108 protein-coding genes and 2 pseudogenes (1 of these 110 only partly in view) are annotated in these 110,911 nt (G+C 70.3%); 52 read left to right on the forward strand and 58 right to left on the reverse strand.

Features of this window, described 5'->3' with window-relative positions:
• The 3 genes from murJ to Q1B08_RS06840 all read right to left on the reverse strand — a co-directional run.
• Positions 1-167 carry the start of a murein biosynthesis integral membrane protein MurJ gene (gene murJ, locus Q1B08_RS06830; protein WP_299816494.1) on the reverse strand. The gene continues 1,414 nt to the left of window position 1, outside the view, so 167 of the gene's 1,581 nt are visible here — the first part of the coding sequence; its start codon is at positions 165-167; the stop codon falls past the left edge of the window.
• A gap of 215 nt (positions 168-382) precedes the next feature.
• Positions 383-3,112 carry a [protein-PII] uridylyltransferase gene (locus Q1B08_RS06835; protein ID WP_299816913.1) on the reverse strand — a complete coding sequence of 910 codons (2,730 nt, stop codon included), beginning with the start codon at positions 3,110-3,112 and terminating at the stop codon, positions 383-385.
• 58 nt (positions 3,113-3,170) lie between these two features.
• Positions 3,171-4,367: a penicillin-binding protein activator gene (locus Q1B08_RS06840; RefSeq protein ID WP_299816496.1), complete on the reverse strand. Its 1,197-nt coding sequence runs from the start codon at positions 4,365-4,367 to the stop codon at positions 3,171-3,173.
• A 103-nt stretch (positions 4,368-4,470) separates the two neighbouring features.
• Between Q1B08_RS06840 and rsmI the strand changes: the two genes are divergently transcribed.
• The 3 genes from rsmI to gshB all read left to right on the forward strand — a co-directional run bounded on the left by rsmI (position 4,471) and on the right by gshB (position 6,684).
• Positions 4,471-5,325 (forward strand): 16S rRNA (cytidine(1402)-2'-O)-methyltransferase, encoded by an 855-nt coding sequence (rsmI, locus tag Q1B08_RS06845; RefSeq protein ID WP_299816498.1) that lies wholly within the window; start codon positions 4,471-4,473, stop codon positions 5,323-5,325.
• Positions 5,322-5,675: a YraN family protein gene (locus Q1B08_RS06850; protein ID WP_299816500.1), complete on the forward strand. Its 354-nt coding sequence runs from the start codon at positions 5,322-5,324 to the stop codon at positions 5,673-5,675. Before rsmI ends, Q1B08_RS06850 begins: the two co-directional genes overlap by 4 nt.
• 61 nt (positions 5,676-5,736) lie before the next feature.
• Positions 5,737-6,684 carry a glutathione synthase gene (gshB, locus tag Q1B08_RS06855; RefSeq protein ID WP_299816502.1) on the forward strand — a complete coding sequence of 316 codons (948 nt, stop codon included), beginning with the start codon at positions 5,737-5,739 and terminating at the stop codon, positions 6,682-6,684.
• Between the two features lie 405 nt (positions 6,685-7,089).
• Here the strand turns inward: gshB and Q1B08_RS06860 are convergent, their stop codons facing one another.
• The 3 genes from Q1B08_RS06860 to Q1B08_RS06870 form a co-directional block, all read right to left on the reverse strand.
• On the reverse strand, positions 7,090-8,595 hold the full coding sequence (locus Q1B08_RS06860; RefSeq protein ID WP_299816504.1) for a YifB family Mg chelatase-like AAA ATPase: 1,506 nt from the start codon (positions 8,593-8,595) through the stop codon (positions 7,090-7,092).
• A gap of 262 nt (positions 8,596-8,857) precedes the next feature.
• Positions 8,858-9,415, reverse strand: coding sequence for a histidine phosphatase family protein (locus Q1B08_RS06865; RefSeq protein WP_299816506.1), 558 nt, complete (start codon positions 9,413-9,415; stop codon positions 8,858-8,860).
• Positions 9,412-9,924, reverse strand: coding sequence for a bifunctional adenosylcobinamide kinase/adenosylcobinamide-phosphate guanylyltransferase (locus Q1B08_RS06870; RefSeq protein ID WP_299816508.1), 513 nt, complete (start codon positions 9,922-9,924; stop codon positions 9,412-9,414). The genes Q1B08_RS06865 and Q1B08_RS06870 overlap by 4 nt, the downstream gene beginning before the upstream one ends.
• A 104-nt stretch (positions 9,925-10,028) precedes the next feature.
• On the opposite strand from Q1B08_RS06870, the gene Q1B08_RS06875 reads away from it, so the two are divergent.
• The 7 genes and pseudogenes from Q1B08_RS06875 to Q1B08_RS06910 form a co-directional block, all read left to right on the forward strand.
• Positions 10,029-10,907, forward strand: a complete 879-nt coding sequence (locus Q1B08_RS06875; protein ID WP_299816510.1) for an RNA polymerase factor sigma-32 — start codon at positions 10,029-10,031, stop codon at positions 10,905-10,907.
• Positions 10,904-11,623, forward strand: a complete 720-nt coding sequence (locus Q1B08_RS06880) for a ChaN family lipoprotein (protein ID WP_299816512.1) — start codon at positions 10,904-10,906, stop codon at positions 11,621-11,623. Before Q1B08_RS06875 ends, Q1B08_RS06880 begins: the two co-directional genes overlap by 4 nt.
• Before the next feature lie 51 nt (positions 11,624-11,674).
• Positions 11,675-12,865 (forward strand): bifunctional phosphopantothenoylcysteine decarboxylase/phosphopantothenate--cysteine ligase CoaBC, encoded by a 1,191-nt coding sequence (gene coaBC, locus Q1B08_RS06885; RefSeq protein ID WP_299816514.1) that lies wholly within the window; start codon positions 11,675-11,677, stop codon positions 12,863-12,865.
• The gene (gene dut / locus Q1B08_RS06890) at positions 12,862-13,317 is read left to right on the forward strand and encodes a dUTP diphosphatase (protein WP_299816516.1); all 456 of its coding nucleotides are present in this window, start codon (positions 12,862-12,864) and stop codon (positions 13,315-13,317) included. Before coaBC ends, dut begins: the two co-directional genes overlap by 4 nt.
• Entirely contained in the window at positions 13,314-14,375 is a 1,062-nt protein-coding gene (locus Q1B08_RS06895; protein WP_299816518.1) for a HesA/MoeB/ThiF family protein, read from the forward strand. Before dut ends, Q1B08_RS06895 begins: the two co-directional genes overlap by 4 nt.
• Positions 14,368-14,919: an HD domain-containing protein gene (locus Q1B08_RS06900; RefSeq protein ID WP_299816519.1), complete on the forward strand. Its 552-nt coding sequence runs from the start codon at positions 14,368-14,370 to the stop codon at positions 14,917-14,919. Before Q1B08_RS06895 ends, Q1B08_RS06900 begins: the two co-directional genes overlap by 8 nt.
• Positions 14,920-15,162: 243 nt before the next feature.
• Positions 15,163-15,333 (forward strand): annotated as a pseudogene (locus Q1B08_RS06910) (amino acid ABC transporter permease); the annotation flags it as partial.
• Positions 15,334-15,373: 40 nt separating this feature from the next.
• Here Q1B08_RS06910 and Q1B08_RS06915 read toward each other — a convergent pair.
• From Q1B08_RS06915 to Q1B08_RS06960, 10 genes are all read right to left on the reverse strand, one after another.
• The gene (locus tag Q1B08_RS06915; RefSeq protein ID WP_299816521.1) at positions 15,374-16,432 is read right to left on the reverse strand and encodes an ATP-binding cassette domain-containing protein; all 1,059 of its coding nucleotides are present in this window, start codon (positions 16,430-16,432) and stop codon (positions 15,374-15,376) included.
• Complete coding sequence (locus tag Q1B08_RS06920) at positions 16,429-17,478, reverse strand: ABC transporter permease subunit (RefSeq protein WP_299816523.1); 1,050 nt, start codon at positions 17,476-17,478, stop codon at positions 16,429-16,431. The genes Q1B08_RS06915 and Q1B08_RS06920 overlap by 4 nt, the downstream gene beginning before the upstream one ends.
• 80 nt (positions 17,479-17,558) lie before the next feature.
• Positions 17,559-18,530 carry an ABC transporter substrate-binding protein gene (locus Q1B08_RS06925; RefSeq protein WP_299816525.1) on the reverse strand — a complete coding sequence of 324 codons (972 nt, stop codon included), beginning with the start codon at positions 18,528-18,530 and terminating at the stop codon, positions 17,559-17,561.
• A 162-nt stretch (positions 18,531-18,692) separates the two neighbouring features.
• Positions 18,693-19,502 carry a division plane positioning ATPase MipZ gene (locus Q1B08_RS06930; protein ID WP_299816527.1) on the reverse strand — a complete coding sequence of 270 codons (810 nt, stop codon included), beginning with the start codon at positions 19,500-19,502 and terminating at the stop codon, positions 18,693-18,695.
• 176 nt (positions 19,503-19,678) lie between these two features.
• Entirely contained in the window at positions 19,679-19,900 is a 222-nt protein-coding gene (rpmE, locus tag Q1B08_RS06935; RefSeq protein WP_299816529.1) for a 50S ribosomal protein L31, read from the reverse strand.
• Positions 19,897-20,286 (reverse strand): 50S ribosomal protein L19, encoded by a 390-nt coding sequence (rplS, locus tag Q1B08_RS06940; RefSeq protein WP_299816531.1) that lies wholly within the window; start codon positions 20,284-20,286, stop codon positions 19,897-19,899. Before rplS ends, rpmE begins: the two co-directional genes overlap by 4 nt.
• Before the next feature lie 121 nt (positions 20,287-20,407).
• Complete coding sequence (gene trmD / locus Q1B08_RS06945; RefSeq protein ID WP_299816533.1) at positions 20,408-21,214, reverse strand: tRNA (guanosine(37)-N1)-methyltransferase TrmD; 807 nt, start codon at positions 21,212-21,214, stop codon at positions 20,408-20,410.
• A 38-nt stretch (positions 21,215-21,252) separates the two neighbouring features.
• A complete protein-coding gene (locus Q1B08_RS06950) occupies positions 21,253-21,414 on the reverse strand; it encodes a DUF1328 family protein (protein ID WP_299650521.1) in 162 nt (53 codons plus the stop codon).
• A 63-nt stretch (positions 21,415-21,477) separates the two neighbouring features.
• Positions 21,478-22,653 carry an FAD-binding oxidoreductase gene (locus Q1B08_RS06955; RefSeq protein ID WP_299816535.1) on the reverse strand — a complete coding sequence of 392 codons (1,176 nt, stop codon included), beginning with the start codon at positions 22,651-22,653 and terminating at the stop codon, positions 21,478-21,480.
• 64 nt (positions 22,654-22,717) lie between these two features.
• Complete coding sequence (locus Q1B08_RS06960; RefSeq protein ID WP_299816537.1) at positions 22,718-23,647, reverse strand: ABC transporter ATP-binding protein; 930 nt, start codon at positions 23,645-23,647, stop codon at positions 22,718-22,720.
• Between the two features lie 110 nt (positions 23,648-23,757).
• Between Q1B08_RS06960 and Q1B08_RS06965 the strand changes: the two genes are divergently transcribed.
• The 7 genes and pseudogenes from Q1B08_RS06965 to Q1B08_RS06995 all read left to right on the forward strand — a co-directional run bounded on the left by Q1B08_RS06965 (position 23,758) and on the right by Q1B08_RS06995 (position 30,120).
• Positions 23,758-23,970, forward strand: a complete 213-nt coding sequence (locus Q1B08_RS06965; RefSeq protein ID WP_299816539.1) for a zinc-finger domain-containing protein — start codon at positions 23,758-23,760, stop codon at positions 23,968-23,970.
• 137 nt (positions 23,971-24,107) lie between these two features.
• Positions 24,108-24,782, forward strand: coding sequence for a hemolysin III family protein (locus Q1B08_RS06970; RefSeq protein ID WP_299816541.1), 675 nt, complete (start codon positions 24,108-24,110; stop codon positions 24,780-24,782).
• Between the two features lie 76 nt (positions 24,783-24,858).
• Positions 24,859-27,666, forward strand: coding sequence for a DNA polymerase I (polA, locus tag Q1B08_RS06975; protein ID WP_299816543.1), 2,808 nt, complete (start codon positions 24,859-24,861; stop codon positions 27,664-27,666).
• A gap of 74 nt (positions 27,667-27,740) precedes the next feature.
• On the forward strand, positions 27,741-28,568 hold the full coding sequence (locus Q1B08_RS06980; protein WP_299816545.1) for a manganese catalase family protein: 828 nt from the start codon (positions 27,741-27,743) through the stop codon (positions 28,566-28,568).
• A gap of 76 nt (positions 28,569-28,644) precedes the next feature.
• Positions 28,645-28,902: pseudogene (locus Q1B08_RS06985) on the forward strand (cation transporter); the annotation flags it as partial.
• A 103-nt stretch (positions 28,903-29,005) separates the two neighbouring features.
• Positions 29,006-29,539 carry a pseudouridine synthase gene (locus Q1B08_RS06990; protein ID WP_299816547.1) on the forward strand — a complete coding sequence of 178 codons (534 nt, stop codon included), beginning with the start codon at positions 29,006-29,008 and terminating at the stop codon, positions 29,537-29,539.
• A 53-nt stretch (positions 29,540-29,592) separates the two neighbouring features.
• Positions 29,593-30,120: a redoxin domain-containing protein gene (locus Q1B08_RS06995; RefSeq protein ID WP_299816549.1), complete on the forward strand. Its 528-nt coding sequence runs from the start codon at positions 29,593-29,595 to the stop codon at positions 30,118-30,120.
• A 54-nt stretch (positions 30,121-30,174) separates the two neighbouring features.
• Here Q1B08_RS06995 and Q1B08_RS07000 read toward each other — a convergent pair whose 3' ends face one another.
• Positions 30,175-30,741 (reverse strand): DUF1285 domain-containing protein, encoded by a 567-nt coding sequence (locus Q1B08_RS07000; RefSeq protein WP_299816550.1) that lies wholly within the window; start codon positions 30,739-30,741, stop codon positions 30,175-30,177.
• 69 nt (positions 30,742-30,810) lie between these two features.
• Between Q1B08_RS07000 and Q1B08_RS07005 the strand changes: the two genes are divergently transcribed.
• The 7 genes from Q1B08_RS07005 (at position 30,811) to Q1B08_RS07035 (ending at position 40,482) form a co-directional block, all read left to right on the forward strand.
• Complete coding sequence (locus Q1B08_RS07005; RefSeq protein WP_299816552.1) at positions 30,811-31,812, forward strand: MoxR family ATPase; 1,002 nt, start codon at positions 30,811-30,813, stop codon at positions 31,810-31,812.
• Positions 31,809-32,693 (forward strand): DUF58 domain-containing protein, encoded by an 885-nt coding sequence (locus Q1B08_RS07010; protein WP_299816554.1) that lies wholly within the window; start codon positions 31,809-31,811, stop codon positions 32,691-32,693. Before Q1B08_RS07005 ends, Q1B08_RS07010 begins: the two co-directional genes overlap by 4 nt.
• Positions 32,690-35,386, forward strand: coding sequence for a DUF4159 domain-containing protein (locus Q1B08_RS07015; protein WP_299816556.1), 2,697 nt, complete (start codon positions 32,690-32,692; stop codon positions 35,384-35,386). The genes Q1B08_RS07010 and Q1B08_RS07015 overlap by 4 nt, the downstream gene beginning before the upstream one ends.
• Before the next feature lie 9 nt (positions 35,387-35,395).
• Positions 35,396-37,456, forward strand: a complete 2,061-nt coding sequence (locus Q1B08_RS07020) for a hypothetical protein (RefSeq protein WP_299816558.1) — start codon at positions 35,396-35,398, stop codon at positions 37,454-37,456.
• Positions 37,457-37,539: 83 nt separating this feature from the next.
• The gene (locus tag Q1B08_RS07025) at positions 37,540-38,565 is read left to right on the forward strand and encodes a TRAP transporter substrate-binding protein (RefSeq protein WP_299816560.1); all 1,026 of its coding nucleotides are present in this window, start codon (positions 37,540-37,542) and stop codon (positions 38,563-38,565) included.
• A 28-nt stretch (positions 38,566-38,593) separates the two neighbouring features.
• A complete protein-coding gene (locus tag Q1B08_RS07030) occupies positions 38,594-39,172 on the forward strand; it encodes a TRAP transporter small permease (RefSeq protein ID WP_299816562.1) in 579 nt (192 codons plus the stop codon).
• Positions 39,169-40,482, forward strand: coding sequence for a TRAP transporter large permease (locus Q1B08_RS07035; protein WP_299816563.1), 1,314 nt, complete (start codon positions 39,169-39,171; stop codon positions 40,480-40,482). The genes Q1B08_RS07030 and Q1B08_RS07035 overlap by 4 nt, the downstream gene beginning before the upstream one ends.
• A gap of 132 nt (positions 40,483-40,614) precedes the next feature.
• Here the strand turns inward: Q1B08_RS07035 and gyrB are convergent, their stop codons facing one another.
• The 9 genes from gyrB to mutM all read right to left on the reverse strand — a co-directional run bounded on the left by gyrB (position 40,615) and on the right by mutM (position 50,249).
• Entirely contained in the window at positions 40,615-43,029 is a 2,415-nt protein-coding gene (gene gyrB, locus Q1B08_RS07040; RefSeq protein ID WP_299816565.1) for a DNA topoisomerase (ATP-hydrolyzing) subunit B, read from the reverse strand.
• An 82-nt stretch (positions 43,030-43,111) separates the two neighbouring features.
• Positions 43,112-43,534: a VOC family protein gene (locus Q1B08_RS07045; RefSeq protein WP_299816566.1), complete on the reverse strand. Its 423-nt coding sequence runs from the start codon at positions 43,532-43,534 to the stop codon at positions 43,112-43,114.
• Positions 43,531-44,631, reverse strand: a complete 1,101-nt coding sequence (gene recF, locus Q1B08_RS07050) for a DNA replication/repair protein RecF (protein WP_299816567.1) — start codon at positions 44,629-44,631, stop codon at positions 43,531-43,533. Before recF ends, Q1B08_RS07045 begins: the two co-directional genes overlap by 4 nt.
• Positions 44,624-45,742, reverse strand: a complete 1,119-nt coding sequence (dnaN, locus tag Q1B08_RS07055) for a DNA polymerase III subunit beta (RefSeq protein WP_299816568.1) — start codon at positions 45,740-45,742, stop codon at positions 44,624-44,626. The genes recF and dnaN overlap by 8 nt, the downstream gene beginning before the upstream one ends.
• A gap of 324 nt (positions 45,743-46,066) precedes the next feature.
• Positions 46,067-47,410: a chromosomal replication initiator protein DnaA gene (gene dnaA, locus Q1B08_RS07060; protein ID WP_299816915.1), complete on the reverse strand. Its 1,344-nt coding sequence runs from the start codon at positions 47,408-47,410 to the stop codon at positions 46,067-46,069.
• A gap of 38 nt (positions 47,411-47,448) precedes the next feature.
• Entirely contained in the window at positions 47,449-47,835 is a 387-nt protein-coding gene (locus Q1B08_RS07065) for a rhodanese-like domain-containing protein (RefSeq protein ID WP_299816569.1), read from the reverse strand.
• A 274-nt stretch (positions 47,836-48,109) separates the two neighbouring features.
• Positions 48,110-48,376, reverse strand: coding sequence for a 30S ribosomal protein S20 (gene rpsT / locus Q1B08_RS07070; RefSeq protein ID WP_299816570.1), 267 nt, complete (start codon positions 48,374-48,376; stop codon positions 48,110-48,112).
• 165 nt (positions 48,377-48,541) lie between these two features.
• A complete protein-coding gene (locus tag Q1B08_RS07075) occupies positions 48,542-49,318 on the reverse strand; it encodes an enoyl-CoA hydratase-related protein (RefSeq protein ID WP_299816571.1) in 777 nt (258 codons plus the stop codon).
• A gap of 67 nt (positions 49,319-49,385) precedes the next feature.
• The gene (gene mutM, locus Q1B08_RS07080) at positions 49,386-50,249 is read right to left on the reverse strand and encodes a bifunctional DNA-formamidopyrimidine glycosylase/DNA-(apurinic or apyrimidinic site) lyase (RefSeq protein WP_299816572.1); all 864 of its coding nucleotides are present in this window, start codon (positions 50,247-50,249) and stop codon (positions 49,386-49,388) included.
• Between the two features lie 68 nt (positions 50,250-50,317).
• Here mutM and ubiE point away from each other — a divergent pair, with 68 nt between their 5' ends.
• Together ubiE and ubiB are read left to right on the forward strand one after the other, a co-directional pair.
• Positions 50,318-51,082, forward strand: a complete 765-nt coding sequence (ubiE, locus tag Q1B08_RS07085) for a bifunctional demethylmenaquinone methyltransferase/2-methoxy-6-polyprenyl-1,4-benzoquinol methylase UbiE (RefSeq protein ID WP_299816573.1) — start codon at positions 50,318-50,320, stop codon at positions 51,080-51,082.
• Entirely contained in the window at positions 51,083-52,606 is a 1,524-nt protein-coding gene (gene ubiB / locus Q1B08_RS07090; protein ID WP_299816575.1) for a 2-polyprenylphenol 6-hydroxylase, read from the forward strand.
• 18 nt (positions 52,607-52,624) lie between these two features.
• On the opposite strand, the gene Q1B08_RS07095 is transcribed toward ubiB, so the two are convergent.
• Both Q1B08_RS07095 and Q1B08_RS07100 read right to left on the reverse strand, forming a co-directional pair.
• Positions 52,625-53,293: a flagellar hook capping FlgD N-terminal domain-containing protein gene (locus Q1B08_RS07095; RefSeq protein ID WP_299816577.1), complete on the reverse strand. Its 669-nt coding sequence runs from the start codon at positions 53,291-53,293 to the stop codon at positions 52,625-52,627.
• Positions 53,294-53,302: 9 nt separating this feature from the next.
• A complete protein-coding gene (locus Q1B08_RS07100) occupies positions 53,303-54,742 on the reverse strand; it encodes a flagellar hook-length control protein FliK (RefSeq protein WP_299816579.1) in 1,440 nt (479 codons plus the stop codon).
• 114 nt (positions 54,743-54,856) lie between these two features.
• On the opposite strand from Q1B08_RS07100, the gene Q1B08_RS07105 reads away from it, so the two are divergent.
• Positions 54,857-55,138 carry a rod-binding protein gene (locus Q1B08_RS07105; RefSeq protein ID WP_299816581.1) on the forward strand — a complete coding sequence of 94 codons (282 nt, stop codon included), beginning with the start codon at positions 54,857-54,859 and terminating at the stop codon, positions 55,136-55,138.
• A 27-nt stretch (positions 55,139-55,165) separates the two neighbouring features.
• Here the strand turns inward: Q1B08_RS07105 and rimM are convergent, their stop codons facing one another.
• The 8 genes from rimM to Q1B08_RS07145 form a co-directional block, all read right to left on the reverse strand.
• On the reverse strand, positions 55,166-55,693 hold the full coding sequence (gene rimM / locus Q1B08_RS07110; protein ID WP_299816583.1) for a ribosome maturation factor RimM: 528 nt from the start codon (positions 55,691-55,693) through the stop codon (positions 55,166-55,168).
• A 106-nt stretch (positions 55,694-55,799) separates the two neighbouring features.
• A complete protein-coding gene (gene rpsP, locus Q1B08_RS07115) occupies positions 55,800-56,213 on the reverse strand; it encodes a 30S ribosomal protein S16 (RefSeq protein WP_299816585.1) in 414 nt (137 codons plus the stop codon).
• A gap of 25 nt (positions 56,214-56,238) precedes the next feature.
• A complete protein-coding gene (locus Q1B08_RS07120; RefSeq protein WP_299816587.1) occupies positions 56,239-56,535 on the reverse strand; it encodes a chorismate mutase in 297 nt (98 codons plus the stop codon).
• Positions 56,532-57,095, reverse strand: coding sequence for a GNAT family N-acetyltransferase (locus tag Q1B08_RS07125; protein WP_299816589.1), 564 nt, complete (start codon positions 57,093-57,095; stop codon positions 56,532-56,534). The genes Q1B08_RS07120 and Q1B08_RS07125 overlap by 4 nt, the downstream gene beginning before the upstream one ends.
• Positions 57,092-57,598, reverse strand: coding sequence for a GNAT family N-acetyltransferase (locus Q1B08_RS07130; RefSeq protein ID WP_299816591.1), 507 nt, complete (start codon positions 57,596-57,598; stop codon positions 57,092-57,094). Before Q1B08_RS07130 ends, Q1B08_RS07125 begins: the two co-directional genes overlap by 4 nt.
• A gap of 23 nt (positions 57,599-57,621) precedes the next feature.
• Complete coding sequence (gene ffh / locus Q1B08_RS07135) at positions 57,622-59,121, reverse strand: signal recognition particle protein (protein ID WP_299816593.1); 1,500 nt, start codon at positions 59,119-59,121, stop codon at positions 57,622-57,624.
• Positions 59,122-59,328: 207 nt separating this feature from the next.
• Complete coding sequence (locus Q1B08_RS07140) at positions 59,329-59,568, reverse strand: hypothetical protein (protein WP_299816595.1); 240 nt, start codon at positions 59,566-59,568, stop codon at positions 59,329-59,331.
• A 116-nt stretch (positions 59,569-59,684) separates the two neighbouring features.
• Positions 59,685-60,266, reverse strand: coding sequence for an NAD(P)H-dependent oxidoreductase (locus Q1B08_RS07145; protein WP_299816597.1), 582 nt, complete (start codon positions 60,264-60,266; stop codon positions 59,685-59,687).
• A 169-nt stretch (positions 60,267-60,435) separates the two neighbouring features.
• Here Q1B08_RS07145 and Q1B08_RS07150 point away from each other — a divergent pair, with 169 nt between their 5' ends.
• Positions 60,436-61,338 carry a LysR family transcriptional regulator gene (locus Q1B08_RS07150; RefSeq protein ID WP_299816599.1) on the forward strand — a complete coding sequence of 301 codons (903 nt, stop codon included), beginning with the start codon at positions 60,436-60,438 and terminating at the stop codon, positions 61,336-61,338.
• A gap of 18 nt (positions 61,339-61,356) precedes the next feature.
• On the opposite strand, the gene Q1B08_RS07155 is transcribed toward Q1B08_RS07150, so the two are convergent.
• Complete coding sequence (locus Q1B08_RS07155) at positions 61,357-63,606, reverse strand: adenosylcobalamin-dependent ribonucleoside-diphosphate reductase (protein ID WP_299816601.1); 2,250 nt, start codon at positions 63,604-63,606, stop codon at positions 61,357-61,359.
• A gap of 77 nt (positions 63,607-63,683) precedes the next feature.
• Between Q1B08_RS07155 and Q1B08_RS07160 the strand changes: the two genes are divergently transcribed.
• The 3 genes from Q1B08_RS07160 to Q1B08_RS07170 all read left to right on the forward strand — a co-directional run bounded on the left by Q1B08_RS07160 (position 63,684) and on the right by Q1B08_RS07170 (position 67,380).
• Positions 63,684-64,109, forward strand: coding sequence for a DUF1489 domain-containing protein (locus tag Q1B08_RS07160; RefSeq protein ID WP_299816603.1), 426 nt, complete (start codon positions 63,684-63,686; stop codon positions 64,107-64,109).
• Positions 64,110-64,436: 327 nt separating this feature from the next.
• Entirely contained in the window at positions 64,437-66,935 is a 2,499-nt protein-coding gene (locus Q1B08_RS07165; protein ID WP_299816605.1) for an FAD-dependent oxidoreductase, read from the forward strand.
• Positions 66,910-67,380: a hypothetical protein gene (locus Q1B08_RS07170; protein WP_299816606.1), complete on the forward strand. Its 471-nt coding sequence runs from the start codon at positions 66,910-66,912 to the stop codon at positions 67,378-67,380. Before Q1B08_RS07165 ends, Q1B08_RS07170 begins: the two co-directional genes overlap by 26 nt.
• 134 nt (positions 67,381-67,514) lie before the next feature.
• Here Q1B08_RS07170 and Q1B08_RS07175 read toward each other — a convergent pair whose 3' ends face one another.
• Positions 67,515-68,483, reverse strand: a complete 969-nt coding sequence (locus Q1B08_RS07175; protein WP_299816608.1) for a DUF2125 domain-containing protein — start codon at positions 68,481-68,483, stop codon at positions 67,515-67,517.
• A gap of 65 nt (positions 68,484-68,548) precedes the next feature.
• On the opposite strand from Q1B08_RS07175, the gene Q1B08_RS07180 reads away from it, so the two are divergent.
• From Q1B08_RS07180 to Q1B08_RS07190, 3 genes are all read left to right on the forward strand, one after another.
• Complete coding sequence (locus Q1B08_RS07180) at positions 68,549-69,091, forward strand: gamma-glutamylcyclotransferase (RefSeq protein ID WP_299816611.1); 543 nt, start codon at positions 68,549-68,551, stop codon at positions 69,089-69,091.
• 86 nt (positions 69,092-69,177) lie between these two features.
• A complete protein-coding gene (locus Q1B08_RS07185) occupies positions 69,178-70,380 on the forward strand; it encodes a biopolymer transporter ExbB (RefSeq protein WP_299816613.1) in 1,203 nt (400 codons plus the stop codon).
• On the forward strand, positions 70,381-72,612 hold the full coding sequence (locus tag Q1B08_RS07190; protein ID WP_299816615.1) for a peptidoglycan -binding protein: 2,232 nt from the start codon (positions 70,381-70,383) through the stop codon (positions 72,610-72,612).
• Positions 72,613-72,680: 68 nt separating this feature from the next.
• On the opposite strand, the gene Q1B08_RS07195 is transcribed toward Q1B08_RS07190, so the two are convergent.
• The 4 genes from Q1B08_RS07195 to Q1B08_RS07210 form a co-directional block, all read right to left on the reverse strand.
• Positions 72,681-73,532 (reverse strand): extensin family protein, encoded by an 852-nt coding sequence (locus Q1B08_RS07195; RefSeq protein ID WP_299816617.1) that lies wholly within the window; start codon positions 73,530-73,532, stop codon positions 72,681-72,683.
• Positions 73,529-74,458: a prephenate/arogenate dehydrogenase family protein gene (locus Q1B08_RS07200; protein WP_299816619.1), complete on the reverse strand. Its 930-nt coding sequence runs from the start codon at positions 74,456-74,458 to the stop codon at positions 73,529-73,531. The genes Q1B08_RS07195 and Q1B08_RS07200 overlap by 4 nt, the downstream gene beginning before the upstream one ends.
• Complete coding sequence (gene hisC, locus Q1B08_RS07205; protein ID WP_299816621.1) at positions 74,455-75,540, reverse strand: histidinol-phosphate transaminase; 1,086 nt, start codon at positions 75,538-75,540, stop codon at positions 74,455-74,457. The genes Q1B08_RS07200 and hisC overlap by 4 nt, the downstream gene beginning before the upstream one ends.
• Positions 75,541-75,665: 125 nt before the next feature.
• Positions 75,666-77,855 (reverse strand): primosomal protein N', encoded by a 2,190-nt coding sequence (locus tag Q1B08_RS07210; protein ID WP_299816623.1) that lies wholly within the window; start codon positions 77,853-77,855, stop codon positions 75,666-75,668.
• Between the two features lie 140 nt (positions 77,856-77,995).
• Between Q1B08_RS07210 and fsa the strand changes: the two genes are divergently transcribed.
• The 4 genes from fsa (at position 77,996) to Q1B08_RS07230 (ending at position 80,929) form a co-directional block, all read left to right on the forward strand.
• Positions 77,996-78,649, forward strand: a complete 654-nt coding sequence (fsa, locus tag Q1B08_RS07215) for a fructose-6-phosphate aldolase (protein WP_299816625.1) — start codon at positions 77,996-77,998, stop codon at positions 78,647-78,649.
• 177 nt (positions 78,650-78,826) lie between these two features.
• Entirely contained in the window at positions 78,827-79,558 is a 732-nt protein-coding gene (locus tag Q1B08_RS07220) for a DUF484 family protein (protein WP_299816627.1), read from the forward strand.
• Positions 79,555-80,496, forward strand: coding sequence for a tyrosine recombinase XerC (locus Q1B08_RS07225; protein ID WP_299816629.1), 942 nt, complete (start codon positions 79,555-79,557; stop codon positions 80,494-80,496). The genes Q1B08_RS07220 and Q1B08_RS07225 overlap by 4 nt, the downstream gene beginning before the upstream one ends.
• Before the next feature lie 55 nt (positions 80,497-80,551).
• Entirely contained in the window at positions 80,552-80,929 is a 378-nt protein-coding gene (locus Q1B08_RS07230; RefSeq protein WP_299816631.1) for a rhodanese-like domain-containing protein, read from the forward strand.
• Between the two features lie 111 nt (positions 80,930-81,040).
• Here Q1B08_RS07230 and Q1B08_RS07235 read toward each other — a convergent pair whose 3' ends face one another.
• The gene (locus Q1B08_RS07235; RefSeq protein WP_299816633.1) at positions 81,041-81,901 is read right to left on the reverse strand and encodes an LOG family protein; all 861 of its coding nucleotides are present in this window, start codon (positions 81,899-81,901) and stop codon (positions 81,041-81,043) included.
• A 73-nt stretch (positions 81,902-81,974) separates the two neighbouring features.
• Between Q1B08_RS07235 and Q1B08_RS07240 the strand changes: the two genes are divergently transcribed.
• A complete protein-coding gene (locus Q1B08_RS07240; RefSeq protein ID WP_299816917.1) occupies positions 81,975-82,883 on the forward strand; it encodes a threonine/serine dehydratase in 909 nt (302 codons plus the stop codon).
• Between the two features lie 67 nt (positions 82,884-82,950).
• Positions 82,951-83,463 carry a thioredoxin family protein gene (locus tag Q1B08_RS07245; RefSeq protein ID WP_299816635.1) on the forward strand — a complete coding sequence of 171 codons (513 nt, stop codon included), beginning with the start codon at positions 82,951-82,953 and terminating at the stop codon, positions 83,461-83,463.
• 4 nt (positions 83,464-83,467) lie between these two features.
• Here the strand turns inward: Q1B08_RS07245 and Q1B08_RS07250 are convergent, their stop codons facing one another.
• Positions 83,468-83,914, reverse strand: a complete 447-nt coding sequence (locus tag Q1B08_RS07250) for a DMT family transporter (RefSeq protein ID WP_299816637.1) — start codon at positions 83,912-83,914, stop codon at positions 83,468-83,470.
• A gap of 93 nt (positions 83,915-84,007) precedes the next feature.
• Here Q1B08_RS07250 and dapD point away from each other — a divergent pair, with 93 nt between their 5' ends.
• Positions 84,008-84,856 (forward strand): 2,3,4,5-tetrahydropyridine-2,6-dicarboxylate N-succinyltransferase, encoded by an 849-nt coding sequence (gene dapD, locus Q1B08_RS07255; protein WP_299816639.1) that lies wholly within the window; start codon positions 84,008-84,010, stop codon positions 84,854-84,856.
• A gap of 16 nt (positions 84,857-84,872) precedes the next feature.
• On the opposite strand, the gene Q1B08_RS07260 is transcribed toward dapD, so the two are convergent.
• Positions 84,873-85,154 carry a DUF6525 family protein gene (locus Q1B08_RS07260; protein WP_299816641.1) on the reverse strand — a complete coding sequence of 94 codons (282 nt, stop codon included), beginning with the start codon at positions 85,152-85,154 and terminating at the stop codon, positions 84,873-84,875.
• A gap of 126 nt (positions 85,155-85,280) precedes the next feature.
• Here Q1B08_RS07260 and Q1B08_RS07265 point away from each other — a divergent pair, with 126 nt between their 5' ends.
• The 3 genes from Q1B08_RS07265 to dapE all read left to right on the forward strand — a co-directional run bounded on the left by Q1B08_RS07265 (position 85,281) and on the right by dapE (position 87,139).
• A complete protein-coding gene (locus tag Q1B08_RS07265) occupies positions 85,281-85,541 on the forward strand; it encodes a GlsB/YeaQ/YmgE family stress response membrane protein (RefSeq protein WP_299816643.1) in 261 nt (86 codons plus the stop codon).
• Positions 85,542-85,652: 111 nt separating this feature from the next.
• Complete coding sequence (locus Q1B08_RS07270; RefSeq protein ID WP_299816645.1) at positions 85,653-85,988, forward strand: hypothetical protein; 336 nt, start codon at positions 85,653-85,655, stop codon at positions 85,986-85,988.
• Positions 85,985-87,139, forward strand: a complete 1,155-nt coding sequence (dapE, locus tag Q1B08_RS07275) for a succinyl-diaminopimelate desuccinylase (RefSeq protein ID WP_299816647.1) — start codon at positions 85,985-85,987, stop codon at positions 87,137-87,139. The genes Q1B08_RS07270 and dapE overlap by 4 nt, the downstream gene beginning before the upstream one ends.
• A gap of 13 nt (positions 87,140-87,152) precedes the next feature.
• Here dapE and yaaA read toward each other — a convergent pair whose 3' ends face one another.
• Both yaaA and recQ read right to left on the reverse strand, forming a co-directional pair.
• The gene (gene yaaA, locus Q1B08_RS07280) at positions 87,153-87,923 is read right to left on the reverse strand and encodes a peroxide stress protein YaaA (protein WP_299816649.1); all 771 of its coding nucleotides are present in this window, start codon (positions 87,921-87,923) and stop codon (positions 87,153-87,155) included.
• Between the two features lie 4 nt (positions 87,924-87,927).
• Positions 87,928-89,985 (reverse strand): DNA helicase RecQ, encoded by a 2,058-nt coding sequence (gene recQ / locus Q1B08_RS07285; RefSeq protein WP_299816651.1) that lies wholly within the window; start codon positions 89,983-89,985, stop codon positions 87,928-87,930.
• Positions 89,986-90,116: 131 nt separating this feature from the next.
• On the opposite strand from recQ, the gene Q1B08_RS07290 reads away from it, so the two are divergent.
• Positions 90,117-91,136 carry a TRAP transporter substrate-binding protein gene (locus Q1B08_RS07290; protein WP_299816653.1) on the forward strand — a complete coding sequence of 340 codons (1,020 nt, stop codon included), beginning with the start codon at positions 90,117-90,119 and terminating at the stop codon, positions 91,134-91,136.
• A gap of 94 nt (positions 91,137-91,230) precedes the next feature.
• On the opposite strand, the gene rsmD is transcribed toward Q1B08_RS07290, so the two are convergent.
• On the reverse strand, positions 91,231-91,773 hold the full coding sequence (rsmD, locus tag Q1B08_RS07295) for a 16S rRNA (guanine(966)-N(2))-methyltransferase RsmD (protein ID WP_299816919.1): 543 nt from the start codon (positions 91,771-91,773) through the stop codon (positions 91,231-91,233).
• 163 nt (positions 91,774-91,936) lie between these two features.
• Between rsmD and Q1B08_RS07300 the strand changes: the two genes are divergently transcribed.
• Both Q1B08_RS07300 and rocF read left to right on the forward strand, forming a co-directional pair.
• Positions 91,937-92,425, forward strand: a complete 489-nt coding sequence (locus Q1B08_RS07300) for a peroxiredoxin (RefSeq protein ID WP_299816655.1) — start codon at positions 91,937-91,939, stop codon at positions 92,423-92,425.
• A 65-nt stretch (positions 92,426-92,490) separates the two neighbouring features.
• On the forward strand, positions 92,491-93,420 hold the full coding sequence (gene rocF / locus Q1B08_RS07305) for an arginase (protein WP_299816657.1): 930 nt from the start codon (positions 92,491-92,493) through the stop codon (positions 93,418-93,420).
• Positions 93,421-93,455: 35 nt separating this feature from the next.
• On the opposite strand, the gene Q1B08_RS07310 is transcribed toward rocF, so the two are convergent.
• From Q1B08_RS07310 to typA, 7 genes are all read right to left on the reverse strand, one after another.
• Positions 93,456-94,412, reverse strand: a complete 957-nt coding sequence (locus Q1B08_RS07310) for a carbohydrate ABC transporter permease (protein WP_299816658.1) — start codon at positions 94,410-94,412, stop codon at positions 93,456-93,458.
• A complete protein-coding gene (locus Q1B08_RS07315) occupies positions 94,409-95,302 on the reverse strand; it encodes a sugar ABC transporter permease (protein WP_299816660.1) in 894 nt (297 codons plus the stop codon). Before Q1B08_RS07315 ends, Q1B08_RS07310 begins: the two co-directional genes overlap by 4 nt.
• Before the next feature lie 4 nt (positions 95,303-95,306).
• Positions 95,307-96,560, reverse strand: coding sequence for an extracellular solute-binding protein (locus tag Q1B08_RS07320; RefSeq protein ID WP_299816662.1), 1,254 nt, complete (start codon positions 96,558-96,560; stop codon positions 95,307-95,309).
• Positions 96,561-97,020: 460 nt separating this feature from the next.
• Positions 97,021-97,860 carry an ABC transporter permease gene (locus tag Q1B08_RS07325; RefSeq protein ID WP_299816664.1) on the reverse strand — a complete coding sequence of 280 codons (840 nt, stop codon included), beginning with the start codon at positions 97,858-97,860 and terminating at the stop codon, positions 97,021-97,023.
• A 262-nt stretch (positions 97,861-98,122) separates the two neighbouring features.
• Complete coding sequence (locus tag Q1B08_RS07330; RefSeq protein WP_299816666.1) at positions 98,123-98,869, reverse strand: ABC transporter ATP-binding protein; 747 nt, start codon at positions 98,867-98,869, stop codon at positions 98,123-98,125.
• Positions 98,869-99,879: an ABC transporter substrate-binding protein gene (locus tag Q1B08_RS07335; protein ID WP_299816668.1), complete on the reverse strand. Its 1,011-nt coding sequence runs from the start codon at positions 99,877-99,879 to the stop codon at positions 98,869-98,871. Before Q1B08_RS07335 ends, Q1B08_RS07330 begins: the two co-directional genes overlap by 1 nt.
• Positions 99,880-100,039: 160 nt before the next feature.
• Positions 100,040-101,860 (reverse strand): translational GTPase TypA, encoded by a 1,821-nt coding sequence (typA, locus tag Q1B08_RS07340; protein ID WP_299816670.1) that lies wholly within the window; start codon positions 101,858-101,860, stop codon positions 100,040-100,042.
• 116 nt (positions 101,861-101,976) lie between these two features.
• On the opposite strand from typA, the gene Q1B08_RS07345 reads away from it, so the two are divergent.
• Positions 101,977-103,278, forward strand: a complete 1,302-nt coding sequence (locus Q1B08_RS07345; RefSeq protein ID WP_299816672.1) for a cytochrome c peroxidase — start codon at positions 101,977-101,979, stop codon at positions 103,276-103,278.
• 76 nt (positions 103,279-103,354) lie between these two features.
• Here the strand turns inward: Q1B08_RS07345 and Q1B08_RS07350 are convergent, their stop codons facing one another.
• A complete protein-coding gene (locus tag Q1B08_RS07350) occupies positions 103,355-103,936 on the reverse strand; it encodes a transglycosylase SLT domain-containing protein (RefSeq protein WP_299816673.1) in 582 nt (193 codons plus the stop codon).
• 287 nt (positions 103,937-104,223) lie between these two features.
• Between Q1B08_RS07350 and hspQ the strand changes: the two genes are divergently transcribed.
• The gene (gene hspQ, locus Q1B08_RS07355; protein ID WP_299816675.1) at positions 104,224-104,550 is read left to right on the forward strand and encodes a heat shock protein HspQ; all 327 of its coding nucleotides are present in this window, start codon (positions 104,224-104,226) and stop codon (positions 104,548-104,550) included.
• A gap of 132 nt (positions 104,551-104,682) precedes the next feature.
• Positions 104,683-106,722, forward strand: a complete 2,040-nt coding sequence (locus tag Q1B08_RS07360) for a response regulator (protein ID WP_299816677.1) — start codon at positions 104,683-104,685, stop codon at positions 106,720-106,722.
• Here Q1B08_RS07360 and Q1B08_RS07365 read toward each other — a convergent pair.
• Positions 106,709-107,695: an asparaginase gene (locus tag Q1B08_RS07365; RefSeq protein WP_299816921.1), complete on the reverse strand. Its 987-nt coding sequence runs from the start codon at positions 107,693-107,695 to the stop codon at positions 106,709-106,711. The two genes, Q1B08_RS07360 and Q1B08_RS07365, sit on opposite strands and share 14 nt — an antisense overlap.
• 207 nt (positions 107,696-107,902) lie before the next feature.
• Between Q1B08_RS07365 and Q1B08_RS07370 the strand changes: the two genes are divergently transcribed.
• Together Q1B08_RS07370 and rlmN are read left to right on the forward strand one after the other, a co-directional pair.
• Complete coding sequence (locus Q1B08_RS07370) at positions 107,903-108,400, forward strand: invasion associated locus B family protein (RefSeq protein ID WP_299816923.1); 498 nt, start codon at positions 107,903-107,905, stop codon at positions 108,398-108,400.
• An 88-nt stretch (positions 108,401-108,488) separates the two neighbouring features.
• Entirely contained in the window at positions 108,489-109,664 is a 1,176-nt protein-coding gene (gene rlmN, locus Q1B08_RS07375; protein WP_299816679.1) for a 23S rRNA (adenine(2503)-C(2))-methyltransferase RlmN, read from the forward strand.
• A 281-nt stretch (positions 109,665-109,945) separates the two neighbouring features.
• Here rlmN and serB read toward each other — a convergent pair whose 3' ends face one another.
• On the reverse strand, positions 109,946-110,821 hold the full coding sequence (serB, locus tag Q1B08_RS07380; protein ID WP_299816681.1) for a phosphoserine phosphatase SerB: 876 nt from the start codon (positions 110,819-110,821) through the stop codon (positions 109,946-109,948).
• Positions 110,822-110,911: the final 90 nt, after the last annotated feature.

The following is a 110,911-nucleotide window of genomic DNA, read 5'->3' on the forward strand; positions in this document are numbered from 1 at the left end:
AAGCGGCGGAACATGTTCGGGAGCGAGAAGGCGACAAAGAACGCCTCCGCCGCGGCACCGGTGCCGAGGAAGCGCGCGATCAGGATGTCGCGCGCGAAGCCGAGGATGCGCGACAGGAGCGTCCAGCCTCCCACGGTGAGGAAGCCCTTGACGAGGCGTGGGGCCATGATTGCGGTCCGGGTTGGGGCGGCGTTGCGGCGCGGGATAGCGCGGGCGGGACGCGGGCGGTAGGGGCCAAGTCGCCCTCCGGTGGCGGGTCCGGCCCCTCACGGGGCGGAAGGCCCTCTCGCCGTTCCGGCGGCGATCTGTTTCCCGCAGGCACGCCCGCCGGCGCCAGTCCCCGATGGCGGCGGCGCGGGCGCGATGCGGGCGGTCGGCCGCCTCAGGCGCCCGCGCGTTCGGCCGCGCGGTCGATGGCGGCGTGGATCTTGCGGGTCAGCGCGTCCTGCTTGGACTTCGACACGATCTTCAGGCCGAACAGGTCCTTCACGTAGAAGCTGTCGACGACCTGCACGCCGTAGGTCGCGATCACGGCCTGCGCGATGGAGATGTTGGCGTTCGCGAGCGCCTGCGTCAGGTCGTAGAGCAGGCCGGGCCGGTCGCGGGTATCGACCTCGATGATCGTGTAGATGTCCGATCCCTCGTTGTCGAAGCTGATGTTGGTGGCGACGCGGAAGCGGCGTTCGCGCTTCTTGATCTCGCGGCCTTCGAGCTCGCGCCGCGTGGCGACCTCGCCATGGAGGATGCGCTGGATCATCGAGCGCAGGCGCGGCAGGCGGAAAGATTCGTAGGGGTGCCCGTCGGCATCCTGAAGCCAGAACACGCTCGTCGCGTAGCCGTCCCGCGAGGTGTAGGTCCGCGCGTCGACGATGTCGGCGCCCACGAGGCTGAGCGCGCCGGCCAGCCGCGAGAAGATGCCGGGATGGTCCTGGCAGGCCATGAGCACGCGGGTCGCGTCGCGCTCCTCGTCGGCCTCGAGGTCGAAGCGGATCTCGCCCGCGCCCAGCCCGTCGAGGAGCGAGGCGAACTTGACCTGCGCGGCGGTCGGGATGCCCTGCCAGTAGGGGCCGTAATGGCGGGCGATCTCCGCGCGCTTCTGGCCCTCGGTCCAGTTCGCCATCGCCTCCCGGAAAAGTTGCTTGGCGCGCTTCTCGCGGGTCTCTCGGTTGACGTCCTCCAGCCCGTTCTCCAGCGCGGCCGCGGTGGCGCGGTGCAGCGCGCGCAGCATCTGCGCCTTCCAGTTGTTCCACACGTTCGGACCGACCCCGCGGATGTCGCAGACGGTGAGGACGGTCAGCAGGTCGAGCCGCTCGCGCGTCTTCACGGCCTTGGCGAAGTCGCGGATCGTCCGCGGGTCGGAGATGTCGCGTTTCTGCGACATGTCGGACATCAGCAGGTGGTGGCGCACCAGCCATTCCACCGTCTCCGCCTCGCGCGGGCGCAGGCCGAGGCGCGGCCCGACGCTGCGCGCGATGCGGGCACCGAGGATGGAATGATCCTCGGGCCGGCCCTTGCCGATGTCGTGCAGCAGCAGCGCGGTATAAAGGATGCGGCGGCTGATCCCCGCATCGAGGATCGAGGTGACCAGCGGCAGGGATTCGGAAAGCTCGCCCCGCTCGATCTGCGCGAGGTTGGAGATCACCTGGATCGTGTGCTCGTCCACCGTGTAGGCGTGATACATGTTGAACTGCATCATCGCGACGATGGGCGCGAATTCGGGAATAAAGGCGGACAGCACCTCAAGCTCGTTCATGCGGCGCAGGGCGCGCTCGGGATTGCCGTGCTTCAGCAGCAGGTTCATGAACATCCGCGCCGCCGCCGGCGACTCCCGGAGGTTGCGGTCGATCAGGTGCAGGTTCGCCGCCACCAGCCGCATCGCGTGCGGATGCAGGAACATGCCGATGCGCAGCGCCTCGTCGAAGATGCCCAGCATGTTGAGCGGCTGCGCGAGGAACGCCGCCTCGTCGGCCGCGTCGAGCCGGCCCTGACGCTCCACGAAGGGCTCGCGGATCCGGCGGCGGCGCTTGAGCAGGCCGAGCAGCGCCGGCTCCCGCTTCACGTTGTCGGCCTCCAGCGCGACCAGAAGGATCCGCGTCAGCTCGCCGACGCGGGTGGCGTGGCGGAAGTAATCCTGCATGAAATGCTCGACGGCGCGGCGGCCGGCATGGTCGCGGTAGCCCATCGCGCCGGCCACATCGACCTGCATGTCGAAGGTCAGCACGTCGGCGGCGCGGTTGGCGATCAGGTGCATGTGACAGCGCACGCACCACAGGAACCGTTCCGCCCGCTCGAAGGCGTCGAACTCCTCGGCGGTGAACACGTCGAGCCGCACGAGTTCCGAGGTTTGCCGCACGTTGTAGCGGTACTTCGCGATCCAGTAGAGCGTCTGCAGATCGCGCAGCCCGCCCTTCGCCTCCTTCACGTTCGGCTCGAGGATGTAGCGCTGGCCACCGTGTCTTTGCAGGCGCTGCTCGCGCTCGGCGAGCTTGGCCTCGATGAAGTCGGCGGTGGTCCCGCGGAACAGATCCCGCCAAAGGCGCACCGTGAGCGTGCCGGGCAACGCCGCGTCGCCGCAGATCTGCCGCCGTTCGAGGAGCGCGGTGCGGATCGTGTAATCCTCGGTGGCGAGGCGGACGCAATCCTTCACCGTCCGGGTGGAATGGCCGACCTTCAGCTTCAGGTCCCACAGGATGTAGAGCATCGACTCGACGACGCTCTCCACCCAGGGGGTCCGCTTCCAGGGTGTCAGGAACAGGAGGTCCACGTCCGAATGGGGCGCCATTTCGCCCCGGCCGTAGCCGCCGACGGCGAGCACCGCGAAGCGCTCGCCTTCCGTCGGGTTCGGGCAGGGATGCAGGATGCGGGTCGCCACGAGCCAGGCGCATTGCACCAGACGGTCGGTGAGGTGGGCGTAGGACCGGGTGACGCGGCGGGCGCGAACGGGATCGGCCCGGAAGGCCGTCGCGATCCGTTCCCGGCCCCGGGCCTGCGCGTCGGCCAGGACGGCGACAACGGCGCGGCGCCGCGCGGTGCTATCGCCGCAGCCCGCGGCCGCGTCGACGGCGGCGAGAACGGCGGCGTCGTCGAACAGGGCGTCCGACGCGACGATCAGCGCCGCGTCGGGGGCCGGATCGGGAAGCCCGGTCGGGTGAAGGGCCGGGGCCGGGTCGTTACGACCCGGCGCCGCCGAAGGTGTTCGGGGCAGGACTGACCACCTGTATCTGTTGGTTCACGATCTGCGCGACGGCCAGGGCCCGGTCGTTGGTGCCGTCGCCGCGCAGGCGGAATACCCCGCCCGTGCCCGCGAAGCCAGCGCCGGAAGTCAGGGTGCCGCGTCCGACCGTCCGGCCCTGTCCCGCGATCGCGCCGATCGCCGCCACGCCGTCATAGGCGAGGCTCGCGAGCGAGTGCGGCTGCGTGCCGTAGGCGGCGGCGTAGCGGGCGTTGAACTGCGCCATCGGCCCCGGATCGGGCAGCGCGAAGTAGCCGCCCTGCAGCCCCGGCAGCGACAGGGCGTCGGTCGGGATGTCCCAGCGTGTGAGACCGAGGAAGCGCGTCTCCTCGTCGCCCAGCCCCTGCTCGCTCAGGAGCGCGGAGATCACGGGCAGGTCGCCGGAGGTGTTGCCGGTGAGGAACACCGCGTTGGTGCCCGTCGCCTCCGCGCGCTCCACGATCTGCGGCGCGACGGCCGCGATCCCCTGCTGGCTGAGCTGATAGGGGACCGCGCCGGTGATCTGCGCGCCGCTGCCGCGGGCGGCGGTCTGAACGGCGGCGTTGGCGATCCGCCCGTTCTCGTCGTCGGCATGGGTGACGAGCACGCGGTTGCGCCCCTGCGCGGCGGCGAAGCCGAGCACCCGGCGGGCCGTGTTCTCGAAGGTGTTGCCGAGAACCCAGACGTTGCCGCCGGCGACCGAGGTGTTGTTCGAGAAGCTCAGCACCGGTACGCCGGATCCCGCCGCCGCCACGCCCGCGGCGGCGGCGTTGTCGGCGTAGAGCGGGCCGAGGATGACCTGCGCGCCCGCCGCGAGCGCCGCGTTCGCGGCCGAGGTCGCACCGGCGGGCGTGCCCTGCGTCGCATAGACATCCAGCGTCACCGACCCGCCGCCGAGATCCGCCACCGCGAGGCGCGCGGCGTTCTCGAGACTCCGCGCCACCACCGCGTCGGTCGACCGGGACGAGCCCTGCGGCACGAGGAGCGCCACCCGGACCGGTCCGTCGCCCCGCACCCCGTCCGCGCCGGAGCCGGAGACGATCGGCCCGGCGACGTTGCACGCGGCGAGCGTGGCGGAGGCCGCGACGAGGGTCGCGCCCTTGCGCGTCCGGCGCATGAATGAGACGAGTCTGGCGCGAAGGCCGCGGATTGACATGGCGTGATCTCCCGGAAACCGCCCCCTTCCGGGTGCGTAACGTCGCCGCGACGCTAGTGCGACGGACGAGGCGAGTAAACGGCGGATGCGGGAGGGCGAGCGAATGGCGGAGATCGGCGGGATCGAGGCGGGACTGCACCTCGTCGCGGTGCCCATCGGCGCGGCGCGCGACATCACGCTGCGGGCGCTCGACCTTCTCGCCGGCGCGGACGTGCTCGCGGCCGAGGACACGCGCTCGCTTCGGCGGCTGATGGAGATCCACGGCGTCCCGCTCGGCGACCGGCCGCTTCTGGCTTATCACGATCACAACGGCGCGGCGGTGCGCCCGCGCCTGCTCGCGCTGCTCCGCGAGGGCAAGTCGGTGGCCTACGCGTCCGAGGCCGGCACGCCGCTCGTCGCCGATCCGGGGTTCCAGCTCGGCGTCGCCGCGCGGGCTGAGGGGTTGACCGTTCGCGCCGCGCCGGGGGCGAGCGCGGTGCTGGCCGCGCTCTGCGTCGCCGGGTTGCCCACCGACCGGTTCCTCTTCGCCGGGTTCCTGCCGCCGAAATCGGGGGCGCGGAAGGGGGCGCTGCGCGAGCTTGCCGCCGTGCCCGCGACGCTGGTCATTTACGAATCCCCGAAGCGACTCGCAGCGTTCCTGCGGGACGCGGCGGAGGTGCTGGGTTCACGGGAGGCGGCCGTGTGCCGGGAGCTTACCAAGCGGTTCGAGGAGGTGCGCCGCGGTCCGCTCGATACGCTGGCCGACGCCTATGCCGACGAGGCCCCGCGCGGCGAGATCGTCGTGGTCGTCGACCGCGCGGCGGCACGGGAGGCGGACCCCGAGGCGATGCGCGACGCGCTCCGGGCCGCGCTGGCGCAGGGCTCGGTCAAGACGGCCGCGAAGGAGGTCTCCGACGCATTCGGCGTGCCCCGGCGCGAGATCTACGAGATGGCGCTGGCGATCAGGGACGAGACGTGAGCGGCGCCGTTTCCTACCATGCCGGCCTCGCCGCCGAGGAGATCGTCGCCCGGCAGTACGAGGGCGAAGGCTACCGCATCCTTGCCCGGCGCTGGCGCGGACAGGGCGGCGAGATCGACGTGATCGCGGCGCGGGATGCGGAGACGGTCTTCGTCGAGGTCAAGGCCAGCGTGACCCACGCCGCCGCCGCGTGGCATTTGCGCCCGCGGCAGGCGCGGCGCCTTCTCGACGCCGCCGCCGAATACATGGGCACGCTGCCCGCCGGACAGAACAGCGCCGTGCGCTTCGACGTGGCGCTGGTCGACGGGCAGGGGCGGGTGGAGATCCTCGCCAACGCGATTTCGGCGTGATTGCCCCGGACCGCCCGTTGCGCCATCTAGCGCGGGACCGGACGAACGAAGGACTTCACCCATGACCAAATCGCTCAAGGTCGGCTTCCAGATGGACCCGGTCGAGCGCGTCGACAGCGACGCCGACAGCACCTTCCGCATCGCCGTCGAGGCCGAGGCGCGCGGCCATTCGCTCGTCTACTGGACGCCGGATCAGCTCATCTACGACGAGGGGCGCATCCGCGCGCATGGGCGGCCGATGGAGCTGCGCCGGGAGCGGGGCAACCACGTCACGCTGGGCGCGCCGGTGGATCTCGACCTGGCTGAGCTCGACGTCGTCTGGCTGCGGCAGGATCCGCCCTTCGATATGGCTTACATCACCAACACGCACCTGCTCGACCGCATCCATCCGGAAACGCTGGTTGTGAACGACCCGACCTGGGTGCGCGGCTGGCCCGAGAAGCTGATGGTGCTGGACTTTCCCGACCTCACGCCGCCCACGGCCATCGCCCGCGACCTGACCCGGCTCAAGGCCTTCCGCGAGCGCCACGGCGAGGTCATCCTGAAGCCGCTCTACGGCAACGGCGGCGCGGGCGTGTTCCACCTGAGCGAGCTCGACCGGAACCTCAACTCGTTGCACGAGCTCTTCAGCCAGATGACACGCGAGCCGCTGGTGATGCAGAAGTACCTGCCCGCCGTGACGAAGGGCGACAAGCGCATCATCCTCGTCGACGGGGAGCCTATCGGTGCCATCAACCGCGTGCCGGCGAAGGGCGAGACGCGCTCGAACATGCATGTCGGCGGCCGTGCCGAGAAGGTCGCGATGACCGACCGCGACCGCGAGATCTGCGCGGCCATCGGCCCGCGTCTGCGTGACGCCGGGCAGATCTTCGTCGGCATCGACGTGATCGGCGATTACCTGACCGAGATCAACGTCACCTCCCCTACCGGCCTGCAGGAACTCGAGCGTTTCGACGGCACGAACGGCGCGGCGCTGATCTGGGAGGCGATCGAGCGGCGGCGGTCCTAGCGACAAAGGATTCAGCCGGCGACGTTGCCCATCTCCGTCGACGATGATGACGAAGAAATCGTTTTCCGGAACGTAGTCATAGGACTGAAACGGTACTCGGTCGGATTGAAACGGAATGTCGTGTTCGGCCACGAACGAAGGAATGTAGTCGTATTCGGAGACGATGCAGAATCGTTCCGCGTGGGGGAACGTCGCGGCAAGCGGGGTCGTCTCCGCATCGAACAGGCCATCGATGATCGCCGATCGATCTGGTACGGTGAACGGGGCCAGAAAAACAAGGATGCCCACGGCGATCAGGAAGATCGAGAAATCCGAGGGACCTTTCTTCTCTGTCTGGTTTCTACTCGTTTGAACAGCGATCCGTGTTGTCCTTTGGTTCCTTGAGTCTCGCTGCTGCGGCAGGGATCAAGCGGCCACCAGCCGGTAGGACAGCGCCTCCGCCACATGCGGGCGGCGCACTGTCCCGGCCCCGCCCAGGTCGGCGATGGTGCGGGCGACCTTCAGGACGCGGTGGTAGCCGCGGGCCGAGAGGTTGAAGCGCTCGACCGCCTGCAGGAGCATCGCGCGGCCCTCCGCGTCCGGGGCGGCGACCTCCATCAGCGCGTCGCCGGCGATGTCGGCGTTGACGGTGACGCCCGCGATCCCGTCGTAGCGCGCCGCCTGGGTCTCGCGCGCGGCGGCGACCCGGGCAGCGACCGTGGCGGAGGTCTCGCCCGACGCCGGGAGAGACAGATCCGAAACCTCGACGGCGGGCACTTCGAGGCGGAGGTCGAAGCGGTCCATCAGAGGGCCGGAGATCTTGCCGATGTAATCCTCGCCACAGGCGGGTGCCCGGGTGCAGGCGCGTTCGGGGTCGAAGAGCAGGCCGCAGCGGCACGGGTTCGCGGCGGCGACGAGCAGGAAGCGGCACGGATAGCGCACATGCGCGTTGGCCCGCGCGATGACGACCTCGCCGGTTTCGATGGGTTGTCGCAAGGTTTCCAGAACCGCGCGCGGGAACTCGGGAAACTCGTCCATGAACAGCACGCCGTGATGCGCGAGGCTGATCTGCCCCGGCCCGGCGCGCTTGCCGCCACCGGCGATGGCCGCGACGGAGGCGGTGTGATGCGGCTCCTGAAACGGGCGGCGGTGCAGGATGCCGCCCTCGTCGAGCGTGCCGGCCAGCGAATGGATCATCGAGGTCTCGAGGGACTCCATTGCCGAAAGCGGCGGCAGGAGGCCGGGCAGCCGGGCGGCGAGCATCGACTTCCCCGCACCGGGCGGGCCGACCATGAAAAGGTGGTGCCGCCCGGCCGCCGCGATCTCGAGCGCCCGCTTGGCGCGATCCTGTCCGCGCACGTCGCGCAGGCACGGCCCGTCCGGCGCGGCGGCGACATGGCCCCGGCGTGCCTGCGGCAGCGGGTTGTTCCCGGTCAGGTGGTCGATCAGCACCTTGAGCGACGGCGCCGCGTAGACCGAGGCCGCCCCGACCCAGGCCGCCTCCGGGCCGCAGCCCTCGGGGCAGAGGAGGTCCGCGTCGAGCGCGGCCGCCGACATCGCCGCGGGCAGGGCGCCCGCCACCGCCACGAGCCCGCCGTCGAGCGACATCTCGCCCAGACTCACAGCGCGGGCGACCGGGCCGGCGGGCACGATCTCCAGCGCGGCCAGGAGCGACAGCGCGATGGGCAGGTCGAAATGCGCCCCCTCCTTCGGCAGGTCGGCGGGCGACAGGTTCACCGTCACCTTTCTCGAAGGCAGCGCGATGCCGAGTTCGGAAAGCGCGGTGCGGATGCGGTCCTTGGCCTCCGACACCGCCTTGTCGGGCAAGCCCACGATCGAGAAGCCCGGCAGGCCCGGCGTCACCGCGCATTGCACGTCGACGGGCCGCGCCTCCAGCCCCTCGAAGGCCACCGTGGTGGTGCGTGCGAGCATGTCCGTCTCCGCCTTTGCCCGGCCGGGCTAGTGGATCGGGCCTTGCGGTCCGGTTAACGGCTCAGGCGACGGGGAAGGGCGTAGTCGGCAGGCCCATGCCGTAATCGTCGTGTGTCAGGTCCGTTGAACGGTCGCGGAGACGGCGAAGGCGGCAAAGATCGGCCAGCCGCGAAGGCTCCGAAATGGCCCGGACCGGTCGCCGATCGGGAGGTCGTAGGTAACGGCCGCGGATTGCGTTCGCCGCCGCCCGGGGAAAACGCGATCACGGGACGCGGTTGGCGAAGACCGCGCGGGGGACGCCGGATGCGAGGTCGATCCGCGTCAGGCTCAGGTTGTCGATCCGCTGCGACAGCGCGTCGTAGGGGCGTTGCCCGGTCGCGCGGGCCCATTGCGTCAGGATCACACCCATATGCGCCACTACGATCAGGTCCGGCCCGGTCGTCAGCCGGTCCAGTGTCGCGGCGACCCGGGCGGAGACGTCGTTCCAGGATTCCCCGTTCGGCGCCCGGCGGTGACCCGGGTCGTCGAAATAGGCGCGAAGCTCCGGGCCGTCGATCTCGTCGAAGGGACGGTGGTCCCAGTCGCCGTAGTCGAACTCGCGCAGGTCGCGCTCGTGCGGCAGGCGGGGGCGGCCGCCCTCGATCGCGTCGGCGGTCGCTGCGGCGCGGATCAGGTCGCTGCTGACGACCGGCGCATGCGGAAGACAGGCGGCGAGACGGGCAAGCGCGGCCGCGTCCGACAGGTCGGCGGGCAGGTCGATATGGCCGACCATGCGTCGCGAATGGGTCGGTCCGTGACGGATGAGCCAGAGCCGCGTCACTTCAGGCGCTGCGGCAGTCCGGCGGTGACGAGCACGGCCGCGTCCATCGCCGCCGCCAGCCGCTGGTTCAACGCGCCCTGCGCCCGCTGGAACGCGCGGGCCAGCGCGTTGTCGGGCGTGACGCCGCCGCCCACATCGTTGCTGACCACAACGAAGCGGGCCGGGGCTTCGGCCATCGCCCCGATCCAGGCCTCGGCCGGCCCGTGCCAGTCGGCACCCTCCATCATCAGGTTCGCAAGCCACATCGTCGCGCAATCGACGAGCACAACCTGCTTCGGTCCGGCCCGGGCGCAGGTCGCGGCAAGATCGACCGGCGCTTCGACAAGCGTCCAGTCCGCCCCGCGCCGCGCGGCATGAAGATCGATCTTCGCCTTCATCTCGGCGTCGCCCGCGCGCGCCGTAGCCACGTAGACGTGATCCCCCGCCTGGCACCGCGTTTCACCCTCCGCCCAAAGGGATTTTCCGGATGCCGCGTGGCCGAGCACGAGGAGACCGCGCCAATCTGACACAGCGGAGGAACTTTTGCTCATTTCGAGGCGTAGTCCAGACAAGTTCGCTTTCAAGAGCCGCGCCGAACGGCCGCCGCTAAGATCCGATGGGAAGGACTTCGAATATGCCATTCGATTTCAACAGCGACACGTCCATGTCAAGGCGCGCCATGAAGGCCGAATTGCTTGATGCGGAGACGGAGTTACGGCTCGCCTATGCCTGGCGCGACCATCGCGATGAAGCGGCGCTGCATCGTCTGATCACGGCCTACATGCGGCTGGCGATCTCGATGGCGGCGAAGTTCCGGCGCTACGGCGCGCCGATGAACGACCTCATCCAGGAAGCCGGGCTGGGGCTGATGAAGGCGGCGGAGAAGTTCGATCCCGACCGCGGCGTGCGCTTCTCGACCTACGCGGTCTGGTGGATCAAGGCCTCGATCCAGGATCACGTCATGCGGAACTGGTCGATGGTCCGCACCGGCTCCACCTCCAGCCAGAAGTCGCTGTTCTTCAACCTGCGCCGGGTGCAGGCGCGGCTCGAGCGCGAGGCGCAGGCCGAGGGCGTGACGCTCGACCGGCATACGATGCGCGAACGGATCGCGACCGAGGTGGGCGTGCCCATCCACGACGTCGAGATGATGGAGGGACGGCTTTCCGGGTCCGACTTCAGCCTGAACGCCACGCAGAGCTCGGACGAGGACGGTCGCGAATGGATCGACGCGCTCGAAGATGACAGCGCGCAGGCCGACGAGACGGTGGCGCTGCGCCACGACAACGCGATGTTGCGGCAATGGCTCCTGAACGCGCTGGGGGCGCTCAACGAGCGCGAGCGGTTCATCATCCGCGAGCGCAAGCTGCGCGAGGATCCGCGAACGCTGGAATCGCTGGGCAACGAGTTGTCGCTGTCCAAGGAGCGCGTCCGCCAGCTCGAGGCCGCGGCGTTCGCCAAGATGCGGAAGACGCTCGAAAGGGAAAGCCGCGAGGTGATGGATTTCCTCGGGTGAAGGCGCTCGGCGCCGCGCTCGCATGGATCGCCGGCACGGCCGGGGCGCAGGATCTGCCCCCGGCCGACATCTATGTTCTGGGCGAGATCCACGACAATCCGGCGCATCACGCGGTGCAGGCCGATCTCGTGGCGCAGCTGGGCCCGGCGGCCATCCTCTTCGAGATGCTGAGCGACGAACAGGCCGTGCGGATCGGGCCGGACACGCCGCGCGATGCCGCGACGTTGGGCCCGCTCCTTGACTGGGCGGAAAGCGGCTGGCCCGACATCGCCTTCTACGCGCCGATCATGGCGGCGAGCGACGCGCCGATCCTCGGCGCCGCGGGCGAGGCGGGGGATCTGTCGGTCTACGGGCTCGCCGCAGCGTTGCCCCCGGAGGAACAGGAGGCGCGGGAACGCCTGCAGGCGGAGGCGCATTGCGGCGCGCTGCCCGAGGAGATGCTGCCCGACTTCGTCGCCCGTCAGCGCGCGATCGACGCGCAGTTTGCCGCACGCACGCTCGCGGCGCTCGACGCCCACGGCGCGCCGGTCGTGCTGATCGCCGGGAACGGTCACGCGCGGACCGATTGGGGCGTGCCGGCCGCCATCGCGCGGGTCCGCCCGGATCTCGCCGTCGTGGCCGTGGTGCAGGGGGAGGGCGATCCGACCGTGCCGGGCGACGTCGTCCTGCAGGCCGAGCCGCAGGTGCGGGGCGATCCCTGCGACGCCTTTCGCTGACCGGGCGGAGGGCCTAGACAGGCCCGGACGATCCGAGACGCGGGACCCCCCATGCTGTCCGACAAGACGATCCTTCTCATCATCGGCGGCGGCATCGCGGCGTTCCGTGCGCTCGAGCTGATCCGCCGGCTGCGCGAGCGCGGGGCGAAGGTAACGCCGGTCCTGACGTCCGGGGCGGAGGAATTCGTCACCCCGCTCTCGGTCTCGGCGCTGGCCGCATCCAAGGTCTATCGCAACCTCTTCGACCTGACCGACGAGGCGGAAATGGGTCATATCGAGCTCAGCCGGTCCGCCGATCTGATCCTCGTCGCGCCCGCGACGGCCAACCTCATGGCCAAGATGGCGGGCGGGATGGCCGACGACCTCGCCTCCACGTTGCTGCTCGCGACCGACACGCCGGTGATGATCGCGCCCGCGATGAACGTGCGGATGTGGGAACACCCTGCGACGCGGCGCAACCTCGCCACGCTCGAGGGCGACGGCATCCGCCGCGTGGGGCCCGACGAGGGGCCGATGGCCTGCGGCGAATACGGGGCCGGACGGCTGACGGAGGTGCCGGGGATCGTTGCGGCAGTGGAGGCGTTCTTCGCGGACGGGCCGCTGACCGGGCGGCATGTCGTCGTCACCTCCGGGCCGACGCACGAGGCGATCGACCCGGTCCGCTACATCGCCAACCGCTCCTCCGGCGCGCAGGGCACGGCGCTCGCGGCGGCGCTCCGCGACCTTGGCGCGCGGGTGACGTTCGTGACCGGCCCGGCGCGGGTCGCCCCGCCCGGGGGCGTCGACGTGGTGCGGGTGGAGAGTGCGGCGGAAATGGCGACGGCGGTCGCGGCGGCGATGCCGGCGGACGCGGCGGTGATGGCGGCGGCGGTGGCCGACTGGCGCGTCGCGAACGCAGGGGACCGGAAGCTGAAGAAGGGCGACGGCGGCGCGCCGGAGCTCGTCTTCGCGGAGAACCCGGACATCCTCGCCACCGTGTCGCGCGCCGCGGACCGGCCCGCCCTGGTCGTGGGCTTCGCGGCGGAGACGCACGACGTCGTGGCCCACGCGACGGCCAAGCGCGCGCGGAAGGGCTGCGACTGGATCGTCGCGAACGACGTCTCGCCGGGAACCGGCATCATGGGCGGGGCGGAGAACGCGGTGACGCTGATCACCGAGACCGGCGCGGAGGAATGGCCGCGAATGAGCAAGGCCGAGACCGCCCGGCGGCTGGCCACGCGGATCGCGGAGCGGCTCGCATGAGGCTCGCGGTGATGCGCGTCGCGGGGGCCGATCCGGACCTGCCGCTGCCGGACTACGCGACGGCGGGGGCGGCGGGGGCCGATCTGCGCGCCGATACCGGCGGGGCGCCGGTGATGCTTGCCCCCGGAACGCGCGCCCTGATCCAGACGGGCCTGCGCGTGGCGGTGCCGGAGGGCTACGAAATGCAGGTCCGCCCGCGTTCCGGCCTCGCGCTGACGCACGGGGTCACGGTCGCGAACGCGCCGGGCACGGTGGACAGCGACTATCGCGGGCCTCTCGGGGTCATCCTGATCAATCTTGGACGGACGGCCTTCGAGGTGAAGCACGGGATGCGGATCGCGCAGGCGGTCGTCGCCCCGGTCGTGCAGGTGACGTGGGAACCGGTGGAGACGTTGCCCGGAACGGCGCGGGGCGCGGGCGGGTTCGGCTCCACCGGGACGGGGGGCGCATGATCCTCGTCCTGATCCTCGCGGCGGCGATATGGGCGATCGGAAGCTGGCTCGGCATGCCGTTGCAGGCGCGGGCGATCATGCTCGCGCTGCTCTACGTCGCCGTCCTCTTTGTCCAGTTCGCGCTGCCCGATGGCCATGCGCTGCGCGAGTCCCTCGGCGGGGGGGCGGGCGAGTGGCTTGTGCTTGGCGGGCTCGTCGCGCTCGTGCTCGCCTACCGCACCGGGCTCGTCCGTGTGCGGGCCCGCGCCCGCGCGGTCGAATCCGAGCGGGATTCGGCGGCGGACGGGGAAGCGGGACCGCGCGACGCCTTCTCCGCCGTGGAGCTTGACCGCTACGCCCGCCACATCGTCCTGCGGGAGATCGGCGGGCCGGGGCAGCGCAGGCTGAAGGACGCCCGCGTGCTGGTTGTGGGCGCGGGGGGGCTCGGCTCGCCGGTGCTGCTCTACCTCGCAGCGGCCGGATTGGGGCGGATCGGAGTGATCGACGACGACACCGTGTCGCTGTCGAACCTGCAGCGGCAGGTCGTCCACGACGACGCGTCGGGCGGCCTGCCCAAGGTCTTCTCGGCCGAGCGGCGCCTTGCGGGGCTGAACCCCCATGTCGAGATCCGACCCTACAACCGCCGGCTGGATGCGAAGATCGCCGCCGATCTTCTGGGCGAATACGATCTGGTGATCGACGGCTCCGACAGCTTCGCCACCCGGCGGCTCGTCAACGATGCGGCGGTGGCGACCGGCACGCCGCTCCTCGCCGGGGCGATCACGCAATGGGAGGGGCAGGTGACGATCTACGACCCCGCCGCCGGCGCGCCGTGCCTCGCCTGCCTGTTCCCCGACGACCCCGCTCCGGGCCTTGTGCCCTCCTGCGCGGAAGCAGGCGTTGTCGGCGCGCTGCCCGGGATCGTCGGCTCGATCATGGCGCTCGAGGCCATCAAGGAGATCACGGGCGCGGGCACGACGCTGCGCGGCACCATGCTGCTCTGGGACGGGCTCGAGGCGGATGCGCGGCGGATCGCGGTGTCGCGCCGCCCCGACTGCCCGGTCTGCGGCGATGTGTGAGCCCGGCGCCCGGGGCGCGGCGATCCTCCTCGAGGCGGCGCGCTTCGCGGCGCGCGCGCATCACGGGCAGCGGCGCAAGGGCGGCGCGGATATTCCCTATGTCGATCACGTCCTCGACGTCGCGGCACGGCTGGCGGCGCATGCCGGGGACGAGGTTCTGATCCTCGCGGGGATCCTCCACGACACGATCGAGGATTGCGACGTGACCGAGGCCGACCTCGCGGCGCGGTTCGGGCCCGATGTCGCCGCGCTCGTCCTGGAGGTCACGGACGACACCTCGCTGCCCAAGGCCGAGCAGCGGCGGCGTCAGGAGGAGCACATCCGCCACGCCTCCGACCGGGCGAAGCGTCTCAAGATGGCGGACAAGACGAGCAACCTCGCCGCCATCGCCCGCACGCCGCCGGACTGGAGCGCGGAGCGGATGCAGGGCTACATCGACTGGGCACTGCGCGTGATCGACCCGGTGCGGGGCCTCGACCCCGAACTCGAGGCGCGCTTCGACGTCGCGGTGGCGGCGGCCCGGGCGGTGGCCGCGCGACGGTGAGCTTGCGCCCCGCGCGGGCGGTGCATCATCGTCCCGGATCGCAGGAGGCACGCCATGAAGCCTGCCATCGCCGCGCTTCTCGCGCCGGCCCTGCCTGCCGCGGCGCAGGACCTGCCCGATCTTGGCGGCCGGACGGTCACGATCGCCACGGAGGACGCCTATCCGCCGCCTCGGTTTCGCGACCCGGCCTCGGGTGAAGCCGTCGGCCGGGGAACACGACGCGATGGCCGAGATCGCGGCGCGCCGCCGGGCAACGACGTCGTGGCGATGGTGAAGGACAGCTCGCCGGTCTCGGTCGTGGGCGTGCTCGACATGGCGCAGCTGGGCAAGCTCACCGCGGCGTCGAACTTCCGCTACTTCGAGACCTACGACGTGGCCGCGCTTCTTTATCCCGCGATGACGCTCCTGCTGTCGTTCGAGCGGCTGGAGCGGGGGGCCCGGGCGAAGGAAGGGGTCATGCGACGCGGCGGTCGTCCGAAGCCTCCACGGGCACGAGGGCGCGAACGAGGTCGCGCATGTGCAGGAGGCCCACCTGCCGTCCGTCCTCCATCACGCGGTAATGGAGCGCGGTGTCGCCGCCGGACAGGGCGATCACGCGCTCGAGATTGGAGCCGGCGTCGATCTCGCCGGCCACGCCCTCGTTCCTGCGGTCGGTCCGCTCCATCACCGAGCGCACGCGAAGGACGCGGGCGCGATTGATGTCGGAGATGAAGTCCACGATGTAGGGGTCGTTCGGATGCAGGAGAATCTCCTGCGGCTCCCCCTGCTGCACGATGGCGCCGTCCTTCAGGATCACAAGATGGTCGGCGAGCTTCAGCGCCTCGTCGAGATCGTGGGTGATGAAGACGATGGTCTTGTGCAGCTCCCGCTGAAGCTCCAGCAGCAGCGCCTGCATGTCGGTGCGGATCAACGGGTCGAGCGCGCTGAACGCTTCGTCCATCAGCATGATCTCGGAATCCGAGGCCAGCGCGCGGGCGATCCCGACCCTTTGCTGCATGCCGCCCGAGAGCTGTCCGGGATAGTGGTCCTCGTATCCGTCGAGCCCGACGCGGCCCAGCCATTTGCGCCCCTCGCTATCGACGATCCCGGCGCCCTCGCCCCGGACGCGGCGCGACATGCCGGCATTGGCCAGCACCGTCTGGTGCGGGAACAGGGCGAACTTCTGGAACACCATCGACATGGTGGTCTGGCGGAGCTTCGCGAGGCGGGCGTCGCCGTAGTCGAGCACGTTCTCCCCGTCGACGAGCACTTCCCCCGTGGTCGGGTCGATCAGGCGGTTGAGGTGCCGGATCAGGGTCGACTTGCCGGAGCCCGACAGCCCCATGATCACCGTGATCTCGCCCGCGCGGATGTCGACGTTGATGTCCTGCAGGCCCAGCACGTGGTTGTGCCGCTCCAGCAGATCGGTCTTGGTCATGCCCGCCTCGACATGGCGCATCATGGCCTTCGGGGTCGGCCCGAAGATCTTGTAGAGCCGCCGGATCGCGACCTTGACGTCCCCCGCGCCGCTCACGACCGCACGCTCGCGTCGATGCGGCTCAGCGCGGCCTTGGTGGAGCGGTCGAGCAGGATCGCGAGCAGCACGATGCAGAAGCCCGCGACGAAGCCGACGCCAAGCTCGAGGTTGCGGATGCCGGCCAGCACCTTCACCCCGAGCCCGGGCGCGGAGATGAGCGAGGCGATCACCACCATCGCGAGCGACATCATGATCGTCTGGTTCACGCCGGCCATGATGTTCGGCAGCGCCAGCGGGATCTGCACGCGCCAGAGCTTCTGGCGCTGCGACATGCCGAACGCGTCCGCCGCCTCGATCACGTCGCGGTCGACGAGGCGGATGCCGAGATCGGTCAGGCGGATCACCGGAACGATGGCGTAGAGGATGATGGCGATCCCGTAGATCTTCGATTCCGTGACCGAGAAGAGGTAGATCAGCGGGATCAGGTAGACGAAGGTCGGCAGCGTTTGAAGGATGTCGAGGATCGGGATCACCGTCCGTTGCAGCGCGTTCGAGCGCGACATCGCGATGCCGACGGGAATGCCGAGCACGATCGAGACGATGGTGCAGACGAAGATGATCGAAAGCGTGCGGATGGCATCGTCGTAGAAGTCGATGAACGCCATGAACAGGAACGAGACGAGCACGAAGAGCGTCACGCCGATCCGGCGCGCGGCGAACCACGTCGCGGCAACGAGAATCGGGATCATGATGAACCACGGAATGTCCTGGAACATCTCGAGCGAGAGGTCGAGCATCCAGCTCAGCGGCTGCGTGACCGGGTCGAGAACGGTCTTGAGCGCATCCTTGACCGAGAGGAAGCCGCTTTCGACCGCCTCCGTCATGTCGCGGGAACGGGGGATCGCGGCGCAGGAGCGGTTGAGCGTGTCGAGAGAGGGGAACGGCGTCTGCAGGAGCGGCACGGACGCCTCGGCGCCCTCCGCCGCGCCGGTGCCGTTCGCGCGGGCGAGCAGTTCGGCCATCGTCATCGGGCCGTCGGTCGCGCCGCCGCCGCACCACGTCTCGAGCCCCAGCGTTTCGAAGAGCCCGTCATAGGTCGCCATTCACGTTCCCCGTCCGAATATGCTCGCGGCTCGGGTCTCGCGCCCTTCGCCGGATGCGGATGCGGGCCCCGCTCCGGGTTCTACTGGATCAGCGCCGAAAGGTTCTCGCGCGCCGCGTCGTTCACCCATTGCGACCAGATGTCCGAGTTATTGCTCAGGAAGTACACGGCGGTCTCATCGGCGGACGCGCTGTTCTCCTCCTGCCAGGCGAGCAGGCCGTTCATCTGCTCGTTGGTGAAGGCGAGGTTCGACAGCATCTCCGTGACCTCGGGGTGGCTTTCCACGAAGTCGGGGGTCACGACCGTCTTCACCGGGGCGGGCGGGAAGGAGGACATGCCGACCTCCTCGCAATCCGGGTCGGCGTTGCAGGCATGCGCTTCGGCATCGTAGGGACCGAGGTCGACCTGCACCATCTCGTACTGGCCGAGGATCGAGGTCGGCGCCCAGTAGTAGCCGAGCCAGGGCTCCTCGTTCTCGTAGGCCGAGGCGATCGAGGTCGCCATGGTCTCGCCGGACCCGTGCTGGAAGATCTCGAAGCCCGAATCGTCGAAGCCGGTCGCGCGGAAGATGCCGTTGTTGATGTTCTTGCAGCCCCAGCCCTCGGGGCATTGGTGGAAACGAGCCCCGGCCAGCTCGGGATTGGCCATCAGCCCCTCGATCGTGGTCAGTTCGGGATGCGCGTCGGCGAGGTATTTCGGGATCCACCAGCCGTCGACGCCCCCGTCGGAGAGCACGTCGGTCAGGGTCGCGATCGACCCTTCCTCGTGCATCTCGTCATAGATCGGCGTGCCGTTGGTCCAGAGCTCGGTCACGATGTCGGGCTCTCCGGTCTCGGCCACGGAGACCAGGGCGGGGACGTTTGAGGAGGGGACGACGCGCACGTCGCAGCCATAGCCCTGCGCCATGAGGAAGTCGGCGACGCTGGTAACGACCGCGGCGGAGGCCCAGTTCATCTCGGTGATCGTGACCTCGCCGCAATCCTGCTGCGCGAAGGCGGCCCCGCCGAGGGCCGCACCGGCCGCGACGACGGCGGTGGTGAGCAATGTCTTCATTTGTCACTTACTCCCTGTCGAGGATGACCTCCGCGCACCGGCGGCGACCGAAGGCGGCACCATGTCCTAGCGGCCTGTTACAAACCCGTGTTTGTTCGAGGGTTCGCACGAAACGTTGCAAGGGTCCGCCAAGAGGTCAACCGGCTTCGGGCCAGGCTTTCGTCAGAACGCGACGTCCACGCCGGGCAGGTTCAGCGCCCGGAGAAGGTCGCGGACCTCCTGGCGGGCGGCGATGTTCGACAGGTTGAGGTTGGAGATGCCGATGTCGCGCAGGTCGAGCAGCGTCATGCCCCGCGGGAACAGCTCCCGGAAGATGACCCGCTCCGAGAAGCCGGGTGCGACGCGGAAGCCGATCCGGCTCGACAATTCCTCGAGCGCCTGGCCCATCTTGCGCTTGTTGTGCATTTCCTGCGCGCCGAGGCGGTTGCGCAGCACGATCCAGTCGATGGCGCGCAGCCCGGCCTTCGCGCGCAGCTGCCGGGCGTGCCACACCATCTCGGAATAGACGGAGGGACCGAGGATCCGGCCCGTCTCCGGCTCGATCCGGGCGAGCAGGTCGAAATCGACGAAGCTGTCGTTCAGGGGCGTGACCAGCGTATCGGCGAGGCTGTGGGCGACTTGGCTCAGTCGCGTATGGCTGCCGGGGCAGTCGATGACGATGAAGTCGCAATCCGCCTCGAGCTCCGCGACGGCGAGACCGAGGGACTTGTCGAACGGACTCTCGCCCTCGTCGATCTCCGCCCGGTCCACTTTCGGCAGACCCGTCGCGCGTGGCGTCGGCAGCGCGATGTCGTTCTTCGCGGCGTAGTCCGTTCGGTTCTCGAGGTAGCGCGTGAAGGTGCGCTGCCGCAGGTCGAGGTCCAGCGCGCCGACCCGCTGCCCGGAGCGGGAGAGCGCGGTCGCGGTGTGCATGCAGGAAGTGGACTTGCCGGAGCCGCCCTTTTCGTTGCCGAACACGATGATGTGCGCCATGCCGCGATCCCCGGTCGTCGTCCGCGCGCCCGTCTTATGCGGCAGGCGTGGCGATGCCCAGAAACCGACCGTGTGACGGGTTCGGAAAAGCCCGGCCGATGACAAATACGTCGCGGTCCGAACGAAAGACGCCGCCCCGGGGGGGACGGCGTCGGTCGGTCGCGCGGGTGGCTGGCTCAGAAGCCGAGGCCGGCGTACTTGTTCTTGAACTTCGACACGCGGCCGCCGGTATCCATCAGGCGGGAGGTGCCGCCGGTCCAGGCCGGGTGCACGCTGGGGTCGATGTCGAGCGAGAGCTGGTCGCCCTCCTTGCCCCAGGTCGAGCGCATCTGGATGACCGTGCCGTCGACCAGCTTCACGTCGATCGTGTGGTATTCGGGATGCAGATCCTTCTTCACGACGCCTCTCCTTCGGTCTTCGGGGCACGGTAATTCGTTTGCTCCACGATCCGGGCCGATTTGCCGCGGCGGGTGCGGAGGTAGTAGAGCTTGGAGCGGCGGACGCGGCCGCGGCGCACCACGGTGATCTCGTCGATGTTGGTCGAGTGCAGCGGGAAAACGCGCTCCACGCCCTCCCCGAAAGAGATCTTGCGCACGGTGAACGAGCCGGCGATGCCGCCGCCATGCTTGCGGCTGATGCAGACACCTTCGTAGTTCTGCACCCGGGTCCGCGTCCCTTCGGTGACCTTGAAGCCGACACGGATGGTGTCGCCCGCCTTGAAGTCGGGGATCTTGTTGTCGAGCGCGGCGACTTGCTCCGCCTCGAGCTGTGCGATCAGGTCCATCGGACCCTCCTATGGCTACGACGCGGTTTGCCCGCGGATGATGTCCTGTGCCACGGCGGCACGGCTTTTCTTTGTTGCGACGCAGTGCGCCCCGGCGGACCGGGGCGTTGCATGCGAGCCCCTACTGCGAGTCCGCTCCCCGATCAAGGGGGGAGCGGCGGGCTTCGTAGGCCGCCCACAGGTCGGGCCGTCGTTCGCGGGTCAGCCGCTCCGCCTCGGCGCGGCGCCACGCCGCGACGTGGCCGTGATGACCGGAGGTCAGGACCTCAGGAATGCCGCGCCCGGCCCATTCGGCCGGTTTGGTGTATTGCGGATGTTCCAGAAGCCCGTGCGAGAAACTTTCCTCCTCGGTCGAGGCGGCGTTGCCCAGCACGCCCGGCAGAAGGCGTATGGTGGCATCGAGCATCGCCTGCGCCGCGAGTTCACCCCCGGTCAGGACGAAATCGCCGAGCGAGACCTCGAGGAGGCCGAAATGCTCGATCACGCGCTCGTCGAGCCCCTCGAACCGGCCGCAAAGGAACGTGGCCCCCGGACCGCGGGCGAGGTCGCGGGCCATGGTCTGGTCGAAGCGACGCCCGCGCGGGCTGGGATAGAGCATCGGACCGGCGCCGCGCGCCGCTTCCAGCGCGGGGCCCACCACGTCCGGCCGCAGCACGAGGCCGGCGCCGCCACCGGCGGGCGTGTCGTCGACGTTGCGGTGCCGGGTCAGACCGAAGCTCCGCAGGTCGGTCACCTCGAGCGACCAGATCCCGTTCCGCAGCGCGGTGCCCGAAAGGCTTTGTCCGAGGATGCCCGGAAACGCATCGGGCAGGAGCGTGACGATCCGGGCCTGCCACGCAGCTGCCAGCACCTCGTCCGCCATCAGGTCGCGCGGACGCAGGGAGGGGCGGATGGACTTGCGGCCATGGGATCGCGGAACGTCGCTCATGCGCCGGCCCTATAACGGCCCGGCGCCGAGCGGAAGCGTCACGCGATGGCGATGATGCCGAGCACGACGAGCAGGAAGATCACGAGCGCGATGACGATGAGGATTTTCGCGCCGGTCAGGGCCATGCCGGAGACACGTCCCATCCCGAGAAAGGCCGCGATGGCGGCGACGGCGAGCAGGATGAGGATGAGTTCGAGCATGTTGGTCTCCGTTCCTTGCGTGTCCGGCCAACGTCCCGCCCGATCCGCGGGTTCCGAGGTCGGCTAGATGATCGCGAGTTCGGGAAACGGCTGCTGCCTGAGGATCCGGTCCGGCGCGAAGGGCGCAAGGTCCAGCGTTTGGTAGCCGCCGGTCGTGATCCATTCGGCGACGCCGCGGCCCATGGCGGGCGATTGCTGCAGCCCGTGGCCCGAGAAGCCGTTGAGGATGACGAAGCCCGGAAGTTCGGGATGCGGCCCCACGATGGCGTTGGCATCGAGCACGTTCAGGTCGTAATGCCCGACCCAGGACCGCTTGACCCGGATGCGTTCGAAGGCCGGGACGCGGGTGGCGACGATAGGCCAGACATGCTCTTCCCAGAGGTCCCATTCGCCGGCGAAGTCGTCGGGATCGACCGCCGGGTCGGTCGCGGGCGTGCAGCCGGCCATGTAGAGGGCCCCGTCGGTGCGGACATGGACGCCACTCGGGTCGATGGTGAGCGGCAGGTCCTGTTCCAGCGGCCGTTCCGCCTCGAACACCCAGGTGTAGCGCTTCCTCGGCTCCACCGGCAGGTCGAGTCCGGCCATCCGCGCCACCTCCGCCCCGCGCGTGCCGGCGGCGTCGACCACGATGTCGGCGGGCAGGGTGCGGCCGCTTGCGAGAGTGACGCCTCGCACCCGGCCGCCCCGCGTATCGATGCCCGTGACGGTGCCGTCGAGATAGGTAACGCCCCGCTCGCGCGCGAGGCGGCGCCACCACTCGAACATGGTGGTGCCGTCGAAATAGCCCTCGTCCCGCGTGCCGTGCGAGCCGAGAAGGATGCCGTTCATGTCGTAGAACGGCCAGCGCGCCGCCATCTCCTCCGGCGCCATCAGCCGCGTGCCCGCCCCGGCGGCGACCTGCACCGCATGCGCTTGCCGCAGCCGTTCGGCCTTCGCCTCGTCGGCCGCGAGATAAAGGTAGCCGAAGGCGTGGAGGTGGATCGGCGGCACGCGGTCGTCGCCCATCCGCTCCCGGAAGGTCTTGAGGAACTCGACGCCGAACTGGCTGATCGCGACGTTGAGGGGGTTGCCGAACTGCTGGCGGATGCAGCTGTTGGTGAAGGCGGTGGCGCTGGCCTCATAGGACGGATCGCGTTCGACCACGGTCACCGAACCGGGCGGATGGCCCAGCTCGGTCAGCCACCAGGCGAGCGAGGAGCCCATGATGGCCCCCCCGACGATCACGACGCGTTCGGACATGGCAACGACTCCTTCCGGCACGACGCTACCTGTCACGCGCGCGCGTGCAAGCTTCCCCGATGCGCTAGTCGCGATGCGTGAGCGAGACGAAGACGTCTTCCAGGTCGGCCTCCTCGGTCCGCATGTCGCGGATCGAGATGCCGGCGGTGCGGATCGCCGCGAGCAGGCGCTCGGCCGACACGGTCTCGCGACCGTAGGAAAGCGCGAGCGCGCCGCCCGGGCGCCGTTCGAGCTCCACCCCCTCGGGCAGGTCGAACGCCTCCGGCTCCTCCTCGGGGACGATGACCATGGTCTTGCGGTCGAGGCGGTTGAGGAGGTTCTCCGTCCGGTCGCGCGCCACCAGCCCGCCCTCGGCGATGATGGCGATCTCGTCGCACATGTCCTGCGCCTCCTCGAGGTAGTGCGTGGTAAGGATGATCGTCATGCCGCGCTCGCGGTTGAGCATGCGGACGTTGCGCCACAGCATCTGCCTGAGTTCGATGTCCACGCCCGCCGTCGGCTCGTCGAGGACGAGGATCTGCGGATGGTGGACGAGGGCCTTGGCGAGCAGCAGCCGCCGTCGCATGCCGCCGGACAGCGTGCGGGCATAGGCATCGGCCTTGTCGGCAAGTCCGACGAGGTCGAGGATCTCCGCCGTCGTCCGGTCGCGCTTCGGCACGCCGTAGAGCCCGGCCTGCACTTCCAGCGCGGCTTCCGGCGTGAAGAACGGGTCGAGGTTCAGCTCCTGCGGCATGACGCCGATGGCGGCGCGGGACTGGCGCGGGTTCCGGTCCTGGTCGAAGCCCCAGATGCGGACCTTGCCGGAGGTCTTGCGCACGAGCCCGGCCATGATGTTGATGGTCGTCGACTTGCCCGCCCCGTTCGGCCCGAGCAATCCGAAGATGCTGCCCGTCGGGATCGTGAGGTCGAGGCCCTTCAGCGCCTCCTTGGCGGGGGACTTCTTGTCGCCGCCATAAACCTTCCGCAGCGCTTCGATCTCGATGGCGTTCGTCATGTCGGGCTCCGGGTGTTGCGCGTGCCCCGGCCGCTCAGGCATAAGCCGGTGACGGCCCACCTATTGCGGCCTCCACCCAGCGACAACCCAGCGACCCCCGAGGCCCGGACATGACCCACGGAACCCCGCGCTATCCGCACCGACAGCATGACCTGCCGCCGCCCGAGGTGGAGAAGGTCACCTCGTTGCGCGTGGCCTGCGACGGGGGCGAACCGGGGCTGGGCCATCCCCGCGTCTGGCTGACGATCGACCCGCAGATCGGCTTCGTCGATTGCGGCTATTGCGACAAGCGCTTCGAGCTCGAGGGTGGCGGCGGACACTAAGGCGGAAACAATCCGCGCGACACGCGTTAATCGTTTCTTAATCGTGAGGATCACGACGCGTCGCCTTCGGCATGACGCAGCGTTGATTCCTCGATGCGTTATGAAACGGTGAACGGATCCGCGCTATGATCGCCTGCATGACCGACTGCCCCGAACGCCAGCTGGACGACGTCGCCCGCGTTTACGATCCGCTGGAGTTGCGGAGCGATGCCGTGGTTCACCTTGCCGGGCTCGTGCTCGCGGTGGCGGCCGTGCCGACGCTGATCACGCTGACCGCCACGCTGCGCGGCGACGCGCTCGGCATCGCCGCGGTCTCGGTCTACGGCGCGACGCTGATCGCGATGCTTTCCGCATCGCTGGCCTACAACCATGTCGGCAATCCCGCCTGGAAGGACCGGCTGCGCCGCCTCGATCTGGCGGCCATCTACCTCAAGATCGCAGGGACGGTGACGCCCTTCGCGCTCCTGTCGGGCACAGGAACGACGTTCCTCGCCGTGATGTGGACGGTCGCGGTCGTGGCGACGGCCACGGCCTTTCTGCGGCGACGGCGCTCCACCGCGCTTTCCATCGGGATCGGGCTCGGCATGGGCTGGGCCGTGCTGATCGGCGGCGGGGAGGTCATTGCCACGACCTCGTGGCCGGTCTTCGCACTGATGCTCGCGGGTGGCATCCTCTATTCGCTGGGCACGCCGTTCCTCGTCCTCGATCGACTCAGGTTCCACAACGCGATCTGGCACGGCTTCGTGGTCGCGGCCTCGGTGATCTTCTTCGTGGCGATCCTGCTGCACGTCCTGGCGACGCGAGCCGCCTGACGCGGCCACCCGCGCGGTGGCACCCCCCCGGCGTTCGTGGCATGACGTGCCCGATCAACTCCCGGAGGAACGCGCGATGACATTCGGCAAGGGCCACCACCTGCACCTGATCGACGGCTCGGCCTTCATCTTCCGCGCCTTCCACGCCCTGCCGCCGCTCACGCGGAAGTCCGACAATCTGCCGATCGGGGCCGTTGCGGGGTTCTGCAACATGCTCGACCGCTACGTGGAGGGCAATTCCGGCGCGGACGCGGCGACCCATGTGGCGGTGATCTTCGACAAGGGCAGCCACACCTTCCGCAACGATATGTACGACCTCTACAAGGCCAACCGCTCGGAGATGCCCGAGGATCTGCGCCCGCAGATCCCGCTCACCCGCGAAGCGACGGCCGCCTTCAACATCGCCTGCGAGGAGATGGAGGGGTGGGAGGCCGACGACATCATCGCCACGCTTGCCTGCCGCGCGCGGGAGGCCGGGGGGCGGGTCACGATCCTGTCCTCGGACAAGGACCTGATGCAGCTCGTCGGCGACGGGGTGGAGATGCTCGACCCGATGAAGAACCGCCGCATCGACGCGGACGGCGTGTTCGAGAAGTTCGGCGTCGGTCCCGACCGGGTCGTGGACGTGCAGGCGCTCGCCGGCGACAGCGTGGACAACGTGCCCGGCGCACCGGGCATCGGCATCAAGACCGCCGCGCAGCTGATACAGGAGTTCGGCTCGCTCGAGGCGCTTCTCGACCGCGCCGGGGAGATCAAGCAGCCCAAGCGCCGGCAGACGTTGCTCGAATACCGCGCGCAGATCGAGACGTCCAAGCGGCTGGTCGCGCTCGATTGCGACACGCCGCTCGCGTTCGGGCTCGACGATCTAGAGATCCGCGACGCGGATCCGGAGCGGCTCCTCGACTTCCTGAACCGGATGGAGTTCCGCACGCTCACCCGGCGCATCGCGGAGCGTCTGAACCGGACGCCCCCCGCCGCGCCGGAGAGCGCGCCGGACGCGACCGCGCCGGAGCTGACCGAAGACCCGATCATCGACCACGAGACCTACGAGACGGTGCGCGACGAGGCGGGGCTGCAGGCCTGGCTCGACCGGATCGCGCGAAAGGGTCACGTCGCTGTCGACACCGAGACGACCTCGCTCGACGAGATGCGGGCGGACCTCGTGGGCATCTCGCTCGCCACCGAGCCGGGCGTGGCCTGCTACATCCCGCTCGCGCACCGCACCGGCGACAGCGACCTTTTCGCGGGCGACGCGCTGGCGGAGGGGCAGATGCCGAAGGCCCGCGCGCTCGAGATGCTGAAGCCGATGCTGGAGGATCCGGGCGTCCTCAAGATCGGCCAGAACCTGAAATACGACTGGAAGATCCTCGCGCGGGAGGGCATCGCCCTCGACCCGATCGACGACACGATGCTGCTCTCCTACGCGCAGCATGGCGGGCTCCATGCGCACGGGATGGACCTGCTCGCCGACCGCTACCTCAACCACCAGACGATCGCGATCAAGACGCTGATCGGGACGGGCAAGTCCGCCGTCACCTTTGACCGCGTCGCCATCGAGAAGGCCGCCCCCTACGCCGCCGAGGACGCGGACGTGACGCTGCGGCTCTGGCGGATGCTGAAGCCGCGGCTCCACACCGCCCGCGTGACGCAGGTCTACGAGACGCTGGAGCGGCCGCTGGTCCCCGTGCTCGCGCGGATGGAGATGGCGGGCGTGCTGGTCGACCGGGACGTGCTGAGCCGGATGTCGGGCGCCTTCGCGCAGAAGATGGCCGCGCTGGAGGAGGAGATCACCGAGAAGGCGGGGCGGGCGTTCAAGATCGGCTCCCCGAAGCAGCTGGGCGAGGTGCTGTTCGACGAGCTCGGCCTCACCCTGCCCGACGGCAAGCCCGCGAAGAAGACCAAGACCGGCGCCTACGCGACCGGGGCCGACGTGCTGGAGGATCTGGCCACGGTGCACGACCTGCCGCGGCTCATCCTCGACTGGCGGCAGATCGACAAGCTGAAGTCGACCTATACCGACAAGCTGCAGACCCACATCCACCCCGAGACGGGGCGGGTCCACACCTCCTATTCCATCGCCGGCGCGAATACGGGACGGCTCGCCTCGACCGATCCGAACCTGCAGAACATCCCGATCCGGTCCGAGGAGGGGCGCCGCATCCGCGAGGCCTTCGTCGCGCCCGAGGGGCGGGTCCTGGTGAGCCTCGACTACAGCCAGATCGAGCTGCGCATCCTCGCCCACGTGGCCGGGATCGACGCATTGAAGGCGGCCTTCCGCGAGGGGCAGGACATCCACGCGACAACCGCGAGCCAGATGTTCGGCGTGCCCCTCGCGGAGATGACGCCCGAGGTGCGCCGCCAGGCCAAGGCGATCAATTTCGGCGTGATCTATGGCATCTCCGGCTTCGGCCTCGCGCGGAACCTGCGGATTCCGCGCGACGAGGCGCAGGCCTTCATCGACACCTATTTCAAGCGTTTTCCGGGCATCCGCGCCTATATGGACGATACGATCCGCTTCGCGAAGGAGCATGGCCGGGTCGAGACGTTGTTCGGCCGCCGCATCCACACGCCCGAGATCAACGCCAAGGGTCCGGGCGCCGGCTTCGCCCGCCGCGCCGCCATCAACGCGCCGATCCAGGGCACCGCCGCCGACGTGATCCGCCGGGCGATGGTGCGGATGGACGCGGCGATCGCGGATCTCGATGCGAGGATGCTGTTGCAGGTTCACGACGAACTGCTGTTCGAGGTGGCCGAGAGCGACGTCGAGGCGCTGATCGAGCGGGCGCGCGAGGTGATGGAGGGCGCGAACATGCCCGTCGTCGACCTTTCGGTGCCGCTCACGGTCGATGCCGGCCGCGGGCCGACCTGGGCGGCGGCGCATTAATCTAGTTTAATGGAACTGCCGGTCCGGGAGGGGGGTCTGTATGCTGCATACGACATGACCAAACGGAGCAGATCATGTTTCATCATTCCAGCAAGCTGCAATACGAGGTCCGGGTCGACAATCCCGATCCGGTCTTCGCCAAGTATCTTCAGCAGGCCATCGGCGGGGTCGAGGGCGAGATCCGCGTCGCGATGCAGTACTTCTTTCAGGCGATGGGCGCCCGCGGCGACGCCCGCTTCCGCGACATGCTCATGATGACCGCGACGGAGGAGCTCAGCCATATCGAGTTTCTGGGCCACGCCGTCGCGCTCAACCTCGAGAAGGCACCGCTCTCGCAGCAGGAGGCCGCCGCGCAGGACAGCGTCGTCGGCGCGATCATGGGCGGCATGAACCCCCGCCACGTCCTGTCGTCCGGCCTTTCGGCCATGCCGGTGAACGCGAACGGCGTGCCCTTCGACATGAGCCACGTCTACGCGAGCGGCAACATCGCAGCCGACATGCTGGCCAACGCAATGGCGGAATCCTCGGGCCGGGTGCTGGCCTCGCGGCTCTATAACATGACCGACGATGCCGGGATGAAGGACATGCTGTCCTTCCTGATCGCGCGGGACACGATGCATCAGCAGCAATGGCTGGCCGTGATCGAGGAGCTGGGCGGCATCGAGGCGGCGCTTCCCATCCCGAACTCCACCCCGGAGGCGCACGAGGCGACGGAGCACAGCTACTATTTCCTCAACACCTCGCTGGACGAGCCGACGCCGCAGGGCGTGTGGACGAATGGCGGTCCGACGATGGACGGCCGCAGCACCTACACCGCGCGAGAGAAGGTGGAGCCGCTGGGCCAGAAGCCCGACCTCGGCAAGGCGCGCCCCGGCTCCGGCGCGCAGAAGGAACAGATCTGAGACGATCCGGGCGGCGGGACGGCCGCCGCCCGGCACCCGCGTTGCCGGCGTCCGGTGCCCGTGGCAGGACTCGGTCATGCCCCGCGATCATTCCCAGCACGGCCATTCCCGCGCCCATATCGACCCGGAGGCGGGCGACCGGCGAGTCATTGCGGCCATCGCGATCAATCCGGGGCTGACGGTCGCACAGATCGCTGCCGGGAACGCGTCGGGCCCCCTCGCGTCGATCGCCGCCGCCGTCCACGACCTGTCGGATACGCTCTCCATCGCCTTCGCCGCCCGACGCATCGCGCGCAAGCCGTCCGACGCGCGGATGGCCTTCGTCTCCGGCCGCGAGCGGATCGAAGCCGTTCCGCGCGAACGGTTCGACGTCGCCGATGCGACGCCCGCGACCGAACAGCCGGGCGATCGCCGCCCGGCGTCGCGGTGATCGGCCGTTGACCCTGATCGCCTTCAACAAGCCGATGAACGTGTTGAGCCAGTTCACCGACGAGGGGCGCTGGCCCGGGCTCGCGCGCTGGATCGACATGCCGGGCGTCTATGCCGCCGGCCGGCTCGACCGCGACAGCGAGGGGCTGTTGCTGCTGACGGACGACGGCCGGTTGCAGGCGCGGATCACGGCGCCCGCGCGGCGGACGCCCAAGACCTACTACGCGCTGGTCGAGGGCCGGCCCGACGCGGCGGCGCTCGACAGGCTCGGGCGCGGCATCACGCTGCGGGAAGGGCCGACCCGCCCGGCAGAGGTGGCGGAGGTCGCCGCGCCCGACTGGCTCTGGCCGCGGAACCCGCCGGTGCGCCTCCGCCAGACCGTCCCCGACGCCTGGCTCCGGCTCACGATCACCGAGGGGCGAAACCGGCAGGTGCGGCGGATGTGCGCGCATGTCGGCCTCCCGGTCCTGCGCCTCGTCCGCTGGTCGGTCGGCGACTGGACGCTGGAGGGCCTGCCTGCGGGGGAATGGCGCAGGCTCTGAACGGAACCGGGTCCGCGCGCCCTTGTTGTCCCGCAACGCAAAAGGAGTCCGACATGACCACCGAACGACCCGTCCCCGGCCAACCCGCCCCCGCGCTGAAGCTCGACCTCATCATCGGCGCGGAATGGGAGCTGTCCGAGCAAAACCCGGACGCCTTCACGATGATCGTGTTCTACCGGGGCCTGCATTGCCCGATCTGCAAGAGTTTCCTGAGCGATCTGCGCGGCCGCTACGACGCGTTCCTTTCGAAGGGCGTCGAGATCATCAACGTCTCGATGGACACGCACGAAAAGGCCACGGAGGCGCACGAGGATTGGGGTCTGGACCCGATCCCGATGGGCTACGCGCTGACCGAGTCGCAGGCCCGCGACTGGGGGCTCTACCTGTCGAAGGCCCGGACCGACGCGGAGCCCGAGACGTTCAGCGAGCCGGGACTGGCCCTCGTGAAGCCCGACGGCACGCTCTACATGGCCGAGGTGTCGAGCGCGCCGTTCCTGCGCCCGGACCTCGAGCTGCTCCTGTCGATGATCGACATGATCCGCGAGAAGGACTACCCGCCGCGCGGCACGCTCGCCGCCTAGGCGTCCGGACAGGGTCGGCGGGCCGCCGGAGCGCGGTCCGCGCCCGGCGGGAGATCAGGGCAGGGCGTCCGCGTCGATGATGGGAAAGAACGCCCCGTCGGAGCGCAGGCCGAAGCGGCCGTCCTGCTCCTCGCCCAGCTCGACGAGACGGTAGAAGGACTTCCGGTCGATCAGCGCCTCGAGACCGCCGCGGATCTCGACATAGGGCGCAGGTTCCCCGTCCTCGCCCAGCGCGACCCGGATCGGGTGCTCCGGTCCGGCGGTGACGCGGTCGCCCAGATTGGTCTCGAAGGTTATCGCGCCGTCCCCGGCCTCGAAATCGACGGCGACGAAGGGCGCGTCCTCGACCGCGATCCCGACCTTCTCGACCGGCGTGACGAGGAAGTGTCGATCCCCCTCGCGTTTCAGGATCGAAGCGAAAAGCCGCACCATCGCGATCCGGCCGATCGACCTCCCTTCGTGGATCCAGGTTCCGTCGCGCCGGATCGTGATGTCCATCTCGCCGCAATAGGGCGGGTTCCAGAGATGGACGGGCGCGGGTCCCCGCTTGCTTTTCGCAGCGGCCTTCGCGGCCTCCATCACCGACGCCGCCGACGGGTTCACGTGTTCTTGTCCGCCCATTGCCCTTTGACCTCGCATCCGTCAGCCATACCCTCACCCCTAACAGATGAGCCGCGCGGGAGTAATGCAATGGCAGACGACCTTCTGGGCGAGATCGAGGCGCTCGGGACCCGCCTGGGCGAGGTGCGCGGCGCGGTCGCCACCCGCATCATCGGGCAGGACCGGGTGGTCGAGCTGTCGCTCGCCGCGCTGCTCGCGGGCGGTCACGCGCTGTTGATGGGTCTGCCGGGCCTCGGCAAGACGCGGCTGGTGGAGACGCTCGCCACGGTGATGGGCCTCGACGGGAGCCGCATCCAGTTCACCCCCGACCTGATGCCCGCCGACATCCTCGGCTCCGAGGTGCTGGAGACGGCCGCCGACGGCACCCGCGCGTTCCGCTACATCGAGGGGCCGATCTTCGCGCAGCTCCTGATGGCCGACGAGATCAACCGCGCCTCGCCCCGCACGCAATCGGCGCTGCTGCAGGCGATGCAGGAGCGGGAGGTGACCGTGGCGGGTCAGACCCGCGTCTTGCCGAAACCGTTCCACGTGCTGGCCACGCAGAACCCGATCGAGCAGGAGGGGACCTATCCGCTCCCCGAGGCGCAGCTCGACCGCTTTCTCGTGAAGATCGATGTCGAATATCCCGACCGCGCGACGGAGCGCGACATCGTGCTCGCCACGACGGGCGCCACCGACACGCCGGCCTTTCAGGTGTTCGACCCGGCCGCGCTGATCGCGGCGCAGGGCGTGGTGCGGCGCATGCCGGTGGGCGACTCGGTGGTGGACCTGATCCTGGACCTCGTCCGCGCCTGCCGGCCCGACGGCGGCGACGCGACCGACGCCGTGCGCCGCCACGTTGCCTGGGGCCCGGGTCCGCGCGCGGCGCAGGCGCTGATGCTGCTGACGCGGGCGCAGGCGCTGCTCGAGGGACGGCTCGCGCCCGATTCGACCGACGTGGCCCGGCTCGCGCGGCCGGTGCTCGGCCATCGCATGGCGCTGTCCTTCGCCGCGCGGGCCGAGGGCGTGGTGCTCGACGAGGTCATCGACGAGGTCGCGGCCCGCGTCACCCGTGTCGAGCGGGCCGCTTGAGCGCGACGCTTCATACGCCGGAGACGCTGCGCGCGCGCTCGGAGCGGATCGCGGCGGGACTGCCGGGTCTTCTGATGGCGGCGGAACGGCTGGCCGCGACGATCCTTCTGGGCGAGCACGGCCGCAAGCGCGCCGGGCCGGGCGAGACGTTCTGGCAATACCGCGCCGCGCAGCCGGGCGACGCCCGCCGCAGCATCGACTGGCGGCAATCGGCGCGCAGCGACGGCCATTTCGTGCGCGAGACCGAATGGCAGGCGGCGCAGACGCTGATGCTCTGGGTCGACGACGCGGCCTCCATGCGCTTCGCCGCCGGCGAGAGGCCATCCAAGCTGCGCCGGGCGCAGACGCTGGCGCTGGCGCTCGCCGTGCTCGCCGTCCGGGCCGGGGAGCGGACGGGGCTCGCCGCCTTGGCCGAGCCCGCGCGGGGCGGGCGGGCGCAGCTCATCCGCATGGCCGACGCCCTGATGGAGGGTGGCGACGTGCCCGATTACGGCGCGCCCCGACCGCGCGTCATGCCGATGGGCTCCCGCGCGGTTTTCCTGTCGGACTTCCTCGGCCCGCCCGAGCCGGTGGTCGAGGCGCTGACCGCCGCCGCCGACCGGGGCGTCGCGGGGGTGCTCGTGCAGGTGCTCGACCCCGACGAGGAGGCGTTTCCCTATGACGGACGCACCGTGTTCGAGAGCATGTCCGGCGCCGTCCGCTTCGAGACCCTGAAGGCCGGGCGTCTGCGCGACGAGTATCTCGATCGCCTCGCCACGCGCCGGGCGGCGCTGCGCGACCTTTGTGCGCGGACCGGCTGGCGTTTCCATCTCCACCACACCGACGGGGCGGCGAGCGCCGCGCTGCTGTCGCTTTACACCGCGCTGGAGCGTCGGCGTTGAGCTGGCTCGCCTTCACCACGCCGCTTCTGCTGCTGGCGTTGATCGTGTTGCCGATCCTGTGGTGGCTGCTGCGCGCCGTGCCGCCGGCGCCGGTCCGCCGCCGCTTCCCCGGCATCGTGCTGCTGCTCGGGCTGAAGGACGACGAGAGCCAGACGGCGACGACGCCCTGGTGGCTTCTGGCGTTGCGGATGCTGGCGCTTGCCGCGGTGATCGTGGGCTTTGCCGGCCCCGTGCTGAATCCACGTCAGGCGGGGACGGGGACCGGGCCGCTCCTCGTGTTGATGGACGCGAGTTGGGCCTCCGCCCGGGACTGGGCCCCGCGCATGGCGAAGGTGGAGCAGATGCTGCGCGACGCCGCGCGTGCCGGGCGGCTGGCCGCCGTGCTGCCCCTGACCGAACCATTGCCGGAGGAGATGCCCTGGCAATCGGCCGCCGCCTGGGTCGAGCGTCTGCCCTCGATCCAACCGCATCCCTGGGCGCCGGACTACGCCGCGCTGTCCGCGCTCGACACGAGGGGGGCGGAAATTGTCTGGATGTCCGACGGGCTCGACCGGCCGGGGCGCGACGCGATCGACGCACGGGTGATCGAGAGCGGCCGTCCGATCTTGGGGATGGCGCCCGCGACCTATGTCGACGGGCTGATCCGGCTGCGCGCCCTGAGGGCGGGGGACACGACGGAGCGCGGCGTCGAGCTGCGCGCGATCGGGCCGGGGCCGAACGGCGCGCTCACGCAGCTCGGCGTCGCGCGGGCCGAGTTCGCCGCCGGCGCGACCGAGGCCGAGGTCGAGCTGTCGCTGCCGCCCGAACTGCGCAACCGCACGACGCGTTTCGAGGTGGCGGGCGAACGCTCCGCCGGCGCGGTGACGCTGGCCGACGACAGCCTGTCGCGGCGCGAGATCGCGCTTCTGACGCAGGCCGAGGACGAGGCGCAGGATCTGCTCTCGCCCCTCTATTACCTGCGCCGCGCGCTGGAGCCGACGGCCGACCTGATCGACGGCGATCTCGCCACGATCCTGCCGGCCGCGCCCGACGTGCTCGTCCTGGCCGACGTCGCCCGCCTGTCGCCCGCAGAGACGCGCGACGTGACCGAATGGGTCGAGGCGGGCGGACTTCTCCTGCGCTTCGCCGGGCCGAACCTCGCCGCCTCCGACCTGTCGCGCGACACGGAGGGCGACCTGATGCCGGTGCGGCTGCGGTCCGGCGGGCGTTCGGTCGGCGGCGCGCTGAGCTGGGGCGAGCCCAAGACGCTGCGGCCCTTCGACGAGACCTCGCCCTTCTACGGTCTGGAGATCCCCGGCGAGGTCACGGTGTCGAGCCAGATCGTGGCGCAGCCCGACCCCACGCTCGCGGACCGCACGCTCGCCGCGCTCGCCGACGGCACGCCGCTCGTGACGCGCAAGTCGCTGGGACAGGGGCAGGTCGTCCTGTTCCATGTCACCGCCAACGCCGAATGGTCGACCCTGCCGCTGTCCGGCCTGTTCGTGCAGATGCTGGAGCGGCTCGCCGTCTCCACCCGCCCGGCCGCGCTGTCGGCCGAGGCGTTGGAGGGCACGACCTGGGCGCCACGCGTGGTGCTCGACGGGTTCGGCACGGCGCGGGATGCGGGCAATCTCGGCGGCATCGCGGGCGAGCGCTTCGTGGACCCCGAACCCTCCGCCGACCTGCCGCCCGGGATCTACGAGGGGCCGGGGCAGAGCCTCGCCCTCAACGTCCTCGACGCGGAGGCGGAACTCGCGCCGTCCGTCTGGCCGGCGGGGACGGTCGTGGAGGGTCTCGAACGCGCGGAGGAGACGGACCTGATGCCGTTCTTCCTTGCCGCGAGCCTCGTGCTTCTCGCTGTCGATGCGCTGGCGACCCTCCTTCTCGGCGGACGCCTCCGCCGCGGCGCCGTCGCGACGTTGGCCGGGCTGCTCCTCGTCGCGCCGCCCGAAGCGCGCGCGCAGGAGGACGGGACGCCTTTCCCGGGCGAGGTATCGCTGGCCTATGTCCGAACCGGCGACGCGCAACTCGACGCGACCTCCGACGCGGGGCTCCGGGGCCTGTCGAACGTCCTGCTGCAACGCACCTCGGTCGAGCCGGAGGCGCCGCGCGGCGTCGATCTGGAATCCGACGAACTCGCCTTCTTTCCGCTCCTCTACTGGCCCGTGACCGAGGATCAGCCGATCCCGTCGGACGAGGCCTATGCCCGGCTGAACCGCTACCTGCGCGGCGGCGGCATGATCGTCTTCGACACGCGCGACGCCGATATCGGGGGCTTCGGCTCCTCCTCGCCGGCTGCGGTGCATCTGCGCGAGCTCGCCGCGCCGCTCGACATTCCGCCGCTCGAGCCGCTGCCGGCGGACCATGTGATGACGCGGTCCTTCTATCTGCTGCAGGATTATCCCGGTCGCTACAATTCCCACGATGTCTGGGTCGAGGCCGCCCCGCCGGAGGAGCCGGTGGAGGGCATGCCGTTCCGCAACCTCAACGACGGCGTGACGCCCGTGGTCATCGGCGCGAACGACTGGGCCGCGGCCTGGGCGGTGGACGCGAACGGCCTTCCGGCGCTGCCCGTGGGGCGCGGCTTCGCCGGCGAACGGCAGCGCGAGATCGCCTACCGCTTCGGCGTCAACCTCGTGATGCACGTCCTGTCGGGCAACTACAAATCCGACCAGGTCCACGTTCCCGCATTGCTCGACCGGCTCGGAAACTAGGAGGCCTCGATGGCCCGCGAGATCCTTCTCGATCCCATGCTGCCCTGGCCGCTCGTCGCGGCGGTCGGTTTCGCGGCGCTGGCCGTGTGCCTGCTCGCGGCGTTCCGGGGCCTGCCCGGCTGGTGGCTGCGCGCGCTGGCCGCACTGGCGCTCGTGGTCGCGCTGCTCGACCCGAGCCTGCAGACCGAGGATCGCGAGCCGCTTTCCGACATCCTGCTCGTCGCGGTCGACGAGAGCGCGAGCCAGCGGATCGCCGACCGCCCCGGCCAGACCGAGGCGGCGCTGGCCGATCTGCTGGAAGAGGCACGGGGCGACGGGCTCGACACCCGTGTCGCGCGGGTCGGCGACGGCGCGGGCGACAGCGGCACGCTCGTGATGGGGGCGCTGTCGGAAATGCTGGCCGACGTGCCGCGCGACCGGGTGGCCGGAGCCGTGATCATCTCCGACGGGCGCGTTCACGACGCGGAGCTCGCCCCCGACCTGCCGGCGCCCCTGCACCTCCTGCGGACCGGGCGCGACAGCGACTGGGACCGCCGCCTCGTCGTGTCGAACGCGCCCAGCTTCGCCATCCTCGACGAGGAGTTCACGATCACGCTCCGCATCGAGGATCAGGGCGACGTGCCCCCCGCGATGGGCGACGAGGCGGAGATCGTTCTGGCCGTCGACGGGGGCGAGCCACGCACCTACACGATTCCCGTGAACCAGGATCTGGAGCTGCCGGTGGCGCTGCCCCACGGGGGGCTCAACGTCATCGAGTTCACCGTGCCCGAGGCCGAGGGCGAGCTCACCGCCCGCAACAACGCCGCCGTGATCCAGATCAACGGCGTGCGCGACCGGCTGCGTGTCCTGCTCGTTTCGGGGGAGCCGCATCCAGGTCAGCGGACGTGGCGCAACCTCCTGAAGGCCGACAGCGCGGTCGACCTCGTGCATTTCACCATCCTGCGCCCGCCCGGCAAGCAGGACGGCGTGCCGGTGACGGAGCTGTCGCTGATCGCCTTCCCGACGCGGGAGCTGTTCTCCGAAAAGGTCGACGAGTTCGACCTCATCATCTTCGACCGCTACCAGCGGCGCGGCATCCTGCCGTCGATCTATCTTGACAACGTGCGCCGCTATGTGGAGGAAGGGGGCGCGATGCTGGTCGCGGCGGGTCCGGACTTCGCCACCGCCGACAGCATCTTCCGCTCGCCCCTCGCCCCGATCCTGCCGGCCGCGCCCACGGCGATCGTTCTCGACGAGGGGTTCGAGCCGGCGATCTCGGAAATCGGCGAAAAGCACCCGGTGACCGAGGGCCTGCCCCGCGACTACGGCGAGGACGGCGCGCCCTGGGGCCGCTGGTTCCGGCAGGTGCAGGTCGAGGCCGCCCCCGACAGCGACACGCTGATGGAGGGGGCCGGGAGCGAGCCGCTTCTGGTGCTGAACCGCGTCGGCGCGGGACGCGTGGCGCTGCTCGGCTCCGACCATGTCTGGCTCTGGGACCGCGGCTTCGAAGGCGGCGGGCCGCAGGCGGAACTTCTGCGCCGGCTCGCCCATTGGCTCATGCAGGAACCCGAGCTGGAGGAGGAGGCGCTGACCGCGGAGGCGCTCGGGCAGGAGATCACGGTGACGCGGCGCACGCTGGGCGATGCGCCGGGCGTCGTGACCGTGACCGCGCCGGACGGCGCCGAAAGCGTGCTGGAGTTGACGGAGGAAGCGCCGGGCCGCCATGTGGGGCGCCTCGAGGGCGAGGCGCAGGGCCTCTACCGCATGGTCGAGGGCGACATGACCGCGGTGATCGGACTTGGCCCTGCCGCGCCGCGCGAATTCGTGGAGACGATCGCGACCGAGGAGGTCCTCGCCCCCGCCATCGATGCCCGCGAGGGCGGGGCGATCGCGCTCGAGGATGGAGCGCCCGACCTGCGCTCCGTGCGCGAGGGCCGCAACGCGGCCGGACGCGGCTGGATCGGCTGGACGCCGCGGAACGCCTATCTGACCGCCGACATTCGCGTCCTGTCGCTCGTGCCCGCCTGGCTGTTCCTGCTCCTCGCGGCCGGACTCGCCACGGGGGCGTGGCTGCGCGAAGGGCGCCGCTAGACTGGGGATCGCGCATTCGGGCTTGCATCGCGGCGGTTTTCTGGTGTGTTCCGCGCGGGCCGGAACGACGGGGGAACGGAACGATGCCGATCGAACGGGGACGCGCGCTTCTGGTTGCTCTCGTGCTGGCGCTCGCCGGCCCGCCCGCCGCCGCGCAGGAAGTGACGCTGACGTTGCACCAGTTCCTCCCGGCCGAGGCCAACGTGCCGCGCCTCATCCTCGACGTCTGGGCCGACCGGATCGAGGCGGCGTCCGCCGGGCGGATCGAGATTGACCGCTACCCGTCCATGCAGCTCGGCGGTCGACCGCCGGAGCTGATGGATCAGGCGATCGACGGGGTGGCCGACATCGTCTGGACGGCCACCGGCTACACGCCCGGCCGCTTTCCCCGTGCCGAGGTGTTCGAGTTGCCGTTCCTCGTGTCGGACGCCGGGGCGGCGAGCGGCGCGTTCTGGCAGCTCTACGAGCGCGACATGCAGGAGGAGTTCGCAGGTGTCCGCCTTCTCGCGACATGGGTGCACGGGCCGGGGGTGATCCATGCCGACCGGGAGGTCGCCACCCCATCCGACCTGCGCGGCATGAAGGTCCGCGGGCCGTCCCGGATCGTGAATACGATGCTCGAAACGCTGGGCGCCACGCCGGTCGGAATGCCGGTACCGGCCGTGCCCGAGGCGCTGTCGAAGGGCGTGATCGACGGGACGACCATCCCGTGGGAAGTGACCGGCTCGCTCCGCGTGCCCGAGCTCGTGACGCACCATACCGAGTTCGAGGGTCCGATGCTCTACACGCTGACCTTCGTGCTGGCGATGAATCGGGACCGTTACGAGAGCTTGCCCGACGATCTGCGGCAGGTCATCGACGATAACTCCGGCCTCGACTTCTCGATCTTCGCCGGCGAGACGCAGGCCGCCGCCGACGCGCCCGAGCGGGAGGCCGCCGTCGCGGCGGGCAACTCTGTCGTCACGGTGCGGGGCGATGCGCTCGAACCCTGGGTCGCGGCGGCGGAGCCGGTCCGAAAGGCCTGGGTCGCGGGAATGGATGCGCGCAGCATCGATGGGCAGAAGCTGATCGACGATGCCCGTGCCCTGGTGCAGGCCGGCGACCGCTGAGCGCCGTCTCCATGCAGGACGCACCGCGATGCTGACCCGCCTTGTCGACGCGCTGGCCCGGATCATGGCGATCCTCGGCGGCCTCGTCCTGGGGGGCCTCGTCGTGATGACCTGCCTTTCCATTGCCGGGCGGTTCCTGAGCGGCCTCCTCTACACCGATCCGCTCGCCGGGACCGCGCTGGCGGCGGCGCTGCTCGACCTTGGCATCGGACCGATCGACGGCGACTTCGAGTTGATCGAGGCGGGCATGGCCTTCGCGATCTTCGCCTTTCTGCCGATCACGCAGCTCCGGGGCGCCCATGCGTCGGTCGACGTCTTCACGGCGCGGATGGGGCCGGGGGCGAACCGCGTGCTCGGCTTTCTCTGGTCCGGGGTCTTCGCGGGTGTCCTGATCCTCGTCGCTTGGCAGCTCTGGCTCGGGACCGAGGCCAAGATGCGCTACGGGGAGACCACCTACCTGATCCAGTTCCCGATCTGGTGGGCCTATGCCGCCGCCTTGACGGGCGCCGTCGTGGCGGCGCTGGTCGCGATCCATGTCGCCGTGCTGCGTCTGGTCGAGCTGGCGACGGGGCAGACGATCCTGCCGGCGGACGGGGACAGGTGGTGAGCGATTTCGAGATCGGGCTCTGGAGCTTCCCCGCGCTGATGCTCCTGATCTTCCTGCGGATGCCCATCGGACTCGCCATGTTCGTCGCGGGCGTGGGGGGCCTGTGGCTCGTGACCGGCAGCAACAACATGGCGTTCAGCCGGCTCAAGAACGAGACCTATTCGACCTTCTCCTCCTACTCGCTCTCCATCGTGCCGATGTTCCTGCTGATGGGGCATTTCGCGACGTTGGGCGGCATGAGCCAGGCGCTGTTCCGCGCGGCCGAGGGGTTCCTCGGTCACCGGCGCGGCGGGATGGCGATGGCGGCCGTGGGCGCCTGCGCGGGGTTCGGGGCGATCTGCGGCTCCTCGCTCGCCACGGCGGCGACGATGGGGCGCGTGGCCCTGCCCGAGCTGCGCCGCTACGGCTACGACGGCGGCTTCTCGACGGCGACGCTGGCGGCGGGGGGCACGCTCGGCATCCTGATCCCGCCCTCGGTCGTGCTGGTCATCTACGCGATCCTCGCGGAGCAGAACATCGCCAAGCTGTTCCTCGCGGCCTTCGTGCCGGGCGTGCTCGCTGCCCTCGGCTATGCCGTGGCGATCGCGATCTTCGTGCGGCTCCACCCCGGTGCCGCCGGCACGCGGCCGCCGATCCCGATGCGGACGCGGTTCCGCCACCTCGCGGCGGTCTGGCCGGTGCTTCTGGTCTTCGTGGCGGTCGTGGGCGGCATCTATGGCGGCATCTTCACGCCGACCGAAGGCGCCGCGGTCGGGGCGTTCGGCACCGGGCTCGTGGCGCTCGCCAATGGCGGGCTGACGGGGCGGACGCTGGTGGAAAGCTTCCTGGCCACGGCCAAGGCTTCGGCGATGATCTTCTTCATCGTGCTGGGCGCCGCGATCTACAACGGGTTCCTGGCCCGTACGCAGGTGCCGCAGGAGCTTTCCGCCTGGGTGGTGGGGCAGGGCTTCGCGCCGCTCACCGTGCTCCTCGTCGTGCTGCTCTTCTATCTCGTCTTCGCCTGCCTGATGGATTCCCTGTCGATGATCCTGCTGACGATCCCGATCTTCTTCCCGGTGATTTCGGCGCTCGACTTCGGGATGACGCCGGAACAGGTCGCGATCTGGTTCGGCATCCTCGTCCTCGTCGTGGTAGAGGTCGGGCTGATCACACCGCCCGTCGGCATGAACCTGTTCGTGATCAACGCAATGTCGCGGGATACCCCGATCCTCGCGACCTATCGCGCGGTCCTTTACTTCGTCGCGTCGGACGTCGTGCGGATCGCCGCGCTCGTGGCGTTTCCGGCGATCACGCTGTTCCTGATCGACTGACGCCGGAGATCGAGACGCCGGTTTCCCCACGCATCATGGCGAGGGTAGCCCGGCCCTGAAGGGCGCTCGGGGGCCGCCCGGCGGGGAGAGCGCCTCGATCATGGCGATCCCGGCGGTCGTCCTCGGTGCGCCTCAGAAATCGAGGTTCTCGACCGACAGTGCATTGTCCTGAATGAACTCGCGCCGCGGCTCCACCACGTCGCCCATGAGTTTGGTGAACACGTCGTCGGCCTCGGTCATGTCCTCGATCCGCACCTGCAGGAGCGTGCGCGCCTCGGGGTCGAGCGTCGTCTCCCAGAGTTGGTCGGGATTCATTTCGCCCAGACCCTTGTAGCGCTGCATCGTCAGGCCCTTCTCCCCCTCCGTCAGGATCGCATCCAGAAGGTCGGACGGGCCGTGGATCGTCGTCAAACGGTCCTTTCGGGCGAGCTTCGCCGGGTCATGGTAGATATCCGCCGTCTCGCGCGAAACCTCGGCCAGCTTGCGCGCTTCGCCGGAGCGCAGAACGGCGCCGTCGAGCGTGCGCACCTCCTCCACGCCGCGCAGGATCCGCGCGAGGCGGATGCCGTGGTCCTGCGTGATGCGGCCCTGCCAGCCCTGCTCGTACTCGACGGCGACCTGGTCGAGCCGCGTCGCCACCGCGTCGGAGATGCCCTGCAGATCCGCGTCGGCCTGACCGGCCTCGAACGCGCCGGCGAGCGCCGCCTGCTCCAGGATGTGGCGGGGATAATGCGTCGGGAAGGCTTCGAGGATACGGCGGAAGTTGCGCGCGGCCTGGACCACGCGATCAAGGTCGCGGCCCGCGATCTCCTCGCCCGAGGGCAGGCACAGCACGGCGCCGTCGGTGCCCTGCTGGATCAGGTAGTCCTCGAGCGCGGTCTGGTCCTTGAGGTAGACCTCCGACCGGCCGCGGCCGACCTTGTAGAGCGGCGGCTGCGCGATGTAGAGGTGCCCGCTTTCGATGATCTCCGGCATCTGACGGTAGAAGAACGTCAGCAGCAGCGTGCGGATATGCGCGCCGTCCACGTCGGCGTCGGTCATGATGACGATCTTGTGGTAGCGCAGCTTGCCGAGCGCGAACTCGTCACGGCCGATGCCGGTGCCCATCGCGGTGATGAGCGTGCCGATCTCCTGAGAGGAAAGCATCCGGTCGAAGCGGGCGCGCTCCACGTTCAGGATCTTGCCCCGGAGCGGCAGCACGGCCTGGTTCTGGCGGGCGCGGCCCTGTTTAGCGGAGCCGCCGGCGCTGTCGCCCTCGACCAGGAAGAGTTCGGCCTTGGCCGGATCCTTCTCCTGGCAATCGGCGAGCTTTCCGGGGAGCGAGGCCACGTCCATCGCGGTCTTTCGGCGGGTCAGTTCGCGCGCCTTGCGCGCCGCCTCGCGGGCGAGCGCCGCCTCGATGATCTTGCCGACGATCTGGCGCGCCTCGTTCGGGTTCTCCTCGAACCACTCGGCAAGCTTCTCGTTGACGAGGTTCTCTACCGCGGGACGCACCTCGGAGGAGACGAGCTTGTCCTTGGTCTGCGAGGAAAACTTCGGGTCGGGTACCTTGACCGACAGCACGCAGGTCAGCCCCTCGCGCGCGTCGTCGCCGGTGAAGTTCACCTTCTCGCGCTTCGCGATCCCCGAGGATTGCGCGTAAAGGTTGATCGTCCGCGTCAGCGCGCCGCGCAGGCCCGCGAGATGGCTGCCGCCGTCGCGCTGCGGGATGTTGTTGGTGAAGGGCAGCACGGTCTCGTGGTAGCTGTCGTTCCACCACATCGCGACCTCGACCCCGATTCCGTCGCGCTCACCCTCCATGTAGATGGGCGCGTCCATGACCGGGGTCTTGGAGCGGTCGATGTAGCGGACGAACTCGCGCACGCCGCCCTCGTAGAGGAGCTCGGTGCGCAGCGCCTCGGCCGGCCGCTCGTCCTCCAGCACGATCTTCACGCCGGAATTGAGGAACGCCAGCTCCCGCAAGCGCTTCTCCAGCGTGGCGAAGATGTAGTCGAGGTTCGAGAAGGTCCCGGTCGAGGCCATGAACCGCACCTCGGTCCCCGTTTCCTCAGTGTCGCCCACGACCGAGAGGTGCTCGACCGTGTCGCCGTGCTCGAAGCGCGCGACGTGTTCCTTGCCGTCCCGCCAGATCCGCAACTCGAGCCAGTCCGACAGCGCGTTCACGACCGAGACGCCCACGCCGTGCAGGCCGCCCGAAACCTTGTAGGAGTTCTGGTCGAACTTACCGCCGGCATGGAGCTGGGTCATGATGACCTCGGCCGCAGAGACGCCCTCGCCCTCGTGGATGCCCACGGGGATGCCGCGGCCGTTGTCGCGAACGGAGACGCTGGAATCAGCGTGGATCTTGACGCCGACCTCGGTCGCGTGACCGGCCAGCGCCTCGTCGATGCCGTTGTCGACGACCTCGTAGACCATGTGATGGAGGCCGGACCCGTCATCGGTGTCGCCGATATACATGCCCGGACGCTTGCGGACCGCCTCCAAGCCCTTCAGGACCTTGATGGAATCCGCGCCGTATTCCTGCGGCTTCGTGTCGTGCTCGGCCATGTCGTGTGCTTTCCGTCCAGTTCCGCAACATATACGGTCCCGGACTGCCAATGTCACGCTGGACGCACCATACTTTGTGGTTTCAGGCGGGGGCGAGCCGGCCGTCCGCGTCGAGTGTCCAGAACGGGTTGTGGGCGTATTCCCAGACATGCCCGTCCGGGTCCGCCCAGTAGCCGGAATAGCCACCCCAATCCATCTTCGCGGGGCGCGTCACCATCGTTCCGCCGGCCAGGATCGCCCGGTCATAGGCCGCGTCGACCTCGGCTGCCGACGGCCAGTTCACGGCGAGCGTGACGGCACCCCGCCCGAGCTCCGCCATCGGCCGTCCCTGCTCGGCCGCGAGGTCGTGAAGCCCGAAGAGGCCGAGCTTCGTGCCGCCCAGATCGAAGAAGGCCACGCTCGGCGGGCTCTCCTCGGCGACGAAGCCCAGCCGCTCGTAAAAGGCGCGCGCCCTGGCGACGTCGCGGACGCCGAGGGTGACGAGATTGATCCGGTCCGCCTTCATGGTCCTTCCTCCGTCCGGCTGTCGCCATCCACCTCGGTGATGCGGAGATGATGCGCCCGGTCGCCCATCCCTGCAAACAACTCCGGGCCGGTTCCCGTCAGGAAGGCCTGCGCGCCCAGCGTCAGGAGTGCGTCGTAGAGCGCGGCACGCCGGTCGGCATCGAGATGCGCGGCCACCTCGTCGAGGAGCAGGATCGGCACGCGGCCGCTTTCGGCGCGGAGGGCACGCGCATTCGCCAGCACAAGCGATATCAGGAGCGCCTTCTGCTCCCCCGTCGAACAGAGCCGCGCCTCCATCCCCTTCGCGCTATACACGGCCAGGAGATCGGCCCGGTGCGGGCCGACGAGGGTGCGCCCGGCCCCCATGTCGTGCGGTCGGGTGGCGGCAAGGGCGGCGGCGAGGTCGTCCTCGGTTTCCGCAGGCGCCGCGCCCGGATCGGTGAGGTCCAGGTCGGCGGCGGGGAAGGGCCCATCCGTGACCTGCGCCGCGCGGAGACGCGCCAGCGCATCGCGGCGGCGCGCGTGGATCCCCGCGCCGTGGCGGGCCATCTGCACCTCCAGCGCCTCGTACCAATGCGCGTTTCGCACCCCGTCGCGCAGCAGGCGGTTGCGGTCTCGCATGGCCTTTTCGTAGACCAGCACCCCCTCGCCGTGCTCGGGCAGGAAACTCATCGTCATTCGGTCGAGAAACCGCCGTCGCCCCTCCGCACCCTCGAGCCAGAGCCGGTCCATAGAGGGGACGAGCCAGAGAATGCGGGCGAGCCGGGCGAGCGCCACCTGCGGCGCGGCCTTGCCGTCGATCCGGGTGGTGCGCGGCTGCCCCGGCTCGGCCCGCAGCTCGACCTCGCGACCGCCGAGCGTGGCGGCGACGCGCCAGCCGATATGGTCCGGCCGCCGGATGATCTCCGCCGCCTCCGCCCGTCGCATCCCGCGGCCGGGCGAGAGCAGCGACACCGCCTCGAGAAGGTTGGTCTTGCCCGCGCCGTTCGGCCCGAAGATCGCCACCGGCCGTCCGTCGAAGGCGAGCCGCGTGCGGCGATGCGAGCGGAAATGCGACAGGGCGAGCGTCTCGACCGTGTCGGCAGCGGGTTCAGACACGCATCGGCATGACGACGTAGACGGCGCTCTGGTCGTCGCCTTCCCGCATCAATGTCGGGTCGCCGGCATTGTTGAACAGGAACACGGCCATCTCGTGATCGACCTGCGCGGCGATCTCCTGCAGGTACTTGGCGTTGAAGCCGATCTCGAGCTTCTCGTCGGCATAGGCCACGGCCAGCTCTTCCTCGGCGGCGCCGGAATCCGGCGCGTTCACCGAGAGCGTCAGCCGGTCCTCGTCAAGCACGAGCTTCACCGCGCGCGACCGCTCCGAGGAGACGGTCGCCACCCGGTCGACGGCCTTCGCGAAGTCCTTCGCGTCGACCTTCATCTCGCGCGTGTTGCCCATCGGGATGACGCGCGCATAGTCCGGAAAGGTTCCGTCGATGACCTTGGAGGTCAGCGTGATCTGGGGCGTAGCGAAGCGGATCTTGGTTTCGGAGACGGAGACCTCGATCTTCGTGTCATCGTCGGACAGGAGCTTGCGGACCTGATCCACCGTCTTGCGCGGCACGATCACGCCGGGCATGTCCTCCGCGCCGTCGGGCAGGGCGGCGTCGACCCGCGCGAGCCGGTGCCCGTCCGTCGCCACGGCGCGCAGGCTCCGCCCACCCTCGGCTTCGGCCACGTGCATGTAGACGCCGTTCAGGTAGTAGCGCGTCTCCTCGGTGGAGATGGCAAAGCGCGTTTTGTCGAACAGGCGGCGCAGCAGCTTCGCCTCGCAGGAAAAGGTCACCGAGTAATCCGACGAGGCCATGACCGGGAAGTCGTCCTTCGACAGCGTCGCGAGCGAGAAGTGCGAGCGCCCGGCCGTTACCTCGAGCCGTCCCTGCGCGGCGTCCTCGCTGATCTGCACCAGCGCGCCGTCGGGCAACTTGCGGACGATCTCGTGGAACAGCACGGCGGAGACGGTGGTGGCGCCCGCGCGCTCCACCTGCGCGACGGTGCGGTCGATCACCTCGATGTCAAGGTCGGTGGCCTTGAAGCTCACCCCGTCGCCCTCCGCCTGCATCAGCACGTTGGCGAGGATCGGAATCGTGTTGCGGCGCTCCACCACGGCCTGCGCCTGGTTGACGGCGTCGAGAAGCGCGGCGCGCTCGATGGAGAACTTCATGTCAAACCTCGCCTGATCGGACGCGCAGAATAACGGGCAGTTGGCCGGGTGCAACGTCTTGTTGCGGTCGAGGACGCGACAGCGCGTTCGCGGGGATTGCGTGGGCGGCTTGCTTGGGCCGGACGGGCTACGGGGCCGGGACGAGGATCAAGGGTCCGCCTGTCGCTGCCTGAACAAAGGCAACGGGGCGGCCTCGGCTCGGGACCGCCGCCCGTTCGCGCCGGGCTACGGCCGGACCGGCGCTCCCTTCGGGCCGGGGCTATCGCCCGTTCGCGCCTCGATCGGTCCACCGGACCGATCGCCGGGCTACGCCCGGACCGGCGCTCACCCCTCCAGTTTCCTTTGCAGGAGCTGGGCGTCCTCGGCGACCTGAGGGTCGTCGGCGATCAGCTCCTCGATCTTGCGCACGGCGTAGAGGACCGTGGTGTGGTCGCGCCCGCCGAACTTGCGCCCGATCTCGGGATAGCTGCGCGGCGTCAGCTTCTTGGCGAGCCACATCGCCATCTGTCGTGGCCGGGCGACGTTTCGTGCCCGCCGCGCGGAGGTCATGTCGGACATCCGCAGCGCGTAATGCTCGCAGGTGATCTTCATGATCTGCTCGATCGTCAGCTTCTTCTCGGACTGCTTCAGGAGGTCGAGCAGGCAGTCCTGCGCCTCTTCGAGCGTGATCCGGTGGTCGACGAGCTCCGCGAATGCGAAGAGCCGCATCACCGCACCTTCGAGCACGCGGATCGAGGCGTTGATCCGGGTCGCGAGGAATTCGATCACCCCGTCCTCGAGCTCGAAGGACGGGTGCTGCGCCGCGTAGGTGTCGACCCGGTGCTGCAGCACGCCCAGACGCAGCTCGTAATCGGCCGGATGGAGGTCCACCACCAGCCCCGATTGCAGCCGCGAGGTGATCCGCTCCTCGAGGTCGGAGATCTCGGCGGGGCTGCGGTCGGCGGAGATCACCACCTGCTTTCCCTGATCCACGAGCGCGTTGAACGTGTGGAAGAACTCCTCCTGCGTGCTGTCCTTGCCCGCGATGAACTGGACGTCGTCCACCAGAAGCACGTCCACCGTGCGGAACAGGTGCTTGAAGTCCATCGTCGCCTTTTCGCGCAGCGCCTGCACGAAGCGGTACATGAACTGCTCGGCCGACAGGTACATCACCTTCCGTTCGGGGCTGGCCACCTGAAGCTCCCAGGCGATGGCCTGCATCAGGTGCGTCTTGCCGAGGCCGACGCGGCCGTGGAGGAACAGCGGGTTGAAGCTGACGGAACCGCCGGCGGCGACGCGGCGGGCGGCGGCATGGGCGAGCTCGTTGGACTTGCCGACGATGAAGCTGTCGAAGGTGAAGCGGCGGTCGAGGCTGTTCAGCGTCCGCGCGCGGGTACGGGGCGTGGATTCGTCGGGCGTGGTCGGCCGGGACGTGGCCGCGACCCGCCGCCCGGTCGCACCGCAGACGAGCCGCGCGACCTCGGTGCCGTCGCCCGAGACGTTGCGCAGGATCACGTCCTCGAAGTTCTGCATTACCCACTTCCCGATGAAATCGGTCGGGGAGGCCAGCGTCAGCGTCCCCTCGTCGAGCGATGCGAAGGACAGCGGCTCGATCCACGTCGTGTAGTTATGCGCCCCGATATCCTTGCGGATCGCGCCCTTCGCCCGGTCCCACGCGTCGTTCGTCATCATTTCGGCCCCCGCATTGTCCCCAAGTCTCGTCATCATCAGCTCTGGCGCCAGTCCAGGCCGCGGGCCTTCCATCCGTTCAGGCCCCCCCGATGCGCGTCTTCATCCAGGTCTCCCTCGAATCCCTCTGCCACGTTGAGGCATTCCCCGCGCCGCCCCTCGGTCGCCAGGACCTCCGCGACGGCCCGCGCGGCCTGCATCGAGCGCATGCCCGAACGGCAGATGAAGAGATATCGGGATGCGCTGCGCCCGACCTCGTCCAGAAGCCCCGGCGCGAAATCCGGATCGCGGGCCATGTCGGGCCAGTGTTGCCATTCGCGACACACGACCTCGCGGCCGAGGGCGGACAGATCTGGAAGCCCCACGAAGCTCCATTCGGCCTTCGTTCGAACGTCGACCAGAACGGCTTCGGCGTCATTCGACAATATTTCCCACGCATCCCGAGGCCCAACCTCGGAGACACGCGGACCCGTGTCCGTGCTCATCGATATCCCCATCATCGCGATCTGACTCGCTGTCCTTGGAATATCTCCCGGTCGTTCGAAGCTTCAACAACACTTCGTTGTTGACTCAACCGAAGGGTGCCAAAAATCCCTTACGTTCGTCGTATAGTCTTGGTCCAACGAATAAAAAAAGCCCGCCGATCGGCGGGCTCTCGAATCTCTTGACCTGTGGCCGGACGCTGCGCCCGGCCGGGAATCATTCGCCCAGCGACTTCACACGGTTCGACAGACGAGACATCTTCCGGGCAGCCGTATTCCGGTGGAACACACCCTTCGAGACGCCGCGCATCAGCTCGGGCTGGGCGGTGCGGAGCGCGTCGGCGGCGGCGGTCTGGTCGCCGGAGGCGATCGCCTCCTCGACCTTCCGGAGATAGGTACGGATGCGCGAGCGGCGGGCTTTGTTGACGGCGAAACGGCGCTCGTTCTGACGGGCGCGCTTTTTGGCTTGCGGCGAATTGGCCATGTCGGGTCTGGTCCTTGCGTTTTGTGTCTCTATCGCGCGCAAGGACCTGCCGCGCCTCGAGGCGTCGGGCCAATTCCGGCCAGAGCGGGCCTCACACGCATGATGGGCGGCCCTTAGCCGCAGGCGCGCGGCGCGTCAACCGTTCCGGCCGCTGGCGACGGGGCGCTACTTGTCGCGGAACTGAGGCTCACGCTTCTCGACGAAGGCGGCCATGCCCTCGGCCCGGTCCTCGGTCGCGAAAAGGGCGTGGAACAGGCGCTTCTCGTGGAGCAGCCCCTCGCTCAGGCCCATCTCCTGGCTCTGGTTCACTGCCTCCTTGATCGCGGCAACGGTGACCATCGACTTTTCGGCGATCTTCCCGGCCGCGGACAGCGCCTCGTCCATCAGCTTCTTGGCGGGCACGACGCGGCTGACGAGGCCCGCGCGCTCGGCCTCGCCGGCATCCATGAACCGCCCCGTCAGATGCATGTCCATCGACTTGGCCTTGCCCACGGCGCGGGTCAGCCGCTGCGTGCCGCCCATACCCGCGACGATCCCGAGATTGACCTCGGGCTGGCCGAACTTGGCGGTGTCGGCGGCGATGATGAAGTCGCACATCATCGCCAGTTCGCAGCCCCCGCCGAGCGCGTAACCCGCGACGGCCGCGATGATGGGCTTGCGCGTCGCGCGGATTGCGTTCGCTTCGGCTCCGTACATGTCGCCCATGAAGACATCGACAAAGCTTTTCTCGGCCATTTCGTTGATGTCGGCGCCGGCGGCGAAGGCCTTCTCCGATCCGGTCAGCAGGATGCAGCGCACCTTCTCGTTGGCCTGCGCCGCGCCGAGCGCACGCGCGAGTTCGTCCAGAAGCTTGGTGCTCAGCGCGTTCATCGCCTCGGGACGGTCGAGTCGGATCACGGCGATATGGTTCGCCACGTCGACCTTCAGAGTTTCGTAAGCCATCCTGCGCTCCCCCGGGGCGACTGCTTCGAAGCTGCAACGCCTGCATGGATCGCGCCGCGGGTTCAAGTCACCTTTGGCAGCGCGCGCAGTGGAAGGTGGAGCGGCCGGATTGCACGATCCGCCGTACGGTGCCGCCGCAATCGGGGGTGGGGCAGACATGGCCCTCGCGGTCGTAGACGCGGAAGCCGTGCTGGAAATAGCCCAATGTCCCGTCCGCCTGCCGGTGGTCGCGCAGGCTCGACCCGCCCGCCGCGATGGCCTCGCCCAGCACCTCGCGGATCACGGGGACGAGGTCCGCCACCCGACGCGCGGCGATGCGCCCGGCCCGCCGGGTCGGCGCGATGCCCGCGCGGTGCAGCGCCTCGCAGACATAGATGTTGCCGAGGCCCGCCACGGTCCGCTGGTCGAGAAGCGCCGCCTTGACCGGCGTGGTGCGTCCCCGGAAGGCCGCGATCAGGTGGTCGGCATGGAACGCGTTGCCCAGCGGCTCCGGTCCCAGCTTCGCCATCAGCCAATGGTTCTCGAGGTCTTCGGTGGGCCAGAGATCCATCGCGCCGAAGCGGCGCGCGTCGTTGAAGGTCACGCGATGCGACGCGGTGTGCAGAACCACGTGGTCGTGCTGCGGCAGCCATCCGGCATCGCGGTGGAACGCGCCGGGCCGCGTTGCCGCGCCCGCAAGGTCGTCGACCACCATCCGCCCCGACATGCCCAGATGCACGATCAGCGTTTCGCCGGTGTCGAGATGGGCGAGGAGGTATTTCGACCGTCGGCCGAGCGCGCGGATCGTCGCACCCGAAAGGCGCTCGGCCATGCCATCGGGGAACGGCCAGCGCAGATCCGGGCGCCGCACGTCCACGTAAACGAGCCGCGCGCCCTCGAGCGCGGGGGCAAGGCCCCGGCGGACGGTTTCGACTTCGGGAAGCTCGGGCATCGGGGCCTTCGTTGCAGGCGGGCGGTCGCGCCCTATAAGTCACCCCGACAGATGAGGACGGCCAGACGATGACGCAAGACACGCCCGACGGCACCGGACGCACGACGCATTTCGGAAACGAGACCGTGCCGGAGGACGAGAAGGCGAGCCGTGTCCACGGCGTCTTCACCTCGGTCGCCTCGCGCTACGACGTGATGAACGACGCCATGTCGATGGGTGTTCACCGCTTGTGGAAGGACGCCATGCTCGACTGGCTCGCCCCCCGCGCGGGGCAGCGGCTCCTCGACGTGGCCGGCGGGACGGGCGACATCGCCTTCCGTTTCCTCGGCCGCGCGCCGGAGGCCACGGCCACGGTCTTCGACATGACGGAGGGCATGCTCGTCTCGGGACGCGGCCGCGCGGAGGCCGCCAACCTCGGGGACCGGCTCGACTGGGTGGTGGGCGACGCGATGGCGCTGCCGTTTCCGGATGCGAGCTTCGACGTCTACACGATCAGCTTCGGCATCCGGAACGTCACCCGGATCGGCGACGCGCTGGCGGAGGCCCATCGCGTGCTGCGCCCGGGCGGGCGGCTCATGGTGCTCGAGTTCAGCCAGTTGCCGAACCCGCTCCTGCAACGGGCCTACGACCTTTATTCCTTCAACGTCATCCCCCGGATGGGGCAGGCCATCGCCGGGGACCGCCACAGCTACCAGTATCTTGTCGAGTCGATCCGCAAGTTCCCCGATCAGGACCGCTTCGCCGCGATGATCGTCGATGCGGGCTTCGGCAACGTGAAGTACCGCAACCTGTCCTTCGGGATCGCCGCGCTGCATTCGGGATGGAAGCTTTAGGTGCGCGGCCCGCACAACATCTGGCGGCTCGTCCGCACGGCGGGCACGTTCGAGCGGACGGGCGCGATGGAGGTCGTGCTCGAGCAGATGCGCGCCCCGCGGGAGCTGCGGATCGCCGCCCGCGTGCTGGGCTGGCCGTTCCGCTGGCTGGGCTATGAAGGCGACCCGGACCTGCCGCCGGTGACGCGCGCTGTGACGGCCCTGGGCCCGAGCTACATCAAGCTCGGCCAGATCCTCTCGACCCGGCCCGACTTCGTCGGCGATGACCTCGCGCGGCAGCTCCGTGTGCTGCAAGACAAGCTGCCGCCGTTCCCGACCGAGATCGCCCGCGCCACGGTCGAGGCCGAGCTCGAGGCGCCGGTCGAGGCGATCTTCTCGGAGTTTTCCGGACCCGTCGCCGCGGCCTCCATCGCGCAGGTGCATCAGGCCCGACTGGCTGCCGACGGACGCCGGGTCGCGGTCAAGATCCTGCGGCCCAACATTGCCCGGGCGTTCCGGCGCGATATCGACGCCTTCTATTTCGCCGCCCGCATGATCGAGTGGCTCTCGCCCTCCACCCGCCGCCTGCGCCCGATGGCTGTGATCGGTCATTTCGACAACACCGTCCGCCAGGAGCTCGATCTGCGCACGGAGGCCGCCGCCGCGGGCGAGTTCGCCGCCAACACCGCGCGCGACGCGGGCTTCCGCGTGCCGCAGGTCGAATGGACGCTGTCGAGCCGGGCGGTGATGACGCTCGACTGGGAGGAGGGGATCGGCATGTCCGAGGTGGCGGCGATCGACGCCGCCGGCCATGACCGCGTGGTCCTCGCCGAACGCGTTGTCGCGATGTTCCTGCGCCACGCCCTGCGCGACGGCTATTTTCACGCCGACATGCATCAGGGGAACCTGAAGGTCGCCCCGAACGGCGACATCGTGGCGCTCGACTTCGGCATCATGGGGCGCCTCGACGAGTACACGCGCCGGGTCTACGCCGAGATCCTCATGGGCTTTATCCGCAAGGATTACCGTCGCGTGGCCGAGGTCCATTTCGAGGCTGGCTATGTGCCTGCCGACCGTGACATCGACCTCTTCGCGCAGGCGCTGCGCTCCGTGGGGGAGCCGATCTTCGGCATGGACGCGTCCCGGATTTCGATGGGGCGCCTTCTGGCCTATCTCTTCGAGGTGACCGAGCGCTTCGGGATGGAGACGCGGACGGAACTCATCCTGCTGCAGCGCACGATGGTCGTGGTGGAAGGCGTGGCACGCACGCTCGATCCGCGCATGAACCTCTGGACCGCCGCGCGGCCCGAGGTCGAACGCTACATCCGGGAAAATCTGGGTCCAAAGGCCTTTGCCCGCGATCTCACCCGGACCGCGCGCGTCCTTGCGCGGTTCGGGCCGCACCTGCCGCGTGCGGTGGAGGACGCGCTGCGCCGGCCCGGCCGGGACGTGCCGCGCGCTCCGCGCCGCGGCGACCGCGCCGTCTGGTTCGTGGCCGGCGTCATCACGACCGCGGCGGCGGCCCTTGTCGCGGCAATGTACTGAGGCGCGCCCCCGCGGGCCTTACTGCGCCGCGCGGATCGACTGCATCTCCGTCGTCGGCATCCGCACCCCGCCTTTCAGGACCATCTCCGTCCCGTCGTTGCCCAGCACCACCTCGCTGACGGGCGCGTAATGCGCCACCGGGGTCCGGTCGAGCTGCATGTCGCCCGCCCAGGATTCGACGTGCAGGTCGTAGAGGCCGGGCGGCACCGCACCGGCCTGCGCCGCCGACGGCCATCCGATGGTTTCCGCGTCGGGGTCGATCGCATGGCGTCCCACCTCGTTGCCGGACGCATCGACGACGACCAGTTCGGCGCGGTCGGCGGCCGTCGCGATCGCGGTATGGAGCACGGTGCTCATGCCGTCATGGGCAACCGGCCCCTCGTGACGCACCTCCATGCCGATGAAGCTTGCCGCGCTGGTGGCGTGCTGGCTGTCGAAGCGGGAGATCATCGACTTCAGCAGTTCGTTGGTTTGCACCGCCTGCTCGACATTCGAGAAGGTGGCGAGCTGTGCGGTGTATTCCGTGGCATCCGTCGGCTCCATCGGATCCTGGTTGCGGATTTGCGCGGTCAGCAGTTTCAGGAACATCTCGAAATCGCCGCTGGCCTGGGCGGCGGCCGTGTCGTTCGAGCCGGCCGCCTTGGCGGCCGTGGCTTGCGGGGTGGAAGTCGGGGAGGTGACGTCCATAGGATTCTCCTAGATGCGGATGTCGAGGCGGCCGCGCGGGACGGCCGGCGCGGCGATGGCGGGGTGGGGCGTGTCGGGCAGGGCGTCGGACGAGTCCGCCGCCTCACCAGCGGGCGTGCGGTCGCGCGGCAGGGCCGCCTCGCGCCGATCCCGACCGCCCGAGATGTCGAACCCGTCGAGCGCGAGTCCCTCCGACAGCAGGGTCCGGTGCAGGCCTTCGAGCTGACGGCGCACGGCTTCGACCGATTCCGGGCGTTCGACATGCACCACAAGGCTCAGACCGCGCTCGGTCGTTGCAAGGGTGAGCTTCAGCTTTCCCAGCTCGGCCGGGGCCAGCTCCAGTTCGGTGCTCAACTCGCCCGGGCCGTTGCGCAGCGTGACGCCATCGGCCTCGGCCTTCGCCGCCAGCTCCTGCAGCCGTTGCACGATTCCGCCCCTCAGCTCGGGCAAGGGGACCGCGCGAAGCTCCGGGGTGCCGGGCCGGGGCTCGGCACGGGTCTCCTCGCGACCGGCGGTCACGGCGTCGGGTTCGGGGATGGTATCGGCGATGACGGTTTCGGTTGTCGAAGCCGTGTCCGGGGCGGGGGACGGCATCGGGTTTGCCGGCGTGCCGGTGGTGTTCGCGGCCGGCATCGGCAGTTCGGGCTTCGATGAGCCGGGTTTCGGTTCGGCGCCGGCCGGCGTCTCGTCTGGCACACGCTGCCCGTCGGTCGGGATCGCCGGCGCCGCGCTGCCGGGTTCGACGAACGCCCGCGGCGGCACGGGCACGGCGTCGCCCTGCCGCGCATCCGCCTGCGGAACGCGGGACGAGGTCGCGTCGGCGGCGTGTCTGCGCGGTTCGGAGCGTGTCGATCCGGGCGTGCCGACGATTCCGACCTGTGCGGCAGGCCGATCCCGCGCCTGTTCGCCAGTCGCGACACCGGCGGCAAGGGGCGCGACGTTCGCGGGGGGCGCCGAGTTCGACGGAGGCGCCTGCGTTTTTATTTCGGGATCGGCTTCGGGTGTATCGATGTCCGGCGTTTCTTCGGTCGGGACGATCGCATTGGCGGAGGATTGCGCGGTCGCCTGCACCGACGGCGTGGCCCGCTCCGTCGTCGGCTCCGCAGCTTCCGACGTCGGAGAGCTGTCCGGCGTATCGCTTCCGGCCACCGGCCGGGCCGGCCGCTCAACCGCGTCGAGCGCCGCGCGAAGCCAATCGGGGATCGCATGTCCCGCGATCTCTCCCTCCAACGCCGTCGCGCCCTCTGCCGGCATCTCCAGCTTGACCTCGCGAGCCGGGCCGTTGCCCTCGCGGCCGATTTCGGTGCCGATGGCGGTCAGGGCGGCGAGCAGGGATTCAAAGGTCGCGCCGTTCTCGTCGCCTTGTTCCGTTGTCGCTCCGTCCGCCGGGGCGACCGGGGCCGATTTGCCGGTGGAGGGGGTAAGAGCGGTCAGGAACTCGGGCGTCATGCGGCATCCGGCGGAGAATCGACGTGTTCATCACGATCTACGGCTCGGGCATTACGAAAACCTTTACCTCCGCGTGGTCCAACCGCGACGTTCCGATCCAGAACGGAGGCGTGCATGACCCAGCCCATAACCTTCCCGATGCCCGGGGGAGCCGCTCCGTCCGCGCCTGCGGTCGATCCGCGCGAGGCCGCCTTGCGCAAGCAGGCGGAGCAGCTCGAGGGCCTGCTCTTCGCACAACTCCTCAGCGTCTCCGGCACCGGATCGCCGTCACCCGCGGGCGGGGGGGAAACGCAGTTCGACAGCTTCCTGCGCCAGGCACAGGCCGACGCGGTCGCGCAGAGCGGACAGACGGGGCTCGCAGAGGCGATCTACCGCTCGCTGGCAAAGCGGGTCTGAGCGGACGCGCTCACCCGTAGCGCGGGGTCAGCTTTCCGAGCCGTCATCCCCTTCGCCGGGGCGCAGCCCATGGGGCGGGTCGGCAACGATGCGCCCGGTGGCGATGTCCACGGTGGGCACGGCCTCGCGGGTGAAGGGCAGAAGGATCGAGGCGCCCCTGCGGGGCCGCACCTCCAGTAGATCGCCCGCGCCGTGATCGTGGATCGCATGGACGCGGCCGAGCTCGACGCCGCCGGTGTCGAGCACCGTGAGGCCGATCAGGTCGGAATGGTAATACTCGTCCTCGTCGGGGGCGGGCAGCGCGTCGCGATGCGCCCAAAGACGCTGCCCGCGCAGGGCCTCGGCCGCTTCCTTGTGGGGCACCCCCGCGAGGCGGACGGCATAGCCACCCTTGACGGGGCGTACGATGGTCAGCTTGCGCACGGAACCGTCGTCGAGCGTCAGCGGTCCGTAATCGCCGATGGCCGACGGCTCGGCGCAGAAGCTCTTGACGCGGACCTCGCCGCGCACGCCGTAGCTGCCGGTGACAACGCCGAGGCAGACGTGGTTCTTCATCGCGAAATCCGTATGGCGGACGACGGAAGGGAGCCTGCCGGACCCTGGATCCGCAAGGCTCCCGATGGCGGCGGGGCCGCCCGATGGCCGCCCCGCGCCGTGATTCTCACTCGGAGGCGGCGCCTTCGGTCGTGGCCTCCTCGGCGGGGGCGTTCTTCGCCTCCTCTTCGGCGGCCTTCAGCGCGGCGGCCTTTTCCTCGCGCTCCTTGGTGCGCTCCTGCGCCTTCTTGCCCGGCTCGGCCTTTTTCATGTTGGCGCGGGTCTTCTTCTCGGTGACGCCGGCCGCCTCGAGGAACCGCGAAACGCGGTCGGTCGGCTGCGCGCCGTTCGCGAGCCAATGCTGCACGCGCTCCATGTTCATCTTGACGCGGTCCTCGCTGTCCTTGGGCAGGAGCGGGCTGTAGGTCCCGAGCTTCTCGATGAAGCGGCCGTCACGGGCCATGCGGCTGTCCGCGGCGACGATGGAATAGTACGGGCGCTTCTTGGAGCCGCCACGGGCGAGCCTGATCTTCATTGCCATGATGTGTTCTCCGTTCAGGGGCAGTTCAGGATTGGTGTTTCCGGTGGTGTCGGATGACTTCCTCGATGATGAAGGCGAGGAATTCCTTGGCGAAGGCGGGGTCGAGCCCCGCTTCCTGCGCGAGCCGCTCGAGCCGGGCGATCTGCTGCTCTTCCCGGGCGGGGTCGGAGGGCGGCAGGTCGTGCTCGGCCTTTAGCCGGCCCACGGCCTGCGTGCGCGTGAATCGCTCCGCCAGCGTGTAGACGAGGATCGCGTCGAGGCGGTCGATCGCGGCCCGATGTTCCGCGAGAAGCGCGGCGGCGCGGTCGGCGGTATCGGTCATGTCGTCTCCCCCGCACTCCAGTGACGCCAGATGGTCACCGTGCCGTCATAGGCCGTCCCTGCGGGACGTGCGCCGAGGCGGGCGGCGAGACGTTCGGACCGGACGTTGCCGATTGTGACGTAGCTCGCGAGCGACGGCAGATGCAGCACGTGGCGGGCATGGTCGCGTGCCGCTCCGGCCGCCTCGAAGGCGAGGCCCCGACCCTCGAACCGGTCGACCAGAAGCCAGCCCAGCTCGTGCTCCGCATCCCCCGGCTCGGTCCCGATGAGGACGAAGCCCGCGATCTCGCCCGCATGTTCGATGGTCCAGCCCCCGTGGCCGCGCAGGAGCCAGGTCGCGGTCATGCCGCAGAAGTCCGACCAGGTCTGCTCCGCCGTCCACGGTCCGCCCATATGGGCGCCGCGCTCGGTTCCGGTGATGTCGTGAAGCGCCTCGAAATCCGTCAGGCGCGGCGCGCGCAGGACGCAGCGCGGCGTGCGCAGGACAGGGACGAGCGCCTCCAGCGCGGCGGCGCGGGCGGCGGCGTCGGGCGTGACCGGAATGTCGAGCGGCGCGATCATGCCCGCGCCTCCGGCGTCGGATGGCGGTAGACCCGCACATCGTCGCCCGCCGTCTCGGCCGCTTCGTCGCGGCTGGCGCCCAGCCGCTCCGCCACGGCGATCGAGGCGGCGTTGTCGGGATGGATGTAGCTTACGGCCGTGTGCCAGCCGAGCGTGTCGTAGGCATGGGCCCGGCCCGCGCGGGCGGCCTCCGTCGCGATGCCCTGACCCTCGGCCTCCTCGGACCAGAGCGTCCAGCCGATCTCCTGCTCCGCCCAGCCGGCGGGGAACCAGGGGCCGGCCGCGCCGAGGGGGATGTCGCCGCCCCGGCGGGAAACGACGAACATACCGTAGCCGCGCAGCACCCAGTGGCCGATCATGTGCCCGAAGGCCCGCCAGGCATTCGCCTCCGACGGCTCCGCCCCGCGCACGAAGCGCGACCGGTCCGACAGGGCGAAGTCGCACCAGTACGGCCAATCCGCGGCCACGGGGGCGCGGAGCGTCAGGCGCTCGGTCTCGAGCACCGGGGTTCCGGAAAGCGAGACGGTCACTTCTTGCGCCCGAGCCCGCCGAGGCCCGGAGGCAGGGCCCCGCCGCCGAACGGATTGCCGCCGCCCATGCCGGGCATGCCGCCGAGCTGCTTGGCCGCGGCCTGCATCGCGGCGGGATCCATCTGCGACGGGTCGGGCAGGCCGCCATCCGGACCCTTGCCGCCCATCATCGCCATCGCCTTCTTGAGCATGCCGCCCTTGCCCATCTTCTTCATCATGTCCGCCATCTGGCGGTGCATCTTGATGAGCTGGTTCAGCTCGGAGACCTCGAGCCCCGCGCCCTTCGCGATGCGCTTCTTGCGGCTCGCCTGCAGGAGCGCGGGATTGGCGCGCTCCTTCTTGGTCATCGAGTCGATCAGGGCGATCTGCCGCTTGAGGACCGAGTCGTCGATCCCGGCGGCGCTCATCTGCTTCTGCATCTTTCCCATGCCGGGGAGCATGCCCATCATGCCCTCCATACCGCCCATCTTCTGCATTTGCTGCAGCTGGCCCTTGAGGTCGTTCATGTTGAAGAGGCCCTTCTGGAACCGCTTCATCATGCGTTCCTGCGCCTCGACCTCCATCGTGGCCTGAGCCTTCTCGACCAGCGCGACGATGTCGCCCATGCCGAGGATGCGTCCGGCGATGCGGGACGGATCGAAGGTTTCCAGCGCGTCCATCTTCTCGCCGAGGCCAACGAAGCGGATCGGCTTGCCGGTCACCGCGCGCATCGAGAGCGCGGCGCCGCCGCGGCCATCGCCATCCATCCGGGTCAGGATCACGCCGGTCACGCCGACCTTGGCGTCGAACTCCTCGGCCACCTCGACGGCGACCTGACCGGTCAGGCCGTCCACCACGAGCAGCGTCTCGCGCGGGCTGACGGCGGCATGAACCTCCGCCACCTCGTCCATCAGCACCTGGTCGATCTGCAACCGGCCGGCGGTGTCGAGCATGTAGACGTCGTAGCCGCCGAGCGCCGCCTGCTGCTTGGCGCGCTTGGCGATGTCGACGGGTCGCTGGCCGGCGACGATAGGCAGCGTGTCGACGCCGATCTGCGTGCCGAGGATGGCGAGCTGCTCCATCGCGGCGGGACGGTTCACGTCGAGCGAGGCCATCAGGACGCGCTTGCCCTCGCGCTCGTGCAGGCGCTTGGCGATCTTCGCCGTGGTGGTCGTCTTGCCGCCGCCCTGCAGGCCGACCATCAGGATCGGCGCGGGCGGGTTGTCGATCTTGAGCGGCGGGATGCCTTCCTCGCCGGCGAGAACCTGCTGCAACTCGTCGTGGACGATCTTGACGACCTGCTGGCCGGGCGTGATCGACCTGGTGACGGCGGCGCCGGTGGCTTTGGCGGTGACGCGTTTGACGAAGTCGCGGGCGACGGGGAGGGAGACGTCGGCCTCCAGAAGCGCCACGCGCACCTCCCGCATGGCGGTGCGGACGTCGTCCTCGCTGAGCGCGCCCTGCTTGGTGAGGCGGTCGAAAACGCCGCCAAGGCGGTCTGACAGGCTCTCGAACATCGCGTTTCTCCTCGGTCTCGGGGTTCCCCGAACAGATGGGGTCGCCCGGCGAATGCACAAACGCCCCCGCGGGCGTACAACGCTGGCGGAGGGCGATCCCCGGCTGGGCCGGGGACCGGAAGGCTGACGCTTCCGGGTCGGGGGCGCGGATAGAGGAGGGAACGGCCGGGGTCAAGGGTGCGGCCGGCCGGGCCGCACCCTTGCGTGTCAGCCCGGCAAGCTGCCGGGGGCGGGTGTGGCGAGGCCGCCGGTGGCGACGAGGTCGCGACTGGCGGATTGCGGTGCCGGCAGGGTCTCCGGCGCCGCGTCAGCGGCCCGGTCCGCCGCGTCCGCCCAGAAGGCGCCCGCACGCTGGGCGGCTTGCGCGAAGAACCGCGCGGTCGTTTCGGCCATCATCGCCTGTGGCAGAATGAAGGCGGCGGTCATCTGTTTCATGTAGGGGTTCATGTCGCAATCCTCGCGGGGTGGGGACTGGGTGAACGCCGCAGGGTGGCGGATCCGTTCCCCGCCATTTCGCCGCAGGTGCGAGGTGGCGGGGCACAGGGCATAAACGCGCGGACGGCTCAGGCGGCCTGCGCCAGTTCCTCGATCTGGCTCCGGGCCGTCTCGATGGCTTCGTCGCCCTTCATGTTTTGCTGGTCGGCATAAACGAAGGTGACGTCGGTGATGCCCATGAAGCCGAGGATGTGGCGCAGATAAGGGCTCGCATGGTCGATCTCCGATCCGAAACCGGTCCCCGCCGAGGCGTAGGCGACGATGACACGCTTGTTCTCGAGCAGACCGATCGGGCCGTCCTCGGTGTAGCGGAAGGTTTCGCCGGCGCGGGCCACGAGGTCGATCCACGCCTTGAGCGAGCCGGGAATGCTGAAATTGTAGACCGGCAGGCCGATCAGAATCGTGTCGGCGGCGCGAAGTTCGGCGATCAGCTCGTCGGACAGGGCGAGCGTTTCCCGATGCTGGGGCGTGCGCTCTTCGGGGGGCGTGAAGTTCGCGGCGAGCCACGTGCCGCCGATCTGCGGCACGGCGACGCCGCCCAGATCCCGACGCATGTCGGCAGGCCCGATCCGCGCCTCGATCTGGTCCAGGAGCTTCTGGGTGACGGAGCCTTCTTCCTTTGCGGACGAGTCGATGCGGAGGACGGTCATGGCAAAACCCTTCTGAAGTTGTCGATCGCGTAGGCGACGTGACTCCTGACCTAGAGAGCCTCGCTGCGCACGCAATCGGATCACACGCGCATCCAATGTGCGCGCTTGCGCGAGCTCTTGCCCCCCGTGCCGCAGGGCGGCATGGTCGCGTCGAACGGAAGGGTCCGAGATGGCATTCAACGATTGGGACGAGGTCCGCACCGCCTATCAGGTCGCGCGACTGGGAACGGTGTCCGGTGCGGCGCAAGCCCTCGGCGTGCACCACGCCACGGTGATCCGTCACGTCGATTCGCTCGAGGCGAAGCTCGGCGCGAAGCTGTTCCAGCGCCATGCCCGCGGCTACACGCCGACCGAGGCGGGACAGGATCTGCTCACGGTCGCGCAATCGACCGACGATCAGCTCGCGCAGCTCGCCAACCGCATCCGCGGCCGCGGGGACGAGGTTACGGGGGAGCTGATCCTGACCTCGCTTGCCGTTCTCGCGCCGCTCCTGTCACCCGTGCTCGCCGCCTTCCGGGAGGAACATCCGGAGGTGATGATCAAGTTCTTGACCGACGAGCGCGTGTTCCGGCTGGAATACGGCGAGGCGCATGTGGCGATCCGCGCGGGCAACCCGCCGGATCAGCCCGACAACGTCGTCCAGAAGTTCTATTCCCACGACTGGGCGCTCTACGCGTCGAAGGACTACATCGCCCGGCACGGTCGTCCGGACAGCATCGCCGATGTCGGCGACCACGTCTTCATCGGGCCGGCCGAGCATATCCCGCGGGTTCCGTTCTTCGCTTGGCTCCACCAGAACGTGCCCGAGCGGAATATCGGCTACCGGGTCAATCAGATCACGGCCGTCCTTCCCGCCATACAGGCCGGTCTCGGCATCGGCTTCGCGCCCGTCTGGGGCGAGGCGGAGGACACCCGGCTGGAGCGGGTGCTCGCGCCGCTGGCCTGGAGCAGCCAGCTCTGGCTCGTCACCCATGTCGATCTCCACCGGACGGCGAAGGTCCAGACGTTCCTCACGTTCCTGAAGGCATGGGCGACGCGCTGGCCGGTCGCGGAGACGCCGGGCGAGGCGTAGCCCCGGCGGCCCTCTCGTTCAGCCGCATTTCGAAAAGCCGCAACCGGCGCAGGTGGCGCAGCCTTCGGCCATGTGCACGTCGAAGCTGCCGCAATTCGGGCAGGTCGGACCGGGCGCGGCCACGGGCTGCGGGGCGGCGGGATCGCCCGGCGCGATGCCCCGCTCGCCCGGCAGGAATCCCGTGGCGATCATGTGGCGCTCGATCACGCCGCCGATCGCCGCGAGGATCGAGGGCACGTAACGGCCCTGCACCCATGCCCCGCCACGCGGGTCGAAGACCGCCTTCAGCTCCTCCACCACGAAGGACACGTCGCCGCCGCGTCGGAAGATCGCGGAGATCATCCGCGTCAGCGCCACGGTCCAGGCGAAGTGCTCCATGTTCTTGGAGTTGACGAAGATCTCGAAGGGCCGGCGCTGTCCGTCGAGCTCGATGTCGTTGATGGTGATGTAGAGCGCGTGCTCGGAGGCCGGCCACTTGATCTTGTAGGTCTCCCCGGTCAGCGTGTCGGGCCGGTCGAGCGGCGCGAAGAGCTGGACGACCTTGGGCGTCTCCGCCGCGACGGGTTCGCTCGACAGGACGCTGCCGGTCACGTCGTTCGGCCGGTAGGTCGTGCAGCCCTTGCAGCCCTCGTTCCAGGCGCGGAGATAGACGTCCTTGAACGTCACGAAGTCGATATCGGCCGGGACGTTGATCGTCTTGGAGATGGAGCTGTCGATCCAGGGCTGCGCCGCGGCCTGCATCCGGACGTGCTCCCCGGGGTCGAGATCGGCGACGGTGACGAATGTATCGGGCAGGGGGGCGTCGCCGTGCAGGCGGCGCCATTCGGCGACGGCGTAATCCTCCACCACTTCCTCGGAGCGGCTTCCGTCGGGTTGCAGCACCTTGCGGGTGTAGCTCGTGGCGAAGATCGGCTCGATCCCGGAGGAAACGTTGCCGGCAAGCAGGCTGATCGTCCCGGTCGGCGCGATCGAGGTGAGGAGCGCGTTGCGCAGCCCGTGCGCGGCGATCAGGTCGCGGGTGTCGGGCGCGAGGCGTCCGACCATCGGCGCGGCGAGGATGGCGGTCCTGTCGTAGAGCGGGAACGCACCCTTTTCGGCGGCCAGCCGGGCGGAGGTGGCATAGGCCGCGTTGGCGATGATCTCGAGCCAGCGGGCGCTCGCGGCGGCGGCCGCCTCGCTGCCGTAGCGCAGACCACACATGGCGAGCGCGTCGGCGAGTCCGGTGACGCCCAGCCCGATCCGCCGTTTGGCCCGCGCCTCCTCCGCCTGCCGGGGCAGGGGGAAGCGGCTGGCATCCACCACGTTGTCCATCATGCGGATGGCGGTCGCGGTCAGTTCGGCCAGCGCCTCCGCCTCGATCCCCGCGCCCTCGGTGAAGGCGTCCGTGACCAGCCGCGCGAGATTGAGCGAGCCCAGGAGGCATGCGCCGTAAGGGGGCAGCGGCTGCTCGCCGCAGGGATTGGTGGCGGCGATGGTCTCGGCGTAGGCGAGGTTGTTGGCGGCATTGATGCGGTCGATGAAGATCACGCCCGGCTCGGCGTAGTCGTAGGTCGCGCGCATGATCGCGTCCCAGAGGTCGCGGGCGCGCAGGGTCCGGAAGGTCCGGCCGCCGAAGACGAGGGGCCATTCGGTGTCGTCCTCCACCGCCCGCATGAACGGGTCGGTGACGAGGACCGAAAGGTTGAACATGCGCAGGCGCGCCGGGTCGGCCTTGGCGGCAACGAACTCCTCGATGTCGGGATGGTCGCAGCGCAGCGTGGCCATCATCGCCCCCCGGCGGGAGCCCGCGGACATGATCGTGCGACACATCGAATCCCACACGTCCATGAACGAGAGCGGCCCCGACGCGTCGGCCGAAACGCCGCGCACCAGGGCGCCCCGCGGGCGGATGGTGGAGAAGTCGTAACCGATCCCGCCGCCCTGCTGCAGCGTCAGCGCCGCCTCGCGCAGCGCCTCGAAGATGCCGCCCATGCTGTCCTCGACCGTGCCCATGACGAAGCAGTTGAAGAGCGTCACCGACCGGCCCGTGCCCGCCCCCGCGACGATCCGTCCCGCCGGCAGGAAGCGGAAGTCCTGCACCGCCGCGCGGAAGGCCGGCGCCCAGCGGTCCGGCTCCGCCTCGGGGGCGGCCAGCGCGGCGGCGATGCGGTCCCAGGTCGCGTCGATATCGGCGTCGCGCGGCGTGCCGTCGGCGTCCTTCAGGCGATACTTCATGTCCCAGATCCGTTCCGAGATCGGGGCCGCGAAGGCGGTCGGAGCATCTGTCATCGGCGGTACGTCTCGCTAGAACTGGTTGCAGGCGGGCCCGGAGCGTCTAGATATACCCTGTTCTGCGAGGAATTCACATGGCCATCAACCTGATCAAGCTCAGCGTCGGAACCGAGTCGATCGAAGGCCTCGCCGAATGGCAGCGGAACGCGGGCGCCAAGGGACCCTGCGGCAATCCCCGCCACGTCACCCGGATGTGGCCGAAACGGGCCGGGGAGATCCTGGACGGCGGGTCGATCTACTGGGTCATCCGGGGCGTGGTCCTGTGCCGGCAGCCGATCCTGCGCCTCGACGAGGTACGGCGGGAGGACGGCATTCCCCGCTGTGGCATCGTCCTGCGGCCCGGCCTGATCCCGGTGGCGCCGATGCCGAGGCGGCCGTTCCAGGGCTGGCGCTACCTGACCCCTGCCGACGCGCCCGGCGACATCGATCCGGCCCGCGCGGCGGAGGAGCCGCTGCCTCCGGGCCTCACGCTCGCCCTGGCGGAGATCGGCGTGATCTGATCCCCGAGGGAGGGGCGGGCCTGCGGCGGGTCCGGCGGGACCCGTGTTATGGCTGTGTTATGGCCGTGTCACAGGCGTGGGACAGGCCGGACGCCTGCGCGTGGCGGGCCGCGCCCCGAGCGGGCCGGCCGATCACCTCCGGTCCGGCGGGCCGGGGCTGCGCCCCCCGGCAGGACGCCGCCGCCCCGGTATCGCCCCGACGGGAGCCGTCCCGAATCGCACCTTCCCTTCGACCGGGTCGCTTTTCGCCCGCGTCGCGTCGTCCTCGATTTACGTCCCGCCGGGCGTTGCGGCAGAACGGGGCCACGGACATCGAGGGGACAGGCGATGAAGACCCAGGTGAAGGCCCTCGTGGTGGGCGGCGGTGCGGTCGGGACCGGCATCGCATACCATCTGGCGAAGGCCGGATGGTCCGACGTGATGCTGCTGGAGCGCGACGAGCTGACCTCCGGCTCCACCTGGCATGCCGCGGGTCTGCTGCCGCTTTTCAACATGGGTTACGCGACGAGCCACATCCACGCCTACTCCGTCGACTTCTACAAGACGCTGGAGGCGGAGACGGGGCTCAACCCCGGCTTCTCGGTCGTGGGCAACCTGCGCATGGCGCAGACGCGGGACCGGATGGACGAGTACGAGCTCTACGCCGCCACGGCGGAGACGGTCGGCATCCCGCACGAATTCCTGACGCCCGCGCAGATCGGGGAGCGCTACCCACTGGTGCGGACCGAGGATCTGGTCGGCGCGATCTTCCATCCCACCGACGGCTACATCAACCCGGCCGATGTCACGATGGCGATGGCCAAGGGCGCCCGGCAGCGCGGCGTCACCATCGAGCGGAAGTGGCAGGTCGACGCCTTCGACTGGCAGGGCGACCACTGGAACGTGACCGCGACGAAGATGGCGGAGCGGGGCGGCAACCTCGTGCCCACCGACGAGCAGGTGGTGATCGCGGCCGAGCATGTCGTCACCGCGACCGGCAATCACGCGCCGCGCACCGCCCGCCTCCTCGGCATCAGGACGCCCGCCATCGTGGTCGAGCACCAGTACATCGTGACCGAGCCCGATCCCGCGCTCGTGGAGTGGCGCCAATCGAACCCGCAGCATCCCGTGCTGCGCGACGCCGACGCCAGGTGGTACGTGCGCGAGGAGCGGGGCGGCTGGATCCTCGGGCCCTACGAGCAGAACGCCCCGGCGCGCTTTCCCTTCGAGGTGCCGTCGAGCTTCCGCGCCGACCTCTTCCCCCTCGACCTCGAGCGGATCGAGGCGGAGTACATGTCCTTCATCCACCGCATCCCGTCCTCCGAGAACGCGGGCCTGAAGGACGATTTCAACGGTCCCATCTGCTACACGCCCGACGGCAACCCGCTGGTCGGCCCGGCGCCGGGGCTTCGCAACATGTGGCTGGCCGAGGGGTTCAGCTTCGGCATCACCGCCGCCGGCGGGGCCGGGCACTACCTCGCGCAGATGATGGTCGAGGGCGAGGCGGAGATCGACATGGCCGCGCTCGACCCGCGCCGCTTCGGCGGCTGGATCACCACCGAATACGCCATGCGCAAGAACGAGGAGGCCTACGACCATGTCTTCGTCCTCCACCATCCCGACGAGGAGCGGCCCGCCGCGCGGCCGCTCAAGACCGCGCCCTGCTACGACCGCATGAAGGCGCGGGGCGCGCAGTTCGGGTGCGTCAACGGATGGGAGCGTCCGAATTACTTCAAGCCGGGCGCGGAGGCGGATTTCGACCTGACCTCGCGCAGCTTCCGCCGGGGCAAGTGGTGGCAGCATACGGTGGAGGAGGCCACGGCGCTGCGCGAAAGCGCGGGCCTGATCGACGCCACCGCCTTCACCAAGCACATGCTGACGGGGCCGGGCGCCGCCGCGTTCCTCGACTGGTTCACGACCAACCGGCTGCCGAAGGTCGGGCGGATCAACCTGACCTACGCGCTGACCGGGGCGGGGACGACGCGGACGGAATACACCATCGTCCGGCTGGCCCCGGACCGGTTCTACCTCGTCTCCGCCGGCGCATGGCAGGCCTATGACGGCGATTTCCTCGCCAGGGCGGTGGAGGACAAGCGGGACGCGTTCGGGCCGATCCATCTTCAGGACGTGACCGGCCAGCATGGCGTCCTCGCGCTGGCCGGGCCGAAGTCGCGCGACATCCTGCGCGCGCTGGTCGTCGCGGCGGACCCGGACTGGACATTGTCGAACAAGGGCTTCCCGTGGCTTTCCGCCCGCCGCATCGAGCTCAAGATGGCGCCGGTCGACGCGATCCGGGTGGCCTATACCGGCGAGCTCGGCTGGGAGCTGCATCACCCGATGGAGATGCAGAACTACCTTTTCGACCGGCTCATGGAGGCGGGCGAGGGGCACGGGCTCCGGCTCGTCGGGGCGCGGGCGCAGAACTGGCTGCGGCAGGAGAAGTCCTACCGCGCCTTCGGCACCGAACTGGGCCGCGACGCGACGCCGCTGGAGGCGGGGCTCGACCGCTTCGTGGACCTCTCGAAGGACTTCCACGGCAAGGCCGCGATGGAGGCGACGGGCATCCGATCACGTTGCGTCACGTTGTTGGTGGACGGACCCGACGACGCCGACCCGTGGGGGCGCGAGGCGCTCTACCGCGCGGACGGCACGCGGGTCGGGCGCCTGACCTCGGGCGGCTATTCGGTGGCCTTCGGCACGTCCATCGGCATGGGCTATGTCCGGCCCGAGCTGGCGGAGCCCGGCACGAAGCTGAAGGTGCGGATGCAGCGGAAGCTCTGGGACGCGGAGGTGACCGAGGACAGCCCCTACGATCCCGCCAATGCCCGGATACGTGCGGACGGCTAGCCTCGTCGGCGCGGCCCTTCTGGGGGCGGCGCTGTGGATGATGCAGGACGGGGACCGGGCCGGCCTGCATGTGAGCGGGGACGGGGCCGGTCCGGTGCTGCGCTGGCTGGCGGCGAAGGGCGTGGAGCAGGCTCCGGCGGAAACCGCGCGGGTCGAGGCCGTCCTGCTCCGGCGCTGGCAGAACCTCGACGCCCTGCCGGCGCTGGGCGCGCTCTGCGGCGGGGCCTGCGGCGGCACGGATGCGGTGGTGGCGCTGCGGCAGCCGACGCCGCGGGGATTGCGGCGCGTCCTGCTGGTCGAGCTTTCGGGCTTGCCCGCCGCGGGGGCGCTCGACGCGGGGGAGCCGATTCCGGAGGAGACGGTGGCCTGTCTCGGGCGGGCGGTGGCGGGGCGCGACGCGGACTGCCTGCCGCCGCCGCGCATTGTCTGGCGGATGCCGTTCTAGACGCGTCTCCGACCCTCCGGGACGCGCGCATCCGGCCGGGCCGCCGGAGCCTCCGGCGGGGATATCCGGGAAGCGAAGACGGGGTGCGGATCGCCTGCTTCGCGGCTTGCGCGGGGGGGGCGGGCGGCGCCCGGCTAGGGCAGGGGCGGGGCGGATGGTGGCGGCAATCGTGGCGCGGGGCCGAGGGGGATCGGACCCAACCGCATCCGCCCGTCCGCGAGGACGAGGTCGAACCGCACCGACCCGTCGCCCGCCGTCATCCCGGCGAGCCCGGCCTCGATGAGCGGCATCCGCGCCTCCGGCACGACCTGCCAGCCGCGCAGGAGCTCGAGCGCCGCCTCGGTCCCGCGGAGCTCCAGGGACAGCGTGCCCTCCGGCACCCCGTCCGCGCCGACCTCCAGCGCGCCGGTCGCGTCGAGCGCCAGCGCACCCCAGACGAGCGCCGCCCGCCGCAGATCCACCGCATGGCCCGCGCCATCGGGCACCCAGGTCGCGTCGAGGTCGAGGCTGTCGACGACCTCCGGCAGCGCGCCCGCGGGGTCGAGCGCCGCGGCCAGCGTGCCGCCCGCGCGGATGCCGTCGCCGTCGAGCGCGAGATCCCAGGCGTCCGGCGTCCCGGCCTGGCGGGCGGCGAGCTGCGCCCGCGCGATGTCGAGCCGCCACGCCCCGCCGTCGATGCCCAGCGCCTCGCCAACGACCGTGCCGTGTTGCAGGTTCGGGCTTGCCGCGAGGGAGACCGTCCCGGAGGCGCGCAGATCGGCCGAGGTCACGACCGCGTCGCCCCACGGGGCCGCGAACGTCATCCGGCGCGGCGCGACGGCGATGATCTCGTTCGGCCGGTAGCTCAGCGCCAGGACCTGCAGGAACGGCGCGTGCCAGCGCAGCGTGCCGTCCGGAACGGTCACGTCCGGTTCGGTCAGCGTGGTGTCGAACCGGTTCGGAAAGCCGCCGATGCCGATGTCGTCCCACGCGATGCGCCAGCCTCGGGCTTCGGCCGCGGCGACCGCGGACGCGATGCCGTCGCGCAGGGCCCCGCGCCCGACGAACCAGTATCCGCTCCAGAGCGTGGCCAGCGCCGCCACCAAGATCACGAGCCAGCGCATGCCGCCCCTTTCCGTCGAACCGCGACTTGTCTATCGGGGGCGTGCCCCGCGCGAAAGGAGCGACGATGACGCAATCGCCCGACCTCTGGGTCTTCGGATACGGCTCGCTGATCTACAATCCGGGCATCGCCGTGGCCGAGACCCGGCGCGCCACGCTCGACGGCTACCGGCGGCGCTTCTGCATGTGGTCGGTCCACCATCGCGGCACGGAAACCGATCCCGGCCTCGTCCTCGCGCTGGAGGAGGAGGCGGGCGTATCCTGCCGCGGCATCGCGATCCGCGCCGCCGACCCGGACGCCGCCATCATCGAGATCCGCGAGCGGGAGCTCGTCTCCTCGGCCTATCACGAGGCGCGTGTGACGCTGCGCGACGACGCGGGGGAGGCGATCGAGGCGCTGGCCTACGTGATCGACCCCGGCCACCCGCAATACGCCCGCGACCTCGCGCTGGAGGAGCAGGCGGCGATCATCGCGGCGGCGAACGGGGGGCGCGGGCCGAACCACGAATACCTCAACTCGACCTTCGCCGGCCTGCAGGGGCTGGAGATCGACGACCCCGATCTGGAATGGCTCGTCACGCGGGTGCAACAGATCAGGGACGCCGCCTGACCGCGCGGCCCGCGCGCCTTGTGGGAAAAACCCCGCCTCTATAGGGTTTTCCCATTCATCGGGCGCCCGAACAGGGCCGGAGGCAGATGGCACGCGCGCCGCTAGAGCACGGGACGCAGTTCTCGCAACCGATCCGGCAGATCGTCTACATGCTGGCGGTGCTGGCGGCCGTGGGGGCGGGCGTGTTCCTCGCCTATCCGCAGGTCGCCCCGATCTTCGCCGCGAATCCGTGGCTCAACGGCACGATCATCCTCGTCTTCGTCCTCGGCGTGATCGCCTGCTTCGCGCAGGTGTTCCAGCTGTTCAGCTCGGTCTCCTGGATCGAGGGCTTCGCCGAGCGGCGCGCGGGCCACGACATCTCGCGCCCGCCGGGCATGCTCGCCCCGCTCGCTGCGCTGCTGCGGTCCCGCTCGGCCCGCAGCCAGATCTCGTCCACCTCCTCCCGCTCGATCCTCGACTCGGTCGGCGCGCGGATGGAGGAGGCGCGCGACATCACGCGCTACATCGTCAACACGCTGATCTTCCTCGGCCTGCTCGGCACGTTCTGGGGGCTGGCCACGACGGTGCCGGCGGTGGTCGACACGATCCGCAACCTCGCGCCGTCCGCCGACGAGGGCAGCGTCGCCGTCTTCGGGCGCCTCATCAGCGGGCTGGAAAGCCAGCTTTCGGGCATGGGCACGGCTTTCGCCTCCTCGCTTCTCGGCCTCGCGGGGAGCCTGGTGGTGGGGCTGCTCGAACTTTTCGCCGGCCACGGGCAGAACCGCTTCTACCGGGAGATGGAGGACTGGCTTTCCTCCATCACCCGCGTGGGCCTCGTCGGCGACAGCGGGGAGGAAACGATCGACCAGTATTCGCTGGCCGCCGTGCTCGACCACATGAACTACCAGATGGAGACGCTGCAGGACATGTTCGCCCGCGCGGAGGCGGGGCGGCTCGCGGCGGATTCGAAGATGGCGCGGCTGGGCGAGGCGGTGACCTCCATGGCCAACCGGATGGAGGAGGGCGGCAGCACGGCGCGCGCCCTGGAACGCGTCGCCGAGGGGCAGGAGAACATCGTCGCGGTCCTGCGTAACACCGGCGGCGGCGGCGACGGGCTCGACGCGGAGAGCCGGATGCGCCTGCGCTCGATCGACGTGCAGCTCCTCAAGGTGTTCGAAGCCATGCAGGAGGGACAGGAGAACACGGTGGCGGAGCTTCGCGGCGACCTTGCCGCCCTGACGCGGTCCCTGCGGCAGCTCAACCGGCACGTGCAGGATTCGCTCGGGGCCGGAGGGGGCAAGGAGGGCTGAATGGCGTTCCAGCGGCGCAACGGGCAGCGGTTCACCGCGAATGTCTGGCCGGGCTTCGTGGACGCGATGACGGCGCTGCTGCTGGTGCTGATGTTCGTGCTGTCGATCTTCATGATCGTGCAGTTCATCCTGTCGGAGACGATCTCGAACCAGGGGCTGGAGCTCGACGAACTCGGCGGGCAGATCGCCTCGCTCGCGGATGCGCTCGGGCTCGAGGAGCAGCGCAGCGCCGCGCTGGAGGACGAGGTCGCGGAACTCGGAACGGTGCGGGACCGGCAGGCCACGCGGATCGCGACGCTTTCGGCGGATCGCGATGAGCTGACGCGGCGCGTGACCTCCTTCGAAGAGCGGATCGCCGGGCTTCTGGCGACGCGCGAGCGCCTCGAAGCCTCGCTTTCCGCGACGGAAACGGAGCGCGACGAACTGGCCGGCGCGTTGACGGAAACGGAAGCGGCACGCGAGGCGCTGGCCGGCGAGCTTCGCACCTCGCGGGCGGCGCTCGAACGGGTGATCGACGCGGAGGAGGCGGCGCAGCTCGCCCTCGCCTCCGCGCGCGAGGAGATCGACGCGCAGGCCGAGGCAGCGCGCCGCGCGGCGGCCGAGCGCGAGGCGCTGGAGGCGCTCGCCGCCGACCTGCGCGCCGAGGCGGAGACGCGGGAGGCGACCCTCGCCGATACGCTGGCCAGCCTCGACGCCGCCCGGGAGACCGGCACGACGCTCGAGGCGCGGGTCGCCTCGCTGGAGGAGGGCCTCGACACGGAGGAGGCCGCCCGCCTGAGGGAGGCCGCCGCGGCCGAGGCCCTGCGCGAACGGCTCGCGGAGACGGAAACCGAGCTTTCCGACGAGGAGGCCCGGCGGCTAGCGGAAGCCGCTGCGGCAGAGGCACTGCGCGCGCGGCTCGCCGAGGCGGATGCCGAACTCACCGCGATGACGCTCGCGCTGGAAGAGGAGCGGCGGGACGCAGAGGAGACACTGACGCTGCTCGCCGCGACGCGGACGGCGCGCGACGATCTGGACGACCGGCTGGCGCAGGCATTGGCCGAGGTGACGCTGGCGCAGGACGCGACGGCCACGGTCGAGGAGCGTCTCGCCGCGGTTGAGGCGGATCGCGCGGCGACGGCCGGGCGCCTTTCGGAGTCGGAGGCGCGCATCGCGGCGATCGAGGAGCGGCTTGCCGCCGCGCTCGCCGCGGTGGAAACGCAGGAGGGCGCGTCGACGGCGCTGGAGGCGGAGGTCGCCCGCCTGAACAGCGCCCTCGCCGCGCAGGGGGCGGAGGCCGCCGACGCCGAGGCCCGCCGCGCCGAGCTGGAACGCCGTCTCGCGACCGCGCTCGCCGCGCGGGAGGCGCAGGATGTGACCGAGGCGGAATTGCGCGACGCGCTCGCCGCCGCCCTGGCGGCCCGGGTCGCGGCCCGGAGCGAGGTCGAGGCGGCGATGACCGAACGCCAGCGTCTCGACACGCTCCTTTCGGAGGCGGAAGCGCAACTGTCCGAGGCCGACGGCGACCGCATCGCCGCGCAGCGGGAGGCCGAGGCCCTGAACCGGCAGCTGGCCGAGCTTCGCACCCAGCTCGGCGGCATCCGCAACCTGCTCGACGAATACGAGGGCCGCGATACCGAAGGCGCGGTGCAGGTCGAAAGCCTCGGCGCCCGCCTCAATGCCGCGCTCGCGCAGGCGGCGACCGACCAGCGCGCCCGCGCCGATCTGGAGGAGGCGGAGCGCGTGCGCCTCCAGGCGGAGGCCGAGGCGCTGGAGGCGGAGGCCGAGCAGCTCAAGCGCTTCCGTTCCGAGTTCTTCGGCCAGCTGCGCGAGGTCCTGTCCGGGCGCGAGGGGGTGGAGGTCGTGGGCGACCGCTTCGTCTTCTCCTCCGAAGTCCTGTTCGCCCCGGGCTCCGCCAACCTGCAGCCGGAAGGCCGCAGCCAGATCGCGCAGGTCGCCGAGGTGATCCTCGACGTGGCGGGCGAGATTCCGGAGGGGATCGACTGGGTGTTGCGGGTGGACGGTCATACCGACGCCACGCCGCTCACCGGGCGCGGGGCCTATGCCGACAACTGGGAGTTGAGCCAGGCGCGCGCCCTGTCGGTCGTGCGCTACATGATCGACGCGCTCGACGTGCCGCCGACGCGCCTCGCCGCCACCGGCTTCGGAGAGTGGCAGCCCGTGGACACGTCCGGCACGGCGGAGGCACGGGCCCGGAACCGGCGGATCGAGCTCAAGCTGACGGAGCGCTGAGGCGACCGAAGCAGAGGATCGGACCCCGCCCGGCGCATCGCGCCGGTAGGACGGGCGCGCGACCCGTCCTACCGGCAATAGGCGCCGCCGTCGCGGTAGCGCGCGGTGTCGAGGTGGAAGTGATCCTGATGGAAGCGGTCGCTCTCCGGGCCCAGCACGGTGCCGAACGTGCCGCAGGCCTCTCGCCACAGCGCGCGCAGGATGCGTCCTTCCGCCCCTTCGTCCCAGTCGCGCAGCACGCTCAGCTCCGACCCGTCCCGGAGCCGGATCGCGGCGATGTCGATGGCATGGCCGAGCGCGTGCTCGCTCATCTTCGCGCCGGGCTGGCTGTTGCGCGGGCGGCAGGCATAGCCCGCCGCAACGTGCAGCGCGACGGGTCCGCCGCCCCGCGCGCCGATCCCCGGAACCACCGCGTCGCGGACCCAGTCGTCGAGCGCCAGCGCCGTGGCGCAGTCCATCCGCGCGGGCCGGGTCAGCGTCAGGCCGGACACCTTTCGGATGCGCACCGCGTCCGGAATGCCGCAGCCGCCGGGCCCGGTGACCGGCGCGATCGCCTCTCCCGCGAGGGAGCGACGCCCGCAAAGGCCGCCGGCGCGCGCGTCCCCCGGCGACGCCCGCGCCGGCGCGGGCGCGGGCGGATCGCGATCCTCCGGACGCGTCTCCGGGCGGTCCGAGACGCGGACGATGCCCCCGTCGTCGCGTTTTCCCGCCGCCGTTCCGGTTCCTCCCCGCGCGGCGATCCCGTCCGGCCCTTCGAGCTGCTGCACCGGTCGGGCCGATCGCGCGACGGCGGCCACGTCCGGCACCCCGGTCGTGCCGCCCTCCGACAGGACGGCCACCTCCGGTTCGGGCCGGGGCGCGGGGCGCGGTTCCGCGTGAGCGGGCAGTATCGTCAGGAGGAGCGCCAGCGCGGCCCTCACGCGGGGCGCTCCCCGTGGGCGCGGCCGAAATCGGGCGCGTCGGTATCCTGCCCCGCCTCGATGATCCCGCGCCGGATCGTCCGGGTCCGGGAAAAGTAGTCGTGCAGCAGGTCGCCATCCCCCGTGCGGATCGCCCGTTGCAGCGCGAACAACTCCTCCGTGAAGCGCCCGAGGATCTCCAGCGTCGCCTCGCGGTTGTTGAGGAACACGTCGCGCCACATCGTCGGATCCGAGGCCGCGATGCGCGTGAAATCGCGGAAGCCGGCGGCGGAATACTGGATCACCTCGCTGTCCGTCACCCGGCCCAGATCGTCGGCCACCCCCACCATCGTGTAGGCGATGAGGTGCGGCGCATGACTGGTCACGGCGAGGACGAGGTCGTGGTGGTCGGGTTCCATCCGGTCCACGTTCGCGCCGAGACCCCGCCACAGCCGCGCCAGCCGCGCCGCCGCGGCCTCCATCCCCGCTTCGGGCGTGAGCAGGCACCAGCGGTTCTCGAACAGTTCGGGGAAACCCGCGCGGGGGCCCGAATGCTCTGTTCCGGCGAGCGGGTGGGCGGGCACGAAATCGACGTGATCGGGCAGGTGCGGCGCCACGGCGTCGATCACCGCGCGCTTGACGGAACCGACATCCGTGACCGTCGCCCCCCGCGCCAGATGGGGGCCGATCTCCCGCGCCACCTCCGCCATCGCGCCGACGGGGACGCAGAGCACGACGAGGTCGGCCCCCGCCACCGCCCCGGCCGCGCTGTCCGTCACCCGGTCGCACAGGCCGATCTCGACCGCCACGCCGCGCGTTTCCGCCGAGCGAGCATGGCCCACGACCTCTCCGGCCAGCCCGTCGCGCCGCATCCGGAGACCCATCGACCCGGCGATCAGGCCGAGGCCGATCAGCGCGACCCGCCGGTAGATCGGTTCGTCGCTCATCCCGCGCGCCACGCGGCCAGCGCGTCGAGGAGGCGGTCGGTTCCAGCGGCGTCGCCGACGCTCATTCGCAGGCAATGCGGCAGGCCGTAGCTTCGCGGATGCCGGACGATCACGCCGCGCGACCTGAGGAACGCGTCGCATCCGGCGGCCTCCGTCTCGTCGCCGAAGCGCGCCAGCACGAAGTTCGCCTCCGACGGATCCGACGGGATGCCGAGGGCGGTCAGCCCCGCGCGCAGCCGCGCCCGCTGCCGGGCGTTGTCGGCCCGGCACATCGCGACGAAGTCCCGGTCGCCCACCGCCGCCTCCGCCGCGGCGAGCGCGACGCTGGAAAGGTTGAACGGCCCTCGCACGCGGTTCAGCACGTCGATCACCTCGCGCGGGCCGTAGCCCCAGCCGACGCGCATCCCGCCCAGCCCGTACATCTTGGAGAAGGTCCGGGTGGCGAAGACGTTCGCCCGCGTGCCGGCGAGGTTCAGCCCGCCGTCGAAATCCTCGGCGAACTCGGCATAGGCCCCGTCGAGCACCAGCAGGCAATCCCCCGGAAGCCCGTCGGCCAGCCGCACGAGATCCTGCCCGCCCAGAAGCGTGCCGGTCGGGTTGGCCGGGTTGGCGATGAAGACGAGACGCGTCCGCTCCGTCGCCGCGTCCAGAAGCGCGTCCACGTCCACGCGGCGGTCCCGTTCCGGCGCGGAGACGGGCACGGCCCCGGCCGCCCGCGCGCTGATGGCGTACATCAGAAAGCCATGATGCGTGTGCAGCACCTCGTCGCCCGGCCCCGCGAAGCACTGGCACAGGAGGTGGATGATCTCGTCGGAGCCCACGCCGCAGACGATCCGGTCGGGGTCGAGCCCGTCATGCACCTCCGCGATCGCCGCCCGAAGGCTCGCGTGGTCGGTGTTCGGATAGCGGTTCATCTCCGCCAGTGCCGCCTGTGCCGCCGCCATCGCGGCGGGGGAGGGGCCGTGCGGGTTCTCGTTCGACGAAAGCTTCACGACGTCCGCGACGCCGTCGACTTTCGAGGCGCCACCCTGGTAGAGTTCGATCTCCATGATCCCCGGCTGGGGCGCGGGTGCGGCGCTCATCTGTGATCCCCCGAATGCGTCGCGCCGTTCTATTCGGGCCGGCGGGGCCGGGGCAATGGCGCCGCCCCGTCTTTGCTTCGGAAATATCCCGGGATGCGCGAAGGGCCGGCCCTTCGCTCCGCCGTTCAAAGGAAGCTCTGCGGGTCGATATCGATGCTGAGCCGGGTCGAGCGGGGGATCTCGATGGCGCCCACCCAGGCCGCCAGCGCCGGCTGGATCGGCGCCTGCCGCGGCGCCTTCACCAGAAGCCGCACGCGGTGGCGGCCGCGAATGCGCGCGATGGGCGCGGGGGCGGGGCCGTAGACCTCGGCCCCCACGTCTTCCAGCATGGCGGCCCGGCGGGCGAGCGCGCGGCCCACGTCGAAGGCCACGTCCGCCGCCGGGTCGGAGATCACGATGCCCGCCATGCGCCCGTAGGGCGGCACGCCCGCCGCGCGGCGCTGTTCCGCCTCCTCGCGCAGGAACGCCTCCTCGTCGCCCGACAGGATCGCGCGGATCACCGGATGCTCGGGCTGCCAGGTCTGCAACAGGGCCTCGCCCGGCCGCTCCGCCCGTCCGGCCCGCCCCGAGACCTGCCGCATCAGCTGGTAGGTCCGCTCGGCGGCGCGCAGGTCGGAGCCCTGCAGCCCGAGATCCGCGTCGATCACGCCGACCAGGGTGAGGTGCGGGAAGTTGTGCCCCTTCGCCACGAGCTGCGTGCCGACGACGATGTCGGCATGGCCCGCCGCGATCTCCTCCACCCGTGCCTTGAGCGCCCGGGCGGAGCCGAACAGGTCCGACGACAGGATCGCCACGCGCGCCTCGGGGAACAGGCCCGACACCTCCTCGGCCATGCGCTCCACGCCCGGGCCGACCGCGGCGAGCTTGCCCTCCACCCCGCAGGAGGGGCAGGCCGGCGGGACGGGCGCGGTCGCGCCGCATTGGTGGCACATGAGCTCGCGGCGGAAGCGATGCTCCACCATCCGCGCGTCGCAATGCCGGCAGGCGATCTGCTGGCCGCAGGCGCGGCACAGCGTGACCGGCGCGTAGCCGCGGCGGTTGAGGAAGACGAGCGACTGCTCGCCCGCCGCCAGACGCCCGGCGATCGCCCCCCGGAGCCGCGGCGAGATCCAGCGCCCCGAGGGCAGGTCCGCCTCGCGCATGTCGATCGTGGCGAGGCGCGGCAGCACCGCATCGCCGTAGCGCGAGGAAAGGTCGAGGCGGGCGTATTTCCCGGCCTCCGCGTTGGCCCAGCTTTCGAGCGAGGGCGTGGCGGAGGCGAGCACGACCTGCGCGCCCTCGCAGTTCGCCCGCAGGACGGACATGTCGCGGGCGGAATACAGCACGCCGTCCTCCTGTTTGTAGGAGGTGTCGTGCTCCTCGTCGACGACGACGAGGCCGAGCTCGCGGAACGGCAGGAACAGCGCGGAGCGCGCGCCGACGATCAGCCGCGCCTGCCCGTCCGCGGCCTTTTTCCACGTCCGCCGCCGCTCGGCCTGGGTGACGCCGGAATGCCATTCGGCGGGCCGCGCGCCGAACCGCGCCTCCACCCGCGTGAGGAACTCCGCGGTCAGCGCGATCTCCGGCAAGAGGACCAGCGCCTGCCGCCCGCGGGCGAGGCATTCGGCGACGGCCTCCAGATAGACCTCGGTCTTGCCCGAACCGGTGACCCCCCGTAGAAGCGTCGTGCGGTAGCCTCCCGCGGCGAGACCCGCACGCAGCGCGTCCGCCGCCGCGGCCTGATCCTCCGCCAGCGGCTTGCCGGGCCGGGACGCGTCGAGCGGCGGAAAGTCGGCGTCGCGCGGGCGGACAATCTCCCGCACCGCGCCCGAGGGCAGGAGTCCCTTCACCACACCGGTCGAGACCCCGGCGAGGTCGGCCAGCTCCGACAGGGCGAAGACGTCGTCGGGCCGCTCGTCCAGAAGCGCCAGCACCTTCTCGCGCGCCGGCGTCATCCGGTCCGGCGCGCCGTCGCCCGCCCGGTAGACGCTGCGCCGCCCCTCCGCCCCGCCGAGGCCGGGCGCCCGCAACGCGAGCCTGAGCATCGCCGGCAGGGGGGTGAGCGTGTAGGCCGCCGCGCGTTCGACGAAGTCGCGGAACGGGCGGGCCATCGGCGGCACGTCGAGCACGCGGGCGATGCCGCGCAGCTTCTCGACCGGCCAGTCCCCCGCCGCCGGGCCCCAGACCACGCCCAGCACGAGGCGCGGCCCGAGCGGCACCTCCACGACGGCGCCGTCGGCCACGCCGCCCGCCGGCGCGCGGTAGTCGAGCGCGCGGTCCAGCGGCTGCGTCGTCTGCACGGCCACCGGCGCGCCGGGAGGATGGAGCGTCGCCATGGCCCCCATATCGGCCCCCCGCGGCCCGGATGCCAGAGCCGGCGCGGCCGGACGGGCGCGCATCGGCCCGCCGGCGGGGATGGTCCTTCCGGCGCGTTCGCGCTATCGTGCGCCGAACCCGAAGCGATCCCGAGGACGCCATGAAATTCTTCGTAGACACCGCCGATATCGACGCCATCCGCGAGCTCAACGACCTCAATCTGCTCGACGGCGTGACGACCAACCCGTCGCTGATCCTGAAGTCCGGCCGCGACATCATCGAGACGACGAAGGCCATCTGCGACATCGTCGAGGGGCCCGTCTCCGCCGAGGTCGTGGCGATCGACTTCGACCAGATGCTCAAGGAGGGCAAGCACCTCGCCACGGTCGCCCCGAACGTGTGCGTCAAGGTCCCGATGACCTGGGAAGGACTGCGCGTCTGCAAGATCCTGTCCGACGAGGGCACGAAGGTGAACGTGACGCTCTGCTTCTCGGCCAACCAGGCTTTGCTCGCCGCGAAGGCGGGGGCGAGCTTCGTGTCGCCCTTCATCGGCCGGATCGACGACATGAACATCGACGGAATGGAGCTGATCCAGGACATCCGCACCATCTTCGACAATTACGACCTCGAGACCGAGATCCTCGCCGCCTCCATCCGCACGGTGAACCACATGAAGGAGGCCGCCCTGATCGGCGCCGACGTGGCCACCGCGCCGCCGAAGGTCATCTACGACATGATCAAGCATCCGCTCACGAAGAACGGGCTCGACCAGTTCGTGAAGGACGCGCAGGAAGCGGGCATCAAGATCGTCTGACCTTCGGCAGGGCGCCGGTTCGGCGCCCTGCCACAGGAGCGCCACAAACCGTCGCGGATCGACGCCGGTGCCACACCGCTCCGGCGAAAGCGCGCCGCCCGCCGCGTTTTCCCGGCGGCCCCCCAACAGGCCCGTGCTAGCGTCCGGACGATCGGCAGCAGACCGGAGCAGAGGCAGATGGCAGACAACACCGTGCTGGCGCGCGACGCGGAGAACGGCCCGCAGGCGCGGGATCGGGACTGGCGCGACAGCGTCCTTGCCGACCCCGACCTCGTGCTCGAGGATCGCGACGTGATGCGCGCGCTGATCGCCGCGAACGCGCAGCGGATGGGCGGGAACGTCGTCGACCTGCGCGGCATCGCCATGCAGCGGCTCGAGACGCGGCTCGACCGGCTGGAGGACACGCATCGCAGCGTGATCGCGGCCGCCTACGAGAACCTCGCCGGCACGAACCAGATCCATCGCTGCGTTCTGGCGTTGCTGGAGGCGGACACGCTGCCGGAGCTTCTCGACAACCTGACCGACCAGATCGCCGCCATCGTTCGCGTGGACAGCGTCCGCCTCGCGCTTGAAAGCGCGCCGCCCGGCGCGGCCTCGCACCCGGCCATCGCCCCGGTCGCCACCGGCTTCGTGGACGGCTACGTGACGCGCGGCCGCGAGGGTCCGGCGCCGCAGGTCACGCTGCGCCGTTGCGCGCCGGCCGCGCCCGAGATCTTCGGACCCGACGCCCGGCGCACCCGGTCGGAGGCGCTGCTCCGGCTCGACCTCGGGGCCGGTCGCGGTCCGGGCCTGCTGATCTTCGGAGCGGAGGACGCGGCGCAGTTCGGGCCGGGGCAGGGGACGGAACTGCTCGGCTTCTTCGCCGCCGCCTTCGAGCGTATCCTCGTGCGCCATCTGGCGCAGGCATGACCGCCTCCCGCGCGGCGTTCGAGATCAGTCCCGGCGCCCGGGACGCGATCGCCGCGTGGCTGACGCATATGCGGGCGCTCGACGGCGCGGCGGCGAATACGCTCACGGCCTACGGCACCGACGTGACGACCTTTCTTGCGTTTCAGGCGGCGCATCGCGGCGGGCCGATGGGCCTTGCGGAGATCGGGCGGCTGAGCGCCGCCGACATGCGCGCCTGGATGGCGGCGGAGCGGCTGCGCGGCGCGGGGGGACGCTCGGTCGCGCGGCGGCTTTCGGCGGTCAAGACCTTCGTGCGCTGGCTCTGCGAGCGCGAGGGGTTCGACCCGACCGCGATTCTTGCCACGCGCGCGCCGAAGTTCCGCAAGCCGCTGCCGCGCCCCCTGCCGCAGGCGGCGGCGAAGGACCTGATCGAGACGGTGGGCCTGCAGAACGAGACGCCGTGGATCGCGGCGCGCGACGTGGCGGTGGTGACGGTTCTCTATGGCTGCGGGCTGCGCATTTCCGAAGGGCTGGGCCTGACCGGCGCCGACGCGCCCCTGCCCGACATGCTCCGCATCCGCGGCAAGGGCAACAAGGAGCGGCTCGTGCCCGTTCTGCCCGTCGCGCGCGCGACCGTGGATCGCTACACGGCGCTTTGTCCGTTCGACCTGTCGTCCGACGCGCCCCTGTTCCGGGCCGTGCGCGGCGGGTCGCTCAATCCGCGCAGCGTCGCCGCCGTGATGGCGCGGGCGCGGATGCAGCTCGGCCTGCCCTCCTCGGCCACGCCGCACGCGCTCCGGCACAGCTTCGCCACGCATCTGCTGGAGGCGGGCGGCGACCTGCGGGCGATCCAGGAACTGCTCGGCCATGCCTCCCTTTCGACGACCCAGACCTACACGGCGGTGGACGCGGTGCACCTGATGGATGTCTACACCAAGGCCCATCCGCACGGACGCTGATTCCGGGGCGACTGGACGGCTTGCGCCGCTGGTCGGCGCGGGGCAGGCTGCTGGCATGAAAACAGCCGAGCAACTGGTCGCCGAAGCGCGCGCCCGGATCGAAGAATGGGACGTCGCGCGGCTCCGCGCGACGCCGGAGGCGGTGATCGTCGACATCCGCGACGTGCGCGAACGGGCCAAGGGCCACATCCCCGGCTCGATCCACGCGCCGCGCGGCATGCTGGAGTTCTGGTGGGATCCCGAAAGCCCCTACCATCGCGAGGTCTTCGCGGGAGACGGGCCTTACGTCCTGCATTGCGCGATGGGCTGGCGGTCGGCTCTGGCGGCGGCGGCGCTCAAGGAAATGGGGTTCGAGGTCGCGCATCTCGACGGCGGCATGGAGGCTTGGGTCGAGGCCGGCGGTCCCGTCGAGCTGCCCGAACCGAAGGGCTGAGGCTCCGGGCCCGGCCGCGCCCCGGGGGGCGGGACGTGCCCTGTCCGTATCACGGGGCGATCACACCGTCTGCGTCACGCCTCGTTTGCGGCGTCGCCGGGCTGCGACGGCTTAGGCCTCCACCCGGCCGGGGATCGTGTCGCGGCGGGTACGGGGCAGGGGCCAGTCGTCCATGTAGCCCATCGCCTGCTCCGCCGTTTCCACGAAGCGGAAGAGTTCGAGGTCGTCGGCGCCGATCGTGCCCGCCGCCTCCAGCGCCTCCCAGTTCACGATGCTGCGCCAGAACGCCTCGCCGAACAGCAGGAACGGCACGCGCCGCATCCGGCCCGTCTGGATCAGGGTCAGCGCCTCGAACAGCTCGTCCAGCGTGCCGAACCCGCCGGGGAACACGCAGATCGCGGCCGCCCGCATCAGGAAATGCATCTTGCGGATGGCGAAGTAGTGGAAGTTGAAGCTGAGTTCCGGGGTGACGTATTCGTTCGGCGCCTGCTCGTGCGGAAGCACGATGTTGAGCCCGATCGAGCGCCCGCCCGCGTCGATCGCGCCCCGGTTGCCGGCTTCCATCACGCCGGGGCCGCCGCCGGTGACGATGACGTTCTCGCGCCCGCCCGTCTCCGCGAGCGACCGCTCCGTGACCATGCGCGCGAAGCGGCGCGCCTCCTCGTATTGGCCGGCCAGGTCACGCAGCGTGTCCGTGCGGGCTCCGGCCGCGTTTTCGGGCCGGGGGACGCGGGCGCCGCCGAACAACACGATCGTCGAGTCCACCTCCGCCGCGTCCATGAGATGCGTCGCCTTCATCAGCTCGAGCTGGAGGCGGACCGGGCGCAGCTCGTCGCGGCAAAGGAACTCGTCGTCGGTGAACGCCAGCCGGTAGGCAGGGGACCGGGTCTGCGGCGTGTCGGGAACGGTGCGCGCGGTCTGCCAATCCTCGCCGGCCTGGCGCAGGGGGTGGTTGCGGCTTTCTTCGGTCATCGGCTCGTCCTTGCGTCCACGTCTCGCCGCCGCTCTAACAGCCCCGAAGGGGAGGTGCGACATGGAACGATCGGTGGATTGGCGGACGGAGATCGGCGCGGCGCGGGACCGCATCGCGGGGCATGCCCGCGTGACGCCGGTCGCGCGGCTCGCGCTCGGCGGGTTCGACGTCGAGGTGAAGCTCGAGCAGATGCAGCATACCGGCAGCTTCAAGGCGCGCGGCGCGTTCAACACGCTGCTGTCGTCGGAGGTGCCCGAGGCGGGGATCGTCGCGGCCTCCGGCGGCAATCACGGGGCGGCGGTGGCCTATGCGGCCTCAAAGCTCGGTCATCCGGCGCATGTCTTCGTCCCCGAGGTGGCGGGCCCTTCGAAGATCGGGCTGATCGAGCGGGCCGGGGCGATCTGCCACGTCGTGCCGGGCCTTTATGCCGACGCGCTGGACGCGGCGCGGGCGCACGAGGCCGCGACCGGCGCGATGCAGGTCCATGCCTACGACGCCGTGCCGACCGTGGCGGGGCAGGGGACCTGCTTCGCGGAATGGGAGGCGCAGGGCCTCGCGGCGGACACGGTGCTGGTGGCGGTCGGCGGGGGCGGGCTGATCGGCGGCGCGCTGGCCTGGTTCGGGGGCGCGCGGAAGGTCGTGGCGGTGGAGCCCGAACAGGCGCCCGCCCTTCATGCGGCGCTGGCCGCGGGGGCGCCCGTCGACGTCGAGGTGTCGGGTGTGGGGGCCAACGCGCTCGGCGCCCGGCGGATCGGGGAGATCTGCTTCGGGCTGGCGCGGGGCATGACCAGCGTGACCGTCCCGGACGCCGCTATCCTCGAAGCGCAGGCCGTGCTCTGGCGCGAGGCGCGGCAATGGGTGGAGCCGGCCGGATCCTGCGCGCTGGCCGCGCTGCTTTCGGGCGCCTACGTTCCGGCGGAAGGCGAGCGGGTCGCGGTGCTCGTCTGTGGCGCGAACCCGGCGCCGGACCCGCTGAGCTGAGACGCGTGCCTCGCGGCCGGGCGGGGCTATGTTCGGACGCGACCCCCCTAGCGAACGGAGACCCGTCATGGCCACGAGCGAGATCGTCGACACCGCCTTCGGCACGCCCTGCCCCGATTTCGTCCTGCCCGACGCGGCCGGGCGAACCTGGACGCGGGCGGATTTGGCGGGACCGGGCGGGCTGGTGATCGCGGTGATCTGCAACCATTGCCCGCATGTGCGCCGGCAGATGGCCGGGCTCGCCGAGGATTTCGCCGCGCTCGCGGAGGAGGGGATCGGGGGCTGCTGCATCATGCCAAACGACTGGTCCGTTTACCCTTCGGACGCGCCCGAACACATGGACGCCTTCGCCGCCGAACACGGTCTGACCGTGCCCTATCTCGTCGACGAGACGCAGGCGGTGGCCCGAGCGCTCGGCGCGGTCTGCACGCCGGATCTGTTCGGCTACGGGCCGGACCTCGCGCTGCGCTACCGCGGGCGGCAGGCGGAGCTGCGTGCAGCGATGCGGGCGGTGGCCGCCGGGCAGGACGTGCCGGACCAGGTCGCCGGCATGGGCTGCTCCATCAAGTGGCGGGCCTGACGCCCTAGAACCGCGACAGGATCAGCCCGCCCGCGACCATGAGGCAGGCCAGCACCCGCGTCGGCGTCACCGCGTGGACCGGCAGGCCGAACGCCCCCGTCGCGTCGAGCACGAGGCCCGAGGCGAGCTGGCCCAGGATCAGGGCCGCGAGCGCGGTGAGGATGCCCACGGTCGGCACCGACCAGAGCATCGCCCAGACCACGAGCGCCCCGAACAGCCCGCCGATCCAGTAGACCGGATCGACGTTGCCCGCCCGCAGCAGCGCGCCGCCCTGCCCGAAGGCGAAGGTCATCGCGAGGAGCGCCGTGAAGCCCACGCCGAAGGAGATGGCGGCCGCCGCGACGCCGCCGCCGATGAGCCGGCCGAGCGCCGCGTTGAGCGGCGCCTGCACGCCGAAGCCGAGCCCGGCGGCGAAGACGACGAGGACGGGGATCAGGAACGGGGTGGGCATCGGTGGGCTCCGGCGGGACGGGGGCGGGATTGCCCCGTCGCGGGCTGGCCGATATGAGCGCCGCAATCAAGCCCGCACGCCCGGAGGCTCGCCATGCCCTATCAACAGCTCGAAGCCGCCATCGACGCCGCATGGGAGGCCCGCGACACCGTCACGCCGCAAACCACCGGCGAGACGCGCGAGGCGATCTCCGCCACGCTCGGCGCGCTCGATTCCGGCGAACTGCGCGTGGCCGAGCGGGGAACGGACGGGACGTGGCATGTGAACCAGTGGGCCAAGAAGGCGGTGCTGCTGGGCTTCCGGCTCAAGGACATGGAGGTGCAGACCGGCGGTCCGCAGGGCGGGTCCTGGTGGGACAAGGTCGACAGCAAGTTCCACGGCTGGAACGCCGCCAGATGGGAGCGCGCGGGCTTCCGTGCCGTGCCCAACTGCATCGTGCGCCGCTCGGCCTACATCGCGCCGGGCGTGGTGCTGATGCCGTCCTTCGTGAACCTCGGCGCCTATGTCGACAGCGGCACGATGGTCGACACCTGGGCCACGGTCGGCTCCTGCGCGCAGATCGGCCGGAACGTCCATCTTTCGGGCGGCGTGGGCATCGGCGGCGTGCTGGAGCCGCTGCAGGCCGACCCGACGATCATCGAGGACAATTGCTTCATCGGCGCGCGGTCCGAAGTGGTGGAGGGCTGCATCGTGCGCGAGGGCTCGGTGCTGGGCATGGGCGTCTTCATCGGCAAGTCCACCCGGATCGTGAACCGCGTCACCGGCGAGATCACCTATGGCGAGGTGCCGCCCTATTCCGTCGTCGTGGCCGGCTCGATGCCGGGCAACCAGACGATGGGCAACGGCGAGGCCGCGCCGAACCTCTACTGCGCCGTGATCGTCAAGCAGGTCGACGCGAAGACCCGGTCGAAGACGGCGATCAACGAGCTGCTCCGGGCCTGAGATCCGGCCTCCGCCGTCACGGCCGGTCGGGACCGGGCGGCGTGTAGGGCAAACCCTCGCGCGCGATCCGCTCCGCCTCGAGCGCGTCCATGAGTTCGAGGGCCCGCCGCTTGCGTCCGAGGCCGCGCCACAGCGCCCGGCGCCAGGCGCGCGCGGCCGAGCGCGGCGCCCATTGCAGCTTGGCCGTGGCGAGCCACGCGCGCAATTCGGCGGGCAGGTGATCGTACTCGTTCATCAGCCGGCGCCGCGCCTGCGACGCGCGCAGCTCGGCCGACGGATCGGGGCGTTCCCGCGTCATATGTCCCTCCGCGGCGAAAGGATGGCCCATCCGCCCGCCCTGTCAAACCCGCGCGTGTGCGGGGAACCGCCGGGCCGGGTGCGACGTTCCGTCACTGGAGCACAACCTGAGCGAAGGAACGACAATATGGCTGGTATCGGCTGGATCATGAGCATCATTCTGGGCGGCTTGGCCGGCTGGATCGCGGAGAAGATCATGCATTCGGACATGGGACTTCTCATGAACATCGTCCTGGGCATCGTCGGCGCCCTTGTCGCGAACTTCCTGCTGGCGCTCGTCCTCGGCGACACGGTGGGCGAGGGAAGCTGGCTGATCCAGCTGATCGTGGCCGTGATCGGCGCGTGCCTGCTGATCTGGGTCGTCCGGATGGTGCGCGGACGATCCTGACGGAATCGCGAACCGGACACGAAGGGCGTCGCATCGCGGCGCCCTTTTTCGTGGGCGGCCCCGCCGCCGCACTCGGTTGACACGGGCCGAACGGAAACGGAGACGGAGGCCATGTCCGACAAGCCCAAACGCCCGCATCACGTCTACACCCTTCTGGTCGAGGTCGGCCGCCGCCTGGAGGACGGTCTGCCCGACGGCGCGTCCGGCGCGGCGCTGATGTGCTATGCCGGCGGCGTCGACGAGGACGAGGCGGTGCGCGAGACGGTGGCCGTCCTGAAGACGGCGGGCATGAACGTGCTCGAGGTCACGGGCTACGGCACGCTCGAGGAGCGAGAAGCCGACGGCCACGACATCGAGGCGGACGAGCGTGCGTTGATGGACCGGGCGCTGGAGGAGAACGCGGTGATCGTGGCGCAGACCACCGTGTTCCGCGAGGACGACGCGTGATCGACCCGGTGGACCTGACCGCGCGCCTCGTGCGCTGCCCGTCGGTCACGCCGGAGGAGGGCGGGGCGCTCGGGGTCTTGCAAGAGGTGCTGTCGGCCGCGGGCTTCGACCGCGCGCGCATCGACCGGGGCGGCGTACCGAACCTTTACGCCCGCTGGGGCGCAAAGGGCCATCCGCGCACGATCGGCTTCAACGGGCATACCGATGTCGTTCCGGTGGGCGACCGCGCCAACTGGACGCACGACCCGTTCGGGGGCGAGATCGAGGCGGGCTGGCTTTACGGCCGGGGGGCCACCGACATGAAGTCGGGCGTGGCCGCCTTCGCCGCCGCCGCCGTGGATTTCGTGACCGGAACGCCCCCCGACGGCGCCGTCGCGCTCGCCATCACCGGCGACGAGGAGGGGCCGGGGACGGACGGCACGGTCGCGATCCTCGACTGGATGGCCGGGGCGGGCGAGCGGATGGACGTCTGCCTCGTGGGCGAGCCGACCTGTCCCGAACGACTGGGCGAGATGATCAAGATCGGTCGTCGCGGCTCGCTTTCGGCCTGGTTCACCTTTCGCGGGGTGCAGGGCCATTCCGCCTATCCGCATCTCGCGCGGAACCCGCTGCCGGCGATGGCCCGCCTGATGGCGCGGCTCTCGTCGCATGAGCTGGACGGGGGGACGGCGCATTTCGATCCGTCCACCCTCGCCGTCGTGACGATGGATACCGGCAACGCGGCGACCAACGTGATCCCGGCGGAAAGCCGCGCGGCGGTCAACATCCGCTTCAACGACGCTCATGACGGCGCGGACCTCGTGGCATGGCTCGAATCCGAGGCGCGCGCGGTCGCGGCGGCGACCGGGATCGAGATCGGCGTCGACGCGAAGATCTCCGGCGAGTCCTTCCTCACGCCGCCGGGGGCGCTCTCCGATCTCGTCTCCGGCGCCGTCGCGGCGGAGACGGGGGTGACCCCGGTCCTGTCCACCGCCGGCGGCACGTCGGACGCGCGCTTCGTGAAGGACCATTGCCCAGTGGTGGAGTTCGGGCTGGTCGGGCACCGGATGCACGCGGTGGACGAGCGCGTGCGGGTGGAGCAGATCGGGCAGTTGAAGGCGATCTATGGCCGCGTGCTGCGGGACTACTTCGCGGCCGGGTCGGGTATTTGAACCGAGACGAAGCTCAGGCGGCCTTCCTGGCCTGATCCGGGCGCAGAAAGACCGGCGCCTCGGGCGTGGAACGGTCGGGCTGGAACGTGTAGCCGCCGGCGTCGAAGGCGCGGAGGTCGGCGGGGTCGTCGATCCGGTTCTCCACCACGAAGCGCGCCATCGCGCCGCGCGCCTGCTTGGCATGGAAGCTGACGATCTTCGGCCCGCCCGGCTTGTCCTCCAGGAATGTCGGCGTCACGACCGGCAGGGTGAGCGCGGTCCGGTCCACCGCGTCGAAATATTCCCGGCTGGCGCAATTCAGGAGCATCCGCGCCCCGACCGCCTCGGCCTCCTGGTTCAGGGCCCGGGCGATCCGGTCGCCCCAGAAGGCGTACAGGTCGCGCCCCCAAGGCCCGGCGAGGCGCGATCCCATCTCCAGCCGGTAGGGCCGGAGCGCGTCCATCGGGCGAAGCAGGCCATAGAGACCGGACAGGATGCGCAGGTGTCCGTCCGCACGGCGCAGCGCGTCCTCCGAGAGCGTCGCGGCGTCGAGCCCGGTATAGGTGTCGCCGGCGAAGGCATGGATCGCGGGCGTCTCCGGGGCCGTCGCCCAGTCGCGGAACCGGTCGCGGTTCAGGCGGGCGAGCGGCTCGCTGATCGACATGAGCCGGCGCAGGTCCTCGATGCCGAGCGCGCGGGCGGCGGCCACGAGCTCCGCCGTCGCCTCCGGGAAGATCGGCGCTGTCGTCTCCGCCGTCCGGGGCGCGGGGTCGAGCTTCTTGGCGGGGGACAGGACGATCAGCATCGGGTCATTCCTTCCGCAGGATTTCAAGAAAGGCGTCGCCGAACCGCTCGGCGTGCCGCGCGCCGAGGATGCGGGCGATGTCGTCCGGGTCGGGCCGGGCGCGGGCGACCTTGGCGAGCTGCGAGGAGGAGCAGGACATCGGCTTCTCGAGCCCCGTCGCCCCGCGCGCGAGGTCGTTCTGAACCGACAGGAGCCGGTCGTAGATCGCCCCTTCGCCGCGCCCGGCGAGCTTGCGGCGCGCGGGGTGGACGGCGTCGGGCGCCCCGCCGGTGACGACCGCGAGGAAGTCCGCGCCGTAGCGTTCGAGCTTGGTCGCGCCGACGCCCGAGATCCGCGCCATCGCGTCGAGCGTTTCCGGACGCGTCTCGGCCATCTCGATCAGGGTGCGGTCGTTGAAGACGACGTAGGCCGGCACGCCCTGCCGTTCGGCCAGCGCTCGGCGCTTGGCCTTGAGCGCGGACAGGAGCGGCGCGTCCTCCTCGGCGACGAGCTGCTTCACCGCGGGGCGGCGCTCGGCCCGGCGGATCGTGTCGCGCCGGAGCGTGACATCGGCCTCGCCGCGCAGGATCGGGCGGGCGGGCTCCGTCATCCGCAGCGCGCCGTGCCGCGCCGGATCGGGGCGCACGAGGTCGAGGCCCATCATCTGCCGGAAGATCGCCTGCCACTCGGGCTTCGCCACGTCCGACCCCACGCCCCAGGTCGGCAGGCTGCCATGGCCGAAGCGACGGGTCTTGTCGGTCTCCGTCCCGGTCAGCACGTCGATCAGGTGGCCGGTCCCGAACCGCTCCTCCGTCCGCAGCATCGCCGAGAGCGCCTTGCGCACCTCGGTCGTCGCGTCGAAAAGCTCGGGCGGATCGGCGCAGAGGTCGCAGTTCCCGCAGGGCTCCGTCGTCTCGCCGAAATAGCGCAGGAGGGTCACGCGGCGGCAGACCTGCGCCTCCGCCAGTCCCAGAAGGGCGTTCAGCCGGCCGTGATCGGCGGCCTTCATTTCCGGCGGGGCGAGCCCCTCGTCGACCTGCTGGCGGCGGTAGCGGATGTCGTCCGCGCCGAACAGCGTCAGCGTGTCAGCCGGCGCGCCGTCGCGGCCGGCGCGGCCGATCTCCTGGTAATAGGCCTCGATAGATTTCGGCAGGTCGGCATGGGCAACCCAGCGGATGTCGGGCTTGTCGATCCCCATGCCGAAAGCCACCGTGGCCACGACGATCAGCCCGTCCTCTCGCTGGAACCGCGTCTCGACCAGCCGGCGGTCGTCGGCCTCCATGCCGCCGTGGTAATGACAGGCGGCATGGCCGTCCTCGCGGAGCGCGCGGGCCAGCGCCTCCGTCTTGGCGCGGGTGCCGCAATAGACGATGCCGGACTGCCCCTTGCGGGCGGCGGCGAAGGACAGGATCTGCCGGCGCGGCCCGTCCTTGGGCTGAAAGGCCAGCGCGATGTTCGGACGGTCGAAGCCATGAAGGAAGGTCTCGGGCGTCCCGTCGAAGAGCCGCGCAGCGATCTCCGCCCGCGTTTCGGCATCCGCCGTGGCGGTGAAGGCGGCGAGCGGCACGTCGAGCGTCCGGCGCAGCTCCCCGACGCGGAGATAGTCGGGGCGGAAGTCGTGGCCCCACTGGCTCACGCAATGCGCCTCGTCCACGGCGATGAGGCGCGTGTCGGCACGCTTCAGCATCCGTTCCGTCGCGGTGGAGGCGAGCCGTTCCGGCGCGATGTAGAGAAGCTTGAGCCGCCCCTCCTCGATCGCCTGCCAGACGGCCTCCGTCTCCTCCTCGGTATTGCCGGAGGTGAGCGCTCCGGCGGAAACGCCCGCCGCCTGCAATGCGCGGACCTGATCGCGCATCAGCGCGATGAGGGGCGAGATCACCACCGTGAGGCCCGGACGGCAGAGCGCCGGCAGCTGGTAGCAGAGCGACTTGCCGCCGCCCGTGGGCATGATCGCGAGCACGTCGCGTCCCGCCACCACGGCCCCCACGATCTCCGCCTGTCCGGGGCGGAACCCGTCGAATCCGAAGACGGATTTCAGAAGATCGGCGGGCGCGGCCGTATTCGCGAAGCTCTCGTCCTGCATCCGCGCGAAATCCCATACCGTGTCCGGCAGAGCAAGGGGGCGGGCCCGGTCGGGGGGCGTTCCCCGCCATTGGCACGAGCAAGACCTCGTGATAGCCGGGATACCCTGTCGCAACATATGGGGACATGCCCGTGTCGCATTTCAGGATGATCCTTCTGTCGCTGGTTCTCGCCACCCCGGCGGCGGCGCAGGAGGTCACGCTGCGGTTCCAGCACTTCGTGAACCCAGCCTCGGCCAATCCGACCTATTTCATGCGGCCCTGGGCCGACGCCATCGAGGCGCAATCGGGCGGACGTATCGCGGTCGAGCTCCATCCGTTCATGCAGCTCGGCGGATCGGCGGCGAACATGTACGACCTGATCGCCGACGGGGCCGTCGATGGCGGCTGGGTCATTCCCGGCTACCAGCCCGGCCGCTTTCCCGAAGCAGAAGCGCTGGAGCTGCCGTTCATGACGCCGAAATCGGCGGAGGCGGCCTCGGTCGCGGCTTGGGATTTCACGCAGACGCACCTGATGGACGATTTCGCGGACGTTCACGTCATCGCCGCGCATATGCACGGCCCGGGGCTCGTGCACCTGAAGGGCGATGCGCCCGAGGGCGTCGCGGACTTCCGGGGGCTGAACCTGCGCGGACCGACCCGGATGAGCACGCTTCTTCTCGACAACCTCGGCGCGAACCCGATCGGGATGCCGGTTCCGGCCTTTCCCGAGGCGCTGGCCAAGGGTGTGCTCGACGGCGGGCTCATCACCTGGGAGCAGTCGCCGTCGCTGAAGCTCGACGAGCTGGTGGACAGCCACACGGACGTCGTCGGCGAGGACGCGCTCTACAACCTTTATTTCCTCTGGGCGATGAACAGGGACGTCTACGAGGGTCTGGCCCCGGACCTGCGGGCGGTGATCGACGCCAATTCCGGCGCGATGGCGGCGGCCTGGGCCGGGCGGGCGCATGACACGGGCGATGCGCTGGGGCGCGAGATCATGGCGGCGTCGGGCAACGAGATCGCGGAGCTCTCGCCGGAGGCGACCGCGGAGATCCGGGCGCTCGGGGATGCCGTAACCGACAGCTGGATCGCGGAGATGGACGCGCGGGGCTTCGACGGCGCGGCACTGGTCCGGGATGCCGAGGCGGCGATGGACGCGGCGTCGCGATAGGCGTCCGCGACGATTGCCAGGGCACGCGGCCGCCCGGTCCGCGCGGGGACACATGGTTCGTTTTGGCCGCGATGGGCGAGAGGCGCGATCCGCGTCACGCCCGCGCGAGCGTCACGATCGTGTCGCCGTAGCGGCGCTGGTCCAGGACGGCGAGCCCCTCGACGACCGGTGGCCGCCCTTCCTCCCAGACGACGAGCGCCTCTGGCGCGATCCAGCCCCCGGCACGCAGCGCGGCCATCGCCGCCTCGCCCAGCCCCTGCCCGTAGGGCGGGTCGAGGAACACAAGGTCGTGCGGCGTGCCGGGGCCGGGGCGGCGGGCGTCACGTGCGACGATGCGCGCCTCGGCCTCCAGAAGCGCCACGTTCTCCCGCAACAGGGCCAGCGCGGCCCGTCCCCGTTCCACGAAGGTCGCCCGCGCAGCCCCGCGGCTCAGCGCCTCGAGCCCCAGCGCGCCCGTGCCGGCGAAGACGTCGAGCACCGCCGCCCCGTCGAACGCGTCCGCGTAGCCGCCGTTGACGAGCAGGTTGAAGATCGATTCCCGCACCCGGTCCGTGGTGGGCCGCAGATGCGCCGCCGCGTCCCCCTTGCCGACCGAGGCGAGCCGCCGCCCGCGCCAGCGTCCGCCGACGATCCTCACGCCGGCCTCGCGTCCGGTCCCGGTCTGCGGGGCGAACCCGCGAACCATGCGCGGCGCCCGGTTTCGATGACGGCGATACGATCCATGACGTCTCCACTGGTGCGGACGGCCCCGACAGCTATATCCCGGCCACAGACGTTGCAAACCTCCGAGGAGTTCGACCATGTCCATCACCACCGGCGACAAGCTGCCCGAGGCCGACCTTCTACGGATCGGGGCCGACGGTCCCGAGACGGTTTCCCTGCGGGAGCTCGCCGGCCAGGGCAAGGTCGCGCTCTTCGGCGTGCCGGGGGCCTTCACCGGCACCTGCACCACGGCCCACATGCCGAGCTTCGTGCGCAACAAGGACGCCTTCGCCGAGAAAGGCGTGGACACGATCGTCTGCGTCGCGGTCAACGATCCGTTCGTGATGAAGGCCTGGGGCGAGCAGACCGGGGCGGCGGAGGCGGGGCTGCACCTGCTGGCCGATGCGGACGGCGCCTTCACCCGCGATCTGGGCCTGCAGTTCGACGCGCCCGCCGCGGGCTTCCACGGGCGGTCCCGGCGCTACTCCATGCTCCTCGAGAACGGGGTCATCAAGGCGATGCATGTCGAGGACTCGCCCGGCACCTGCTCCGCCTCCGCCGGCGAGGCGCTTCTCGAGGAAGTCTGAACGCGGGGGGTTCGCCTCGCCGCCCGTTCGTGACATCAAAACCGGGAACGTAGCCCGGAGGCCCCATGACCAGATCCATCACCCTCCTCGGAGCGCCGGTGCAGACCGGCGCATGGCGGCGCGGCTGCCTCATGGGGCCGGACGCGCTGCGCACCGCCGGGCTCGGCCGGATGCTGCGCGAGCTTGGCCACGAGGTGCGCGATCTGCGCAATCTCGCACCCGAGGAGATGCAGGTGCCGCCGGCGCCCAATCCTGCGATCCGCGACCTCGACCTCTGCGCCGGCTGGGTCGCGGCGCTGCAATCGGAGACGGTCGCGCTCGATGCGGAGACGTTCCCGATCTTCATGGGTGGCGACCACCTGATGGCCGCGGGCACCGTTCCCGCGATGGCGCGACGGGCCGAGGCGGCGGGGCGGCCGCTCTTCGTGCTCTGGCTCGACGCGCATTCCGATATCCACGACCTCGAGAGTACCGAAAGCGGCAACCTGCACGGCACGCCGGTCGCCTATTTCACCGGACGCGCGGACTTCACGCCGCACTTCCCCGCGCCGGTCGCCACGGTGGACCCCGCCCGCATCTGCATGATCGGGCTGCGCTCCGTCGACCCGCACGAGAAGCTGGCGCTGAACGAGGCGGGGATCGACGTAACCGACATGCGCGCCATCGACGAGCACGGCATCGCCACCCCCCTCCGCGCCTTTCTGGAGCGGGTGGAGGCGGCCGGGGGGCATCTGCACGTGAGCTTCGACATCGATTTCCTCGATCCCGGCATCGCGCCCGCCGTCGGCACCACCGTTCCCGGCGGCGCGACCTTCCGGGAGGCGCATCTGGTGATGGAATGGCTGCACGATTCCGGCCTCGTCACCTCGCTCGACATCGCCGAGCTCAACCCCTTCATGGACGAGCGCGGGCGGACGGCGACGCTGATGGTGGATCTCGTCGCCTCCCTCTTCGGCAAGGCCGTGCTCGACCGGCCGACGCGCGCGCGGAGCTGACGGCCGCCGCATCCGGGCGGCCTTGATCGGGGCGTTCACTTGCCCCCTTGCCACGCATTGGCCGTGTCCGAAGCGGCGAACAGGCGCTGCAGGGCGAGGAACACGACGATCACCGGCAGGATCGACACGGCGAGGGCCGCCTGCTGCAGCGATTTCTGATCGAGGCTCTCGAACGCGCCCTGCAGCAGGTAGATGCCTACGGGCAGCGTCTGCAGCTCCGGCGCGGAGCGGGTGACGGTCATCGTCCAGATGAATTCGTTCCAGTGGTACACGAAGGAGAACAGCGTCAGCGTCGCGATGGCGGGCTTCACCAGCGGCAGCATGATCGACCGGAAGATACGGTACTCGCTTGCCCCGTCGAGCCGGGCGGCCTCCATCAGGTCGTCGGGAATGCCCATGAAGAACTGCCGCATCAGGAACACCCCGTACCACGTCACGATGAAGGGCAGGCAGAGCGCGGCGTAGGTGCCGAGGAGGCCCGAGCCGCCTTGTCCGGCGATGTCGTTGCCGCCCATCAGCGGCACGAAGCGGAGCAGGAAGAAGATCGGGATGATGAACAGGAAGAACGGGAACATCTGCGCGCCGACGACGAGCTGGAAGATCGAGGCCCGCCCGCGAAACTCGTACTTGGCGAGCGCGTAGCCCGCCGTGACCGAGGTCGCGACCTGCGCCGCGGTGATGAGGCCCGTCACGATCACCGAGTTGGCGAACCACCTTGTCATCGGAAGCTCCGCGAAGACGCGGGCATAGACGCCCCATTGCGGCTCCGACGGGAGGTAGCGGGGCGGGTTGGCGTAGACGTCGGCCGGACCCCGCAGCGCGCCGACGAACATGTCCGCGAAGGGCAGGATCATCAGCCCGGCCCCAAGCGCCAGCAGCGCGTATTTCAGGACGCCCCCCGCATGCCGGCGCAGCGCGCCGCCCGACAGGAGGCGCCGGGTCGCGGCGACCCCCGCCGTCTCGCCCGCGACGATCGGGTCCGGCGCGCTCACCGCGACCGTTCCCGAAGCGCGCGGAACTGCAGGAGCGACAGCGCCCCGATGATCGCGAACAGGATGAGCGCCCCGGCCGAGGCGCGGCCCATGCGCAGATCCTCGAACGCCATGCGATAGGTATAGAGCGCCGTGACCTCCGTTGCCCCGCGCGGCCCGCCCCCCGTCATCGCGAGGATAAGGGAGAAGAACCCCATCCCGGTGATGAAGCTGGTGATCGTCACGAAGGTGAAGGCCGGGCGGATGATCGGCAGCGTGACGCTGCGCAGCGTCCGCCAGGCGCCCGCACCGTCGAGCGTCGCCGCGTCGTAGATCGCCCGGTCCACCCCGTCGAGCGCCGCCGAGAAGATCAGCATGTTCTTTCCTGCGTCGTACCAGATCATCACCAGCACGACCGAGACCATCGCCATCGTCGGATCGGTCAGCCAGTCCGGCCCGCGCAGGCCGATGGCCCCGAGCGCGCGGTTGATGAGCCCGTCGCGGTCGTCGAGGACGAACTGCCAAAGATACGCGATGGCGACGATGTTGGTGAGTTGCGGCAGGTAGTAGATCTGCCGCCAGATCGCCTTGCCCCTGGCCCGGCTGAACGCGAAGGCGAGGAGGAGCGCGAGCGGCACACCGATCGCGACGAAGCCGAACGCGAAGACGAAGGTGTTGACGACGGTCCGCCAGAACGTGTCGTCGCGCGTCAGCAGGTATTCGAACTGCCGCAGGCCCACCCAGGACGGCGCGCCGAGCGGGTTCCAGCGGGTGAAGGAAAGCCAGACCGAGAAGCCGAGCGGCAACAGGAAGAAGACGAACGCGAAGACGAGGAGCGGCGCGAGGAACAGCCAGGGCGCCCATCCGCCGACCGCGGGCCCGTCGACGACGCGCGGCGTTCGAGGCCGCATCGGCTCAGTAGAACTCGAAGAGGATGTCCTCGACCTCGCCGTCGAGCGATTCCAGCGCCGGCCCGGCCTCCGCGTCGCCGGCGAGCACGCGCTCGAAGGTCTGGGCCATCATGCCCTCGATCTCCGCAGCTTGCATGACGTTGGGCTGACTGACCGCCCGGCCTTCCTCAAGCGCGGCGAGATAGGGCGCGGTGAAGGCGTCGGGCTCCCCCATCGCGGCGTTGTCGGCCGTGTTCGCGGTCAGCGCGCCGAGGCCCGAAAGCATTTCCCCCATGCAGGAGGGCCCGTCCTCGCGCGGCGCGTTGAGGTGCCGGACGAGGTCCCAGGCGGCCTCCTTGCGGTCGCTGTTGCTGTCCACGCCCATGAAGAAGGCGTATTGCAGCGTGCGCCAATCCGCGCCGGCGGGGATCGGGCTCACCACGACGTCCTCCTCGAAGCTGTCGCCGAAACCCGCGCGGATCTCGCTTTCGAGCCAGTTCGCCATGATCATCATGCCGATCCCCCCAGCCGGGAAGTCGTAGGCGTCGACCGACAGGTCGGTGATCCCGTCCCCGACCAGTTCCGCCATCCGTTCGAGCGCAGCTTCCGCCTCAGGGCCATCGAGGTTGGCCTCCGAGAAGTCGTCCGAATAGGGCCGCGCGCCTTCGGAATAGAGAAGCGCGTAGAACGGATGCACGAACCCCGCCCCCGAGGAGCTGTCGGCGAAGGCGAAGCCCGCCGTCTCGATCCGGCCCTGTTCGTTGCGCGCGGTCACGGTCCGGGCGATCTCGCGCAGCTCCTCCCAGGTCGCGGGCGGCGCGTCGTAGCCCGCCTCGCGCAGGAGCGCCATGTTCGAGACAAGCATGTAGGCGCTGACCTCCGTCGGCACGCCCCAGACGGTGCCGTCGATCGTCACCGCGTCCACGGTGCCGGCGCTGTAGGTCTCGGAAACGAGCTTCGAGACCGCGACTGGTGGGGCGTCGAGCACGCCGTTGTCGACCATCTGCGCCGCCCAGATCGAGTAGACGTTGTAGATGTCCGGCGACTGCCCGCCCAGGCGCCCGGTCAGAACCGTCTGGAGATAGTCGCGATAGCTGATCTGCTGGTATTCCGCCGTCACGCCGTCCGCCTCGTAGGCGTCGAGACAGGCGAGAAGGGGCGCGGCCTGCTCCTGCGTGTAGTGCATGGCGACCGTCAGAGGGCCGTCCTGCGCGATCGCAGCCACTGGCGTCCCGAGCGCGAGCCCGCAGGCCAACGCGGCCATCCGTTGATGCAGCATGTCCATTCCCCCACTGACGAACCGAGGGCTCCGAACGCGGCTCCCTGCGTTGGACGCTAGGGTAGGGGGCGGTGCCGGACCGGTCGAGCGGATCGGGTGTGCGCGATCGTCGCAGGCGACGGTTCGCTGCTGTCCGCGTGCCGACCGCAGATCGGCGATCCGACCCGTCCGGGAAGATGCCGGGCGTGCGAGGCATCTGTCGGCGTCAGTCGGGTCCTGGCGCATGGGCATAGCACGGCGCGCAGGTCGTTTGCGGCCGGTGGTCCGCCGTCACGCCATCCCGGATCCGGCCGCTTGCGGCACCGTGGACGATCGGTTCACAGCGGCGCCGATGCCGGGATGACGGGAACGGCGGGCGTCATCGCGGACGTCATCCGGGTGAGGCGTGCTTTCGGGAGCGGTCGGTGGCTGCCAGATGGGGCGCTCTCCGGCTCAGGGCGACGGCTTTATCGCTGCAGCGTCAGCTACGCCAGCGCAGCACGCGCCGCTCGACCCAGGCCACGGCCGCGCTCGTCGCGACGCCGAGCACCGACAGGATCGCCACGCCGGCGAAAAGCCGTTCCAGATCGTAGAGCGAACCGGCCTCGAGGATGTAGGCGCCGATCCCGTATTGCGCGCCGAGCATCTCGGCCGCGACGAGGAGGATGATCGCGATGGCGAGCCCGATGCGCAGACCCGACAGGATGCCGGGCATCGCGCCGGGCAGGACGATCTTGCGCACGATCGACCCCCAGGAGAGCCCGAAGGATTGCCCCATCCGGATCAGGGTCCGGTCCACATTGTCGACCGCGCCGTAGGTGGCGACCACCATCGGCGTGAAGGTTCCGAGCGCGATCAGCGCATATTTCGATCCCTCGCCGATGCCGAACCAGATCACGAAGAGCGGCAGGAGCGCGATCTTCGGCACCGGGAACAGCGCGGCCACCATCGGCACCAGTCCCGCCCGCGCCAGCCCGAAGAGCCCGATCAGCGTGCCGACCCCGATCCCCGCCAGCGCGCCCAGCGTCCCGCCGACCATGAAGCGGGTGAGCGAGGGGACGAGGTGTCGCCAGAGGAGGCCGGTTTCGTAGAGCTGGACGAAGGTCGCGAGGACGTCGGAGGGCAGGGGCAGGGTCAGGTTGCTGATCCACCCGGCGCGCAGGCCGACCTCCACGAAGGCGATGAGAAGCGCGAAGACGAGCGGACCGGCCCAGCGGTTCGTCGCGGGCCGGAAGCCGCCGCCGCGAAACGGGACGGGGCGGGCAGACCCGTCGGTCTGCGCGGATCTCGCGCCGTGTGGGGAATGGGTCGTGTCCGTCATGCGGCAGGTCAGTCGATGGCGAGGGAGGGCAGTCGGTCGTTCTGCCCCGCGCTTGCGGGCGGATTCGGCTGACGGCCGGTTCCGGTCCGAAGCCGAACGGTCTCCTTGCGCCGAGGCCATCGGATCGCGGATGCTGTTCCGCGCACGACATTGCCCGTCCGGCTACAGGCCGGGCGCTGCCTTGCCCGCGCACTGGTGTCGTTTGCACGACGCGGCGGCGCGGGGTGTCGGCCGATATGCGCGAAAGGCCGGGCGACGGCCCTCACGGGACCAGCTCCGCATCCGCCGCCCGCGCTTCGTCGCGCATGAGTCCCCAGAGATGCGCCTGCACCTCCTCCATCGCGCCCCGTCCCCCGAGCGGTTCGTCGATCTCGACGATCTCCCGGATGCGACCCGGGCGCCGCGACAGGACCACGACCCGGTGGCCAAGCCGAACCGCCTCCGCGAGGTTGTGCGTCACGTAGACCGCCGTGAAGCGCTCCCGCATCCAGAGGCCGATCAGGTCGTCCATCAGCAGCTCCCTCGTCTGCGCGTCGAGCGCCGAGAGCGGCTCGTCCATCAGCATCACCGCGGGCCGGACCGCAAGCGCGCGGGCGATGGCCACGCGCTGCTTCATGCCGCCCGAAAGCTGCCGGGGCAGGGCGCGGGCGAACTCCGTCAGCCGCGTCCGGGCGAGCACGTCGGCGATGACGTCCTCCCGGTTCGGCAGCCGGTGATCTTCCAGCACGAGGCGCACGTTGCCGGCCACATCCCGCCAGGGCAGGAGCGCGAAGTCCTGAAACACGTAGGTCAGCGGGTTGAGCGACCCCTCGGGCGGGCGGCCGATCTGAAGCACCCGACCCGCCGCGGGCCGTTCCAGCCCGCCCAGCATCCGCAGAAGCGTGGACTTGCCGCAGCCCGAGGGTCCGACGACGCAGACGATCCGCCCCGCCGGGATCTCCAGCGAGACGTCGTCGAGAACGCAGGTCTCGCCATAGCGGTGCGTCAGGCCCGCGACGCGAAGCTCCATCAGGCGCCGACCGCCTCCACGTAGGACGTGTCGACGAGATCCCCGAAGGCGATGGAGCTGTCCACCAGCCCTTCGGACTGGAACCATTCGAGTTGGTCGCGCACCGAGGCCACGTTCAGCGCCGCTCCCCCGTTGATCCGCATCGTCCCTGCGACGATCGATCCCCGGGCTTCCTCCACCGTCCGATCCGGATAGACGTAGGGCGCGAGCAGCGACACCATCTCCTGCACGCCCGCCTCGCCGGATGACTGGTCGATCATCGTCGCGTTGTAATCCGCAATCGCCCGCGACATCGCGTCGAGCCAGGCCCCGGTGAGCTCCCGGTCCGCCACGTTCGCTGTGGAGCCGAACATCGTCGTGACCTGGTAGCCGGGCAGGTAATCGGCGATCTTGCCGATCTCGTGCACCTCGCCGCTGCTCACAAGGCCGCTGGCGATATGCGGGACGATGGCCCAGGCGTCGACCTGACCCGTGCGAAGGGCGCCGATCACCGCGGGAACCTTCTGGAGCGGGACGAACTCGAGCCCGATCCCTTCCGCCTCGGCCACCTTCGCGCCCATGTAGTGGAAGGACGAACCCGCGGTCGTCATGCCCCAGCGGCGGCCGCCGAGGTCGGCGGGGCCCGTCACGCCCGCCTCCATCGCCGCGCCCGAGACGAGGATCGACTGGCCGGGAATGCCCTGCTCCTCGGAGAGCGCGCCGCCGAACACCTTGACCGCGCCCTTCTGCGCGAGGCTGATCAGGCCCCCGGTGATCGAGGTCATCGCGTAGTCCACGTCGCCTGCCGCGATGGCCACGGCCATGGGTTGCGCCGCCTGGAAGAAGACGGGCTCCACCTCGAGCCCGGCCTCCGCGAAGTAGCCCCGCTCCATCGCGATGAAGGTCGGCGCGTGACTGGTGAAGCGCAGGGCGCCGACCTTGATCGCGCGGGATTGCGCGAGGGCCGGGGTGGCGAGCGCGGAAGCGGCGGCGCCCATAAGGGCGAGCGTCTGGCGGCGCGTGGCGTGCATGGTGATCCCTCCCTGGATGTCGGACCCGTCTGTAGCACGGTTGGACGGGGCCGACAGGGGTGTTCGGGTCTTCCCACGCGACATGGCGCCGGGCGATTTCGCGCCGGCACCCTGGCTGGCGAACGCGGGCCCCGGCGCCGGCCGGAGCGCGCGCGTCGCGTCAGCTCGCGGCCTTGGCGTGCCGCTTGCGCTCGTGCGGGTCGAGGAACCGTTTGCGAAGGCGGATCGCGCCCGGCGTCACCTCGACCAGCTCGTCGTTGTCGATATAGGCGATGGCCTGTTCCAGCGTCAGCGTCACCGGCGTCGTCAGGCGCACCGCCTCGTCGGTTCCGGAGGCGCGCACGTTGGTGAGCTGCTTGCCCTTGAGCGGGTTCACCTCGAGGTCGTTCTCGCGGGCGTGCTCGCCGATGATCATCCCCTGGTAGACCTGCTCCTGGGCGCCGATGAAGAAGCGGCCGCGATCCTCGAGCTTCCAGAGCGCGTAGGCCACGGAGACACCCGTCTCCATCGAGATCAGGACGCCCGCGCGCCGGCCCGGGATGGTGCCCTTGTAGGGCGCCCAATCGTGGAACACGCGGTTCATCACGCCGGTGCCGCGCGTGTCGGTCAGGAACTCCCCGTGATAGCCGATCAGCCCGCGCGAGGGGACATGCGCGATGATCCGGGTCTTGCCCGCGCCGGCCGGCTTCATCTCCGCGAGATCGCCCTTCCGGGGGCCGGTGACCTTCTCGATCACGGCACCGGAATATTCGTCGTCCACGTCGATCGTGACTTCCTCGACCGGCTCCATCCGCTGGCCGTCCACGTCGCGGAACAGGACCTGCGGGCGCGAGATCGACAACTCGAACCCCTCGCGGCGCATGTTCTCGATCAGCACGCCCATCTGCAATTCGCCGCGACCCGCGACCTCGAAGGCCTCGCCGCCGGGCGTGTCGGAGACCTTGATGGCGACGTTCGTCTCCGCCTCGCGCATCAGGCGTTCGCGGATGACGCGGGACTGCACCTTCTTGCCGTCGCGCCCGGCGAGCGGGCTGTCGTTGATGCCGAAGGTCACGGTGATCGTCGGCGGGTCGATCGGCTGCGCCGGAAGCGGCACGTCGATCGAGGTGTCGCAGAGCGTGTCGGCCACGGTGGCTTTCGACATGCCGGCGATGGTTACGATGTCGCCCGCCTCGGCCGCCTCGATCGGCTGCTGCGACAGCCCCCGGAAGGCGAGGATCTTGGTCGCGCGGAACTGCTCGATCCGGTCGCCCTTGCGCGAGAGCGCGTGCAGGGTCTGACCCGTCCGGAGCGTGCCCGACTCGACCCGGCCGGTCAGGATGCGGCCAATGAACGGATCGGCGCCCAGCGTCGTGGCGAGCATCCGGAACGGCTTCTCGCGGTCGGCCACTTGCTTGGGGGAGGGAACATGGCTCAGAACCAGGCCGAAGAGCGCGTCGAGATTCACGCGCGGCCCGTCGAGCTCCATGTCGGCCCAGCCGGAGCGGCCCGAGGCATACATCGCCGGGAAGTCGAGCTGCTCGTCGTCGGCGCCGAGATTGGCGAAAAGGTCGAACACTTCGTCGAGCGCGCGGTCGGGCTCCGCGTCCGGCTTGTCGACCTTGTTGAGGACCACGATCGGGCGGAGCCCGAGGGCCAGCGCCTTGGAGGTCACGAACTTGGTCTGCGGCATCGGCCCCTCGGCCGCGTCCACCAGAAGGACGACGCCATCGACCATGCTGAGGATGCGCTCCACCTCGCCGCCGAAATCGGCGTGGCCCGGCGTGTCGACGATGTTGATCCGCACGCCCTTCCACTCGACCGAGGTGCATTTGGCGAGAATCGTGATGCCCCGCTCGCGCTCGAGGTCGTTCGAATCCATCGCCCGCTCGGCGGTGGCCTCGTTCTCGCGATACGTGCCGGATTGCTTGAGAAGCTCGTCGACGAGCGTGGTCTTGCCGTGGTCGACATGCGCGATGATCGCAATGTTGCGAAGGTCCATGAGAGACAGCCTTAGATCGGGGTTGCGGGCGCGTTAGCGCCATTTCGCTGCGATTGCCACCCTAGAGGCGCGACGTCGCGCTACCGTCATCCCGGCGGCTGTGCTTGTGTTCCGCCATGCTGCGCGCTCTCGCTATCCTGTCCGCCCTGTCCGCCCTGTCCGCCAACGCGATGGAGTTCCCCGCGCCCGTCACCGACGACGCCTACCGCGCAACGGACCCGGCGCGGGTGAAGATGGGGCGGCTTCTGTTCTGGGATCCCATCCTGTCGGGCAACCGGGAGCTCAGCTGCGGCACCTGCCACCATCCGCGCTTCGGCACGTCCGACGGGCTGTCGCTCGGCTTGGGCGACGGGGGGCGGGGGCTCGGACCCGACCGCGCGGTCGATCCGGCGAACGCGCCGGAGGAGCGGCTGGCGCGCAACGCGCCGGGGCTGTGGAACCTCGGCGCGCACGAGTTCTCGGTGCTGTTCCACGATGGCCGGGTGGAAGCTCTGGGGGACGGGTTCCGCACCCCGATGGGGACGGAGATGGTGGAGGGATTCGACTCCGTCCTGTCCGCGCAGACCATGTTCCCGGTCTTGGCCGACGACGAGATGGCGGGGCACTACGCCGAGAACGAGGTCAGCCGCGCCGTCCGCAAGGGCGAAATCACGGGCCCGGGCGGAGCGTGGGGCCTGATCGCGGCGCGTGTTCAGGCGGTTCCCGGCTATGTGGAGATGTGGCGCGATGCCTTCCCGGGCGACGACGCGCTCGACTTCACCGACGTCTCCGACGCCGTCGCCGCCTTCGTGGAGCATGAATGGCGCTCCGACGCGTCGCCCTTCGATGCCTGGCTCCGGGGCGAGGACGCGCTCTCGCCCGACGCCCTGACGGGGGCGGAACTGTTCTACGGCGAGCTCGGCTGTGCCGGCTGCCATTCCGGTCCCTTCCTCACCGACCACGACTTCCACGCCACCGGCCAGCCGCAGCTCGGCCCCGGCAAGCGGGCGCGGTTCGAGAGGCATGCGCGCGACGAGGGGCGGATGCGTGTGACCGGCGCGGCCGCCGACCGCTTCGCCTTCCGCACGCCGTCGCTGCGCAACGTGACCGAAACCGGCCCCTGGGGCCATGCCGGCGCCTACGACGACCTGCGCGCCTTTCTGGCCGACCACGCCGCGCCGCGCCGGGCGCTCGCGGATTATACGTGCAAGAGCGTACTGCCGGAGATGGGCGACGGGGCGCGGGACTGGGCGTTCATGGACGACCCGGCGGAGGTCGCCGCGCTCGCCGCCGCCATCGAAGGACCGGACCGCGTGCTGGCGGAGGGGGAGATCGAAGCGCTGATGGCGTTCCTCGCGGCGCTGCGCGACGAGGCGGCAATGGCCGGGCGGCTGGGCATTCCGGACGCCGTGCCCTCCGGCCTGCCGGTGGATCGCTGAAGCGAGTCGGGATCGGGCGCGGAGCCTTCGGGCGAGCGCGCCGAGGACGGTCCGGATCCGGCGTGAGCCGTGGCCCTCAGCGGCAGCGCGGAAGCTGCTGCTGGTACATCAGCGCCCGCGCCTCGATCTGGCCCGAAACACGCATCAGCCACGGCTTCGCCCGGTAAGTGCCCCGGCTATAGCCGTTCCGCCCGTCGTGATAGGCGAGGTACTGGTTGCGCGCGTCGTGGACCGAGATGCCGAGCCTGCGCTGCGTCTCGGCCATGTACCAGCCCATGAAGTCCGTCGCGTGACGGATGTCGTCGCGCCGCGTGCGCCGTCCGCCCTGGGCCTCCTGGTATTCCTTCCATGTCCCGTCGAGGGCCTGCGAATAGCCGAACGCGCTCGACTGCCGACCCACCGGGATCACGCCCAGAGAGAAGCGCAGCGGGGTGCGCGCATCGGAGACGAACTTCGATTCCTGATAGATCGTCGCCATCTGGACATGGACCGGCACGCCCCACTTGCGCTCCGCCGCGCGGAACGCCCGCAGGTAGCCCGGCCGTTGCGCGAGGATCGCGCAGGCGTCGTCGAGATTGCTGGGCGCCTTTCCGGAGCCGCCGCCCCCGCCACACGCGGCGAGCATCAGCAAACAGCCGATCTGGAGAATTCGTTTCATGATGTCACTGCCCGGCTTCTTACCGATTTTGCACAAGCCTAACCTGAAAGAACCGCTTCTGCCAACAGGCTCGGTCTTCCGTCCCGTCCGGAAATGCGGCAGGCGCGACGGGTCGCGTGGCGTGTCTGCATCATCGGGTCGCAGGTTGCGCCGCGCCCGCAGACATCGGCCGTATTCCGCCGCACTGTCGGAGCGTGCGTCACAATATGTTTCCGGTCCCGGGTCGCGGCCCCGATTTACAAGCCGCCGCGGACGGCGCTAGGACATGGTCGGGAAAGGGCAGCGTGATGTTGAAGAACGAAGCGAAGTACGGTCTTGGCGAAATCGTGCGCCACAAGAAGCATCCCTTCCGCGGGGTGATCTTCGACGTGGATGCCGTGTTCTCGAACACGGAGGAATGGTACGACGCCATTCCCCAGGAAAGCCGGCCGAGCCGGGATCAACCCTTCTATCACCTTCTGGCCGAGAACGACGACAGCTATTACGTGGCCTACGTCTCGGAGCAGAACCTCGTTCTCGACCGCACCGGGGAGCCGGTCACGCATCCCGATCTCGGCGACCTGTTCGGCGCCTTCGACGGACGGCAATACCCGCTGCATTTCGACCTGAACTGACGCGTCGCCGCGGGCGGCCGATGCCGGACGGGCGTTCGTGTCCGTCCGCGCGCGACGTTGTTAAGGCGCTCTTCACCGTCACCGTGCGAGATGCCGGCGGGCCCTCCGGGGCGCTGCGACGGTCTGGAGCGCATGGACGGCACGGTTCGCGACGATCTGTACATCGAGGAGCGCCGCCGTCGGCTCGCGGCCGAGCGCAAGCTCGAGCATACGCGCCGCGAGCTGTCCCGCGCCCATGCCGTCCTCACCGCCAATGCCGACCGGCTTTCGCGCGATTGCGTCGCCGAGCGCGAGCGGAGCCTGCGCCTCGCCGAGCGGCGGCGGGTCGCGCTGGCCGCGCAGCGCCGCGCGGCCGAACGGGCGGACCACGCGCGCCGAAGGCTCTGGCACGCGATCGAGACGATGCGCGACGGCTTCGCCCTGTTTGACGCCGAGGGCTGTCTCGTCGTGGCGAACCACGTCTATCTCGAGCTCTTCGACGGCGTCGGGATCCTCGGTCCCGGCGACCATATCAGCGAGATCTACGATCACGCGGTCGTGGAGGGCGTCTTCGACACCGGCGAGATGGATCCCGACGAATGGGTCGCGGAGCAGATCGCGCGGTGGGATGAGCCGTCCCCGCCGCCGCTGCACCTCACCCATTACGACGGCCGGGCCTTCCGCATCGAGGATCGTCACGTCCCCGACGGCGACATCGTCTCGGTCGCCATAGACATCACGGAACACCGCACGCGCGAAGCCGCGCTCGCCGCCGCCCGCGATGCCGCCGAAAGCACGGCAAGCGTCAAGACGCAGTTCCTCGCGCGGATCGGCCACGAGATCCGCACACCGATGAGCGGGGTCCTCGGCCTGGCGCAGATGCTCGCCGATCAGGCGGCGGACGCGGAGACCCGCCTCTCGGCACGCACGATCTGCGAGTCGGCCGAGGCGCTTCTCGGGATCGTGGACGACGCGCTCGACGTGTCGCGGCTCGACGAGAACGGCATCGCGCTGCGGGACGCGCCCTTCGATCTCGAGGCGCTGCTCTGCGATAGCGTCAGGCTGGCGATCGCCGAAGCGCGTCCGGGGGTCACGGTCGCGCTGGGCTACCCCCTCGGGGCGCGCACGCGCTTTCGCGGCGACGGGGCACGCGTGCGGCAGATCGTGTCGCATCTTCTCGGCAATGCGGTCCGGGTGACGGAGCGGGGGCATGTGATCCTGCAGGCTTCCGTCGCCGGGGGCGACCCGGCCCGCGTCGTCCTCGAGGTCGAGGATACCGGCCCCGGCATCGCGTCCGAGGACCAGTCCGCCGTCTTCGAGGCCTTCGCGCAGACGCCGGATCCCGATCGCCCCGCGCGGGAAGGAACCGGCCTCGGCCTGACCATCGCGCGTGGACTGGCCGAGCGCATGGGCGGGACGCTGACGGTGCGGAGCGCGCCGGGCGCGGGCGCGACCTTCGTCCTCGCCCTTCCGCTTGTGCTCGATGGTCCGGCGCCGGATGCGCCCGCCCTGCCGGGGGCGGTGGCGATCCCCGACGGCGTGTCCGGCGACGTCCTGGCCGCCCGGCTCGACGCGTGCGGCGCGACCGTGACGCGGAGGGTGACGCCCGCCTCGGAACGGGTGATCCTGCTCCTCGATCCCGATGGCGACCGTCAGCGCGCCGCGCTCGCGGCCTTGGCGCCCGGAGCTCGTCTCGTGGTGACGGGAAGGCGGGCGGACGCGCTGCCTGAAACGCTGTCGCGGGCCGACATCCTGCTGCCGGCGCCGGTGCGGGGGGCGGAGCTGATCGCCGCGCTGGCCTGGAACCGCACGGATGCGGTGCCCCCGCCGGCGCTCCGCATCCTCGTCGTCGACGACAATGCGACGAACCGCCTGATCGCCGACCGGATGCTCGCGGGCGAGGGCTACGCGGTCGAGCTCGCCTCCGGCGGGATCGAGGCGCTCGCCGCGTTCGAGGCGCGGACGCCCGACGCGGTGATCCTCGACATCTCGATGCCCGACATGGACGGGTTCGAGGTCGCGGTCGCGATGCGTCGGTCGAGCGCTTCCGTCCCGATCGTCGCGCTGACGGCGCATGTCGGCGCCGAGATCGCCGAGCGCCTGGCCCGGGCCGGCTTCGACGCCTACCTGACCAAGCCCCTTCGAAAGGCGGAGCTCCTCGCGGAGCTCGCCCGTCACTTCAGGGCAGGGTGACCTCGTAGCGGCCGGTCACGGTGCCGCGGCAATTCGCGATCGGCCCCTCCGTGAGGCGTCGCGCCACCGGCGCCGTCGCGTCGAGCACGCCGAGCCGCACGAGCAGTGCCGCGATCGTGGCTTCCGCCGCGCGGGTGCCGCCATCGACGATCTTGAGCGCCACGCCGCGGTCGAGCTCCGGCACGATGGCGATGAACACCGCCTCTGCCCCGGTCTTGACCGCGACGCGACCCTCCATCGCGCGCATCAGATCGGTGCAGGCCCGGCCCTCGCCGGCGACGAGTTCGGGCGCCGCGCCCATCGCGCGCGTCAGCCGCGCCATCGCGTCCGCCCGCGTGCCGCCGCCCTCGCGCGCCGCCGCGAAGCGTCCCATCGCGCCGCCGAGCGCGTCGAGCCGGGTGGCGAAGTTCGGTGCCGAGCAGCCGTCGATGCCCCAGCCGGGGCTGTCCATCTCCGTCACCTCCTCGAAGGTGCGGCGCACGGCGATCTGCACCGGATGGTCGATCTCCACGTAGTCCGGTCCGCCACCGAGCAGCTTCGACAGGGTCAGGAACCCCGCATGCTTGCCCGAGCAGTTGTTGTGCAGCTGACAGGGCGCCTCGCCCCCGCGGATCAGGTCCGCCTTGGCGTCGTCCGCGTAGGGCATGTGCGTCCCGCAGCGCAGGTCCGCCTCCGTCAAGTCGAGATCCGCGAGCCATGCCGACACCGCTTCCGTATGGATCGCCGCGCCCTGATGCGAGGCGCAGGCCAGCGCCACCTGACGGTCCGTCAGGTCGCGCCCGGCGCCCGATTCCAGAAGCGGCAACGCCTGGATCATCTTGCACGACGAGCGCGGGTAGATCACCGCCGCGGGGTCGCCCCAGGCCTCCACCACCGCGCCCGTGCCGTCGCAGATCACCGCATGGCCACGATGGACGGATTCGATCCGGTCGCCGCGGATCACCCGCATCAGTTCGACCGCGCCGTCGCTCACTTCCGTCATGCTGCCTCCGATCCGGAAAATGTCCCGCACGGTCTTTCCGACCGGGCTCGGCTCGGGCTATCAGTATCGCGATAGATAGGGAACCACGCGCCCCGGCGACTCTCGACCGGACCGGTCGGGTCGTCCGCGCCGCCCAGAGGACAGAAGGCCGAACCCGTGACAATTCCGAAGACGATCACCGCTGCCCTGCTGACCGGAATGCTGGCCCTGCCGGTTGCCACGTCCGCGGCCTTCGCGCAGGACAGCACCAACCGCGTGGCGACCGAGACCGACTGGTCCGTCTTCGTGGAGGACGATCCGACCCAGTGCTGGATCGTCTCCGCGCCCAAGGAAATCCGCAACGTTCGCAACGGGGAGGAGGTCGAGGCGCGGCGCGGCGAGATCCGCCTGTTCGTGAGCTACTGGCCCGGCGACGGCAAACGGGGCGAGGTTTCCGCGACCGGCGGCTATCCCTATGCCGACGGTTCCCCCGTCACGATCGAGATCGGCTCCGACAGTTTCGAGATGTTCACCGATGGGGAGCTGGCCTGGGCCGCCACGCCGGCGCAGGACGGCGAGATCATCGCCGCGATGAAGCGCGGGGCGCAGGCGGTCGTCATCGGCCAGTCGAGCCGGGGCACCCGCACCGAGGACACGTTCAGCCTTCTGGGCTTCACCGCCGCCGTGGAGGACGCCGAGGAACGCTGCACCTCCTGACGCCCGGCGCGGGCCGTTTGCGATTTCACGCGGGCGTCCCTATATGGGGCGCCCGTTCCCGTTTTCTGCCTCGATCCGGAGTTCCGCCATGTCAGCGCCCGTCACGCAGGACGTCCACACGATCCCGCGCCGCCTTCCGGAGGGGGGGGCGACGAACCTCGTCGGTATGACGCGGGACGCGCTGCGGGAGGCGCTGATCGCGATCGGCGTGCCCGGAAAGCAGGCCAAGATGCGCGTGAACCAGGTCTGGCAATGGGTCTACCATTGGGGCGTGCGTGACTTTGACGCGATGACCAACCTGTCGAAGGGGTTCCGCGCCGATCTCGCCCGGCACTTCACCGTCGCGCTGCCCGAGGTGGTGAGCCGGCAGGTCTCCACCGACGGCACGCGCAAATATCTCGTCCGCATCGCCGGCGGCCACGAGGTCGAGACGGTCTACATCCCCGAGGAGGGGCGCGGCACGCTTTGCGTCTCCTCCCAGGTCGGCTGCACGCTCACCTGCTCGTTCTGCCACACCGGCACGCAGCGGCTCGTGCGCAACCTGACGGCAGGCGAGATCGTGGGGCAGGTGATGCTCGCCCGCGACGACCTCGGCGAATGGCCCGAAAAGGGCGCGGCGAACGACCCGACCGGACGGCTCCTGTCCAACATCGTGCTGATGGGCATGGGCGAGCCGCTCTACAATTTCGAGAACGTGCGCGACGCCATGCGGATCGTCATGGACGGGGAGGGGATCGCGCTCGGCCGCCGGCGCATCACGCTCTCCACCTCCGGCGTCGTCCCCGAGATCGCCCGCACGGCGGAGGAGATCGGCTGCCTGCTGGCCGTCAGCTTCCACGCCACCACCGACGCGGTGCGCGATCAACTGGTGCCGATCAACAAGCGCTGGAACATCGACACGCTGCTGGACGCGCTGCGCGAGTATCCCAAAGCCACGAACAGCGAGCGCATCACCTTTGAATACGTGATGCTCGACGGGGTGAACGACAGCGATGCCGACGCGCATCGTCTGGTCGAGCTTCTGGACGGTATCCCCGCCAAGGTGAATCTGATCCCGTTCAACGAATGGCCCGGAGCGCCTTACAGGCGGTCGTCCAACAATCGCATCCGCGCCTTCGCGACGATCCTGATGCAGGCGGGCTACGCCTCGCCGATCCGCACGCCGCGGGGCGAGGACATCATGGCCGCCTGCGGCCAGCTCAAGTCCGCCACCGAACGCGCCCGTCGGAGTCGCGCGCAGATCGCGGCGGAAGCGGGACTCTGAGCGCAAGGGCCGTACCGGTGATGCACCGGCTGCGCGTCCGACCGGTTGGGGTGGTCGCAAGACGGCCGGAATGTCCCGATCGGGAGAGAGACGTCGCCCCGCGATGGCACCGTCGGGCAGATCGGCGCCACCGGCGGGGCGAGAGGTCGGGGATGGATCGCAACGGGTCGATCCCGGTCATGGGTTCGGAGGATGCGGTTCGCGCGCCGGACAGGCCGTCGTGTCGCATCCATGTGACGGGCAGGCGAGGTCTCTGCGCCGGTCGCGCATCCGGGCAATCGTCAGCCGACGAAGTCCTCCCGCCGATATCCCTGCAGGTAGAGCAGCGCCGTCAGGTCGCCGTGGTTGATCCGGTGCCGCGCCTCCGCCTGCACCGCGGGCTTCGCATGGAGCGCCACGCCCATCCCGGCGCGTAGGAGCATCCCCAAATCGTTCGCCCCGTCGCCCACGGCAAGCACGTCCTCCTCGTTGATGCCCATCTCCGCCGTCAGTTCCTCCAGCGCGGCGACCTTGGCCGCCCGACCGAGGATCGGCTCGCCCGGCTCCCCCGTGAGCCGTTCGTCCGCCACCAGAAGCGTGTTCGCCCGGTTCCAGTCGAAGCCGAGGCGGGCCGCGATCGCCCCGGTGAAGGCCGTGAACCCGCCCGAGACCAGCGCCGCCTTCGCGCCCGCCGCCTTCATCGTCGCGACCAGCGCGGCTCCGCCCGGCATCGGCGTGATCCGCTCGGCCAGTACCTTGTCGATCACGTCCGCAGGCAGGCCGGCCAGAAGCGCGACCCGCTCCCTGAGCGCGCCCTCGAAGCCGATTTCCCCGTTCATCGCGCGCGCGGTGATCGCCGCCACGCGCGGCCCGACCCCCGCCTCGGCGGCCAGTTCGTCCACGCATTCCTGCTGGATCATCGTCGAATCCATGTCCGCGAGCAGAAGCCGCTTCCGGCGTCCCGCCGCCGGCACGACGTTCAGGTCGAGCCCAAACCCGTCGAGCTCCGCCCGCACGGAATCGAGGTTGTCGGGCATGGCGGGAATGTCGAACTCCGCCGCCTCGCCCCGCGCGAGCCACCGCGCCGCGCCGCCGCCCCAGCCGTTCCGGAGCGCTTCCACCATCGAGGTCTTCAGGTTTGCGGCGCCGGGCGCGGCGGACAGGACGGCGACGAACATGGGCGAACTCCGGGCGGTTTCGCGCGCCATAGCCGCGGAATGGTCCTTGCGCGACCCCCGGGCGGGGAATACCGACACCGGTGGGACACC

The sequence above is a fragment of the uncultured Jannaschia sp. genome (assembly GCF_947494025.1).
Taxonomy (GTDB): Bacteria; Pseudomonadota; Alphaproteobacteria; order Rhodobacterales; family Rhodobacteraceae; genus Jannaschia.

What these genes read in the sequence shown, in the direction of transcription:
- dnaA (WP_299816915.1), bottom strand. Translation starts at nt 47,410, where the DNA reads ATGACGAACGACGCGTGGGACCGGGCGAAGGGCGCGATCCGCAAGGAT.
- trmD (WP_299816533.1), bottom strand. Translation starts at nt 21,214, where the DNA reads ATGAGCGACGTTCCGCGATCCCATGGCCGCAAGTCCATCCGCCCCTCC.
- Q1B08_RS07225 (WP_299816629.1), top strand. Translation starts at nt 79,555, where the DNA reads ATGACCGCCTCCCGCGCGGCGTTCGAGATCAGTCCCGGCGCCCGGGAC.
- Q1B08_RS07260 (WP_299816641.1), bottom strand. Translation starts at nt 85,154, where the DNA reads ATGACGCGGGAACGCCCCGATCCGTCGGCCGAGCTGCGCGCGTCGCAG.
- Q1B08_RS06980 (WP_299816545.1), top strand. Translation starts at nt 27,741, where the DNA reads ATGTTTCATCATTCCAGCAAGCTGCAATACGAGGTCCGGGTCGACAAT.
- fsa (WP_299816625.1), top strand. Translation starts at nt 77,996, where the DNA reads ATGAAATTCTTCGTAGACACCGCCGATATCGACGCCATCCGCGAGCTC.
- Q1B08_RS06920 (WP_299816523.1), bottom strand. Translation starts at nt 17,478, where the DNA reads ATGGCGACCTATGACGGGCTCTTCGAAACGCTGGGGCTCGAGACGTGG.
- Q1B08_RS06965 (WP_299816539.1), top strand. Translation starts at nt 23,758, where the DNA reads ATGACCCACGGAACCCCGCGCTATCCGCACCGACAGCATGACCTGCCG.
- Q1B08_RS07155 (WP_299816601.1), bottom strand. Translation starts at nt 63,606, where the DNA reads ATGACAGATGCTCCGACCGCCTTCGCGGCCCCGATCTCGGAACGGATC.
- Q1B08_RS07270 (WP_299816645.1), top strand. Translation starts at nt 85,653, where the DNA reads ATGTCCGACAAGCCCAAACGCCCGCATCACGTCTACACCCTTCTGGTC.
- Q1B08_RS07100 (WP_299816579.1), bottom strand. Translation starts at nt 54,742, where the DNA reads ATGACGCCCGAGTTCCTGACCGCTCTTACCCCCTCCACCGGCAAATCG.
- Q1B08_RS07190 (WP_299816615.1), top strand. Translation starts at nt 70,381, where the DNA reads ATGGCGTTCCAGCGGCGCAACGGGCAGCGGTTCACCGCGAATGTCTGG.
- Q1B08_RS07165 (WP_299816605.1), top strand. Translation starts at nt 64,437, where the DNA reads ATGAAGACCCAGGTGAAGGCCCTCGTGGTGGGCGGCGGTGCGGTCGGG.
- Q1B08_RS07210 (WP_299816623.1), bottom strand. Translation starts at nt 77,855, where the DNA reads ATGGCGACGCTCCATCCTCCCGGCGCGCCGGTGGCCGTGCAGACGACG.
- Q1B08_RS07170 (WP_299816606.1), top strand. Translation starts at nt 66,910, where the DNA reads ATGCCCGGATACGTGCGGACGGCTAGCCTCGTCGGCGCGGCCCTTCTG.
- Q1B08_RS06860 (WP_299816504.1), bottom strand. Translation starts at nt 8,595, where the DNA reads ATGCTCGCACGCACCACCACGGTGGCCTTCGAGGGGCTGGAGGCGCGG.
- Q1B08_RS07180 (WP_299816611.1), top strand. Translation starts at nt 68,549, where the DNA reads ATGACGCAATCGCCCGACCTCTGGGTCTTCGGATACGGCTCGCTGATC.
- rsmI (WP_299816498.1), top strand. Translation starts at nt 4,471, where the DNA reads ATGGCGGAGATCGGCGGGATCGAGGCGGGACTGCACCTCGTCGCGGTG.
- dnaN (WP_299816568.1), bottom strand. Translation starts at nt 45,742, where the DNA reads ATGAAGTTCTCCATCGAGCGCGCCGCGCTTCTCGACGCCGTCAACCAG.
- Q1B08_RS07005 (WP_299816552.1), top strand. Translation starts at nt 30,811, where the DNA reads ATGGCAGACGACCTTCTGGGCGAGATCGAGGCGCTCGGGACCCGCCTG.
- dut (WP_299816516.1), top strand. Translation starts at nt 12,862, where the DNA reads ATGAGGCTCGCGGTGATGCGCGTCGCGGGGGCCGATCCGGACCTGCCG.
- Q1B08_RS07315 (WP_299816660.1), bottom strand. Translation starts at nt 95,302, where the DNA reads ATGCGGCCTCGAACGCCGCGCGTCGTCGACGGGCCCGCGGTCGGCGGA.
- Q1B08_RS07335 (WP_299816668.1), bottom strand. Translation starts at nt 99,879, where the DNA reads ATGCACGCCACGCGCCGCCAGACGCTCGCCCTTATGGGCGCCGCCGCT.
- hspQ (WP_299816675.1), top strand. Translation starts at nt 104,224, where the DNA reads ATGTTGAAGAACGAAGCGAAGTACGGTCTTGGCGAAATCGTGCGCCAC.
- Q1B08_RS06955 (WP_299816535.1), bottom strand. Translation starts at nt 22,653, where the DNA reads ATGTCCGAACGCGTCGTGATCGTCGGGGGGGCCATCATGGGCTCCTCG.
- Q1B08_RS06950 (WP_299650521.1), bottom strand. Translation starts at nt 21,414, where the DNA reads ATGCTCGAACTCATCCTCATCCTGCTCGCCGTCGCCGCCATCGCGGCC.
- Q1B08_RS07320 (WP_299816662.1), bottom strand. Translation starts at nt 96,560, where the DNA reads ATGCTGCATCAACGGATGGCCGCGTTGGCCTGCGGGCTCGCGCTCGGG.
- Q1B08_RS06840 (WP_299816496.1), bottom strand. Translation starts at nt 4,367, where the DNA reads ATGTCAATCCGCGGCCTTCGCGCCAGACTCGTCTCATTCATGCGCCGG.
- rpsP (WP_299816585.1), bottom strand. Translation starts at nt 56,213, where the DNA reads ATGGCAATGAAGATCAGGCTCGCCCGTGGCGGCTCCAAGAAGCGCCCG.
- Q1B08_RS07145 (WP_299816597.1), bottom strand. Translation starts at nt 60,266, where the DNA reads ATGACCGTCCTCCGCATCGACTCGTCCGCAAAGGAAGAAGGCTCCGTC.
- Q1B08_RS07000 (WP_299816550.1), bottom strand. Translation starts at nt 30,741, where the DNA reads ATGGGCGGACAAGAACACGTGAACCCGTCGGCGGCGTCGGTGATGGAG.
- rocF (WP_299816657.1), top strand. Translation starts at nt 92,491, where the DNA reads ATGACCAGATCCATCACCCTCCTCGGAGCGCCGGTGCAGACCGGCGCA.
- Q1B08_RS07150 (WP_299816599.1), top strand. Translation starts at nt 60,436, where the DNA reads ATGGCATTCAACGATTGGGACGAGGTCCGCACCGCCTATCAGGTCGCG.
- hisC (WP_299816621.1), bottom strand. Translation starts at nt 75,540, where the DNA reads ATGAGCGCCGCACCCGCGCCCCAGCCGGGGATCATGGAGATCGAACTC.
- recQ (WP_299816651.1), bottom strand. Translation starts at nt 89,985, where the DNA reads ATGCAGGACGAGAGCTTCGCGAATACGGCCGCGCCCGCCGATCTTCTG.
- gyrB (WP_299816565.1), bottom strand. Translation starts at nt 43,029, where the DNA reads ATGGCCGAGCACGACACGAAGCCGCAGGAATACGGCGCGGATTCCATC.
- Q1B08_RS06895 (WP_299816518.1), top strand. Translation starts at nt 13,314, where the DNA reads ATGATCCTCGTCCTGATCCTCGCGGCGGCGATATGGGCGATCGGAAGC.
- yaaA (WP_299816649.1), bottom strand. Translation starts at nt 87,923, where the DNA reads ATGCTGATCGTCCTGTCCCCCGCCAAGAAGCTCGACCCCGCGCCCCGG.
- Q1B08_RS07345 (WP_299816672.1), top strand. Translation starts at nt 101,977, where the DNA reads ATGCTGCGCGCTCTCGCTATCCTGTCCGCCCTGTCCGCCCTGTCCGCC.
- Q1B08_RS07235 (WP_299816633.1), bottom strand. Translation starts at nt 81,901, where the DNA reads ATGACCGAAGAAAGCCGCAACCACCCCCTGCGCCAGGCCGGCGAGGAT.
- coaBC (WP_299816514.1), top strand. Translation starts at nt 11,675, where the DNA reads ATGCTGTCCGACAAGACGATCCTTCTCATCATCGGCGGCGGCATCGCG.
- Q1B08_RS07185 (WP_299816613.1), top strand. Translation starts at nt 69,178, where the DNA reads ATGGCACGCGCGCCGCTAGAGCACGGGACGCAGTTCTCGCAACCGATC.
- Q1B08_RS07350 (WP_299816673.1), bottom strand. Translation starts at nt 103,936, where the DNA reads ATGAAACGAATTCTCCAGATCGGCTGTTTGCTGATGCTCGCCGCGTGT.
- Q1B08_RS06900 (WP_299816519.1), top strand. Translation starts at nt 14,368, where the DNA reads ATGTGTGAGCCCGGCGCCCGGGGCGCGGCGATCCTCCTCGAGGCGGCG.
- Q1B08_RS06995 (WP_299816549.1), top strand. Translation starts at nt 29,593, where the DNA reads ATGACCACCGAACGACCCGTCCCCGGCCAACCCGCCCCCGCGCTGAAG.
- ffh (WP_299816593.1), bottom strand. Translation starts at nt 59,121, where the DNA reads ATGTTCGAGAGCCTGTCAGACCGCCTTGGCGGCGTTTTCGACCGCCTC.
- Q1B08_RS07200 (WP_299816619.1), bottom strand. Translation starts at nt 74,458, where the DNA reads ATGAGCGACGAACCGATCTACCGGCGGGTCGCGCTGATCGGCCTCGGC.
- rimM (WP_299816583.1), bottom strand. Translation starts at nt 55,693, where the DNA reads ATGAAGAACCACGTCTGCCTCGGCGTTGTCACCGGCAGCTACGGCGTG.
- Q1B08_RS07105 (WP_299816581.1), top strand. Translation starts at nt 54,857, where the DNA reads ATGACCCAGCCCATAACCTTCCCGATGCCCGGGGGAGCCGCTCCGTCC.
- Q1B08_RS07265 (WP_299816643.1), top strand. Translation starts at nt 85,281, where the DNA reads ATGGCTGGTATCGGCTGGATCATGAGCATCATTCTGGGCGGCTTGGCC.
- Q1B08_RS07330 (WP_299816666.1), bottom strand. Translation starts at nt 98,869, where the DNA reads ATGGAGCTTCGCGTCGCGGGCCTGACGCACCGCTATGGCGAGACCTGC.
- rpsT (WP_299816570.1), bottom strand. Translation starts at nt 48,376, where the DNA reads ATGGCCAATTCGCCGCAAGCCAAAAAGCGCGCCCGTCAGAACGAGCGC.
- dapD (WP_299816639.1), top strand. Translation starts at nt 84,008, where the DNA reads ATGCCCTATCAACAGCTCGAAGCCGCCATCGACGCCGCATGGGAGGCC.
- Q1B08_RS07245 (WP_299816635.1), top strand. Translation starts at nt 82,951, where the DNA reads ATGGCCACGAGCGAGATCGTCGACACCGCCTTCGGCACGCCCTGCCCC.
- Q1B08_RS06960 (WP_299816537.1), bottom strand. Translation starts at nt 23,647, where the DNA reads ATGACGAACGCCATCGAGATCGAAGCGCTGCGGAAGGTTTATGGCGGC.
- Q1B08_RS07160 (WP_299816603.1), top strand. Translation starts at nt 63,684, where the DNA reads ATGGCCATCAACCTGATCAAGCTCAGCGTCGGAACCGAGTCGATCGAA.
- Q1B08_RS06970 (WP_299816541.1), top strand. Translation starts at nt 24,108, where the DNA reads ATGACCGACTGCCCCGAACGCCAGCTGGACGACGTCGCCCGCGTTTAC.
- Q1B08_RS07045 (WP_299816566.1), bottom strand. Translation starts at nt 43,534, where the DNA reads ATGAAGGCGGACCGGATCAATCTCGTCACCCTCGGCGTCCGCGACGTC.
- Q1B08_RS07230 (WP_299816631.1), top strand. Translation starts at nt 80,552, where the DNA reads ATGAAAACAGCCGAGCAACTGGTCGCCGAAGCGCGCGCCCGGATCGAA.
- Q1B08_RS07140 (WP_299816595.1), bottom strand. Translation starts at nt 59,568, where the DNA reads ATGAACCCCTACATGAAACAGATGACCGCCGCCTTCATTCTGCCACAG.
- Q1B08_RS07025 (WP_299816560.1), top strand. Translation starts at nt 37,540, where the DNA reads ATGCCGATCGAACGGGGACGCGCGCTTCTGGTTGCTCTCGTGCTGGCG.
- Q1B08_RS07300 (WP_299816655.1), top strand. Translation starts at nt 91,937, where the DNA reads ATGTCCATCACCACCGGCGACAAGCTGCCCGAGGCCGACCTTCTACGG.
- Q1B08_RS06875 (WP_299816510.1), top strand. Translation starts at nt 10,029, where the DNA reads ATGCCATTCGATTTCAACAGCGACACGTCCATGTCAAGGCGCGCCATG.
- mutM (WP_299816572.1), bottom strand. Translation starts at nt 50,249, where the DNA reads ATGCCCGAGCTTCCCGAAGTCGAAACCGTCCGCCGGGGCCTTGCCCCC.
- Q1B08_RS07075 (WP_299816571.1), bottom strand. Translation starts at nt 49,318, where the DNA reads ATGGCTTACGAAACTCTGAAGGTCGACGTGGCGAACCATATCGCCGTG.
- rlmN (WP_299816679.1), top strand. Translation starts at nt 108,489, where the DNA reads ATGTCAGCGCCCGTCACGCAGGACGTCCACACGATCCCGCGCCGCCTT.
- Q1B08_RS07250 (WP_299816637.1), bottom strand. Translation starts at nt 83,914, where the DNA reads ATGCCCACCCCGTTCCTGATCCCCGTCCTCGTCGTCTTCGCCGCCGGG.
- gshB (WP_299816502.1), top strand. Translation starts at nt 5,737, where the DNA reads ATGACCAAATCGCTCAAGGTCGGCTTCCAGATGGACCCGGTCGAGCGC.
- Q1B08_RS07370 (WP_299816923.1), top strand. Translation starts at nt 107,903, where the DNA reads ATGCTGGCCCTGCCGGTTGCCACGTCCGCGGCCTTCGCGCAGGACAGC.
- Q1B08_RS07120 (WP_299816587.1), bottom strand. Translation starts at nt 56,535, where the DNA reads ATGACCGATACCGCCGACCGCGCCGCCGCGCTTCTCGCGGAACATCGG.
- Q1B08_RS07030 (WP_299816562.1), top strand. Translation starts at nt 38,594, where the DNA reads ATGCTGACCCGCCTTGTCGACGCGCTGGCCCGGATCATGGCGATCCTC.
- Q1B08_RS07125 (WP_299816589.1), bottom strand. Translation starts at nt 57,095, where the DNA reads ATGATCGCGCCGCTCGACATTCCGGTCACGCCCGACGCCGCCGCCCGC.
- typA (WP_299816670.1), bottom strand. Translation starts at nt 101,860, where the DNA reads ATGGACCTTCGCAACATTGCGATCATCGCGCATGTCGACCACGGCAAG.
- Q1B08_RS07325 (WP_299816664.1), bottom strand. Translation starts at nt 97,860, where the DNA reads ATGACGGACACGACCCATTCCCCACACGGCGCGAGATCCGCGCAGACC.
- Q1B08_RS07220 (WP_299816627.1), top strand. Translation starts at nt 78,827, where the DNA reads ATGGCAGACAACACCGTGCTGGCGCGCGACGCGGAGAACGGCCCGCAG.
- Q1B08_RS06925 (WP_299816525.1), bottom strand. Translation starts at nt 18,530, where the DNA reads ATGAAGACATTGCTCACCACCGCCGTCGTCGCGGCCGGTGCGGCCCTC.
- serB (WP_299816681.1), bottom strand. Translation starts at nt 110,821, where the DNA reads ATGTTCGTCGCCGTCCTGTCCGCCGCGCCCGGCGCCGCAAACCTGAAG.
- rplS (WP_299816531.1), bottom strand. Translation starts at nt 20,286, where the DNA reads ATGGACCTGATCGCACAGCTCGAGGCGGAGCAAGTCGCCGCGCTCGAC.
- ubiE (WP_299816573.1), top strand. Translation starts at nt 50,318, where the DNA reads ATGACGCAAGACACGCCCGACGGCACCGGACGCACGACGCATTTCGGA.
- polA (WP_299816543.1), top strand. Translation starts at nt 24,859, where the DNA reads ATGACATTCGGCAAGGGCCACCACCTGCACCTGATCGACGGCTCGGCC.
- Q1B08_RS07020 (WP_299816558.1), top strand. Translation starts at nt 35,396, where the DNA reads ATGGCCCGCGAGATCCTTCTCGATCCCATGCTGCCCTGGCCGCTCGTC.
- Q1B08_RS07360 (WP_299816677.1), top strand. Translation starts at nt 104,683, where the DNA reads ATGGACGGCACGGTTCGCGACGATCTGTACATCGAGGAGCGCCGCCGT.
- Q1B08_RS07175 (WP_299816608.1), bottom strand. Translation starts at nt 68,483, where the DNA reads ATGCGCTGGCTCGTGATCTTGGTGGCGGCGCTGGCCACGCTCTGGAGC.
- Q1B08_RS06930 (WP_299816527.1), bottom strand. Translation starts at nt 19,502, where the DNA reads ATGGCGCACATCATCGTGTTCGGCAACGAAAAGGGCGGCTCCGGCAAG.
- Q1B08_RS07095 (WP_299816577.1), bottom strand. Translation starts at nt 53,293, where the DNA reads ATGGACGTCACCTCCCCGACTTCCACCCCGCAAGCCACGGCCGCCAAG.